Origin of the sequence: Mesorhizobium sp. M0208, from assembly GCF_040322015.1 — a bacterium.
Classification (GTDB): domain Bacteria; phylum Pseudomonadota; class Alphaproteobacteria; order Rhizobiales; family Rhizobiaceae; genus Mesorhizobium.
Map to the genome: position 1 here is coordinate 1 of NZ_JAMYSP010000004.1, position 111,150 is coordinate 111,150.

Here is a 111,150-nt window from a genome sequence, read left to right on the forward strand (position 1 = left end):
CACCAGCCGGCGCGATCAGGCCAGGCCGTTGATGCGCCTGTTCATGGCCTCCACGCTCATGTCGCCGCAGCGGGCGCTCGACCTCACTAGAGCTCATTGGCACATCGAGAACGGCCTGCATTGGATGCTTGATGTCCATTTCGATGAGGATCTCAGCCGTGCCCGCAAGGATAATGCTCCCGCCAACACAGCCCTTCTCAATCGCCTCGCCAGAAACATCCTTCAGACCGCCGATGCTGCCAAAGTCCCCATCAGCCATCGCATCAAGAAATGCGCCTGGAACGACGACTATCTCATCAATGCCATCACTCATATGCGATAGCCCTGCCCACAAGGGGGGAGATCGGCTGCCGCCGGCGCTTCGTTACGCTCAATAATTACCGTTATAATAACGGTCGTCGCAGGGCGCGGTGTAGATGCGGCCGTAGCGATCCTGATAGCGGCAGAGCTGTTCGCCGCGCGGTTGCGGGGTGGTGGCGTTGCCGACGACCGCACCGAGCAGGGCGCCGCTGGCTGCACCGATAACCGTGCTTTTGGTGTTGCCGCCTATGGCCTGGCCGGCGAGCGCACCGGCGCCGGCGCCGAGCAGCGCACCGGTGCTGGTTCTCTGCTGTGCTTCGGTCTGCGCGCAGCCTGCCAGCGCGGCGGTTACGAACATGGCGGCAATGGCTCTGGATACGGTCATCGTCTGATACTCCCTTGAAGTCTATGAACTAATACGCAGGCTGATTTTGCCAAGTAGGGTCGCATTTGCGGCGGAACATAGGCACCGTGCCTCACGAAATAAGACATGGTTGTTTTTGTCTGACGGCCGGAGACGACGGCTCGGCAAGACGATGCCCAAACGAGACTAATCTTTGACGGCCCATGTGCCCGGTCTGCTTTTTCTACGCAGCGGCTAACTCTTCCTCAAATCCCAAAAATGGAGAAACCAAATGACCCGAGGTCTTGCCCGGACGCTTTCGCGTGCCGCCGCCAGAGAAGCCGGCCTTGCCCCGCCCAGGGCCGGAATTTCCGCCAGGACGAGCGGACAGGGCGGCACCTACCGCACGGTCTTTTCATTCAATGCCATGCCGGTGCCGGTCACCGATGCGCAGGCCTTTGCCAGCCAGAAGCTGTTCGATTTCATCGATGGCAAGATCCGTATCAAGGGCGGTACGGCCCGGCTGCAGTTTGCGGTGCTGACTACCCGCGCGTCGACCATCAACGACAATGCCGCGCTGACCTGGTCGCTCGGCTCGGCGGCAGGGTCGAGCGCTGTGCTTGCCGGAACCACGGTCAATGTGCTGGGCGCGACCGGCCGCACGCTGGATGGCGCCGGTGCCGCGCCGTCGAGCGCGTCGATTGCCGATGTTGCCGCAGCCTTGACGCTCGACGGCACCGTGACGCCGGTCGACCTCTATCTCAATCTGGCGTTTGCCACGGGCACCGACATCGATGCCGACGGCACGATTGCCGTTACCGGCACGATCACGCTGCTCTGGGAGAACTGGGGCGACAATGCGTAGGCGCTAATCTCCCCCCTCGAGGGGGAGATGTCGCCGAAGGCGACAGAGGGGGTCGGTTCGACCGGGCGCGACCCCCGGCGACAGATGAGGTCGGCGCTCCACGCGCGGCTACCCCCTCTGGCCTGCCGGCCATCTCCCCCTCGAGGGGGGAGATACCAAGTTTCACCGCCAGTGCTCTCATCACCGGCCTTCAAACTCTCAGCAAAAGGAATCTTCTCATGACAGATCTGGCAGACGCCGGGTCCGTGGTGGCGGCGCCACCGGCGGGCAACCTTGCACGGCCACCGGCCAACGGGGACAACGGGTCCGCCCCGCCTAAGGCCGCAAGCTGGTTTGACGGTCTTTCCGAAGGCAACCGCAAGCTCGCTGAAACCAAGGGCTGGACCAAGCCTGAAAGCCTCGATCGGGTTTTCGCCTCCTATGCGGAGCTGGAGCGGCAGCAGGGTGAGAGCCTGCGCGTTCCGGCAGCCGATGCAGCCGCGGAAGACTGGAACAGGTTCCATGCCCGGCTGCCCGAGGCGATGCGTCCGCTGACCTCGCCCGACAAGGTCGAGTACCGGCGCCCCGACGGGCTCCCCGAAAACTTCGCCTATTCGGACGAGCTCGCCAATGCGTCCAAGGCCTGGGCGGTCGAGGCAGGTGCTACCCCGAAGGTTGCACAGGCCTATCACGACCGCTTCGTCGGCTACATGGCCGAGCAGGCCAAGGCACAGCAAATCGCCGTTGCCCGCTCGGTCGAGACTACGCACGACGACCTCGTGCGGGATTGGGGACCGACCGGGAGCGATGGCTTTCGCCAGAAGCTCGAGGTCGCCAACCGGGCGATGAAGAAGCTCGGCCTGGTCAATGCCTACAAGGCGAAGGGCATCCTTCTGCCGGACGGCGCCTTGACCGACCCGCAGATCGCCAAGGCGTTCCACGCTATCGGCGAGGCGATGTTCCGCGAAGACACGATCGACGGCAATGCTGCCTTGAGCGGAGGCAACCCCTTCAAGCGCAATGCCGCCGGCGAGCGCAACCTGACTGGCATCTCGGCCCTGGTCAAAAGCGACCCCGCCCGCGCCCGGCGGCTGGCACGCGAGGCCGGCGAAAACCCCGACCTGTGGATGCCCAACAACCCTCTTTGACCCCAAACCTGAAGGAAGACAAAAATGGCAGACGCCTACACCCGTATCGCGGACGCGATCGTTCCGTCCGTCTACGCGCAATACTCGTTCGAGGAGCACGTCCAGTCGCTGGAGATTTACCAGGCCGGGATCCTGTTTTCCGACCCGTCGATCGCCTCGAAGCTCAGCCTGGGCGGTCGTTCGGTCGACATGCCCGGCTGGAAGGACCTCGGCAACGATCCCTCCGAGCCGGTCAATGACGACCCGGCCGACTCGATCGAGATGAAGAAGATCGGCGCGCGCCGCGAAGTCGCGGCCCGCAATGTGCGTGCGCAGGCCTGGGGCATCCCGGACCTGACCTCGATCCTTGCCGGTGACGATCCGCAGAAGCTCATCGTGCGTCGCCAGACCGACTACTGGCAGCGCGCCAACAAGCTGACGCTGCTCGGCATCCTGAAAGGCGTGCTGGCCGACAACATCGCCAATGACGCCGGCGACCTGGTGCGCGTCACCGGCGCCTCCATCGTCGACACCGACATCATCGAGGCCGCCTATCTGATGGGCGACCGCGCCGACAAGTTCAAGACGATCTGGATGCATTCGAAACAGATGAAGGCGCTGAAACTCGCCGACCTCATCGACTATGTGCCGTCGTCCGAGCAGGGCGGGCCGCTGATCCCCTATTACATGGGGCTGAGGGCCGTCGTCGATGACGACATTCCGGTTGCCGGCGGCGTCTACACCGCGTTCATGTTCAAGGACAAGGCGATTCTGTGGAACGAGCTGCCGGTAAACACCGAAGGCGGGCCGCTCGAGTTCGACCGCAAGCCGCGGCAGGGCCATGGCGGCGGCGTCACTGAAATGGTCGGCCGCCGGCATTTCGTGCCGCATGTGCCGGGCACCCGCTTTCTCGACGCGTCCTCGGCCGGCGAATTCGCCACCGATGTCGAGTTGGCACTGGCGGCAAACTGGGACCGCACGGCCTCGAGCGTCAAGCACATGACGTTCATCGCGCTGAAGACGACCGAGTCCTGATCGGCGAAGGGGCGGGCGTCCGACGTCTCGCCCCTTCGGGACGCCAGGTCGGCCACTGTGGCGAATCCCAAGTTCACCCGCCGCGCTGCGTCAGAGTGATGTGAATTTGGGGTTCGCTACAACATTCATGTTGCCCTCTGGTCAATCGACGGCACCAAACAGTTACAAGAAAGGGCGATGCTGCCTGTCTCGGCAAGGGAGGTAACTATGAACATGAAGTACAAGACAGTTCAGGAAGTGCTCCGAAAAGCGGGCATTGTCATGAGCAAGAAGGGGAACGTTCATCGCATAAACTTCTTCAGCGGTCTGGAAAACACCGCCTACTACACACCAAGTCTTCAGAATGCCCTGGACAAGGGCTTGGCCATGGCAGGAGGTGCCGGAAGGGTGAAATCAGGCGCCTTTGTCAAGTCAGCCGAAACAGGGCAGTGGATCGCGACCAGCGCACGCGTCGGCTGACACAATCAAGGCAAGACATCGCCGCGTTGCGCGGCGGTGTCGTGAAACTGCAATAGCCCAAGCATTGCCGTCTTCCTTGCTCGATGGGAAAAGACGACTGACGAAGCGTCTGCCACGCCATTTCCTGATGGGCGGTTGGTGGCGTGACGGCCTCATGCACGAGACGTGCAACATCTGCCCAAGCCACAAATCACAAGAAATCCCCAGCCGCCTCGAAGCGGCCTTTTTGCCGTGGAGGCACCATGTCCCGTTTTCCCCGACCAATCACACAGCCGGAGGCCTGAGCCATGGCCATCACCCCGCTCGACATCGCCAACATGGCGCTCGCCGTGCTCGACGAGGCGCCGATCGACAGCCTCGACCAGGACGCCAAGGCGGCGCGCCTGCTCAATCTGCATTTCGACCTGACCCGCGAGGCCGAATTGACCAAACATGCCTTTGTCTTCGCCATCCTGGCAGCCTCGGTCGCCGGCTTCGACACCGGCAGCGGTGCTGGCACGCTGAACTTTGCCTATGAGCTTCCCGCCGATTGCCTGCGGCCCTTGCCGCTGACGGGGAATGGCGAGCCGGACGGCGTTCCGCTCTCATGGCGGCAGGAGGCCGGGCTGATCTATTCCGATCAGGCCGGCCCGCGCATCATCCGCTATGTCGCCAACCTGACCGACCCGAACGACTGGGATGCGCTGTTCAGCGAAGTGATGGTGGCGGCGCTCGCCGTCAAGATCGCGCATCCCTTGACCCACAAGGCCGGCATGATCGACGTCGCCCGCAGCGCCTATGAGAGGGCGCTGGATGCCGCCTACTCGGCCAATGCCATCCAGCGCGGGGGCAGATTTTGCAGATCCTCCTGGGCTCTCCAGCGCGGCGACAACAGGTTCGTCGGCCGATGACCACGCTCTATCCGGTCCAGGACGCTTTCATCCGCGGTGAGATTTCTCCCCGCTTGCATGCTCGCGCCTCGCTCGAGCTTTACCGGGCGGCGCTGTCGAAATGCACCAATTTCGTCACGCTGCCGCATGGCGGCATCAGGAAGCGCGGCGGCACGTATTTTTGCGCTGAGGTGAAGGCTCCGTCAAAGGCGACACGGCTGATCCCGTTCATCTTCTCGGCCGACCAGGCCTATGCGCTCGAATTCGGCGATCTCTACATCCGCGTCTATGCCTATGGTGCGCGTGTCGGCACGGTCGAAGTCGTTTCGCCTTATCTCGAGGCCGATCTGTTCGACCTGCAATTCGTCCAGTCGGCAGACCAGATGTGGATCACCCACAAGGATCATCCGGTCAAAGTGCTGACGCGCACCGCGCACACGACCTGGACGCTCGCCGATTTCGTCTTTCTCGACGGCCCATACGACAAGATCAACACCACCGCCACGACGTTGACACCGGCCGCAACCGGCAACGCCATGCCGGTCATGGCCTCGAATACGCTGCCAAGCGGCACGGTCAGCAACAGCAACGGCTCATCCGACGTGTGGCAGGTGTTCGATGGCGACAAGCAGAAGGGAGAGAATATAGCGGGCTTTCCGAGCGGGTATCTGCGCTACCAGTTCGGCGGCGGCGGGACCAAGACGGTCGACGCCTACTGGATTACCGCCACGAATGATCACTCAGACACTGCATCGCCGACCCAGTGGCAATTCCAGGCCTCGCACAACCGACTGGACGACGCTCGACAGCCGGGACGGAGAGACCGGCTGGTCCAAGTCGGAAACCCGCTTCTTCGACGGCTTCAACAACACGGTTGCCTACGAATATTATCAGCTGCTGTTTTCAGGTGGCGGCAGCGACGGAACCGCTATCGCCGAACTGGCCCTGCACGAATACGCGCCGTCGCAAACGCCGTTCGATCTTTCGGCATCCTCGATCGTCGGCATCAATGACGGCATCGGCTTCCAGACCAGCGATATCGGTCGCGCCATTCGTCTGCTTGGCGCGGATGGCTTCTGGCGCTGGGCCAAGGTCGTTGGCCGGCCCAGCACGACGGTAGTCACGGTCCAGTTATACGGGCACGCTCTGCCCGATCTCAGCCCGATCATCCGCTGGCGTCTCGGCACGTTCGTGCCCGGCAAGTACGTCCAGAGCGGTTCGCTTTACGAGGAGCGCCTGGCGTTCAGCCGAAAATTCTCGGTCTATGCCTCGCAAACCGGCGATTTCGATAACTTCGCCACCGGTGAGAAAGACACCGACGCGCTGGAATTCGTGCAGGCAGGTGGCGGCCAGGCCAATGACATTACGTGGGTGGCGGAATCGGACGGTGCGCTGATCATCGGAACGCTTGGCGGGGTGAGGGCGCTGTCGGGCTCCGGCATCGACGAGGCGCTGACGCCGTCCTCGTTCAAGAACCGCCGGTCCCGGACTTTCGGTTGTGCCCCGCTGCGTCCCGTCGATGCCGGGCAGTCGTTCCTCTATGTGACCCGCTCCCGCAAATCGATTGCCGAGCTGACGCAAAACGCCACCGGCCGCTTCACCTCGGATGATGTCGGGCAGATTTCCGAGCACATTCCGAAGAAAGGCGTCGTTGAACTCGCCTTCCAGACCGACCCCGACCCACTGCTGTGGTTCCCGCTCGGAAATGGCGAACTCGGCGGCTACACGCACCAGCCGTCGCAAGACGTTCGCGGCATGCATGTCCACAAGATCGCCGGAAGCTTCGCAGGATCGAACTGGGCCGTTGTCGAAAGCGCCGTGGTGACGCCCGGCCAGGACGGCAACGACGATCTCTGGCTGATCGTCAAGCGCACGATCGGCGGCGTGACCAGGCGCTATATCGAAATAAAGACCGCGCCGTTCGAGTATGGCAGGATCGGCGATGCATTCGAAGTCGACTGCGGCCTCACCTATGATGGCGTCGCTGTGGGCACGGTCTCAGGGCTTGATCATCTCAACGGCGAAACAGTCGACGTCCTGGCCGATGGCAAGGTCTACATGGGCCTTGCTGTGGCCGCTGGCGCGGTTTCGCTGCCCGGTGGAGCTACGGCAGCCAAATGGCAGGTCGGGCTCGGCTACCAGTCCGAAGCCAACACGCTGGAGCTCGATGTCGGCGGCCGCGACGGATCGATCGTCGGCCGGCGCAAGAAGGTGGCCAAGCTCATTCTTTCGCTGCTGGAAACCGACACAACCGGGCTTCAGGTCCAGTCGTTCATCCGGGGCCGCTGGGAGCAGGTTCGCATCCCCTCCGTGATTGCACCCGACGGCATGGCGAAATTGTTCACCGGCAATGTCGAGGTGCCGATCGACGATAGCTGGGAAGGGCAGGGGCGGGTGCGCATTCGCCATACCAGCCCGACGCCCTGCACGATCAGGGCGATGACGCCGGTGTTCGACGCCGAGCCTTAGGAACTGCTGATCTCTCCTCTCGAAGGGGAGATGTCGCCGAGGGCGACCGAACGGGGCGGTTCGTCCTGACGCGGCCTCCTATCGAATCCATTGCAGATAAAGACGCCGGCGCTCCACGCGAGACGACCCCCTCTGGCCTACCGGCCATCTCCCCCTCGAGGGGGGAGATCACCTCTCTGTCCTCCATCGCTTCCCCAACCAAGGAACCTACCGTGACTCAAATCCCCCATGCCGAGCAACTCGGCAAGGCGCGGACGGCTGCCGATTTCGCGGCCGTCATCGCCTTGCTCGATACCGACCTCAATGATGCGATCGCCCGCAAGCAGGAGCTGCAACAGGCCGAGGATCGCGCGATTTTCGGCGAGGGCGACTTGGCAGCAGCCCGTGCCGCCCCTGACGACTGCAACGATGCAATTGCGCTGATCGAGCAGACCATCGCGGCAGCAGACAAGCGCCGCATCGCCGCCGCCCGAAGCGAAGCCCGCGTCGACATTGAAGCGCTTGGCGCCGAGATCCGAACAAAGGCGGCTTCCCTCGGTGAGCGCTGGAAGAGCGTTCACGAGCTGATCGAGCAGCTGCGCCAGGAGCTGTTCGCGGCCGATGCCTTGAGCCGAGCCGTCACCGCCGCCAACGGCCTTTTCGATGCCGACGGCGCCGTCGACCTGAAGGTCAACCTGACCACCATCCGGCGCACCGCCATGGCCGGTCCTCGCGCCACCACACCATCGCGTCTCAGCCGTCCGGCGATCCAGGCGGACCGACTGCTTTTGTCCTTCCTCAGCCCCGGCGGCGTGCTCGACCGGCGCCCCGCGATCGGCGCACCGGTCGACGGCATCAACAGCAAATTCATTCCCGCCGGCGAACGAGGCTGACCATGTGCACACTAGCTCTTATCGGTACGGCGCTTTCCGTCGGCGGCGCGCTGGCGGAAGGCCAGCAGTCCAAGCAGATGGCCGACTACCAGGCCAAGGCCTATGAACAGCAGGCGCGGGCCGACGCCCAAAGCTCGGCCTTCGAGCAGGGCCAGGAGCGCCACAAACAGGATCTCCTCCAGGCTCAGGCGCGTGCCCAGGCCGGCACTTCGGGCGTCGCCATTTCTGGTTCCCCGACCGAGGTGCTGACGGCCAATGCCAGGCAGGGCCAGCTCGACCTCAAGGCGATCCAGTACGGCTCGCAGCTGCGCCAGAACGGTCTCGCCACGCAAGCGGCGATCGCGCGCTTTTCCGGCAAGCAGGCGGTGGGCGCCTCGATCTTCAAGGCCGGCGGCAGCCTCGTGTCGGGCATCTCCGGCCTCTACGACCCGGCCAAGACGGTGACGTTCGGCAGAAGCGCCTTCCCGCCGGCGCCGGGTGGAGGCCTCTACTGATGGCCACCATCCCGCTCCAGCTTGCCCAGCGCCGCCTCGACACCGGCACTGTGGCCTCCTATCCCAACGGCTCGCCGGTGGGCGCCGCCATGCAAGGCTTTGGCGACGAGTTGTCGGCGATTGCCGAACGCTTCCGGCAGCAGAAGCAGCAGCAGGATGCGTTCGACGCCGGCATTATCGGCCGCGAGCTGAACGCACGCATAGCGCACGCCGAGGCCGTGGCGGTGCAGACCGCGCCGGCCGACGGCGGCGGCCTGCACGACTTCATGTATGGCCAGCTCGATCCGCGCAGCGACGGCGTCGTCAAGCCCGGCCTGTTCGACCAGATCTTCGACGACACCGCGGCGAAAGTGCCGGAGGGCGAACGCGCCAACTTCCTCGCGCAAAAGCAGGCGTTGCGGCTGGCCGGCTCGGCGCGCATGGCCGCGCAGCAGCACGCGCGGCGCCAGAGCTATGAACAGACCGAGTGGAGCAAGGTCGAGCAAATCTATACCGGCTCGATCGCGCAAAGCGACCCGAACGACATAGAAACATTCGAGGCGATCAGGCAGAGCGGGCTCGACCTGATCGGCAAGATGGGCAACGCGGCGGCCCGGCAGGCGGCCGAGGCCGCCTGGCGCGCCAACACGGCAAAGGCGCTCGCCCAGGCGATGATCGCCCAAGACCCGAAGCGCGTTGCCGGGATGCTGGGGACTGGGCCGGTCTCAACGGACGGCAGGACCAAGGACGATACCATCGAGGCTGTGGGTGGGCCTCGGGCGAGTGGGTCTGCCACACCGGTTACGTCCCGTGACCGCGTAGGCAAGCTTACGCCGAACGAAAGAGTCGCGCAGGCTTTTCGGGACGACATTCCGTCCGAAGAGCGGCCAGCCTTGGTGCGGCGAGCCCACGCTGCCGATGCGACACGGCAAATCGGCACACGTATCAGCATTGGCCTAGCCGAGCAGAATGCGCCGGTCGCCATCAGGGACACCGGAACCTATTCCGGCCCGATCCCAACGTCGGAACAGTTCGTCGCTCTCTATGGCGCCACCGAGGGCGCCAGGCGCTTCGAGGCGTTCAACAGGACCATCGACGTCAGTCGTCATTTCCACGACATGCGCGACGTTGCGAACAACGCCGTGCGAGCCATGGTCAAGGACGCCGACCCCGCGGCAGACAGTGCAGCGCCGGAAGAGGACAAGGCGCGGCACGACGCTATCGCCACCGCCGCGGACCTGACGTTCAAGGCCAGGCGGGCCGACCCCGGCGGCTATGTCCGGGAGGCATTCGCGAACCTTGATGCGGCCTGGAGCAACCTGTCGACGCCGGGAGACTATCAGGCGGCGATCATTGGCTCCCTCGCCGCCCAGCAACAGTTGGGTTTTGAGACCGCCCAGCCGCTACCCAACTCCGTTGCTGAGGACATTGTCGGCAGACTCAAGGCCCAGCCGCAAGACCAGACCGCAGAGCTGCGCAATGTGTTCGCCGCACTACCGAATCAAGTCGCGCGCGAAGCGGTACTGAACCACCTGCTTCAGACCAGCGTATCCCAAACGGACAACAGCATCGCGGACAGGTCGTTCCGGGCAGCTGTAGTCGACCCGATGATGCTGCTCGATTTGGCCAACACTGTCGAGCCAGGACGATCGGGAGCAAACGCGGAACTCACCAACTACCTCCCGACGAATCAAGAGTGGCTCGGGAAATTGATAGCCGGCGACAGTGAGCGGGGGAGCCTAGGGCGTCTTCTCGCGCAAAAACTCGTGGGCTCCGATGGGCTTGGCGAAGACAGCATCTCGGTGGCCGACTTCACGCCGTTGGGGACGTCATTTGCACTGGAGAAGGCTGGAAATGCAGCGCTGGAGGGCAACTACGACGAAATACTGCTCAATGCCGCGGGCGCAATTCCTGGCAATAGGTTGGCGGCGGTGGCCCTGGAACGCGCTGCCGCGAAGATTGCCAAGCCATGGGTAGAGAAACTCCCAATATTTTCGAGGCTGCCAACTGGCCTAGCCGAAGGCGGCGAGGCGCTTGTTCATGGTGTAGATGCCGAAACCCTTAGACATCAGCAAGCGCTTGCGCGCTCGGTCTCGCCACCAAGCCCACGCCGGAAGGCGCGAGCCGGTGAAATGTCCGATAGTGCCTTTGATACCGCGTTACTAGGTGCGATGCTTGCTAGGGATACGTCCAAAGTTAAACATGCCGAGGCGAAGGTTGGGTGGTCTCCATTCAAGGACTATCGAAAAACCTTTTTCGACGCGAATCCTAGTCTCAACAAAAGCGACTACATAGTGCATCATGGCGTCGAGCAGGGAGTTTTTAAAAGGTATCCCGGGCTTTTTACAGAGCAAGAGCTGCATTCAATCGAGAATCTTCGCGGAATCCGGAAAGAGTTCGACATAAATTTGCACCAGAAGGTAATTCGGAACGAGTGGGAATATTTCTACAAGAACAACCCTCACGCTACCCGCCAGAAGGTCCTTGACTATGTTACTGAAATCGACAAGAAGTATGGACATTTGTTCGATCCACCAATAGGTGACTGATGAGATACTATGACATTCTGCCCGATGTGGCCGGTGGATTGGGTGACGGCACTATCATGGATACCAGTGTCCACCCTCCTATCGTGAGCAAGCTTGTGTACCAGATGGAGGGATGGATCGGTGATGTTCTTATAACAAGCTTTCCATGTTTTCTCGTGACGGAAGAGGCCGCGCACGCATTATCAAAAATCGGCTTCACCGGAGCGGCATTCGCCCCTGTTGAAGTCATAACGTCCGAAGATTTCCGCGAACAGCAGCCCGAGGTAGAGCTTCCATCTTTCGTGTGGCTGAAGGTGAGCGGGAAAGCGGGTCACGATGACTTCGGCATCGCCAAGAATTTTAACCTCGTCTTATCGGAGCGAGTCTTCGATGTGTTTGATGAACGAGGTCTCCCTTCCGCTACGATCAAACCGTTCCACGTTCCGCAAGAGTAGGTTAGGCACCGTCAGATTGATCGGGCTGGTAGATTGGAGATCGCAATGTTCGAGACATTTCGCCAAAACTTCCCGGTGGATAGCAGGGTGCCCGCGGACACCGGCAATTTCTCCCTGGATACGAAAGTGCCTGGGTTAGCCGAGTTGCTGACCAGCTTCGGCGGTGCTTCGTTCAAGCACGGTTTGTACAGGATAATCCGGGCGCAGGACGTGGCACGTTGGAACGCACGTGTCTGCCTGGGTTTTCCGGAATTCACCGGCCGGATCACCTGCTTTGGTTATGATTGGCTGGGGACGGCGCTTGCAGTCGATAGCCAAAGGCTGGAACAAGGGGAACCTGGTGTCGTGATGTTCGAGCCGGGCATGGGCGAGGCTCTTCAGGTGCCCGCCAACATCCGGACCTTCCACGAAGTCGATGTCATCGAGGACGAAGATGCAGCATTGGCCGCCAATCTCTACTCAGATTGGCGTGAGGCCGGCGGCGCCGAGCCAGCCTTTAACCAGTGCGTCGGCTATAAGATACCGCTGTTTCTCAACGGGAAGGACGAAATCAAAAACCAGGAGCTGTCGGACCTGGAAGTCTATTGGCACATAATGGGCCAACTTATTGCGAAGGTGAAAGACCTGCCACCGGGAACACCTGTCAATATCCGAGACCTTCTCTAAAACAGGGTTTCCGCTGATCTGCCACTGGGGAACTCCCGTTCGAAGCTTGGCTAGAGGCGGTATTTGCCTCTGGTCTGAAGGGGTGCAACCCCCCGCGGTCTGTGATGCGCGCTATCGGTTTTGTGGCCGGACGGCCCGAGTAGAGCGTGCCGCAACCGGGCCAGCGGTCTGATTGTGGTCACGATGCTGGCTTATGGCCTGATAACCGCAGAGCGATCCCAGTCGGTGGTGCCTTCTGGATCGCCTCCCATTTCAGACGAAGGATTGACCTGTTGCGCACTGACTCTTTTTCGACCATGGCAAGGATCGTTTTTCTGCTCACCTTGGCCGGCGTTCTCCTGCTCGCGCTTTCGCCGGTGCGCTTCCTGCAGGAGTTGGACCTGGGCTTCACCTTCCACCACGACAAGCTCAACCACGCCGCGGCATTCGCGGTGCTGGCGGCGCTTGGAAGCCCCGGCTGGCCGGAACACAAGACGAGACTGGTCCTGCTCCTCGCCATCACCGGCGCGGCGATCGAGCTTCTTCAGGGCGCCCAACTGATCGCGCGCGATATGGATATCCTCGACTGGGTCGCCGACTGCGCCGGCATGGCCTGCGGACTGGCGGCAATGGGCGGCACAAGAAGGCTCATTGGCGGATTGCTGTAGCCCGTTGCCGCTCTCTGTCCGGAAAATCGCCGGCTGCGCCGGATAGGGCGGTGTCCGGCCGCGTAGCCTAAGTTTCCCACCGACAGCACTGAACCCCTTCCAGCCTCGCTTGTGCGGGGCTTTTTTTATGGAGCAAGCCCTCATGTCCCGACCTGCAACTGCCGCCGTTCGTCTCCTGACCGGCGAACGCGAACCCGTGCGCCTCGCGACCACGGCCGACATCCTCCTGCATGGCCTGCAGGCGATCGACGGCGTGCCGGCCGAGGTCGGCGACCGCGTGCTGGTCAAGGACCAGGCCGACCCGACGCAAAACGGCATCTACACCGCGAGCGCAGGCGAATGGTTCCGCGCCGCCGATGCCCGCACTACGCGCACCCTGCAGAAGGGCACCACCGTCCATACCCAGATCGGATCGGTCAATGCCGGCCGCGTGTTCGAGTTCACGGCCGACGAGCCGGCCGTCGGCGCCGATGCCATCACCGTCGCCGCATCCGTTCCGCCCGACATCGCGGACATGGTCGATGAGGTCGAAGCGCTGCGCGATGAAACCCAGGCGCTGAAGGATGCTGCCGAAGCCAGCGCCGGCCAGGCATCCGCCAGCGCCGCCGCTTCAGCAGCGAATGCCGGGCAAACCACAGCCGACCGGGCTGCGACTAATTCCGATGCCGTCGCGGCCGCGGCGGCCGTCATCAGCGCTCAGGCTGCACGCGACGCTTCGCTCTACGGCAAGGGCATTTTCCCGACGACTGCCGCGGCAATCGGCTTCGGCGTCGCCGGCAACGGTGCGATCACGCCAGGCTCGGGCGGCGCCAACGGCATGTTCGACCTGGCGTTTACCGGCGGCACCGGGTCGGGCGCTGCCGGCCGCTTCGTGGTGGCGGGCGGGGTGCTGACGCAGATACTGATCACGGCGCCGGGCTCCTACACAGTGGCGCCGACGTTCAGCTTTGCGGCGTCGGCAGGACTGGCCGGCGCCGCCGCCGCGGCGGTGCTGGGCAGGAATGTCGATGTCGGTGAGTATTTCTGGACCGAAGTTTCGACAGGTTCTTTGGGGTTGTTCAATGTTGGGGCCGGACCGGTAGCAGCTGATACGGGTGTCCGGGCGGCAACGGCTGCTCTCCTTTCGAGCGTCGATAGCCTAGCAATGATCGAAGGCCTTAGCGTTCCGACCGCCAGGCTAACAGAGGCGGCCGGATCAGTCAGCCCATCTATATATCGATCCTACTCTTTTGTGTCGGGCGACACGATCGAGCACATTGCCATTGCCAAAGCTGGAGAGCGAAGCATTCTGCAGCTTATCCACGCGGGGCCTGGTGCGGCCTATACAGCCAACTTCAATCTTGAGGAGGGTATCGTCTCAAGCAGTTCAGGCGCGAACCTCGTCAGCGCTGCCATCACAGATATTGGCTCCGGCTGGTACGAGTGCAAGGCTGTCGTCCTGGTTGCGGCAAATATTACGAACAATGTGCAGGCACGTATGTCGGCTGCTAGCGTTTTTCCGTTCACCGGCGATGGAACCAGCGGTATGTACATTCGCAGTGTCGTGCTTCGCAAGCAGGGCCTGCCGGCTAACCTGTTCCCGAGCAGCGACCCCGCCAACGCAGCCTTCACGAAGCAGAACGTGACGGTTACCACCACGGTCAGCCCTTATGAACCGGTGCTGATCTCCCTGCCTCCGCTTGTCGATGGCCTCGACGTGACCGTCAGAGGCCGAATGACGGCATCGAAGCTTGTCGAAATGGTCGGCTCTGGCAATCCTTCCGTTTATCAGGGCAGGTCCGTGGTCAATGGCGACAATATCGTCTGGAAAGTCACCGCCAAAAAGGGCGAACGCAATCGTCTCAATCTCTACTCCAACAACGCCGTCATCTTCGACTGCACCTTCAATCTCGACACCGGGACCGCGACCGGCACAGGTGCGAGCATCGTCGCTCTTGGCAACGGCTGGTACGAATGCACGGTTACGAAGACGGCAACAGCCACGGCCGCGACGAACTGGCAACAGCGTATTTTCCCGTCTGCTGGCGGTCACCCGTATGTCGGCGATGGTGTGTCTGGATTCTATGTCCAAAGGTCGGCTCTAAGCATCAATGGTGGGCCGAATGTCTTCTCGTCTTCGGAAAACCTCTCCAACTCGGCCTGGACCAAAAGCGCCGGCGTGACGGCAGTCGCCAATGGCGCTCTGTATCTTGGCCTATTGTCGGATCCGGCCAACATCGGCGGCGACCCATATGACGACGGCTCGGCCGCCCTGGTTGGCAAAAAATTGACCCTGATCGGCTCTAGCATTTCGGCCGGAGCCTACTACGTTCCCGTCCTCGTCGGTCTGACCGGTATGGTTCCTACCAATCTAGCGGTCAGTGGCTCGGCCTTGGGGCTGAGCACCACCGCCTATCCGAGCTACGGAATGTCCAATGCGATCGCCAACATTCCAGTCGACGCGGAGTTGGTAATCTTGGAGCCGGGCCCGAACGCCTTTGGCGCGCAGGAGACGCCCCTAGGCGCTCTCGGCGACACGACCTACGCCACTCACTATGGTTCGCTGTGGGCGGCCTGCGCCGCCATCCGAGCGCGCGCGCCGAATGCCAAGATCGTCATGATTGGTACCTACAGCGGCGGCCCTGGACACGCGACGCACCGGATAGGAAGAATAAACGGTCAAGGCAACACGCTGGTCCAGTTCATGAAGGCGGAGCGGGAGGTAGCCGATATGCTGTCCATACCGTTAATTGATGTAGGAGGCGAGAGCGGTATCGGCTACCTGACCTCGTTGGCTTACATGAGCGATGAGCTTCATCCGACTGCTGCCGGCAGCCTGCGGCACGGAACTTTCGATGCAGAGGAACTTCGTCGTCTCTCGCGCCGGGGCTTCTTCGGAGCCTAGACTGGAGTGATCCTGTGTGGCAGATGTTCGCGAATGCGCGTCTTCTCCACCGTTCTAGCTCTTCGCCGCCGCTTTTGGTCATGGATCGCCACTGGCGCCGCTAGGGAAAATGCCGTCATCGGGCCGCGCACGAAGTTTGGCGCCGGGGCGGAAATTTTCAATATCCGCGGGGACCGGTCTCGCGTCTCGATCGGCGCGGACAGCCATTTGGATGGGCATTTGCAGGTCTTTGCCCACGAGGGTCGGATCAAAATCGATGATTGGTTTTATCTTGGCCCAGGCTCGACGATTTGGTCGTCAGACCCGGTGGGGATCAAGATCGGCAAGCGAGTGCACGTCTCATGGGGCGTGGCGATCCACGACACCAATTCGCATCCGATGGACCCGCAGAAGCGTTTTGCTCAGATGCAAGCCATCTTTCGTGAGGGCCATCCGCGTGTCGACCCGGGCATTCGTTCGGCGCCGATCACTATTGGAGATGACGTGTGGATCGGCAATAGCGCTATGGTCATGAAGGGTGTCACCATCGGCGATCGGGCGATTATCTCGGCCGGGTCGATTGTTCGACACGACGTCCCGGCCGATTCGTTGGTGCGGCCAGCAGACCTAGTGAAGTGATGCCTTTGGCCGCGCTCATCAATGAGCGTCGTGCCATCGTATATGGCTACATGTCGATGCGGTTATCCAGCGTACATTTCTCGTCTCCGTTTCAGGTCGCTTCGACAAAAGGCATATGCTTGATACGCTCCCATTGATCCTTAGCGGTAGTTCCAGACCAGCGGTTGCGCAGGGTGCTCTCTCGATAGGACTGAGCCGGCTCCAATCCCGGCATGTCCGAACCGTTAGGTAAGAAGAACGCGTTCCCGCCGGCGGACGAGACGGCAACGAGCTTGTAGCCGTACTTCTTGCAGAGATTGGCCAGGGCGGTGATCGATGCACCGTGATACCAGCCGCTGTCGTGCTTGGCGGTGCGATCGAAAGCGTGATCATACGGCACTGTGATAGGATTGAGACCAAAACTGGCGTTGTACTCCGCCACAATGACGGCCGGCCGCACTGGCAGCAAGGCTTGCAGAAACCAGTAGTCGTTTCCATCGACATCGACGGAAAGCACTCCAAGTTGCGGAAAATGCGTGGCGAGACTTTCGATGTTGTTGAGATCAATGAAGCTCTGGCGCACTTCAATCCGCTTTGGAAGCAGCGAGCGCGCTAACCGCACGGTCGTTGCGTCGCCGTCGACGAGCAGACCCCTGAATTCACTAAGCCCAATGCAGTTGTATTCCGTCGGATGGAAACCAAATTCCAAGAACGTTTTCGGGCTTTGGCCAACAATCTGCGACAGGATCACACTTTCGTCTGATTGCGGAGACCCGGCAAGGCGAGCCTTTGCGAGGTGAAAATAATATCGGAGCGGACTTGAGCGAAGGAAAGCATGCATGCGCGATTGGACATTCATCAATGGATGACTCCTGATCGCCCGCCCGCGGCCAATTATTTGCGACAAGCGGCGACGGTTTGCAAGTTGCAAACACCCGCGCCCGCCAGTCTGGACGCCGTTTGAAAATCGCCGAAAAGACGTCGGAAGAATTGCTCTGCGAGGGCCGCTCTGGATGCTGTCCGCACCAACAATGGCACACCCGGCCGACCAGAAATCCTATAGCTGGAGTTGTATTTCGGAATTGTCAGGGTTTATCGCTGACGCGGACCCGTCGCCGGCGGAGCCGCTACCGTCTGCTGTCCTGCGGCTTCTGGTGAGGTTCCTGGCTTTTCGACCACCAGACAAAATAAAGCGAACCCATCTTCATCACAGGCACGCGGCGGTCGCGTTCCCGGGCTCGCAACTCACGATAGGTCTTCATCTTCAGAGTGCCGCCAGGCAACCTGATACGCACCGCCATCGGTCCAACTCCCGTTGTGCAACGCAGCAATTTTCGTGCAATGCGGTAAGTAGAGACCTTCCGTCACGGAAGAGTCAACAGCAGCCTCATCAACTTATCTTGCGAGCTCGCCTGCGGCGGCTGAGCGGGCTTCCCAGGCGCATGCCAGGTCGGAAGAATTGGGACGTTCACCGTGGCGACTGGTCGTCAATGAGTCGCTGGCGGTTCGACCACCAGGTGAAATAAACCCGGCCGATCTTGACGACAGGTATGCGGCGGGCGCGTTCGCGATCGCGCAATTCGCGGTACACTTTCACCTTCAGCGTGCCGCCTAGCATTCTGATACGTACTGCCATCGGCCCCCGCCTGATTGTGCAATGCAGCATCAAAACCTTCCGTGGCGGAAGAGTCAACGCTGTCCGCTGACTTTTTCTGGGATTTGTCGAGCGGTCTCGGAAGTTTGGCGCGCACGGCGGTTCCTGATCCGGCACCGAGGCATCAGTGCCGGGTCGGGATCGTCGGGTGCCCGGGCTATTTCCTGGGCGAGGACTTGTTGGACGACGATGGGCGATCGAACATGCCGCTCGGCCACCAGATGACGAAATAATTGCCGACCTGCCAAACCGGCACCTCGCGCTTCTGCTCGCGCCGCCGCAGCTCGTCCCTTTTCTTGATCTTCAAAGTCCCGCCTGGAAGCCTGATTCTTATCGTCACGTGTCCTCCCGTACCCGCTACAGGTACGAACGATAGACGGGAACAGTTTCATCCCGGCTAAGCAATTTCATCAGGTCGAGCAATTTCGGGCGCGGTGGACGCAGGAACCGGGCCGGAGCGAGATCGCCGGAACCGGCTTCATTTGAAGAAATCCGCAATGCCGTTGATGGCCAGCACCGCGTAGACGATCGGTCCGGCGATAAACGCACAATAGAGGCAGAGGATCGCCGCCAGCACCAGCAGCAGCGGCTTGTCGCGACCGACGGCGCGGAGTTCGGACTTCACCGTCCAGCGCGCCGCAGCGGTTTGTTCATCATCAGACATGTGCACCATCCCGCGGCCATTTCACATGACGGGTCGAAAACATCAACCTTGCTTGCCACATCGGCGCGCGCTGCCGCCCAATTCTGCTCTGCCGCCACGCACTGCTGTTTAACCTCAAAACCCTGCCCGCAAGGGCGGAAAGGAAACCTATGGACCTTTTGTTCAAGGCCGCCGCCAGGCGCCTCGATGATACAGACTTGCCGAAACTCGGCGCCCGGATCGGCGTCGGCGAGGACGAGATGCACGCGTTCCTCGATGTTGAAACGAGCGGGCACGGCTTCGACGCCCTTGGCCGGCCGGTCATCCTGTTCGAGCCGCACGTCTTCTACCGCAACCTGTCGGGTGCCAAGCGTGCAAGAGCGGTAGCCGCTGGCCTCGCCTATCCGAAGTGGGGCGAGAAGCCCTATCCCAGGGATAGCTACCCGCGGCTCAAGGCAGCTTGTGCGATCGACGAAACCGCGGCGCTCAAATCCGCGTCATGGGGTCTTGGCCAGGTTCTCGGCGAAAACCACGCCGCCGCCGGGTTTGCGACAGTGCAGGCCATGGTGGAAGCCATGATGGCCGACGAGGAAGCCCAGCTTGAGGCCGCGATCAACTTCATCAAGACGAACAAGCTCGACGACAATCTGCGCAACCATGACTGGGCGGGATTCGCCAAGGGCTACAACGGCGCCGGCTATCGCAAGAACGCCTACGATACCAGGCTTGCCGAGGCTTATCGCAAATGGTCGCGCATCAAGGACGCGCCTTGCCCGTCTGCCGGCCCGGTGTCGTCGGCGGTCGTCCCTGCAGCTCCGCCAGAGCCAGCCAGCCCAATTCCCGTTCCACAAGCGGCCGCCACGCTCGCGCCTCCTGGGCCTCCTGTGCCTGCCGCCAAGCCCGGCTTCTGGGCAGCGCTGATCGCCACCATCCTCAAATCATCAGCAATCCTCAAACTATTCGGAAGGAAATGACATGTGGACCCGGATCAAGAGCTTCTTCCGCGACAGCGAAACAATATTCTGGGCGCGGCTTCAGGCGGCTATCGGCATCATCGCGAGCATCGTCACCTATGTCGACCCTCAGGTTCTTTCGCCGGTCATCCCAGGGGAATGGTTCCCCTGGTTTCTTGTGATCAACGGCGTCTTGACCGAGTTCCTGCGCCGCCGCCGCGCCGAGGATTTGTGATGGCCGCGCTCCTCGCCATTCTCAGCGCCATCATCGGCAACAAGGTCGTCATGACGGTATTCGCTGCTGTGGCCGGCGGCATAGGCCTTTACATTGCCGGCGGCATCAACCGGGCGAAGAAGGAGGCGGTCAAACAGGCCGAGGCAAAAATCGCGGCCGCCGAGGACCGCCTCGAAATGAACCGCGAGGCTTCCGCCGAAGGGCGGAAGGCCGCCGGCATGACCGATGCGGCAGCAAGAGCGGAGGCTGAGAAATGGGCAAGGCGCTGATCCTCTGCCTGGTGCTGGCCGGCTGCACGACAACCGCGCCGACCGGCAATCCGCGGCAAGTCTGGTGCGACCAAAGTCAGCCACGCCGGCCATCCGCCCCGGTCGTCGCCGCCATGACCCGGCCCGAGCTCGACGAGATGAACGCCTTCAACGGGCAGGGCGCCAGATGGTGCGGGTGGACGCCATGATGCATGAGCTGCTCGACGTTCTGGGCATCAAGGCGCCGGTATTGGTCGCCGGCCTGTCCGGCGGCATTTTGCGGGCCTTGTCACGTCACCGCTACAAGGTCCGCGAAATGGTGGCCTCGCCGATCTGCGGCGCGCTGGCGGCGGCCTATCTGACGCTGCCGGTCGTGCAGTATTTCCGCGCCGCCGGCCTGCCCTTTCCCTCGCCGGACGACGACACCACGACGCTGGCCGCGGCCTTTCTGATTGGCGTATCGGCGATGTGGATCTCGGATATCGTCTTCGAAATGATCGTGCGCCGGTTCGGGCCGGTGAAGGAGGAGTAAGCCGCCCAAGCCTGACTAAGAGTGACGTTCAGTTGAAGCCCGCCGCGCCGAAAGGTGCGGCGGGCTTTTGCATTTTTCCTGGCAATCTGTACGATCTTTTCTTTGCGAGGGTGGCTCGATCCGGCGCTTGCGAAACCAAGATGCGCGTTAGGCTTCACGGGAGATGGTCTCATGCTTGGCAGAGTCCTGACACAAGCGGCAGTCCTTACAGCCGGGGCGCTTCTGTTTGCCGCAACGGCCGACGCCCGGCCGGACAGCCGCGCGATGACATGCGAACAGACGCAGCTTCTGATCCAGAGGCATCGCTCGGTGGTGCTGACCACCGGCCAGAACACCTACGACCGTTACGTCCGCCAATTCGGCAATGAATGCGACTGGCCGCAAGTGCCGCGCGCCGCGTATATCAAGACGCGTGACGGTCAATGTCTGGTCTATCGCTGCCAGGAGCCGGTCTTCGACCTCCCGAATTGAAAGCAGGGGCTCATCCGATCGTCTACCCGGACAGCGAGCGCAGTGCGAAAGGCAATCACTCATTCCTCGTCGAAAGGACCACCTTCGCGTGCGAGATCGCGTGAAATAACGCGTTCCTCCGTATCGTCCGGCAAGGCCTCGTCGCTGTCCTGGTAGGCGTTGTCGTCGTCCTCCTCCGGCAGTTCGCCGTCTTTCTCGACGTCGTAACGGATGTCGCCGTTTTGCGGCACGCCGTCAGGGAGGATTCTCCCGCTCCGGATGGCATCCCAGTCCTGCTGCTGGATCGTCGGGCTCTCGGTCTCGTCGTCGGTTCGTTCTTTCCTGCGCGGTTCCATCGCTGGTTCTCCATAATGTCGGCGGCCCTGAACTGGCTCAGTGGTTGAACTCATAAGTCTGGCAGCCGGTTCCGGGCCGCTGCGGTCTGGGCGCATTGCCGCACGACGGAACCAATCGCGCCTGCCCGCCTTCACATTCAGAAGATACTGGCGCGAAAGGAGCTCGACATGAGACCGCTCATTTTCTTGCCATATATGCTAGGTGCGCTGCTGGCGGCGCCGGCGGCCGCGCAGCCGGGCGAACAGGCGCAATCCGACCGCTGCAAGGTCGAGCCGCAGGATCAGAAGAACCAGCAGCAGAAGCCGGCCGGCAACAATTTGTCCGACACGCTCGAGCCATGCGGTGGGGTCCTGAAGCCGCCGCCAACGGGCGATCAGGGCATGGCGGCGCCACCGCCGGACGAGGGCAAGACCCCGGTGCTCAAGCCCGGCGAGGTGCCGCCACAACCGCCAAAGCAGTAGCCGCTTCATTTGCGGCCACAGGGGCTTGCCCATGGGCGGTAACGTCGCGCTGTACCGGCAGGTTTGTTGCCCTCTCTCAGGAACATTAGCTTGTCCTAAACGTTGTTTCAGACGCAGCCGATATCATCCCCCTCCGGTGTCGCTGCTGATCGGGAAACCGATCGGCCCGTGTCTTGCGACGCGGGCCACCGTAGCTCATTTGCAGTTCATTCGCCGCACCGCGCGGGCACTTCACCGCCATTCGATTAGCCGCCACTTACGGAACAACAAGGTGGCGTGGGCGTTTGCCTAGAGGGTTCGCCGCTTCGACCGGAAAGCCGCGTCGCAACTGTAAGGGCGAGGCCCGTAACAACAGGAGTAGACGATGAAAATCCACCTTGTTCCTGCTGCGGCGGGATTGGTGTTGCTCGCCGGCGTCGGCGTGGCCACCGCGGACCAGGTGATTGTCACGCCCGAACAGCAGACGGTCATCCGCGAATACGTCCATAAGCACCCGTTGGCGTCGATCAATCTTCTGGGCGTGGAGCTCAATATCGGTTCCACGGTGCCAGATACGGTCGAGCTGCAACCGATCGATGTTCCCGACGTGAAGTACAGATACGTCGTCGTCGGCAATCGCACCGTGCTCGTCGACCCAGGCACCCGCAAGATCGTGCACGTCATCGAGTGATCGGCGTTCCAAACCGCGAACCGGATTTGGAAAGGTCACGGTCTAAATTATCGAATAAGAGCTCCATCCCGAGCGATCGGGATGGAGCCGCTGTCGTCGCGAAACAAGGAAAGGAGCCATTCCCATGCTGCCGCATGTCGAGCGGGCCAACGTGGCCGCCGCCGTCGACAAACTGCTTGCTGAACGAGGCGATGGGCTGCTGTCGATGAAGGCGGCGATTGCACTGTTGCGTGAACGCACCGGAACCGAGCGCTCGGACGCCGACCTTGAAGGGCTGATCATCAAGAAGGCGGCGCTCCTCGGCGTCGCCGTCCTGTGTGACAGAGAGGTTCAATGACGGTGTTGCCTGGGGCTCAAGACGCCGGTCGAAATTTCAGCTAGAACAAAGTTGCTTACGCATGAACCGACGGAGGCAACGGTGAGGGACAGACAGGAACGGATTCGCCAGCGGGCACACGCGATCTGGGAACAGGCAGGCAGGCCCGACGGGGCGCATCAGCAGCATTGGGATCAGGCTACCGCCGAAATCGACGCAGAAATTGCCACGAAAGAGACCGCCAGCCGGCCGAAGTCGAAAGCACGTCAGCCTAAGCCGGCGCCGGCCGCCAAGGACGGAACCAAACCCAAGGCGCGACCACGCAAAGCGTGAACTCGCGCGGATTTGATTCCAACGCTGGATCTCGCGATTCGGCGCTCTGTACTTTCGTCCGCGGTCGGCAGCAGAGACAGTCCAGACCGGTCAAAAATGACGCAGCACGGTGAAGCAAACCCGCGCAGCGCGGATCTTCTCGGCCCGTTGTTCCATTGCCGAGGGGTTCGGTTTGATGTTGTGGTTTGCAGATTAGGAATTCGCCTTTTCGGCCGCCGACCCGTTGCGACGTTCGTCTGTTGCGGCGCACACCAGCTGACTCTCGCATCGCTTCAAACTTTCGGAAAATTTCAATACAAATTTCACGCGGCTGTTTTTTGAAAATACACCATGGGACCAGCAAGTTGATCGGCAAAGAAACCGATCTTCTTCCTTGCACTTAGGGCGTAATGCAACCGGCGAGTTCGCGGGTTGCTCAGCGAAACTACAGCAGGGAGAAGGTTATGACCATCAACATCAAAACAATCACCGGTGCAGTAGCAGGCAGCGTAGCGCTTTTCATGCTCTCGATGCCCGTGAATGCCGCGAACGGAATTGCCGTTGGTGTTGGAACATCCATCGGCGGCAACGGCGGCATCAATGCCGGCCTCGGCGCGACGGTTGGCGGTCGCGGCGGCATCAACGCCGGTGCCGGCGCAACGGTTGGCGGCAGCGGCGGCATCAAGGCAGGCTTCGGTGCCTTGGTGGGCGGCAGCGGCATTAACACCGGTGCCGGTGCTACGGTTGGCGGTTCCAGGGACATCGCCGCAGGCGCCGGCGCGTCGGTTGGGGGCAGAAGCGGCATCAACGCCGGTGCCGGCGCAACGGTTGGCGGTTCGAGCGGCATTGCCGCCGGCGCGGGGGTAGGTATCGGCAGCGGCGTTGGGGCTGGCGCGGGGGTCAGGGTCGGCAGCGGCATCAATGCCGGCGCCGGTGTCGGGATCGGTGGTACCAATCCGAGCAATCCGTCCAACCCGGGCAGCCCGTCCAATCCCAGCAATCCCAGCTTACCCCAGGTCGTCGCCGACATGTCGAGCGACAAGTTGGTCAGGATGAAGAAGCGCTGCGTCGACGTGCTGAGTAGCGAAGGCACTTACGATAGCGATCTGCGCCAATTGTGCCTGCTTATCGCGCGCCGCTAAGGCGAATACATCGGAATGAAATGTCGGACCGGGCCGAGAGGCCTTCGTCCACCAGACCTCCAGCGGTCCAAAGCCCGCCATTGCGGCGGGCTTTTTTGCCGAGCACGTGGCGGCAGCATGGCTGGGCTCACAAGAGCACGCGCTTCAATGTGTTTGACGGCCAAGATCCGGCGAAACGGCCCCCCCGCCTTCCAGGGCGTCCCAGCCCAATGCGGGGCTGCTTTGCATCAGCTGAGTGCACGCAAACTCCGCCAGATCGGCTTCCGCGAAGCCGTCGAACTCGATAGCTGCGCCTTGGAGCTGGGCTGCCTGCATGACGAGCCATTCGATGTCTTCGCGCGCAATATTCTCGGCGAGGTTTTGCAGTCGCACGGCTTCGGCGACAGCAGTCAGATTGATGGCAATCCCGGACCGCAATGTAGCTCGAACTCGGGAACCGACGTCTTCGTGCAGGCGAACCGAAAATCCGTAGCGCATGGAAAACCTTCCTTTCAGGAGCGGTTTGTCCCTCGTGTTCTACCATGCGCCCAGGGCTCGTGATTGGCAAGCGAAGACCCTTGAAAAATCGCTTCGTGTCAAATAGTTAGCGTATTTTGTTGATTGCCCATTTGATGCTTGATCCGCTTCATCGGACTTCTGCATGAGTCACACATCTGAAGGTCTTGACGTACTCTGCTCACGTACCTAATTCTACACAAAATCAGGAACATACTAACTCAGCTGCGTTTAGGCTGGTATGACTGGAGGCCGAGATGTCCGAACTGGAACGCCCGGAACGACTGCAGATCATGCTGACTGTCGATGAACTGGCGGCGTTGGAGAACTGGCGCTTCGAAAAGCACATGCCGAGCCGGTCGGCCGCGGTACGTGAGCTTTTGAGGCGAGGTCTCACAGCCGATGGTTTCCTGACGGCGGCGCATGGGACCAAGTCGCGCGACTTCGGCATCCTGCCGCATTCTGCAGATGGCGACCGCAGCACGGCCGACCGACCGTCCCAGAAGGAATAGCGCCGTTTCCGCCGTGGATCGCCCGCTCTCCGACCGTGCTTCGCGTCTCTCTCGCTTTGCGATGAGCTGTGAACGTCTGGTCTGCTGATCGCCGCGAAGTAGAAGAGATCCGAAGCTCTGTCTTGCCAGATGCTCCGCAATCAGGGAGTGCTTGATCGGCATAGTGCGGGCTCGGGAATTTGCCGATGACGCTGGAATTGACGGCCGGCGACCAGTCGATGCTGCATGGCGAGCAAGGCTCGGCAGCGGCTGCCGCCATGAAGATCCTGGTCGCCTTCGCGAAGGCGGTCGGCGCGCGCAAGTTGTTGAATATTGCCGGTGCCCATATCGACGGCTGCCTCTATCACGGCCAGGCTAGCCTCGATTTCGTCGAAAGGCTGATCGAGGGCGGCGGCCGCGTTCGGGTGCCGACGACGCTGAATGTCGGTTCGTTCGACCTCATCCATCCCGGATTGGTGAAGATGCCGATGTCGCAAGAAGCGCCGGCGCGTCGCTTGATGATGGCGCATCTGGACCTCGGCTGCCAGGCGACCTTCACCTGCGCACCCTATCAGACTCGATTCCGGCCAAGGTTCGGCGAGCAGATCGCCTGGGGTGAGTCCAACGCCATCGTCTTTGCCAATTCGGTGATCGGGGCGCGAACCAACCGTTATGGCGATTTCATCGATTTATGCTGCGCAATGACCGGACGCGCGCCGGCCTGGGGGCTGCATCTGAGTGAAAATCGACGAGGCCGGATCCTGTTCGAGCTGACTGGCGGTCTCGAGCCCAGCGACGCCCTGTTCGTGGGTGTCGGACTACTTGTCGGGCAAAAGAGCGGCGACCGCATTCCTGTCATATCAGGCCTGCCGCAGCCGCGCGACGAGGACCAACTGAAGGCGCTGGGGGCGGCGGCGGCAACGACGGGCGCTGTGGCGCTGTTTCATGCGGTCGGCATTACGCCGGAGGCGACGACGCTGGATGAGGCGTTGCACGGCCTGGTGCCGGAGGAAAAAATCCGGATCTCTAGCGCTGATGTCCGCCATGCGCTGGCCAGGCTGTCGAGCGTCCCCGACGGCGTGCAGCTTGCAGCCGTGTCGTTAGGCACGCCGCATTTCTCCCATGAAGAGTGGATGCGCCTGTTGCCGCTGCTGCGCGAAGTTGCGCCGGGCAGGGGCGTCCCGATCTATGTCAACACAGGGCGTGCCACGCTGACGCGACTGCAGGACGAAGGCGCACTGGCCGGCATGGAAGCCTTCGGCCTTGTCCCGGTCACCGACACCTGCACCTATGTCACGTCGATCCTCGAGCGTCTCGACGGCGTGGTGATGACCAATTCCGGCAAATGGGCGCATTACGCACCTGGCAACATCGGTGTCTCGGTGGCCTTCGGTGACATGGAAGACTGCGTCCGCTCGGCCGCGGCCGGCCGCGTCGTGCGAGGCGCGCCATGAAGGCGCCGGCCAGAACCGGTACATTCCACCTTGCCGGCTCCGCACAGGGCCCGGCGCTGGTGCTTTCGCAGGCGCTCAGCTTCTGGGGCGGGATCGATGTCGAAACGGGCGACATCATCGACCATTCGCATCCGGACCTGGGCGGCAATATCGCCGGCAGGATCCTGGTGATGCCGAGCGGGCGGGGGTCGTCGTCCTCGTCTTCGGTTCTGGCCGAAGCGATTCGCAGAGGGACGGGGCCGGCCGGCATTATCCTGGAGCGGCCGGACCCGATCCTTGCCATCGGCGCCATCGTTGCCGAATTCCTCTACGAAATCAGCATGCCGCTGGTCGTCTGCGACATATCAGGCATTGCCTCCGGCGACCGGATCGCTATCGGTCTGGGCGAAGATGCGCAAGCGATGGTGAGCAAGCTCTAGCCGGCCATCGTCCCGCCGCGCCCCGCCGCCAGGTCGACGCTGAAATCGAGATTGGCGTGGCCGTTGATACGCCAGTTGGTAAAGACGTTGACCAGATCGAAGCCGTCATCGACGAGCGTCGGTTCGTCCGGTTTGCTGCGGTTGGTGCGCGTGATCTTGCCAACGCTGAGATATTGCGCGCCAACGGTAAGCTGGTCTTCCAGCATCCAGAAGCCGACGGTCGCCGCGAGCGGTCGAGCGGCGTGTTGTTCAGCGGCTGGCCGGAATAGAGCGCGCCCGCAAGATTCACGAAACCCCAGCCACTCACCTGTGTTCAGATCTCCGGGATGCTCTCCCTGAAGATCACTTGCAGCCTCGGCTGGTGCAGTTCGTAAGGCAATCCCCTGACCGCGTGGGTCAAGGTGTTGAGCGCCTCGCGGGCCTCGACGCGCGGGTTCTGGTCGATGACCGCGTCGAGCGTGCCGTCGAGCAAGAGCTCCTTGGTGCCTTCCGTCACCTCATGGCCGAGAAAGACCGTCGACAGCGCGCGCCCGCGTTCCTTCAGCGCGCGGGCGATGCCGGTGTTGCCAGCGCCGACATTGTAGACGGCGGCCAGGTCCGGGTGCCGGTCCAGCAGGGCGGAGGCCTCAGAGTAGGCTTTTTCCCGATCGTCGAGCATTTCGCGCATCTCGACGATCTGCAGATTGGGCGATTCTTCCGTCAGTATGTGGCGGAAGCCCATCTCGCGCTCTTCGTGGCCGCGGTAGGAGAGCGAACCGGCGAACAGCGCGACCTTGCCCGGACGCCCTGCGCCCATGAAGCGGTTGAGCAGGTAGCCGGCGAGCCGGCCGGCGGCGCGGTTGTCGATGCCGATATAGGCAACCCTCGGCACATGCAGGATGTCGGAAGCGAGGGTAACCACCTTGACGCCGCTGGCCGAAAGCGAACGGATCGCCTCGCGCACCGTCGGATGGTCGAGCGCGATCACACCAACGCCTTGCGTCTGCCCGTGCAGTTCCTGCAGCAGACGGGCGAGCCGATCCGGATTGAAGCCTTCGATAGTGGCGACGCGGACGTCGAGGTCAGGCCGCGACTGCGCCTGCGCCTCGATCTGGCGGTGCAGCATCTTGATGAAGGAATTGGTGCCGGCGGGCAGGGCGAAATCGAGCCGTATGATCTCACCGCGCAGCGCGTTGAGCGAGCTCGGATTATTTGAATTTTCAGCGATATAGCCAAGCCGCTGTGCCGTTTCGAGCACGACCTCGCGAGTGCGCGCCCTGACCCCGGCGCGGTTGTTGAGCACACGGTCGACCGTGGCGGCGGAAACGCCGGCTTCCCGGGCTATGTCTGTCAGGGTGGACCGCACCGTCGATCACCTCATTCCAAAATGTGCCAAAGACGCATCGAGATTATGCATTTTCATGGATCCGATGTCGGAGAGCGGCCTCATCGCCGCTCGCGATTCTGATGGGAAATGATGTAACCGGCCTTGGCCGATCCGCAAGTCGCTGCGCTAGACCAAATTCCGAAGCGGACCAAAGCGGCGAGGTGGGCAGGCCTGGTTCCCTCAAATTCAAGCACCGGCTTCGGTGTGAGAGCCTTGATAAACGCCATTTTCCCCTCCCTTGAGATATTATGATGTGTCTTGATTATTTATGATGTTGACAGCCTTGGTGCAGTGCCGTCAATATCCATCATAAGGGCCGTGGAGGAACAAGGCCCTGAGGGAGGATTTCCAATGTCGAATTTGATCCGCGTGTCGCGGCGCCGTTTGCTGGCGTCCGGTGGAAAGGCGGCAGTCCTTGTTACCGCCGCAGGTATCGCGCCGAAATTCATTCGCCCAAGCCGTGCCTATGCGGCCGATGCCCTGGCGCCCGGCATGATCGGTGGCCCGACCGGCTTCGACGGCTCGGAGCGCTATCAGTATGGCGCCGACACACCCGAGGGCCGCGCCATCGAGGCAGCCAAGGCGATGAAGGGCGCCGGCAAGGCGCCGACGAAGATCGTGCTCGGCCTGTCCGACGGTTCGATCGGCCAGCTGACGCAGCCGTTTCCGGCGGGCGCGCCGTCTATCAAGGATCTATGGGAGAAGGAAACCGGTATTCCGCTCGAGATCGTCGGTGTGCCCAACGGCCAGGAATTCACCAAGACGATGCAGGACATCTCCACCAAGGGTGGAGCCTACGACATCTACGCGGTCGAATGGAACCGTCTTGGCGACCTCGCCGAAACCGGCGGCATCCTCAAGCTCGACGACTTCGTTGCACAATATAAGCCGGAATGGGACGATCCCGAGCGTGGCTACGTCAACGGCGCCAAGGGCGTCTCGCTGCTCAACCAGTATCGCGGCTCGACCTACGGCGTGTCGCTGGATGGCGATTTCCAGACCTGGGTCTACCGCACTGATCTGTTCGGCGACGCAGCCGAGAAGAAGGCTTTCTCCGACAAATACGGGTATGAACTGGCGGCGCCGAAGACGTGGAAGCAGCATGACGAGATCGCAGCCTTCTTCCAGCGCCCGGACAAGGGCCTGTTCGGCTCGACCGATCTGCGCAACCAGGGCTGGGGCTACACCAATTGGTATCAGCGTTATGTCTCAATGGCTTCGCCCAATCAGTTCTTGTTCGACGATGCCGGCAAGCCGCTGATCAATTCGGAGCAAGGTATCGCGGCGACCAGCGAGTACATTGCGTCGCTCTCGCATCATTCGCCGGATGCGATCTCCTGGGGTTGGCCGGAGCAGTACGGCAATTTCGCCAAGGGCGGTGCGGCCATGACCTGTGCCTTCTCCAACCTGCCGAAATTTCTCGACAATGCCGGCAACAAGGATTCAGCTGTCACTGGAAAGATCGGCTCCATGCTGCCGCCCGGCCGCGAGATCGACGGAAAACTGGTCAGCCGTTCGGTGCTGTGGCTCAATCTGTCGGCGTCGGTGTCCTCGCAAGCCAAGAATCCGGAAGCCTGCTACCTGTTCCTGCAGTGGCTGGGTTCAAGTCGCATCTACGCCTGGATGACCGCTAATCCGGGCGGCTATTTCGATCCGTTCCGGCTGTCGGATTTCTCCGATCCGCTGGTTCGCCAGACCTATCACGCCTATCACATGGACGTGGTGCGCGAGACGGTCGCCCGCACCGTGCCCACCATCAACTATCCCGGCGCCACCGCCTTCCACAACGCGCTGGACGAGAACCTCGTCGCCGCGTTGACCAAGGCCAAGACAGCCGAGCAGGCGATGGCCGACACCGAGGCCGAGTGGAAGAAGATTGCCCGCCGGACCGGCGAGGAGAAGCTTCTCGAAGCCATCAAGACCAACAAGGAGGCCTGGCCGACCGTCCTCGATCCGATCGCCTGATCCTTCCAAGGATCCTACCAAGAAGGGGAGGAGCGGTCGCTCTTCCCCTCGGCAACGAAGGACCCAGCAAAGCCGCAAGATGAAGCGTTCAGTTCCTTTCGAGATATTCCGCTATGCCGCGATCCTTGCGGCGATGGCGGTGACGCTGGTGCCGATCCTGTGGATGGTGTCGATGGCGTTCAAGCCGATCGCCGAATGGTCGGCGACCGGCGCCGACCTGACATGGTGGCCGAAGAACCCGACACTCAGCAATTTCCGCTTCGTCTTCGGTGAGTCGACCAACAATCTGATCGTCGCCCTCGACCGCACAGCTTTGAAGCCGATCCTGTCGTCGCTGCTGTCGGCCACATTCGGTACGGCAATCGCCATGTCGGCGGGCACCGCGGCGGCCTACGGGCTGTCGCGCTTCGGCTCGGGCCAGAACCTGCCGCTGGCGCTGATCCAGCTTCGCCTGTTTCCGCCAATGGCGGTCATGACCCCGGTGATGATCATGTGGGCCTTCCTCAATTTCACCGACAGCTGGTGGGGGCTGTCGTTGATCTACGGCATCGTCACGCTGCCTTTCGCCTTCTGGCTGATGAAGACCTTCTTCGACGACATGCCGCGCGAGATCGAGGAGGCGGCACTGGTCGAGGGCTGTTCGCGGTGGCGCGTCTTCACGCGCATCACGCTGCCGATGATGCGCGCGCCGCTGGCCAGTGCCGCGCTGTTCGTCTTCATCCTCAACTGGTCGGACTATCTGATTGCGCTGCTTCTGACGACGCGCGAATGGGTGACGGTCCCCGTCTACATGGCCTCGCTGTCCTCCTCGATGACCGGCCAACTCTACGGCGCCAAGGCAGCGCTCGGCCTGATAGCCGCAGTGCCGCCTGTCATCATGGGCATCGCCATCCAGCGCCATCTGGTGCGCGGGCTGACCTTCGGGGCGCTCAAGCAATGAGCGCGGTGACTGCGACGATTTCGGAGGGCGACATGCAAGCCTCCAAAGCGGCGTCGGTGCTGCCGGACGAGGGCGCAAAGCTCGGCTTTCGGCTGACGCTGCCGGCGCAGATCCTGGTGCTGTTCATCGCCGTCTTTCCGCTCCTGATGCAGCTCTACATCAGCCTGACCGACTGGTCGCCGCTGTCGGGCACCGGCTGGTGGAACGCCTGGTCGATGTGGAACAGTTTCGCCAACTACACCGATCTTGCCGCCGATGCGCGCTTCTGGAGTGCGCTGAAGCGCACGGCCATCGTCATGATCGTCTGCGTGCCGGCGGAGTTCCTGCTCGGCTTGGCGCTCGCGACACTGTTTGCGGACGAGTTCCCCGGCAAGCGGATCTTCTACTCGATCCTCTTGATGCCGATGATGGTGGTGCCGGCGGTGGCCGGCTACATGTTCTTCATGCTGTTTCAGTCGGGCGGCCCGGTCAACGACATCCTGTCGGCGATCTCAGGCTTTCCCGTCACCATCGCCTGGCTGTCGGACCCGACGCTGGCGCTCATCGCCGTCATGGTCGCCGATATCTGGCAGTGGACGCCGCTGATGTTCCTGATCCTGCTTGCCGGCCTGGTCGGCGTGCCTGAGGACCAGATCAAGGCGGCGACGCTGCTCGGTGCCAACCCCTGGCAGCGATTCATCACCATCGTGCTGCCGAAGATGAAGACGATCATCATCATCGCGCTGGCGATCAGGGTGATCGAGAACTTCAAGATCTTCGACACGCTCTACATCATGACCGGCGGCGGTCCTGGCGTCGCTACCGAAACCATCTCCGTTTACATCTACAAGCTCACCACCCAGGACCTGATCTGGGGCTATGTGGCGGCAATCGCGCTGGCCATATTGATCGTGCTGTCCATCGCCGCGGTGTTTGCCATGAAACGCATGGCTCGGGTACGCGAGGTGGCGGCCTGATGAGCACCATCCATCTGCAGAACCTGGTCAAGAAATTTGGCGATTTCACCGCGCTGAAGACGATGGATCTGGCCATTGCCGATGGCGAGTTCATGGCGCTGCTGGGGCCGTCCGGCTGCGGCAAGTCGACGACGATGAACATGATCGCCGGCATGGAAGAGCCTACCAGCGGCAAGATCCTGTTCGGCGAGCGCGACATGGCCGGCGTGCCGATGGGGCGGCGCGGCGTCGGCTTCGTCTTCCAGAACTATGCGATCTTCACTCATATGAGCGTGCGGCAGAACCTCGCCTACGGGCCGAAAATGCGCGGCGCACCAAAGGCCGAGATCGGCCGCCGTGTCGGCGCCATTGCCGAGATGCTGCAACTGACGCCGCTGCTCGACCGCAAGGCGGACAGACTGTCGGTCAACATATTGCAGCGGGTGGCGATCGGCCGTTCGGCGATCATGGAGCCGGCGATCTTCCTGCTCGACGAGCCGCTGTCCAATGTCGATGCCGCCTTCCGGGCGGTGATGCGGACCGAACTGAAGCAGTTGCAGCGGCAGTTCCGGCAGACCATGGTCTACGTCACCCACGATCAGCTTGAAGCAATGACCATGGCCGACCGCATCGCGGTGATGGACCACGGCGTGCTGCAGCAGGTCGGCACGCCGCTCGAGGTCTATAACAATCCGGCCAATGTCTTCGTCGCCCGCTTTATCGGCGCGCCGGGCATGAACCTGCTCAAGGGCAGGCCGGCGGAAAGCGACCGTGGTCTGGTCATCGATCTCGGCCCGCTCGGCGTGACACCGCCGCTGCCGGTCGAGATCGCCGATGCCGTACGCAGGATGCGCGGCGAGGTGTTTTATGGCTTTCGACCGGAGCAGGTGACGCTGGCTGAAGGTGGCCGTGGCCTGTCCATGCCGGTGAGTTTCGTCGAGCGGATCGGCGCGCGCACCATCATCCACCTTGGCGACGGCGAGACTGCGGTGAAGGCGGTGTTCGACAATGATGTCGGGCTGGCGATCGGGCAGACAGCTGTCGTCGCGCCGGCGGCGGAGGCGGTGCGCGTCTTCGACGCCGCCACCGGTCTTGCATTGAGAGCAGGTTGAGATGGCCGATATCGTTTTCCATAATGTGACAAAACGCTACGGCAACACGCTCGCCGTCGACGACGCCTCGTTCACTGTCAACGACAATGAGTTCTTCTGCTTCTTCGGGCCGCCGCTGTCGGGCAAGTCGACGATACTGCGTCTGGTGCTCGGGCTGGAAACCCCGGACGCGGGCGAGATCCTGATCGGCGGAAAGCCGGTCAACACGGTGTCGCCGGCCGAGCGCAACGTCGCCATGGTGTTCCAGAATTTGGCGCTGTTTCCGCATATGAGCGCGCGCGCCAACATCCGCTTTCCGCTGGTCGAACGCCGGGTCGCCGAAGCCGAGATCGAAAAGCGCGTCGCCGACGTCGCGGCCAAGCTGCATATCGGCCATATCCTGCACAAGCCGCCGGCACAGCTTTCAGGCGGCGAGCGGCAGCGCGTGGCGATCGCCCGTGCGCTGGTGCGCGACCCGGCCGCCTATCTGATGGACGACCCGATTTCGGCGCTCGACGCCCGGCTGCGCGAGGAAACGCGGGTCGAGCTGAAGCGCATCCAGCGCGAGCTCGGCAAGACGCTGATCTATGTCACGCACGACCAGGAAGAAGCGATGTCGGTCGCCGACCGAATGGCCATTCTGGAGAACGGCAAGATCAGGCAGATCGGCGCGCCGGCCGAGATCTATGACCGGCCAGCCAGCACCTATGTGGCGCGGCTGCTCGGGTCGCCGATGATGAACATATTGAAGTCGGTGCACGGCGCCGAAGGCGTGGAGGCGGCGGAAGGCACGATCCGCATCGCGGATACCGGCGCCCCGGCCGATGCCGTGGAAATTGGACTCAGGCCGGAAGACATCAAGGTCAAGGCCTGGTCGGAGGGGGGCGCGGGCCGCCCGGCGCGAGTGTTCGAGGTCGAGCCGCTCGGCGGCTACACCGTTGTGACGCTCGCCGCCGGGCAGGCGCGTCTGCGGGCGCTGTTGCGCGGCCAGCCAGACATCAGGCCGGACGCGATGGTGGCGATATCCTGCGAGCCCGGCAGGGTGCATTATTTCGGACAGAGCGGGGGAGCGCTGGCAAGATGACGGCGGCGGCAAGGAACGAGCTTCGGGAGGAACATATGGCAAGCCAAGAAATGGCGGGCAACGGCTTCGAGCCGGACGTCGAAGTCCGTACCAGGGAATACAGGATCGGCTGCGTCGGCGCCGGCATGATCATGGCCGAATGTCACCTTGCCGCCTACAAGGAAGCCGGTTTCCCCGTGGTGGCGATTGCCTCGCGGACCAAGGCCAGCGCCGAGAAGGTCGCCAAACGCTGGGATATCCCAACCGTCCATGACACGCCGGAACAGCTCATCGAGGACAAGAACGTCGAGATCATCGACCTTGCCTTTCCGCCCGACCAGCAGCCGGCGCTGATCCGCCATGCTCTGAAGCAGGCACATATCAAGGCGATCCTGGCGCAGAAGCCATTGGCGCTGTCCCTTGAAGAGGCCGTCAAACTTCGCGACGAGGCGGCCAAGGCAGGCAAGATCCTCTCGGTCAACCAGAACATGCGTTACGACCAGTCGATGCGCGTCTTGAAGCAGGTCATCGATAGCGGCGCGCTCGGCGACATCGTTTTCGCCCAGATCGACATGCATGCGATCCCGCACTGGCAGAGCTTCCTCGAGGACTATGACCGGCTGACGCTCGCCAATATGAGCGTCCATCATCTCGACGTACTGCGCTTCCTGTTCGGCGATCCCCTGGAGATCACCACCCTGACCCGCAGGGACCCGCGCACCCGCTTCGACCATTCGGACGGCATCACCGTGTCGACGATCAAGTTCCCGTCCGGCGTGCTCGCCGTATCGCTGGAGGATGTCTGGTCCGGGCCGCGCCAGGAGGGCTACAAGGACGACCAGCACATCAATTGGCGCGTCGACGGCACCAAGGGCGTCGCCAAGGGTACCATCGGCTGGCCGACTGGCGCTGCCTCGACGCTGACCTACGCCTCGACCGAGACCACCGGTGGTGAATGGGTGACACCCAGCTGGGACACGATGTGGTTCCCGCATGCCTTCATCGGCGTCATGGAGCAGCTCCAGCACGCGGTCAAGACGGGCGAGCCGCCGGCGCTGTCGGTCGCCGACAACGTCAAGACTATGGCGCTGGTCGAAGCCGGCTATCGTTCGATCGACAAGGGCCGGACAGTCAAACTTTCCGAAATATCAACTGACTGAATTACTTACAGGGAGGACTTCACACCATGATGCAGGCAGGTATTTTCACGGGTTATTTCCCGTATAGCCTCAAGGAAACCGCGCAGAAGATCCGTGCGCTCGATTTCAACACCGTGCAGCTCGACCTGCATTTCAAGGACATAGATCTGTCGGCCGGGCAGATCACCAGGGACAAGGCCAAGACCGTCCGCGATACGTTTCGCGATCACAATCTGCCGATCTGCTGCGTATCGGGCTACACCAACATCATCCATCCGGATATGGGCGAGCGCGAGAGGCGCGTCGGCTATTTGAAGGAGATCATCCGCAACGCACGCCATTTCGGCACCCCTTACGTGATCTCGGAAACCGGTACCTACAACACCGAGTCCGACTGGGTGCATCACCCGAAGAACAAGACCGAGGAAGGTTTTGAGGAATGCCGCAAGGTCATCGCCGACCTTGCCCAGACCGCCTATGACCACGGCGCGGTCTTCCTGCTCGAAACCTATGTCAACAATGTCGTCGGCTCGGTCGAAGAGACGGTGAGGATGTTCGCGCAGGTCGACCACCCAGGCCTCGGCCTGCTGATGGACCCGACCAACTATTTCGAAACGCACAACATCGACAGGATGGACCAGATCCTGAACCAGGTGTTCGACACATTGGCCGACAAGATCAAGATTGCCCACGCCAAGGACGTCAAGCGTTCCGGCGGCGACAAGTCGGAAAAACACGCAGACATCGGCGACGAGGACGCGCTGGAGAGCCACACCTTCCGCGGCGTCGGCGAGATCGAGCTGCCGGCCCCCGGCCTCGGTTCGCTGAATTACGACCTCTATCTCAAGCGGCTGGCCGAAAAGCATCCAAACATCCCGGTCATCATCGAGCATCTTTCGGAAGACGACGTGCCCCGTGCCAAGAAATTCCTCGACGGAAAATTCCGCGCCAACGGACTGTGATGGCGCGGTTCGGCTACGAAACAAGGGAGGAAGAGAAATGTTGAAATTCGCGTTGAAAATCGCTGCCGCGGCGACGGTTCTCGCCGGTGTGGCGCTGGGTACACCGGCGCTGGCGCAGGACGCCCAGAAGACGTTCTACCTGCTGTCGCATGGCGGCCCGTCGGATGCCTTCTGGATCGACTGGAATGCCGGCGCGACCAAGGCCTGCGACCAGCTCAAGGTGACCTGCAAGATCTCGTTCAGCGGCGGCGACATGGCGGCGCAGAAGGAGGCCTTCAACTCGGCCCTTGCCGCCAAACCGGACGGCATCGCCACCACCTCGGCGCAGCCCGGCCTGTGGACCGAGGAGGTCAAGGCAGCCAAGGCGGCCGGCATCCCGATCGTGTTCTTCAATACCGACGATCCGGCAACCGGCCGGCAGGCCTATGTCGGCGCCGACCTTAAGGAAGCCGGTGTCATCTGGGCGAAATATCTGGTCGACCACAAGATGGTGAAGCAGGGCGACAAAGTGTTCCTGCCGGTCGAAGTGCCGGGCGCCAGCTACCAGCAGCTCGAGACCGAAGGCATCGCCAGCGTCTTCGATCCGCTCGGCATCAAATATGATGTGGTCGATTGCGGCACCGATCCGGCCGGCATCATCGCCAAGATGACCGACTACATGGTCGCCAACAACCCGCCGGCGATCATCGCGCTCGGCGATTCCGTCGCGGCCAGCGTCAAGCGGGTGTTCGACGGCGCCGGCGTGCCGGCCGGCAAGATTCCGGTCGTCGGCTGGGGCAATTCGAAGGAAACCGCCGAGTCAGTGAAGTCTGGGTTCATCAACGCGGCTGCCTGGCAGTTCCCGTCAGCGCAGGGCTTCATGCCGGTGGCGCTGCTCGGGTTGGCCGCCGCGGGCGAACCGATCGGCTACGACATTCACACGTTCAGCCTCTACGACGCCTCGAGCGTCGAACCGATCCTGAAACTCTACAACAAATGATTGAAACTGACGCTCGCCGCGCAGGCGGCGAGCGTCACCCTGGCGTATGGTTCGAACTGTCATGACAATTGCCGCAGAAGAGGAAATGCCGCGTGCCAAACGCAGGTCGAGCCTGATGCGCTCGCCGCAGTTCTCTTCGCTCGTCATCCTGATTGTCCTGCTGGCGGTGTTCGCGATCGCCGACGCGAATTTCCTGTCGCCGCTCAACATCTCCAACATGATGGCGTTCCTGCCCGAGCTCGGCATCATCGCACTCGGCATGACGCTGCTTCTGACGGCGGGCGAGTTCGACCTTTCGGTCGGTGCCGTGTTCGGGCTGGCGCCGGTCGTCGTCATGCTGCTGGTGCAGAACGGCGGGTTTGATATTGGCGTCGCGCTGTTGGCCGGCCTGCTGCTCTGCATAGCGATCGGTGCGATCAACGGCCTGATCGTCACCAAGATCGGGATCTCGTCCTTCCTGGTGACACTGTCGATGCTGCTCGTCGTGCGTGGGGCAGCGCTTTACATCACCCAAGGCTTTCCGCTGAAATCCTGGAACCAGCCAGGCTTCTTCGTGACGCTGCTGGCCGGCAGCTTCAATATCGGAACGTTCCGTTTCTATACCTCGCTGTGGTGGTTCATCGGCCTGTCGCTATTGGCGATCTATGTGCTGCACTACGCCAAGCTCGGCAACTGGATCAGCGCTATCGGCTCGAACCGTAACGCCGCCGTAGCGCGCGGTGTGCCGGCCGATGCGGTCAAGATCTGGCTGTTCATCCTGACCTCGGTGCTGGCCGGTCTCGCCGGCATGATCAGCGCCTTCCGCATCTCTGCCGCCTCGCCGGTGGCAGGCACCGGGTACGAGCTCGAAGTGATCGCCATGGTGGTGGTTGGCGGCACCGCGCTGACCGGTGGACGCGGCACCATTTTAGGCACCATCGTCGGCGCGCTGATGCTGCGCAGCATCCGCAACGGCATCGTGCTGATCGGCGTGCCCGGGCTCGCCTACAACATCTTCGTCGGCGTCATCATCCTTGCCATGCTCATCCTGCACGCTTTGCTGCAGAAGAACGCCGCCAGGAGCTGACCATGGAAGTGCTTCGGCTGCAGAATTTGCAAAAATCCTTCGGCAGCGTCCGCGCCCTGAAGAACGCGTCCTTCGCGCTCAACGAGGGCGAAGTGGTGGCCTTGCTCGGTGACAACGGCGCCGGCAAATCGACGCTGATCAAGGCGATCTCGGGCGTGTTTCCGGTCGATCGCGGCGAGATCTATGTGCGCGGCCAGAAGGTCTCCATCCGCTCGACGCGCGATGCGATGGATCTCGGCATCGAGACCATCCACCAGGACACCTCGCTGGCTCCCGATCTCAGCATTGCGCGCAATCTTTTCCTCGGCCGCGAGCCGGTCAATCTCAAATGGCTTGGCGTGTTCGCGCCGCTCGATCTCGCTCGATTGCGCGATGCTGCGTCGGCTCTATTGAAGCGCGTCGGCATCTCGAAGAAACTCGACGCCGATGCGCTGGTCAGCACGCTGTCAGGCGGCGAGCGTCAGTCGATCGCCATCTCGCGCGCCATGCAGTTCGCCGCCAAGGTCATCATCCTCGACGAGCCGACCAACAATCTCGGCGTCGAGGAAACGCACGGCGTGCTGCGCTTCGTCAAGGAAGTGCGCGACGCCGGTCACTCGGTGCTTTTGATCACCCACAACATCCATCACGTCTTCCAGGTCGCCGATCGCATCATCGTCATGCGCCGCGGCGAGATCGTCGCCGAGCAGACGGTCGCCGATACCGATCTGCTGACCGTGGAAAGCATCATCACCGGTGCCGACATATCGGCCCTGCTCAAGGAGACGAGAGCGAAGTGAAGGACCGGAGCAAAGTGAAAGAACTGGCCGTCACATGGTAGAGCTTTACGGCAAGACGCTGTCGCGCCGGCAGGTCTCGGAACGCTCGGGCATGCTGTCGCAGTTCGCCGGCGTGCGGCTGATGACGCTTGGCGACGGCGTCGAGCGCGGCATCCGCATGCTCGAATTCCGCACCGGCTCCGGCCTGCGCTTCACCGCGCTGGTCGACCGGGCGCTCGATATCGCCGATTGCGACTTCAGGGGCCAGGCGATCGGCTGGCACTCGCCGAGCGGTTTTCGCCATCCCGGCCTGCACGAATATGAAGGCGAGGAGGGATTGGCGTGGGCGCGGTCGTTTTCCGGCCTTCTGCTGACCTGCGGCCTCGACCATATATTGTTCATGAACGAGGTACCCGCCGACACCTACAACTACCCGCCGAAGAAGACGGTACGCCATTCGCTGCACGGCCGTGTCAGCACCATTCCAGCGCGGCTGACCGGCTATGGCGAGACCTGGGACGGCGACCGCTGCGTGTTGTGGGCCGAAGGCATCGTCCAGCAATCGACTGTATTCGGCGAGGATCTGCACCTGCTGCGGCGGATCGAGGCCGATGTCGGCGGCAACGAGATCCGGCTTTCGGACCGTGTCGTCAATCACGGTTTCAACCGTACGCCGCATATGTATTTCTACCACATCAATGTCAGTCATCCGGTGCTCGACGAGGGATCGCGCTACCTGGCGCCGATCCGCGACGTCGTCTGGGCCGGGCATGCCGGCGAGCGCTATGAAGCGCAGAAGGTCGGCTACCGCACGGTGCCGGCGCCGCAACCGGGATTCAAGGAACAGGTCTGGCAGCATGAACTCGGCGCCGACAGCACCGGCGAAGTCCCGGTGGCGGTGGTCAACGACAGGCTCGGCCTTGGCTTCGAGGTGGTCACGCGCAAGGACCAGTTGCCTTGCGCCTATGAATGGCAGAATTTCCAGGCCGGGCAGTACGCGCTGGGCATCGAGCCGTCGACGCATCATGTGCTGGGCAATCTGGCGGCGCGCGAACGCGGCGAGATGATCTGGCTGGAGCATGGCGAGAGCCGCTCCTACGATGCGGCGTTCCGGGTCCTCGACGGCGCCGGCGAGATCGCCGCCGCCGAAAGCCGGATCGCTGCAATCGCCAGGCAGCCGCAGCAGGATTATCCGCAGCCGTCGGGCCGTTTTCCTGTTCTTGGAGGCAGGTCGTGATAATGGCGAAGACGATACGGGACACCAGTTGGGAGGCTGGTTCCGGCCGGAGCGGGGAGGGTTGGCGGCCGATCGGGAATTGGAGGTCACAATGGCTGGCACGGTAAAGCGCGATTACAGCCTGGTCGGCGAAAGCACGCGCAGGGCGATCGAGACGGGACTGGCCTCGGCGGAGTGGTACCACACGGATGTCCCCCGCAAGGCGATCAAGGAGTTGATGCAGCGCTCGGACGGCCCGGCGATCCGCGACACGATCATCTGGATCGTCGCCATCCTCGGCTCCGCAGCTGGCGCCATCTTTTTCTGGGGTACCTGGTGGTGCGTGCCGTTCTTCTTCGTCTACGGCGTGCTCTACGGCTCGTCCAGCGACTCGCGCTGGCACGAATGCGGCCATGGCACTGCCTTCCGCACGCGCTGGATGAACGATGTCGTCTACCAGATCGCCAGCTTCATGCTGATGCGCAACCCGGTGACCTGGCGCTGGAGCCATGCCCGCCACCACACCGACACCATCATCGTCGGGCGCGACGCCGAGATCGCCGTGATGCGCCCGCCGGACCTTTTGCGTGCGGCGCTGGCTTTCACCGGCATCCTCGATTTTCGCTATTCGCTTCCGGCACTGGTACGCCAGGCGTTCGGCAAGCTGACGCCCGACGAGAAAAGCTACGTTCCCGAGATGGAACAGCACAAGGCCGTCATCGCGGCGCGCTGGCATATTGCCATCTACATCGCCACGATAGCACTCGCCCTTTTCATGCGGTCGTGGATACCGGTGGTGCTCATCGGCGTGCCGCGCCTCTACGGCACCTGGCACATGGTGATGACCGGCCTGCTGCAGCATATCGGTCTGGCCGACAACGTCGTCGATCACCGGCTCAACACCAGGACCGTATACATGAACCCGATCAGCCGGTTTATCTACTGGAACATGAATTATCACGTCGAGCATCACATGTTTCCGATGGTGCCTTACCACGCGCTGCCCAGGCTGCACGAACTGATCAAGCACGATCTGCCGGAGCCGAACCCGTCGATATGGCATGCCTATCGCGAGGTCTGGCCTGTCCTGCTCAGGCAGCTCAAGTACGAGGATTATTTCCTCAAGCGCGAACTGCCGCCAACGGCCAGGCCCTATCGTGGCGAGTTCCACGAAGTGAACATGTCGGCGGCGGCTGAATAGGCACCGCAGCAGCGCAACGCAGAAATTTCGGGAGAAGCAGAGATGGCCGATTGGGTCGAAGCGTGCGCCGTGGACGATGTCGACGAGGAAGACGTCATCCGCTTCGACCATGGCGGCCGCACCTTCGCGATCTACCGTTCGCCGGACGATCAATTCTTCGCCACCGACGGGTTTTGTACGCATGAGAAGGCGCATCTGGCCGACGGGCTTGTGATGGACGACATCATCGAATGCCCAAAGCACAATGGCCGCTTCAATTACAAAACCGGCCAGGCCAAAGGGGCTCCCGTCTGTGTCAATCTGCAGACCTATCCCGTCAAGGTGGAAGCTGGCAAGGTGATGATCCAGATCGCCTGACCGGCCTTCTGTCACGTAGCAAAGGGGACCAGAATCCATGAGCCGGAAAAGACCGACCGTCGCAGACCTGCGTGCCATGAAGGGCAAGCGGCAGCTGACGATGCTGCGCGTGCTGACGATGGACGAGGCCGAGGCCGCCGAACGCGCCGGCGTCGATATCGTCTCGGTGCCGCCGGAGCTCGTGCTCAATCCGCAATACCGCGATGCGGCACCCAGCCTGTTCACCATGCCGGGCGAGAATTTCTTCGAGATCGGCACAGCAGATGATTTCGTCCGCTGGGCGTTTCGGCTCTACAAGGCCAGCGCCGATGCGGTCTATTGCAGCGCCGGCTACGCCACCATCAAGCGGATGGCCGACGATGCCATTCCGGTAATCGGCCATGTCGGTCTCATCCCGTCACGCGCCACCTGGACTGGCGGCTTCAAGGCCGTCGGCAAGACCGCCGATACCGCCATGCAGGTGTTCGACGCGGTGAAGCAACTGGAGGCCGCCGGCGCGATCGGCGCCGAGATCGAGGTGGTGCCGGTCGAGGTGGCCAAGGCGATTTCGGAGCGGACGTCGCTGATCATGCTGTCGATGGGGGCGGGCACCGGCTGCGATGCGCAATACCTGTTCGCCGACGACATCCTCGGCCAGAACCGTGGCCACATGCCGCGCCATTCCAAGGTCTATCGCAATTTCGCCGCCGAATACGATCGCCTGCAGGCCGAACGCGTCGCTGCCTTCTCCGAATATGTCGCCGATGTGAACAGCCTGGCCTATCCCGAAGACAGGCACGTCGTGCACATGGACCCGGACCAGCTCAGCCTGTTTATGGAGAAGATCGAAGCCGCATGAGACACGCCGCCTGCGGCGCGAAGCGCCATCGCGGATCGTAAAAAGCCGGTTCGGCGCCAGGGCCAGGTCATCGCTTGGCCGGCTGCGATGCCACACGAAAGTTTGTTGGACCAGGTCTGGACGGCACCGGCCAGATGCTGTTGAAACCGGTGCGTCATCGGTTTGCCGGACAATTGCGCGGTTGCTGATGGAGCGGGTGAAAATTCCCCTTCGGACAGTTCTGCGCATGACCGCCATTCCCGAAAACAAAGCCTTGCCGGAAACCGCGACGGCGCGGCAAGCCCGGCGGGTGGCGCTGATCGTCGCCGTCGCCTTTTTCATGCAGCTTCTGGATTCGACCATCATCTCGACCTCGCTGCCGCAGATGGGAGAATCCTTCGGCGTGGCGGCGGTGGCGATGAGCATCGGCATCACCGTCTATATGCTGACCATGGCGGTGTTCGTGCCGCTGTCCGGCTGGCTCGCCGACCGTTTTGGCGCGCGCAACATCTTCCTCGTTGCGATCGCCCTGTTTACATTGGCCTCGCTCGTTTGCGGCATCTCGCAGAACCTGGCCGAGTTCGTTGCCGCCCGCGCGGTGCAGGGCCTGGGCAGCGCGCTGATGACGCCGGTCGGCCGCATCCTGGTGCTGCGCAATGCGCCGAAATCCGAGCTTCTCAACGCCACGGCGCTGATCACCTGGCCGGCGCTGTTTGCGCCGGTGGTCGGGCCGGTGCTTGGCGGCTTCATCACCACTTATTTCTCCTGGCACTGGAATTTCTTCATCAACATCCCGCTTGGGGTTGCCGGTTTGGCGCTGGTCGCCCGCTTTATTCCCGGCGACCGCGAAGCCGGAGCCAAGCCGCTCGACTGGCCGGGCTTCCTGCTGACCTCGGTGGGGCTCGCCTCGATGCTCTACGGCCTCGAGCGCATCGCGCATCCGCAAGACGGTGCCTTGCCAACCGTGGCACTGCTCGGCACGGGCATTTTGGTCGGCTGGCTGGCTGTGCGGCATCTGCGACGCGCCAACCATCCGCTGCTCGATCTCACAGCTTTCAAGGTGCAGACCTTCGCCATCTCGACGCTGTCGGCCGGCACGATTTTCCGGATCGCCATCAACGCCACGCCGTTCCTGCTGCCGCTTTTGTTCCAGGTCGGCTTCGGACTGAGCCCAATCGATGCGGGCGTGATGATCCTGGCCTATTTCTTCGGCAATCTCGGCATGAAAGCGGTGACGACGCCGACGCTGAGGCGCTTCGGCTTCCGTTCGGTGCTGATCGTCAACGGGGTGATCGCCTCCTTGTCGATCATGGCCTGCGCGGCGCTTTCGCCGCAGACGCCGCAAGCGTTGGTGGTGGTCCTGATGCTGATCGCCGGACTGTCGCGTTCGATGCAGTTTACCGCGCTCAACACACTGGCCTTCGCCGATGTGGCCTCACCGCAGCGCAGCTCGGCGGCGACATTGTCCAGCATGCTGCAACAGGTGGCGATGCTGTTCGGCGTGGCGGTGGCGGCGGCACTGCTCAACCTGTCGCAGATCGCCAGGGGCGCTGCGGCGCTCGATCTGATCGACTTCCGACTTGCCTTCCTGGCGATCGGCGCAATCGGGCTCGTCGCCTCGTGTCGCTTCCTGGCGTTGCCGAACGCTGCCGGCGCCGAGGTCTCGGGCCATGTTTTGCGGAGCTGAAATCGGCCGCAGTTGTCCGTCCTGTGTCGGCGGAGGCGGGGAGCTTTTCCTTCTCCCACAACAAGGGGAGAAGAAAAGGGCGGCGCTACACCGGCCGATATATCTTCTCCGCCGTGTTCCAAAAGACATCCGCCTCGGCGGTCGCGCCGTGTTTTGCCACGGCCTGCCGGTGCGCCCTGATCAGCTCGGCGTGGCTGGTCCACAGTTTCTCGATCGGGAAGTTCGAGCCGAACGTCAGATGATCGCTGCCGAGGATGTCGATGGCATTGTCGACGATATAGCCGATGAGCGCCGGATCGTTACGGTGGACGAAGGTGCCGAGGCCGGACAGCTTTGCATAGAGGTTGGGCGCCGCTGACAGCGTGCGCAGCCCTGCCTTCCAGGCCTCGGTGGTTTCGGGCTCCATGCCGGTCAGCATGCCGGCGTGGGTGAGAATGAAATTGGTCTCGGGGTTCTCGCCGACGAGCGTCAGCCCATCCTTCATCTGGGCGGGGAAAAGCTGCAGGTCGAAGGACAGGCCGTAATCCTTGAGCCGCGCGACATTAGCCCGCACCTTCGGGTCGATGACCTGATCGGCCGAGGCGGCGAAGCGGAAGGCCGGCGTTTCGTGCCAGTGCAGCTGCATGCGCACGCCGCGCAGCAGCGGGTATTTGATCAGCCGGTCGATCTGGGAACGCACGTCGTCCACGGTCATGTCGGCATAGCCGACGATGGCGTGCGGCCAGCCGGTTTCTTCCGCGGTCTTCTGCAGGAAGGCGACCTCGTTCTCGAAATCCTCCTTGGCCCAGTTGGTCTGGACATAGACCGCCTTCTCGACGCCCGAGCCTTTCTGGTCGGCAAGGAATTCCTCGATCGGATAGTCGCGGCGGATCGGCTCGTAGGGGCCAAAGATGCGCGGGACCATCGGCCCGACCAGCCACGGCTGGTCCTTTTGGCGCCAGATGTGGAAATGCGCGTCGATCGCCTTCTGCATCACGAAACCCTCTTCCAGATTGCCGCGGCCACGGGGGCGGGGCGGGCGAGCGACAGGATGAAATCGGTGAGGCCCGCGATGGACGAGCCGTCGACCAGGTCGTCGAGCATCGGCAGGATGGCGCGAAGTGCTGCCGTTGCCGGCTGGAAACGCGGATCGCCGGCCAACGGCGTCGCCAGGGAGAGTCGGAAGGCGCGGGCAAGCAGCCGGCGCATCGCCATTTCCAGCTCGGCATGATCGCCGCGCTCGAGCGCATCCGACAGGATGACGATTGCCGCTCCGCGTGCAAAGGCGGAGAAGCGCGGCACCGAGAGGAAGGCTAGCAGCGTTGGACCCATGCGGGTGCCGCCGTCCCAGTCGTCGACCTGGGCAGCGGCGCGGGCCAGCGCCTGGTCGCGGTCGCGAATACGCAGCGCCGAGGTGATGCGGGTCAGCCGTGTGCCGAAAGTGAAGACCTCCGCCCGGTCGGCGCCTTGCACCGCCGCGTGTGCCAGCTTGAGATAGTCCGATGTGTAGTGCTTCATCGAGCCCGACACGTCGATCAGGATGAGAAGCTTGCGCGGCACTGTCTGCCGCCGGCGCAGCAGCGGCGAGGGGATATCGCCGTCGGCACTGACGATTTCGCGCAGCGAGCGGCGCAGGTCGAGCTTGCCGCGCGCATGCGTGCGCACGGTGCGGAAGGACCGGCGGGCGGGCAAAGCGGTGGCGAGCTTGCGGCGGAAGGCGGCAAGCCCGTCGCGATCGCGCTGGAACTCGCGGACGCTCAACTGTTCGCTGGCCGAAGACAGTTCGCCGCCTTCCTCCTGGCGGACCACTTCGATTTCTTGTTTGCTGGTTTTGCCGTCGTCCTTGATGCGGGCTTCCTCGTCGGCGTCGCCTTCGACCAGCGCCGCGGCATCCCCGTAGAAATGGCTCCGGAAATGCGCCTCGAATTCGTCGCGGCGGTCGGGCGGCGGCGCCAGCGTGGCGAGGGCCGCTTCGCGGACGTCGGCCATCGAGCGTGGGCCGAGCAGCGTAACCGCCTGCATGAAACCGGAGACCTGCTCGGGCGCCACCGGGAAGCCGTAGCGGCGCAGCAGCCGGCCGAAGCCGAGGAAGGGTGCTGCCCCTTGAGGCAGGCCCGCCGCGCTCACGCTAGCGCCTCCTCGACAATCTTGCCGAGCTCGGGCGCGATGCAGGAAAGGTCCTCCTCATCCTTGATCAGCACGCCGATGGCGCGGCGGAAGGCTTCCGGCCAGGGGCTGCCGCCCTTTTCGAGGATGGTGGCGGCATTGGCCCATTCGACCGCCTCGGCGATGCCTGGCGGCTTGGCCAGCGGACGCGCGCGGATGTCGCGCACGGCGGAAGCCACGGCGCGCGCCGTGGCCTCGGCGACGTCGCCGGCGCGCAGCATGATGATCTCGGCCTCGCGAATGGCGTCGGGATAGGTGATCCAGTGATAGACACAGCGCCGCCGCAGCGCTTCGGCAAGCTCACGGGTGCGGTTCGAGGTCAGGATGACGATCGGCTGCGCCGTCGTGCGAATGGTGCCGCGCTCGGGAATGCTGATCTGGAAATCGGACAGGAACTCCAGCAGCAGCGCTTCGAATTCATGGTCGGAACGGTCGATTTCGTCGACCAGCAGCACGCGCTTTTCCGGCGCCTTCAGCACCTGCAGCAGCGGCCGCGCGATCAGGAAACGGTCGTCGTAGATGTCGACCTCGTGCTCGCCGGCATGGCGGATGGCGAGCAGCTGGCGCTGGTAGTTCCACTCGTATAGCGCATGTGCGGCGTCGATGCCTTCATAGCATTGCAGCCGCACCAGATCGCGCCCGAGCAGTTCGGCTATCGCCTTCGCCGCTTCGGTCTTGCCGACGCCGGGCGCGCCTTCGAGCAGCAGCGGCTTACCCAGCCTGATCGCCAGGAAGATTGCGGTGGCCAGGCTTTCATCGGCGAGATAGCGCGAGGCGGCGAGGCGGGACGCCATCGCCTCCGGCGAGGTCGCGACTGTCTCTGCGCTTGAAGTCCGGGCGCTTCTCTTGGGCATTTCCAGCACTCAGTTTGATGCTTGCGCCTTCAGCGCCCGCAGGATGCGCTCCGGCGTGATCGGCAGCGTGTCGATGCGCACACCGACGGCGGCGAAGACGGCGTTGGCCACCGCCGGGATTTGCGGGTTGGCGCACATTTCGCCCGGCCCCTTGGCGCCGTACGGCCCGTCGGCCGAGGGCCTCTCCAGCACGATGATCTCGGTTTGCGCGAGATCGCCAGGACCCGGCATCAGATATTGGTTGAAGTCGGTGCCGCCATGGTCGCGGTTGGGATAATAGGGCTCGGTCGTTTCGTAGAGAGCATGGCTGATGCCCATCCACGAACCGCCGACGAGCTGCTGCTCGACCATTTTCGGGTTCAGCGCGCGGCCGATCTCAAAGACGTTCTTCACCGTCAGCACGGTGACTTCGCCGGTCTCGTCATCGACCTCGACCTCGGCAACCGTGCAGGCGTGGGCGTAGCAGGTCGACGGCTTCATCGCGCCGGTTTCCTTTTCGGGATAGGAGCGGGGGATCAAAAACATGCCGCGGCCGGAAATCGAGCGTCCGCGCTTGAAATGCGCCGACAGCGCGACATCGAAGATCGAGATCGATTTTTGTGGCGCGCCCTTGACCAGGATGTTGCCCTGGCCATCAGTCTCGAGGTCCGACGCATTCACCTCCAGCTCCTCGGCCGCTACTTCCAACATCACCTGGCGGGCTTCCCTGGCCGCCTGGATAACCGCATTGCCGGCGCGGTGCGTGCCACGCGAGGCGAAGGTGCCCATGCAGTGCGGACCGGTGTCGGTGTCGGCGGTGTCTACGACGACACGGTCGGTCGGCACGCCGATCGTCTCGGCGCAGATCTGCGCCATGATCTGCTTCATGCCCTGGCCAAGGTCGACACTCGACAGCGTCACCATGAAATTGCCGGTCGGCGTCGAATGCACCAGCGCCTGGGTCGGGTCGCCGCCGAGATTCATGCCGGTCGGATAGTTGATCGCGGCAACGCCGCGTCCGCGCCTGATCGCCATCTCAAGCTCCCTTCGCGTAAGACGACATCGCCATGAACTTCTCCGCCACCGGCCAGTTGGCGGCGCGTGAGGCTTCCTGCATGCATTCGATCAGCGCCGCTCCCTCGGTCGGCTGGCGATGCGCCTTCATGTCGCCGTCGCGGTAGGCGTTGATGAAGCGGAATTCGAGCGGGTCCATGCCGATCAGCCGTGCGAGCTTGTCCATCTGCACCTCCAGCGCAAAATCGCCGATGGTGACGCCGAAACCGCGCATCGCCGAGGACGGGGTGCGGTTGGTGTAGACGCAATAAGTGTCGATCCAGACGTTCGGGATCGTATACGGGCCGGGATAATGCCCGGCGCCCTTCTGCGCGCCGTAGGGCGAATGGCGCGAATAGGCGCCGGCGTCGGTGTAGCCGGTCACTTTGCGCGCGACGATGCGGCCGTCGTTCATGACGCCGTCCTTGATGACGACTTTCTCGGCGGCGCGCGGCGAGGAAATCTGCATCTCTTCCTCGCGGCTGTAGATAAAACAGACCGGTCGTCCTGTTATTTTGGCGCCAAGGATGGCGATCGGCTCGACGATGACGTCGACCTTGCCGCCAAAGCCGCCGCCGACAGTGCCGCCGACGAAATGCAGCTTGTTGCCGGGCATCTGCAGGATGATCGAGGCGTTATCGAGGGTGAAGAACATCGCCTGCGTGTTGGTGTAGCAGGTGAAGCGGTCGTTACCCTCGGGTGCGACGATGCAGCCAGTCGTCTCGGTCGGCGCATGCTCGATCGGTGAAGACTGGTAGGTCTGTTCGAGCACGTGGTCGGCTCCGGCAAAGCCTGCCTCGACATCGCCGAAGCGCACCTTGCGGCATTCGCCGCTGTCGTAGAGGTAATAATTGCGGCCGTGATATTCGTTGACGATCGGCGCGCCGGGCTTCAGCGCTTCGTCCATGTCGAAGACGGCCGGCAGCACCTCGTAATCAACCTTGACCTTGGCGGCGGCTTCCTGGGCGGCACGCTCGGTATCGGCCAGCACCGCCACCACCGCCTCGCCCTTCCAGCGCACCTTGCCGTCGGCCAGCACCGTCTCGTCCTCCGGCCCGATCTGGATCAGGATCAGGATGGTGTAGACATTGTGTGGCACATCCTTGGCGGTCAGCACCTTGACGACGCCTGGGTGCTTTTCCGCTTCGGATATGTCGATGCTGCGGATGCGGGCGTGGTGGTGCGGGCTGCGCACCATCTTCAAATGCAGCATGCCGGGAAAATTGCGGTCGGCGAAATAGGTGGTCTTGCCGGTGACATGGCCGGGTGAATCCGAACGCGGCCGCGGCTGGCCGATCTCGTGCAGATCGTCCTTGCGCTGCTCGGCGAAATAGCTCTTGCGGAGTTCCATTTTCTTAACCCCCTCAAGCCGCGTTCTGCGAATTGGACCGCGCGGCGGTCAGCACCGCCTGGATGATCGGCTCGTAGCCGGTACAGCGGCAGATATTGCCCGACAGCGCCTCGACCACGTCCTCGCGGCTGGGGTTCGGTATGTGATCGAGCAGCACCTTGGCTGCCATGATCATGCCCGGTGTGCAGAAACCGCATTGCGTGGCGAAAGCGTCGAGGAAAGCGCGTTGCAGCGGATGCAGCACGCCGCCTTCCGAAAGCCCTGATGTTGTGGTGATAGTCGCACCATTGCAGGCCTCTGCCAGCGTCAGGCAGGAGAGCCGGAGTTCGCCATCAATGATGACCGAGCACGCACCGCAGGTGCCCTGATGGCAGCCGCCCTTCGGCGAGGTGTCACCGATCTTGTCGCGCAGCGCATGAAGCAGCGTCGTGCCGCTGTCGATGAATTCGGCCTTTTCGGCACCATTGAGCGTGAACTGAACCGGGACCTTTGCCATCTTTTTTACTCCTTGCGCCGCAGCCAGGCGGACATACGCGCCACGGCCTCTCAGGCGAGCAGCAGCCGGGCGAGATGGACCGGCAGGACTTCGTTGCGATACCAGGCACTGGCGATTGGATCGGTTGGGGGCGAAGTGCCGTCGCGGGCGACAGCCAGCGCCGGCGCGATGCCTTCGGCGGTAAGATTCCGGCCAATCAGGGCTTTCTCCGCCGCCCTGGCACGGATCGGCCGATCGGCCATGCAGCCGAACGCGATCCGCGCTGACGACACGGTTCCGTCCGGCGCCTGTTCCAGCACGGTGGCGATGCTCAGCACCGAGACGCCCTTTGGCTTGACCCTCGACACTTTCAGGAAGCGAAAGCCGCCTTCCTTCGGAAGCTTGAAGCCGACCGCGGTGACGATGGCGTCATTGCTCTCGCGCCTTGCGAGGAATGTCTCAATCGGCAGCTCGCTGTCACCGGTGCTGACGGTTGCGTCCAGAGCCAGCAGCGCAACGGTGAAATCACCGTAAGGTGTCGGCGCGAAGAGATTGCCGCCGACGCTCGCCATGTTGCGGATCGCCGGTCCGCCGACACCGCGCGCGGCGTGGGCCAGGGGGGCGAGATCCGGATGGCGGGCGATCGCCGCCATGGTCACCGAAGCGCCAATGCGGACCTCGTTGTCGGAAACGGCGACGGCCGACAGCACCGGCTCGATCGACTTGACGAAACCGGAGATCGACACATCGCCTTCATTGGCGGCGCGAACGACCAGCGTGCCGCCGCCGAGATAGCGGGCGCCGGCGGCTTTCAGCGCCGCGCCGGCGTCCTTCACCGTCGGGAAAGTCTGCAGTGCAAGCGTCATGGAACGCTCCTGTTTGTCAGCTCAGTGCAGTTCAACCTTGGCCGGCAAAATGGGCCTTCAGAGCGTTGAAGCCGCCCTGGAAGACGTTTGCGCCCATGCCTTCGGCCAGCTTGTCGGCTTCTGCCGGGGGCGCGTCGAAGCTGGCGGTCCATTCGGCGTAGGTGCGGTCGCCGTCGGTCACCCGTCGCAACTGCAGCGTCGCCTTGTGGTTGGTGAGCGGCTGCGGCGTCTCGAGGATGGAGTAGCTGATGAGGAAATTCTCGTCGGAGAAATCGAGCAGCTTTTCGCGGAGGCGGGCGCCGCTGGCGAGCTGGAAATTGCGTATGCAGCCGATCGTGCCGGCATCCTTGCCGTCCTCGATATGACTTTCGACCATGCGCGGGTGCCAGGTCGGCAGGCCGTTGAAGTCGCGTATGCGCGCCCAGACCTTTTCGACCGGCGCGTCGATGACGCTGGAGATAGTGACTTTCGCCATTTGATCGTTCCCTCGCAAATCAGCTGCCTGGGAGGGTAGGGCGGCGGACTTGGCGGCGCTTATCAATGCGTCTTGAACGCCTATCAAATAGTCTGAAAAACGGGCGCTCAGCTGATCGCCCGTGCCGCCTCGCGGTAAAGCGTCGGCGGGACGCCGACATGGTCGCGGAAGAAGCGCGAGAAATTGCCTTGGGTAGTGAAGCCGAGATTGCAGGCGACCGAGATCAGCGGCTCCTGCGACCATTGCAATTGCCGCACCGCTTCCTCCATGCGCAGCGTATTCCAATAGACGTTGGGCGTCAGATTGGTCTGTTCCTTGAACAGCGCGAAGAAATGCGGCCGCGACAGGCCGACGCTGCGCGCCACGTCGTCGAAGCAGATGCGCTCGCAGACATTGGCTTTCATCAGCTGGATCGCCTTGCGGACGCGGAAGTCCTGCATGGTGTTGACGCGGGCACGCACGGTCTGCGGTGCGGACGCGTCGGCGGCATCGAGCACGCTGTCGATGAAGCGCTCGATCTCGTAACTGGCGATGTCGTCGATGCTCTCATTGTCGCTGAGATGGTCGAGGAGGTTAGCCGCTGCCTTGTGCAGCCAAGGCTCGAGCGTGATTGCCGGGGCGGAGAACAGCGGCGCGGCGGAAGGCAGCTCGCGGCGTTTCCGTGCCCAGTCCGGATCGATGTAAAAGGCGAGGAACAGGCCGGGCGTGCCGTCGCGGGACAGAGCGTGGCTGTGCGGCTGGAAGGAATTGATGCCGGCGGCGGTGCCCGGTCCAAGCCGCACCGTCTCGCGGCCGATGGTCATCTCGCCGGCGGTGCCTTCCAGCCAGATGATGATATGCGCCTCGACATGGGCATGGGTGACGAAGTCGCTGGCGACGTTCAGGACAGAAACATGTCCGAACCGGCCCCAGTAGAGCCTGATCGCTTCCGTCATGGGTATATCCTCCCGCAGGCGACTGGCCTCCCTTCGCCTGCTGCGGGCGATTGTGCGGCTCAGTTTGGGCTTGCGTCAAGACGCATGTGCACGTCCGGGCGCCGGCCATGCGCCGCTCCGGCGGATTTTCAGACTCGGCGATAGGAGAAAGGCGAGCGTTTCCAGGCCGCTATGGCAAGACCGATGCGGTCGGCCGGCGACCAGCGCCAGCGAGGCCTCGGGGCCGGCAATTCGACTAGCGAACGATCTGCTTCAGCGTCGAGATCCGGCCGAATATTCAGTCGTTGCGCCTGAAATTGCGGATGCGGTCGAACAGCACCGCGAGCAGGATGGCGCCGCCGATGAACACGCCTTGCCAGAAGGCATTGATGCCGAGCAGGCCGAGGCTGTTGCGGATGACCTCGATGAGCGCCGCGCCGACGACCGCGCCGAAAGCGGTGCCCATGCCGCCGGCCAGGTTGGCGCCGCCGATGACGGTGGCGGCGATCACCTGAAGCTCCATGCCGTTGCCGAGATTGGTTGTGACCGCGCCCAGCCAGCCGGTCTGGATGATGCCGGCAAGGCCAGCCGCCAATGCCGAGATCATGTAGACGACAACCTTGATCTGGCGCACCGGAACGCCGGTCAGCGTCGCCGCATGCTCGTTGCCGCCGATGGCGAAGATGTGCCGGCCGAATTTCGTCCAGCGCAGCACAAAGCCGGTGATCAACGCCAGCACGATCATGTAGAGCACCGGATTGGCGATGCCGAACACCCATGCGCCGCCGCCCAGCGCCAGCAGCTTGTCGTGGTCCGGCCCGAACTGGAAGACGACGGTGTTGTTGGAGGCGACCATGGCAAGGCTGCGCGCAATCGACAGCATGCCGAGCGTCACCACGAAGGGCGGAAAGCCGAGATAGGCGATCAGAACCCCGTTGAAGGCGCCGATGATCAGCGCTGTCGCGATCGCAGCGCCAATGCCGATCTCGATGCCGTAGCCGGCATGCATGGTCACGGCCAGCACCATCGAGCAAAGGCAAAGCACGGAGCCGACCGACAGGTCGATACCGCCCGTGATGATGACGAAGGTCATGCCGAGCGCGACGATGGCGACGAAGGTGACGTTGCGGGTGATGTTGTAGAGGTTCTTGGTTGTGGCGAAGGAATCCGTGGCCACCGACAAGAACAGGCAGGCGAGGATGACCGCGATCACCACCCAGAAGGTCTGGCTGGCAAACACCTTGCTCAGCAAGGTGTGCTGCTTGTGCGCGATCGTCTGATCAAGGGTGACAGCCATTATCGACCTTTTTTACTCATGGTTGAGGCGTCAATCATACCTGTTCGATGGCGCCGGTGATGAGTCCGGTGACTTCTTCCGGCGAACTCGATGCGATCGTCTTGTCGGCGACCTTGCGGCCGCGCCGCATGACGATAACGCGGTCGGCAACGTCAAAGACGTCGGGCATGCGGTGGCTGATCAGCACGACGGCGATGCCCTGGTCGCGCAAATGGCGGATTAGGTTCAATACCTCGGCGACCTGGCGCACCGAGATCGCCGCCGTCGGCTCGTCCATCAGCACGATCTTGGCCTGCGAAAGCATGGTACGGGCGATCGCCACCGCTTGCCGCTGGCCGCCCGACATTTGTTTGACCAGGTCGCGCGGGCGCGTTTCGGATTTCAGCTCGGCGAAGATCTGGCCGGCACGCTTGTACATCGCGGCATAGTCGAGGATGCGGAACGGCCCGACGCCGCGGCGCAATTCGCGGCCGAGATAGACGTTGGCGGCGGCTGTCAGATTGTTGCACAGTGCCAGGTCCTGATGGACGATCTCGATGCCGTGCTGGCGCGCCTCGACCGGCTTGTGGAGGATCAGCTCCTTGCCGTCCATCTGCATCGTGCCATGGCTCGGCGGGAAATTGCCGGCGATCATCTTGACCAGCGTCGACTTGCCGGCGCCGTTGTCGCCCATCAGGCCGACAACCTGTCCGGCCTCGATCGACAACGAAACGTCGTTGACCGCCTGGATGGCGCCAAAATGCTTCGAGATGTTGGTGAGTTCGAGAACCGCCACCAGCCTTCTTGCCTCCCCGTGCTTTTGGGCCAGCGGTTCTGCCGCGGCCTTTCGCTCTCCCCAGTTCCTCCCGGAAGCAGCGATTTCGCCCATTTACGCATAAGCCTTCTTGGCGTCAACCACGGCTTCTTTCGAAAAATCAGTTTTGTAGGACAAATAGCATTGACGTCGGTGACAAGGCGATATTAGCTAAGTGTCGGAGGAGCTTGCGCCGATCCCCCGGGTTGCCGGAAGGAATCGGTGAGGGTTTGTCGGTCAGGGATTTGGTAACCGGCGATATCTGTCGGTGCCGGTCTGAGACTGAATATGAAAATGCTTATCGACCTGGCTTGGCGACACGAGTGCGACGTCCTCTGTCATCTTGCTCCGGGTCGGTCTGTGTGTGGCGGGCACGCCGTGTCCGTTTGTTTCAAAGGGAGGACTGACATGAGGAAATCACTATTGCTCGCTGCCGCCGCCGTCATGGCGCTGGGTGCCGGGCCGGCTATGGCCAAGAAACAGCTCGTCATCGTGGTGAAGGGTCTGGACAATCCATTCTTCGAGGCCATCCACCAGGGTTGCGAGAAGTGGAACAAGGAAAACGCCAGCTCGGAATATGAGTGCTTCTACACCGGACCGGCATCGACCTCGGATGAGGCCGGTGAAGCCCAGATCGTCCAGGACATGCTGAGCAAGCCCGATACGGTGGCAATGGCGATTTCGCCATCGAACGCGCCGCTGATCGCGCAGACGATCAAAAGCGCCAATCCGTCGATCCCGATCATGACCCTCGACGCCGACCTCAGCAAGGAAGATGCGGCGCTGCGCAAGACCTATCTCGGCACCGACAATTACCTGATGGGTCACAAGATCGGCGAATACATCAAGAAGGCCAAGCCGAATGGCGGCAAGATCTGCACCATCGAAGGCAATCCGGCCGCCGACAACATCCTGCGCCGCGCGCAGGGCATGCGTGACGCGCTGTCGGGCAAGGACGGCCTCGCGGCGCTGGCGGGCGAAGGCGGCTGGACGGAAGTTGCCGGCTGCCCGGTGTTCACCAATGACGACGGCGCCAAGGGCGTGCAGGCGATGACCGACATCCTCGCCGCCAATCCCGATCTCGACGCCTTCGGCATCATGGGCGGCTGGCCGCTGTTCGGCGCTCCACAGCCCTACCGCGACCTGTTCAAGCCGATGGCCGACAAGATCGCCAGCAACGCCTTCGTCATCGGCGCCGCCGACACGATCGGCGACGAGGTGGCGATTGCCCGTGACGGGCTGGTGACTGCGCTGGTTGGCCAGCGGCCGTTCGAGATGGGCTACAAGGCACCCTCGGTGATGATCGACCTGGTCGACGGCAAGCCGGTCGCCGATCCGGTGTTCACCGGCCTCGACGAATGCACCAAGGACACCGTCGACACCTGCATCCAGAAGTAGGTTCGCAGTTTCGGGGCGCCCGTCGGGCGCCCCGTTACGCATCGTCCATACAAACGCACGAGGCGACGCTGCTTTGGAGCGTAGGCCGCTGCTTTGCCGTGCCCTGAGTTCAGGCTTTCGACAAGCAGTTGCCGGGGAATACCAATGCCGGACGCGACATCAAAAAAGCGACCCGCCAAATTCAAGGCAGAGCCTGGGCGGCCGGCCGTCGTTCGGCGTGCCGATGCCGCACACTTTCCCGGCTCGAGTGTGCACGCCTCGCTCGCCAACGAAATCGGGCTGAGGATCGTGCGCGGCGACTATCCGCCGGGAACCATCCTGCCCAACGAAGCCAAATGGTCCGAGACCTTCGACGTCAGCCGCTCGGCGGTGCGCGAAGCCATAAAAATGCTGATGGCGAAGAGCCTATTGGCGTCACGCCCGAAGATCGGCAGCTGGGTCGAGCCGAAGGAGCGCTGGAACCTGCTCGATCGCGACGTGCTGGCCTGGTATGCGACCTCGCCGGACCGCGAGGTGTTCCTCAGGACCGTGCAGGAATTCCGCCACATCATCGAGCCGGAGGCCAGCGCCTTTGCCGCGATGCGACGCACCGACGAGCAGATGGCCGAGATCAGCCAGGCCTGCCGCGAGATGGGCGAGGCGACCAACCTGCAGGAGCGAACGCGCGCCGACACGCGGTTTCACCTCGCCATCCTGCGCGCCTCGGGCAACGATCTGCTGGTGCCGCTCGGCGTGCTGATCGAATCGGCCCTCGACCATTTGTTCCAGTTCGTCACCCGCGAGACCAGCGATCAGCGGCGGGCGCAGGCACTGCACGAGGCGATCGAGAAGAACATCCGCCTGCAGCGACCGGCTGCAGCCCGTGCCGCGGTGCACAGGCTTCTCGCCAACACCGACGACGTTATCGGCCGGTCGCGGCGGTGATGGTTGCACAGGGCGGCGTTGCTCAGAACGATTGCAAAACTCGCATTCCTTCGCACCCCTCTCTGTCCTGCCGGACATCTCCCCCACTTGGGGGGAGATTGGATGCCATTTCGGCTTTCGCTGATCATCAACGCTAGGCAATGGGGGGCGGCGACCTCGGGTGAGGCAGGAATTCGGACTTTTTTGCCGTCGCAGCTATTTTGTTCTTGCTTTGTGCCGGCAGCTATGCTACTAATTTCGGTATGGTGCTAATTGGCTCCAACGACCCGCCCACCGAGGCGGTTTTTTTGTTTTTGGCTTCTTCCGATCGGAAGTGCGCGTGCTTTGGTGCACAGACTTCTCGCCAATACCGACGTTATCGGCCGGTTTCGGCGCTGATTCGATCGTTTCTCGGCCAACTGCGTGTAAGTCGGGTCAACCAGCAACGAAGGTCGATCATTCCCGTTAGTCGCAAATCGCAAATTTAGGAGATTAGCCGAAACCCTCCCTTCGTCATCCCTGGGCGGAGCAAGGAGCGAAGCGACGCGGCGCAGACCCTGGGATCCATGCCGTTACCTTGCGGCAGTGCTCCAGCAGACCAGAACCAAACGCTGCCACCCGGTCCTGCGAAAAAGCTCGAAGCACTCTGGGACTGGTCGTCTCGATCAATTCGGTCTTCCATTGGCGGAGCCAGCGCTTCCGCAGCTTCTGGCTCGCGGTCATGGTGGAAGGGCGACGAGCGCAATGGCGGATACAAGCGCCGTTCTGAGCCGCTGCATTCTTCGGCTGATGTCACGGCATGGATCCCAGAGTCTGCGCGACGTCGCTTCGCTCCTGCTCCGCCCTGGGATGACGAAGGTGTGGTGTCATATGCTAATCGCCAGCGTTGGAGATTGGCGGATGTAGCTGGTCGGCAGCGAACGTTTGCAGTTGCGATACTCCCAGGCGTTAATCCCAACGTTCTCAGATCGTCTGCTTCTTGCCATCCCTCGTCGGCATGAGGTCGACGCCGTTGACCTTGCCGATATGCGTGGCCAACATCGGCACATACTGATCGGCGGGGCCGGCCGCGAAGGCGCCGGCGAAGGCGTTCTTGGTGGCGTTGCCGAGCGGGTTGGCGATGCCGGCAGCACCCGCCATGGACTCGAGATAGGTGAGATCCTTGAAGGCGTTGGCGATGGTGAATTTGTGCGCGTCGCGGTCGCCTTCCAGCGTCCAGCGCATGAAGGTCTGGTAGAAGCCGCAATCCATGCGGCCGTTGCGGATGACGCTGTCGAAGCGCGGCGGCGAGATGCCGACCTTCTGCGCCAGCGCCAGCGCCTCGGAATAGATCGCGGCGTAGCCGAGCGAGATGAAATTGTTGAGCAGCTTCATGCGATGGCCGTCACCGGTGTCGCCGATATGGACGATACGCCCGGCCCAGGTTTCGAGCACCGGCTTCAGCCGGGCAAAGACCGCATCGGGCGCGCCGACCATGGCGTCGAGCGTGCCTTCCCAGGCCTCCTTCGGCGTGCGGCTGAGCGGGGCATCGACATAGTCGACGCCGAGCGTCTTGAGTTCGGCGGCCAGCGCCACCGTCGAAACGGGATCAGAGGTCGAGCAATCGACGACAACCGATCGCGGCTTCAGGCCTTCCCTGAGACCGCCTGGGCCGCGAATGATGGCTTCGACCTCGCGCGAGCCGGTGACGCAGATGAAGACAACCGTCGATGCCGCCGCGACATCGCGCGAGGTTGCCGCTTCCTTGGCGCCGCGGCCGAGCAGGTCTTCCGCCGGCTTGCGGTTCTTGCGGCCGAGAAACGTCAGCGGATAACCCTTGTCGACGATGTTCTTCGCGATCCCGTGCCCCATCAGCCCAAGCCCGATGAAGCCGATCTTTTCGCTCGCGGCAGTCGTGTTCATGTCGTTTCGTCCTATTTGCAGTGATGGATGACGGCGCTGCACATTGCCGGCGAATTGTTGAAGCGGGTTTTTGCCGCATGCCATGGCAGGCGATTGCAGAGTTCGATATTGTCTGACAATACACATGAATCTTAGGGAGAGCAAAATGACGAAGCGGATCATGTTCACCGGCGGCAGCGGCAAGGCCGGGCGCCACGTCGTGCAGTATCTGGTCGAGCAGGGCTGCCAGGTGCTCAACATCGACACCAAGCCGCTCGACAATCCCAAGGTGCGCACGCTGATCACCGACATCACCGACAGCGGGCAGGTGTTCAATGCGCTGTCGAGCTATATCGGCCTGCATGAATTCGACCCATCGCTGCGCTCGCAGCCGGTCGATGCGGTCGTGCATTTCGCGGCGATCCCGCGCATCATGATCACGCCCGACAATGAGGTGTTCCGCATCAACGCGCTCGGCACCTACAACGTCATCGAGGCCGCAGTGAAGCTCGGCATCCGCAAGGTGGTGATCGCCTCCAGCGAGACGACCTACGGCCTGGTCTTCGCCAACGAACCGCGCGATCCGACGTATTTCCCGCTCGACGAGGAGTACGACGTCGATCCGATGGACAGCTATGCGCTGTCCAAGGTCGTCAACGAGAAGACCGCGCGGGCGTTTGCGCTGCGCAGCGGCTTCGACATCTACGCCTTGCGCATCGGCAACGTCATCGAGCCGCATGAATATTCGCTGTTTCCGAAATGGTTCGCCGATCCGGGTTTCCGCAAGCGCATCGCCTGGAGCTATATCGACGCGCGCGACCTCGGCCAGATCACGCTGCGCGCCATCGAGAAGGACGGACTCGGCTACCAAGTGTTCAACGCCGCCAACGATGACACCTCGTCCGACCTGCCGACAGCCGAACTGCTGAAGCGGTTTTATCCCGATGTGCCGGTCAAGGGTGAACTTGGCGAATACGAGACGCTGCTCTCCAACCGCAAGGCGCGGGACATGCTCGGCTTCCGGCCGGAGCACAGCTGGCGGAAATACGTCAAGACGGCCTGACCGGGGGTAGTGTCTCAGTTTGAAGTCTGACGGAATGCAATATGCATTTCCCATATCGGGCCGACCCTCTATATGCTTAGCGGAAAGCATGAGGTGGTGGCGATGGAAAACGCACAGGAATTGAGCCCGCATTTGAAGTGCGATGTAGAGTTGGAACTGACCGGCCCTAACGTAGGCACGTTAAACAAATGGGCAGCAGATGCCTTGCGCGCGTTGGCCGACCGCTTAGAGCGCGGAGAGTTCGAAGACGGGTTCAGCGACGCGAAAGATAACGATGGGAAGAAAATCGGGTCGATCTACGTAGATTACTCTGAGACGAATTTCTGATGCCCACCGGACCTAGTCAATGGACGACCTTTGCGAGAAGATGGACGCCGTAGCGCCTAAGCCGGGCAAGCGCGGACCATACAAAAAGCACATTGGGTAACCATTGCTGCCATCTTGCGGTTCCACATGAGAACCAAATCAGGTAGAATCCTATGTCTCTGGGGGAACGGGCGATGCCATCGGCTATCGACGTAGCGCAATATATTTTGGAACATCGTGGCCCGATGACGGTCATGAAAATGCAAAAGCTGGTATACTACAGCCAAGCTTGGTCCATCGTTTGGGATGATGCCCAGATGTTCCCCGAGCCAATCGAAGCATGGGATAATGGTCCGGTAGTCAGAGCGCTGTGGGAAGCGACGCGAGGCCATTTCAGAGTGGACAGCGTACCCGGCGGGAATAGCGATAATGTCCGAGGTGTTCAGCAAGACACCATTGCTCTTGTGCTGGACTTTTATGGCGACAAAGACGCTCAATGGCTTAGCGATCTGACGCACATGGAAGCACCATGGGCCGAAGCTTACGCGAGGGGTCGCAACACCGAAATTACTCTCGACCGCATTTCGGAGTACTATTCTACGCTTTCCAAAAATGTCGAAGCGTGAAGCTCGCATTGCTCGGGATGTAGAGGCAAAACTCAAAGAGCAGGAAAAATCTGTGCGCCTCCGGGAGAGAATCCCGGTTGGTGGCGTTCGTCTAGGCGTCGGCATCTCCGACGCGAAGCAGGTTCGCACAGGTGCCGATCCTGGGTCCGTGTTCTCTATGCAAATGACTTGGACATGCGAGAAGCCTGACCGCGAACATTCTTGGTCATGGGGCGTCCCTCGGGCTTGGTCAGATGCCGATTGGGATGGCCTTATCCTTCCAAAGCTCGCGGAATGGGCGAAACTGACTTGGGGAGAAATTGATCGACCATCTTCCGATTCCGGCCACAAGATGCATCACAACATGGACACGGCCGAAATTTGCGATGAAGCCCAATGCCGAATGATTGAAATCGAGCGGTATGCTGACGTGGTTTTCCGCTTCCGCCTTGGGAATAAGCGTCGGCTGTGGGGCCATCGTATAGTCAACAAATTTGAAATTCTCTGGTTCGACCCGACCCATCAGATTTATCCGACCGATCCAGACTGAATTTCAAACTGAGACACTACCTGACCGGGGCACCTGACGCGGAACCGGCACTGGGCCAGCCCCGAATTGCTCGTCATGACTCCAGGCTTACACCGGCTACGACCGATGCGCCCACACCCTACGTTCAGGCGTTCGCCGTCGGGTTCATCCATACGATTTCCCAGACGTAGCCATCCGGGTCTTCGATGTGGCGGTTGTACATGAAGCCAAGATCCTGTGCCGGGTTGGGATCGGCGCGACCGCCCGCCGCGACCGCGCTGGTCAGTGTTGCATCGACGGCATCGCGGTTATCGACAGTGAGGACGATCATTGCCTGGCTGTCGCGCCGTGCGTCGCCGATTGGGCGCGTGGTGAATTCGCGATAGTGGTCATGGGTCAGCAGCATCACCCCGATCGTGTCCGAGAACATGAGCGAGGTGGATTTCTCGCCCGAAAACTGCGGGTTCACGGTGCCGCCTAGCGCCACGTAGAACGCCGTCGAGGCCGACAGGTCACGGACAGGCAGGTTCACGAAAATCATTTTGGGCATCGATTTCGCTTTCTCCAGGGCTGCGCGCTGCGCTATTGTCTTGCTGCAATGTAAGTAGATGCAATGTATCTTGATTGCAAGATACATTTTGCCGAGGGAATATTTGCCATGGATCGCGCCGAGGCCGCAGCTAAGCAATGGGCCCGCGAGCGCCCCGATCTTCCGTCGTTACCTGTTGAAACGGTAGGTCGTCTGCTTGATGCCGCCGCGCGGGTTATCCGCGATCACATGAACCCGTTGCTCCAAGAAGCAGGCCTGAATGTGGGTGAGTTTGATGTGCTCACGCCGCTCAGGCGCGCCGGTGAACCCTATATGCTTTCACCTACTCAGCTCTACGAATCGGCAATGATCTCCTCGGGCGGCATGACCAGCCGCCTGGACCGGCTGGAGCGCGCTGGGCTGGTTGAACGACGCCCCGATCCCAACGACCGGCGCGGCAAGCAAATTGCGCTGACGACCGGCGGCAAGCGCGCGATAGACGATTTGATCGGTCCAATGGTTGCGCTCGAAGAGCAATTAATCTCCGTGCTGACGCCGGCGGAGCAGGAAACTCTTAATGCTCTACTTAAGAAATTGCTCACCGGCCTTTGAATTAGAACTGTTTTGTCGTTCACGGAAACGCCGAACCGATCTATATTTTTTGTTTTGAGGCAATTCCGGGCGGAAAATCGTTTCACACTTTTCCTGGAATTGCTTCAAGTCGTGGTCCAGTCAGCAGTCACCCCTGTCTCTGAATCAACGAGTCCTGACCCTACTTGTCGTTCCAGAATTCGGCCTGGAGTTGCGCCGCTTCATCGGCAAGCAGCGGGCCGACGACTTCGGTCGGACGCTGCCCGGCTTCGAAGACGATCCTGCAGGGCAAGTCGAGTGTGGGGTTCTCGACATGTGCACCCGTCACCCGCTTGAGGTCGTGTTCGCTCTGCCCAAAGACGACCCGTCCGATGCCCGCCCAATAGATTGTCCCGGAGCACATCGCGCAAGGTTCGGCCGACGTGTAGAGTGTGCAGGAGGCCAGCTTTTCGAGACTGACATTCATCCCCGCCCACGAGGCCAGCAGCCTTTCGGCATGAGCCGTGCGGTCGCCGCCGCCGGCTTTGTAAGCGTTGGGCTGCTCGCGCAGCACATTGCCGTCTTTGTCGGCGAGGAGCGAACCAAAGGGATGTTCGCCAGCATCGCGGGCCTTGCGCGCAACTTCGAACGCCTGACGGAGCAGGCGCTCATCATAAGGGCGTTGTGGCATCGGCAGACCCTCCGCCGCTTGACCATAGTGCCGAACGATCCGCCGACACAAGTCGGCGGCCTAAAACGCGCGCGTTCGACCGGCCTCATGCGACGCGCTTTCGGTTCTTGTTTTGATGCATGTCGCTATCGCAAAACCGCTGCACACTTGTGCGCGACATGCATCAGGACTCCTTGCCATTGGGCCGTTGAGCCAGCCAGATACTGCCGATGACGAAAACGACGCCGGCGATCTGAGGCAAGGTCAGCGTCTGATCCAGGAATACCCATCCAAGCAGCACGGCGGTCACCGGGCTGAGGAAAAGCAGCGATGACACCACCGAAGATTCGAGTCGCGCAATGCCCCGGAACCAGAGGACATAAGTCAGCGCCGCACCGATCAGGCCGAGCCACACCAGTCCAAGCAGGTTGGCCGCGGTCGGGAACGGGATGGGTGGTTCGAAAAGCAGGACCACCGGAACGAGAAGGAGACCACCGGCAGTCAGTTGCCATGCCGTAAAGGCGAGCAGCGATGCTGGCGGCTGCCACTTGCGGCTCAACACGCTTCCGAAGGCCATTGAGACCGCCCCGGCGAGGCCGGCGGCAACGCCGACCGCATCGAGCGTCGCGTTCGGGGTCAGCACCAGCGATGCAACACCGGCGATTCCGACAAGGGCGGCGACAATCGCCAACCGGCGGACAGGGCTGGCAAGCAGGGCAGCAGCGAGGAAAATCACAATCAATGGCTGGACCGACAGCACGGTCGCCGCGACCCCGCCCGGAAGCCGGTAGGCGGCGACAAACAACATGCTCAGGAAGATCGAGATGTTGAGGGCTCCGAGGACGAAACTGCGCAGCCACCAGATGCCGGTTGGCAGTTGCCGAACGATCGCCAGCAGCAGCAATCCGGCGGGCAAGGCACGCAGCATTGCGACCGTCATCGGCGAAAAGTTGGGCAGGAACTCGGTGGTGACGATGTAGGTGCTGCCCCATATCGCCGGCGCAATGGCTGTAAGCAACAGATCGAAACGGCGCGTTTTCATAAGATTTCCAGCACTTCGGCAAGAGGGCGGCGGGGCTTTTGCGGCCAGTTTCCGGGCGCGGCGCGGCCGACTGCGATGAGCATCACCGGCACTTCATTGCGCCCAAGGCCAAACTCGCGCGCCACGCCTTCGGCATCGAAGCCGGCCATCGGACCGGAGACGAGCCCCAGCGCTTCGGCCGCGAAAATCAGCGTTGCAGCGCAGAGCGTTGCCGAGCGCACCGCCTCGTCGCGGGCCGCTAGAGGATCGGCATATTGGGCGCGGGCGCCCTCCCGCCAGCCCGAAGCCATATCCGCCGGCATGAAGCCGGCTTCCACGAAAGGACGGAGCCTGGCATTGAGGGCAGCGTGGTCGGGCAGTACGCCGCAGATGACGAAGGTGACCGCTGCTTCCTGCACCTTGGCCTGGCCATGGGCCACGCTGCGCAACCGCGCCTTTGCTTCCGGCGTCCGCACGGCGATGAACCGCCAATTCTGAAGGTTGTAGGCGCTTGGCGCGCGCGTTGCGAGGCGTGCCAGTTCCTCGACCTCGGCATCCGTCAATGCGTGCGAGGCATCGAACCGATTGGCCGACATGCGCCGCTCGATCAGGGAGATTGTGGGGTTGGTCATCATGTCATTCCGAAATTGAGCAAGCCGTTCGGATAGCAGATAGAGAATTTACCAACGAGCGATAATGCGCGATAATTGAAAGACATTGTTTACTAGAAGAGAATTATGACATGGATCGCCTGACTGCGTTGCAGGTTTTCCGCCATGTGGCGGAACTGAACAGCTTTGCCGAAGCCGGACGGCGGCTCGGTCTCTCTCCTCCCGCGGTCAGCAAGAACATCGCCGAATTGGAGGCGCATCTGGGGGTGCGGCTCATCAACCGGACAACGCGGCGCATGGCCCTGACCGAAGAAGGCAGAATCTATCTGGAGCATGTCACGCAGGGGCTCGATGCGCTTGCCAGGGCCGACCAGGTCCTCGGCCCGATCAAGACGGCGCCGAGCGGCACGTTGCGGGTCAGCGCGCCGATGACTGTCACGTTGACGCGGCTTTCGGCTGCCATCCCCGCGTTTCTATCGCGCTATCCCGATTTGAAACTCGATCTGCATCTTGACGACAGGCGCGTCGATATCGTGCGGGAGGGATTTGACCTGGCCATTCGCGGCAGCGACAATCTCGAGGATTCCAGCCTGGTCGCGAGAAAGCTTGCGGTCATGCCGCACGTGCTTTGCGCAGCTCCGTCTTATTTCGAGGAGCATGGCCGGCCCAAGACGCCTGCCGATTTGAAGGCGGCCAATTGCATCCGGTTCAGCCTCTCGGGACACGCGGACATATGGGAATTCCGCAAGGACGGCCGCGTCGAGCGGATCGCCATCGACGGACGATACACGGTCTCGTCAAGCCTTGCCGTGCGCGATGCGCTGCGCGCCGGCTTCGGCGTCAGCCTGATCCCTTATCCCTATGTCGAGAGCGACCTGAAAGCAGGCCGGCTGAAATCGGCTCTGGATGACTGGGAAAAGGTCGAAACCACGCTCTACGCGGTCTATCCGGCACGGCAGCATCTTGCCCCGAAAATCCGCGTCTTCCTTGATTTCCTAATCGAGGAATTCAATCGGAACAAAGAGAAGCTGTTTGTGCCGCTCCGGCGGGAGCGCTCGGCAAAGCGCGGTGTCGGGGAGGGGACTGAGGCGGAAAACCAAACTGAGATATTGCAGTCGATTTCATCTCCTTGACACGCCTCCAAATCCGGACTTTGTGGAGCTATGCAGGACGCGAAGCCGAACAAGGGAAAGACAGCGGCCGAGGCGTTCGCCGAACGCACGAGCGGTATTCGCCGGGCCGATGCGGCGCGCATACCCGGGTCGAGCGTTCACGCGTCGCTGGCCAACGAAATCGGGCTGAGGATCGTGCGCGGCGATTATCCGCCGGGAACCATCCTGCCCAACGAAGCCAAATGGTCCGAGACCTTCGACGTCAGCCGCTCGGCGGTGCGCGAAGCCATCAAAATGCTGATGGCCAAGAGCCTGCTGTCGTCACGTCCCAAAATCGGCAGCTGGGTCGAGCCGAAGGAGCGCTGGAACCTGCTCGATCGCGATGTGCTAGCCTGGTACGCGACCTCGCCGGATCGTGAGGTGTTCCTCAGGACCGTGCAGGAATTCCGCCACATCATCGAGCCGGAGGCCAGCGCCTTTGCCGCCATGCGGCGCACCGACGAGCAGATGGCCGAGATCAGCCAGGCCTGCCGCGAGATGGGCGAGGCGACCAATCTGCAGGAGCGCACGCGCGCCGACACGCGGTTCCACCTCGCCATCCTGCGCGCCTCGGGCAACGATCTGCTGGTGCCGCTCGGCGTGCTGATCGAATCGGCCTTCGATCATCTGTTCGCTTTTACGACGCGGGAACTCGACGATTTGCAGCATGCGCAGAGGCTGCACGAGGCAATCGAGAAGAGCATCCGCCTGCAGCGGCCGGACGCGGCGCGCAATGCGGTGCGCAAGCTGCTTGCCAATACCGACAGCGTCATCAAGTCCAGGTAGCGGCCGTTCGGCTACAGGTTGAGCGCTCAGTCGAAGGGTGCGGTCGCCAGATGCTGCCATGTCAGGCCGAGGAGCAGCTCCTGGTCGCGGGCGGCGTGTTCGGGCGGGTTGACGACGGGGTCGCCATTGACGATGGCCGCCCAGAAGCCACGCATCTCCTCGACGAAGGCTTCTGCGTAGCCGGCCCGCAAATCACGCTTCGACAGTATGTGACCGCCCGAGGTCGTCACCGTCAGCCGGGTCGGATGATGGTTGAGCCAGGGCGAGGGGAATTCGAGCTCGAGGCTGGCATCGTCGAAGAACAGCGTGATCCGTTCCTTGTAGTCGGCAAGCTTGGGCACGGTGAGATGGGTCATGGTCCACAGCGCCTGCCCGTCCAGCAACTTGACGGCGCCCTGGCCGCCGTCGCCATTGGCAAAGATCTGCGCGCCGACGACCTCGCCGTCCGGCACGCCGAGCGCGTCGAGCAGGCCGTGGACGGCGTTGACGTCGTGAATCAAGGCCGAGCTGTAAGCGCCGATAAATCCACGGAAAGCGAGCTTCGTCACGGGGACACCGATGGCGTATTCGACCTGGCGCTTCTGCTTGGCGGCAACAGCGGCGATCAAGTCGTTGGGGATATCGGTGCCGCGCCTGTAGGGCTGGTGGGTGATGAACGGCCAGGCGTCGGGATCGTTCACTTCCACCGAGACCGCGCGCAGCGTGCTTGATGTTCCAGGCAGCGAAGCGAGCGCCAGCCGGTAGCTCGGATCGAAGCGCTTCATATAGCCGACCTGAACGATTTTCCTGGCGGCGTCGCGCGCGGCGATGATCTCGGCGATTTCCGCCAGCGAATAGCAGAGCGGCTTTTCGCAAAAGACATGCAGGCCAACCGCCAGCGCCGCCAGCACCTGTTCGTGATGTAGCGGGTCCGGCGAGCCGATCACCACCGCGTCGAGGCTTTGGTCGAAGAGCTGGTCGATCGTTTCGAAATTGGCAATGCCATGCGTGTCGGTGACGAACTGCCGCGAGATCCTGGAGGGATCGGCGACCCCGACCAGCTCGAACAATTCACTGAGGCGCAGCAGATTGGGAATATGCTCGAGCTGCGAGATCATGCCGGCGCCGACGACCCCGACGCGTATCCTGCTCATTGGATCATTCCCCGCAATGTCCGATTGTCAGCTCAAGGCGCCGCAGGCGGCCGGTTGCCGATCTGGGCGAGCAGGCCGGCAATCTCCGCCTCGACCGCCTTCAGATCCTCGCCGCCCGACATGATCGAGATGACCTCGTCGCGCGAGATCTCCGACTTGGCGTAGGTACCGCGATTGCGGCCGCGGTTGAGCAGGGTGAAGGTGTCGCCGACCGGATAGGCATGGTGGATGTTGTGGCTGATGAAAATGACGGCCAGGCCCCGCATGCGCGCTTCGATGATGAATTTCAGCACCATCGCCGCCTGGTGGACGCCGAGTGCGGAGGTCGGCTCGTCGAGGATCAGCACGCGCGCACCAAAATGCACGGCGCGGGCGATCGCCACTGACTGGCGCTCGCCGCCCGACAGCGTGCCGACGGCTTGCGTCGGATCGCGCACGTCGATGCCGATATCGGCCATCGCCTGCCTGGCGATGGTGTTGGCGCGCTCCTTGTCGATGCGCGAGAAGGGCAGGCTGCTTTTGGTCGGCTCGCGGCCGAGGAAGAAGTTACGGGTGATCGACATCAGCGAGATCATGCCGAGGTCCTGGAACACCGTTGCCACGCCGAGCTCCTGCGCGTCGCGCGGGCTGCGGAAAGTGACCGGCTTGCCGTCGACCAGGATTTCGCCCTTGCTCGGCCGATAGACGCCGGACAGAACCTTGATCAGCGTCGACTTGCCGGCGCCGTTATCGCCGAGCAAGCAGTGGACCTCGCCCGGATAGACCTTGATGTCGATGTTCTGGAGGGCGCGCACCGAGCCGAAATTGACGCTGACGCCGCGCAGTTCCATTGCCGGTTCGGTCATTTGGGCCGGTTCGGTCATTTGGGCCGGTTCGGTCATTTGCCACCTCCGCGGCCGAGCGCCTTCAGCCTGATGTAGTTGTTGACCAGCACGGCCATCAGGATGACGATGCCGAGGAAGACCTTGAACCAGTCGGTGTCGATGCCGGTGTAGAAGATGCCCATCTGCACCAGCCCGAAGATCAGCGCGCCGAACAGCACGCCATAGACGGTGCCGTAGCCGCCGGTGAGCAGCACGCCGCCGATGACGGCGGCGATGATCGCCTCGAATTCCTTGAGCAGGCCGCGCGTGGTGTCGGCGGAGCCCGCCTCCATCACCTGGATGGTGGCAAGCAGCGTCGCCGCGCAGGCGGTGTAGATGAACAGGCTGATCTTGACGCGATCGACCGGCACGCCAACGTTGCGGGCTGCGATCAGGTCGCCGCCAGTGGCGAAGATCCAGTTGCCGTATTTCGTCTGGGTCAGCACGTAGCCGGCCAGCGCCGTCAGGCTGAGCCACCAGACGATCGACATCGGAATGCCGGCGACGAACGGGATGCCGTCGCTGCGGGTGGCGATCCAGCCTTGCGCGCCCATCCAGTGGAACAGGCCGGTGAGCAGATGGCCGTTGAAAATGCCGGCCGTCGCCGGATCCGGTGCGCCCTCGAGTATGTAGGGGATCTGGGTGCGGCCGGTGACGGCGCGGGTGATGCCGATCGACAGTCCGCGCAGGATATAGAGCGTGGCGAGCGTGACGATGAAGGAGGGCAGGCGCGTCTTCACCACGATCAGGCCATTGAGATAGCCGGTGAGGATGGCAACGGCGAAGGCGCAGGCGATGCCGCCCCATAGCGGCAGTCCCCAGTACTTCACCGTCAGCCCGATGACGACACCGGCGAAGCCGACCATGGAGCCGACCGAAAGATCGAACTCGCCGGCGATGATGAGGAGTGCTGCCGCGGTGGCGACGATGCCGAGCTCCGCCGACAGCGTCAGGAAGGTCATTGACCCCTGCAGCGAATAGAGGTTCGCTGCGCCCGGCAGCAGCGCAAAGATGATGATCGTCGCAAGCAGCCCACCGGCGGCACCGGCTTCCGGCCGGCGCAGCCACTGGGTCAGCTTGCCGGTGCTGGCCAACCGTTCGTCGGCGCCGGCGGCGCGCTTCGACGTCATGCCGAAGCGGTCGGTCGCCTTCAGTTCACCCGGAGATATCGCCTTGTCTTCCACGACTGCCACTAGGCTCTCCAATCGCTCAAATCGCAATCTTCGAACGAACGGGAGAGCGCTTGGCGCATTCTCCCGTTCCGTCGGAGCGCTGGTTTAAATTTTGATGCATGTCGTTACCGCAAAACCCCTGCACACTTTTGCGCGACATGCATTAGCGGATGCCCTCTTTGGCGAGCGCCAGGATCGCCTTGGCTTTTTCCGGCGTATCGATGAACAACGGTCCGGTATAGGCGTTGTTCTGCGGCCAGAAGCCGTGCGTCGCCTGCTCGACCAGATAGATCACCGGCAGATAGCCCATCAGATATTGCTGGGCGTCCATGCCGAAGCCCATTTCGCCGGCGACGACAGAGTCGAGAACCTCCGGGCTGATGTCGAAGGTATAGAGCTTGAGCTTGCCGAACAGTTCCTTGTCGCGGAACATCGGGATCAGCGGGTTGGCGGCAGTGGCGCCAAGCGCGAAGACGGCCTGCGTGTCGGGATGTGCCGACAGATAGGCTTCCGTGCGGCGCTGGATGTCCGCGGGATCGGGCGCTACGGCCAGAACCTCGGTGCCGCCGCCGGATGGCTTCAGCCCGTCATTGAGGCCCTGGCAGCGCTGGTCGAGGCTGACATTGCCGACCTCGTGATTGATGCAAACGACCTTCAGCGTGCCTTCCTTGGCCAGCCGCTCGCCGGCCTTCTTGCCGGAATCATATTCGGAAACGGTGCCGACATAGAGCGTCGTGCCGAGCTCGGCGCCTTCCTTTTCGCCGGAATCCAGAACCACCATGGGAATATTGGCGGCAAGCCCGGATTTGACCGATTTGCCGAGTGCATTGGCGTCGGCGATGGAGACGGCGATGCCGTCCGGCTTGGTGGCGATGGCGGCGTCGAGAAGCCGGGCCTGCTCGACCACGTCGAAGATCTGCGGCGCGTAATATTCGACCTTGGCGCCGGTGAGGGCGGCCGCGTCATCGACGCCGCGCTTGACCACCGACCAATAGGGATCGGATGCCGACCCGTGCACCACGAAGGTGATGCGGACGTCCTTCGGATCCTTGAGGCCCGCGGCATACACAATGCCTGTCATCAGGCCCGCCGAGAGGAAGGCGCCCAATGCCGCTTTCAGAAGAGTTTTCATCTTATTCTCCCATTTGTCGTTGCAGTTCCAATCTCTCTTCCAATCCCTCTGGCGCCGTTTTCCGGCCGCGACGATCGGCTCACGTCGCGGATCGGGTGGCCGCTTTGCGGGCCTTTGCCGACGCCAGTCGCTGTTCGCCCGCGTTGCTGCCGCGGGCCGTTGTCGATGATCGCCCGGCCGAGAGCGTGGCGCGAAGCTCCTCGCGCAGGGCCTTCATGCCGATGATGTCGATCGGCTGTGCGGCGAGCCAGTCGCGAAAGCCCTGGTCGCGGAACAGCTCGTACTCTTCGGTGCGGATATAGGCTGAGCGCGGCTCGATCAGCTCGAGTTCACCGGGCGCGTTGCAATGCAGGCAAAAGAAGGTCAGGCTCTCGCGCACACCCTCGATGAGCGCTTTGTAAGCGGGCTCGATCGACCTGGAACGCGGCCGGCCCCAGGTTGTCTGGATCGCGGCGTCGAAAATGGCAAAGCCGCCGGCGCGGGCCAGCGCCACGCCGCGCTGGAACGCCTCCTCGGTAACGCCGACCAGATTGTCGTTGGGGGAATAGGCGGACAGCGTCTTGGTCAGCAGCACGGGCAGTTGATATTCCAGCCCGAGCTTGATGTAGATGTCGCAAAATTCCGGCGACAATGCCGCGCCCATATGCGCGTCGAGATGGGTAACGTCGATGCCGGCGCGATAGGCGGTGTCGATCTGGGCGCGAAGCTCGGCCTCGACCGCCTGCGGCACCGCCTTGCGGCGCGTGGTCGCCACATCGGGCCAGAAGAAGCCGAACTCGTCGGTCAGGCCGGCCGCCCGCGACGGCGCGGTCAAGGGCCGCCATTTGTAATGCTGCTTCTCGCTGTTCAGCGTCAGGTGGACGCCAAGGTCAAGGCTGGGGTTGGCGGCGGCGCCTTCGGCCATTTCGAGGAACCAGGGGCACGGCACCATCACCGCGCCGGAACTGCAGACACCCAGCCCGCTCAATTCGAGGAAGGCGCTGTTGGCGCCGTGGCACATGCCGACATCGTCCTCGTGGAGCACGATCCGTTTGCTGGAGCCGGCGGCGTTCACGAATGGCCGCCTTCCCGCCGGCATACCGGTTTCGAGGGTCTTCCAAAGTGTGTCCCGTATTTCATGGAACCAACCGTTTGCCCAACTGGCCGGAATGGAACGCCGAAACCCGGCTTTCCGACAGGGCCACTTTGGCGAATTCGGATGGATACGATTTGCCTGCCGGCTGAGACACTTAGCTACCGATTTCCCCAATCACGGTTCAAAACCACTCATAGGAACCGTCTTTCCGGGCGCAGATGGCTTGGTCGAATAGCGGCGGAGTGGTTCTTTCAAACTGTGCCGACAAGCCTACAGCTGTCCACACCATCAAGTGACCCAAACTACCAAGTAACTTGGAGGCCTGTCATGTACACCGCCGGCGAAGAGGAAATCGAAGCCATTGCCAGGGTGATCCGCTCTGGCGCGCTGTTTCGTTACGGCAAGGACAGCGAATGCGACCGCTTCGAGGCCCGCTATGCGCAGCATCTTGGCGTCGAGCATTTCGCGCTGGCCGCCAGCGGCACCTATGGGCTCGCCGCCGGCCTGATCGGCCTCGGCATCGGCCCGGGGGACGAAGTGCTGGTGCCGGCGCACACCTATATGGCGACCGCGACCGCGGTGCTTTCGGTCGGGGCCATTCCCGTCATCGTCGACATCGACGAGAGCCTGACCATCGATCCCATCGCCTTGCGGGACGCCATCGGGCCGCGCACCAGGGCGGTCATCCCGGTGCATATGTGGGGCGCGGCCTGCAACATGAATGCGATCATGGACATTGCTGCCAAGCGCGGTCTGCTGGTGCTGGAGGATGTCTGCCAAGGCATCGGCGGCGGCTATGACGGCCGCAAGCTCGGCTCGATCGGCCATGCCGGCGCCTATTCCTTCAACTACTTCAAGAACATGACCTCGGGTGAGGGCGGCGGTATCGCCACCCGCGACCCGAAAGTGGCGGAGCGGGCGCGCTGCGCCATCGACCCTTGCCATTTCTACTGGCAGGGCAGAAGCGACAGCATCAAACCCTTCGCCGGCATCGGCGCGCGTGCTTCCGAACTGATGGGGGCGATGCTCAACGTCCAACTCGACCGGCTGGACGGCATCATCGAGGCGATGCGGGCCGAGAAGAAGACGGTGCTGGCCGGTACCCGCCATCTCGGAAATCTTGGGCTGACGCCGTCGCCGATGAACAGCGCGGACGACGATTGCGCCGCACAGGTGATGTACCTGCTGCCGAGCGAGCAGGCGGCGCAGACTTTTTCAAAGACCATTCCGAGCGTCGTTGCCGGCAAGACCGGCCGTCACAATTTCACCCAGTGGGACCAGGTGCTGATGCATGAAGGCGCGCATCATCCGGCGCTCAATCCTTACGCACTGCCCGAGAACCAGGGCCTGCGGCTGGATTATTCCGACGACCTCGGCAAGCGCTCGCTCGACATCCTCAACCGCACCGTGATGGTCGCCATGAACCCGGCGCACAGCGATACCGACATTCAGGACATGATCCACAACATCGACGCGGCGGCGCGGGTGGCGCTGGAGAATGCTTCGCTCGATGATATCGAATTGCGCAAGGCGGCACCGGTTGATCTGCAGAAGTTCGACAGTGTGAACTAGACCAGTTCCGGCGCGGTTTGCTACCCTGCGGTCGAGTTCCTTGTCCGGTGGCCGGCCGAGGATTCCGGCCGGCATAACCGGCCGCCAAAAAATCCGCAGGCCCGTGTCGGATAGGCCGGGCTCCGCTCGTCCTAGGGGGCATCGATCACCAACACGGAGGATTAACGATATGCCCGGCACCGTACGGCTGCACCGCGTTCTGACAACCAGCCCGGAGAAAGTCTACCGCGCGTTCCTCGAAGCGGATGCACTTGCGAAATGGCTTCCGCCGAACGGCTTCACCTGCACGGTTCATCACTTCGAGGCGAAAGTCGGCGGTACGTTCAAAATGTCCTTCCGCAACTTCACCACCGGCGACAGCCACTCGTTCGGCGGCGAATATGTCGAGCTCGTGCCCAATGAGCAACTGCGCTACACCGACCGGTTCGACGACCCCAACCTGGCCGGCGAGATCGAGGTGACCGTGACATTGAAGAAAGTGTCGGTCGGCACCGAAGTGAATATCACGCAGGCAGGTATTCCAGACGCCATCCCGGTTGAGGCCTGCTATCTCGGCTGGCAGGAGTCGCTGCGAAATCTGGCGAAGCTCGTTGAACCCGAGATCAACCAGTAAGATAAAGCGCTGCCCTGGCGGGTCGGCGTCGCTAACCGGAAACCCAGGGATGACGCCGTTCTTCCCACCCAACATGTGCCGGGGCCGGAAAGGCGGGATCGGCGAAGCAGCCGACCGCGACGGCGATCCATTCAGGCTTTCGCTCGGGCTCCCAGAAGACGCTCGAGCCGCAGCCCGGGCAGAAATGGAAAGTGACGTGGTGGCCGCTCCCAGCTGACCGCCTGTAGGTCCTGGCGTCGCCTCCGGCTTCTACCTTGTCGCGCGCAAAGAAGGCGGCGACGCCGTATGTGCTGCCGGTCCGTTTCTGGCAGTCGAGGCAGTGGCACTGTGCGACCAGCTGTGGCTCTCCGTTACAGGAGATCCTCAGTTGCCCGCAGGCACAGGATGCGGTTCTCATGGCAATCCTCATGGTTCAGATGAATGCGTTGCCCGCCTATACCGGCGGTGGGCATGCTTCTGGTTTTCGGGGAGGTTCGGCCTTGGGAAGCGCGCTTTGCGCGGACGCCGAAAAACAAGGACCGGCGTCCCATATTCCTAATCACTGCGGACGACCGATTCAACCCCGCGGTGAACGAGATGGAGAGCCGGCTCTAGCTTCTATCCAATCTTAGGAACGCGGCGCGCAGCGCCAGCACGGCGCGCAGGATCTGGCGTTCGTCCATCGCCGCATAGCCGAGCAGCAGCCCGTGCTCGGGTTCAGTGGAATGATAGTTGATCGAGATGCCCTGGACATCGAGCCCCTCCTTGACGGCGGCGGCGACCACGTCGCTGTCCTTATAGGGCTTGACGAAGCTCGCCAGCAGCTGCATGCCGGAATCGTTTTCCGTGACGGTCAGCCATTCGGCCAGATGCTCCTGGCACAGCTTGACGAAGTTCACCTGCCGGCGCGCATAGAGCCGGCGCATGCGCTTGAGGTGCGTGGCGAAATAGCCCTGCCTGATGAAGTCGTTGACCGTTGCCTGCAGGATCAGCGGCGCGAACTGGCCGGTGATGCTCACCGCCCGGTCGAACGGAACCGACAATTCGCGCGGCACGATCAGATAGCCGATGCGCAGCGCCGGAATCAGCGTCTTGCCGAAGCTGCCGATATAGACGACGCGGTCGGCATGGTCGAGCCCGCGCAGCGCCGGCACCGGCCGGCCGCGGAACCGGTATTCGCCGTCATAGTCATCCTCGACGATCCAGGCGCCGTTGCGTTCGGCGATGTCGAGCAGTTGCAGCCGCTCCTCGATGCGCATGATGGTGCCGAACGGCCATTGGCAGGATGGCGTCACATAGATTAGCCGCGGCGGCGGCAGCTCCGGATCAGCAAGATGCCAGCCGCGCCGGTCGACCTTCAACGGTGCCAGCTTGGCGCCGCTGGCGAGAAAGGCGCTTTTGGCGCCGAGATAGCCGGGCTCTTCCATCCAGACATGGTCGCCTTCGTCCATCAGCACGCGCGAGACCAGATCGAGCGCTGCCTGCGCACCGGTGACGATGATCACCTGGTCGGCGGTGCAACTGATGCCGCGCGACAGGCCGATGGTCGAGGCAATGGCCTGGCGCAGGCCGGGGTGACCGGCAAAGGAGAGATAACCAAGCAGACTATCGTCGCGGCTGCGTGCATTGCGCACCAGAAGGCTTGACCAGATGGTGAACGGAAACGATGCCGTTTCAGGCACGCCGGGATGGAAATTGATGACACCGGCATTGCGTGGCGGTTGCGGGCCGTTGACGATGGTCTGGCCACGCCGCGACAGCTTTTGCGGCACCGCCAGTCCGGCGCGCAGGGAAGCCATTGGGCGGTTCTGCTGGATCGGCGCCACCCAGGTGCCCGATCCGGCACGCGCCTCGATAAAACCTTCGGCAAGGAGCTGGTCATAGGCGGCGATGACGGTGTTGCGCCCGACCTTCAGATCTTCGGCCAGCGAGCGCGTCGACGGCAGCAGAGTGTTCTGCGGGATCTGGCCGTCAAGGATGAAGCGTCGCAAGGCGCCGTAGATCTGCCGATGCATCGGTTCTTCCGAGGCGCGGTCGACCGACATGATGTCGAGGGAGAGGCGCATGTGGTCGGGCAAGGCACTATCCCCCGACGAACCGGGCGGCGCGGGCGATCTTTTCCTCGTTGAGCCGGCAGACGGTGTCGAGCACCAGCCGCCTGGTTTCGGGACGGATCTCGCGGCTGTTCTTCAGCGCGCGATGCACGGTGGCGGCGCCAAGTTCCGCCTTCTCGGCAATCTCGCGGATGGTGCAAAGCCGTTCTATGCCAAGCGCAGCTTCGAAAGCCATGTCGCTCCTCCTCGGTTGCATCAAGGCACGGCTTCCGGCCGGCCTCAAGCTTGAAAGTCGTGGCTTGAAATCCAGAGCCGGGTTTCTGCGATCCGCACCGCGTAGGGAGCAAGGCGGCGCGGATCGCCGGGCGCTTTCGCGTCGCTAACCCCATCGAGGCGCGCGCCCATTATGTTCCTCCGGCTCGCAATGCGGGCCGGTCAGTTTACCTGCCGCGTCGCCACTTCGAAGCCGGCCTCGCGGGCGGTGGCGAGCAGCGAGAAATGGCCTTTGCTGGCATAGGTCAGCGGATGCGCCTTGGCCGGATCCTGCTCGGCTTCGACAACGAGCCAGCCTTCATAGCCGCGCGCGGCGAGGGGTTTCAGCAATGACAGGAAATCGACCGAGCCGTCGCCGGGCACGGTAAAAATGCCGTCCATTACCGCCGCCATGAAGCTCATGTCCTCGCGGCGTGCCCGTTCCAGCACCGCCCTGCGAACGTCCTTGCAATGGAAATGCACGATACGGTCGAGATGCCGTTGCAGCAGCGATTGCGGGTCGCCGCCCGAAAACAGGCAGTGGCCGGTATCGAACAACAGGCCGACGCTTCGGCCCGTCGCCGCCATCAGCCTGTCGACTTCATCGTCCGTCTCGACGATGGTGCCCATGTGGTGGTGGAAGGCCATGCCGACCCCGAATGCGGCCATGCGGTCGCCGAGGGCGGTCAGTTTCTCGCCATAGGACGGCCAGTCGCCGTCGGCGAGGCGCGGACGCTCGGAGATCGGTGCGAAAATGCCGTCATGGCGACCGCGCGAGGTGTCGGCGTAGACGACGATCCTGGCGCCAAGGTCGCGCAACAGCTGAAGATGTGGGGTGATCGCCGCGAATTCCTCGTCGACCGTGCGGTCGAGAATGCGGCCATCATACCAGCCGGAGACGAGTTCCAGGCCATAGGAAGACAGGAGCGGCCCAAGCACTTCGGCCTGGCGCGGAAATTTGCCGCCGAGTTCGGTGCCGCGGTAGCCGGCCAGCGCGGTTTCCGACAGGCAGGTGTCCAAGGACGTATCCCCGCCAAGCGCCGGAACGTCGTCATTGCTCCAGGTGATGGGATTGATGCCGATCTTGACCGTCATGACGCCAGGCTTTTGCGGGCTTGGGAATACAAGCCGAGCCTGCAAACTGGCGACAAAGAGGCCCTGTCACTAGGTCCAGTTCAGCCGAATCTGGCAGAACCAATTAATGGTGACCGATTCTAGTCTTCCTTTGGGCGGCCAAAAAGGGCGCGCAGTTCGTCCTTTGCGTCCTCCAGCACTTTCTTCTGCGCCGCCGGCAGGTTCTTGCCGGCGCGGTTGATGTAGAAATTCAGCATCGACATGGCGGATTGAAACGGCCCTGCCTTGCGCCGGTCGCTGTGCTCGGCCGAGCGCTTCAACGAGGCGGCGATCTTCTTGGGATCGTGGGATTCGAAGATGTGTTCCTCGAGGTCCAGCGCGTCGCTATGCCCGGTGACGTCGGCGGACCATTTCCGTTGCGCGGTCATGGCAAACTCCTTCACTAGGTCGTTGCCGGGAAAACGCCTTATGGCGCACCCCTGTTCCACTTCGGCCCGAATCCCTGGAGCCACGGATTTGCCTGTCGTGGCGCTGCTCGGCGATGCGAATGCGCCGATAGTGGTCAGAACCGCCGATTCAAGAACTGCGGACAGGAAACGCTCTTGACCCCAATCGTCTCAAGCCAGGCAGGAAGTTCAGGCATCGACAGTGCCTATGCCTGGATACGGCTGGGCATCTCGATGCTGCTGGCAAGGATCGGCGGGGTCGGCATGTGGGCGGTGGTCGTGGTGCTGCCTGCCGTGCAGGCAGAATTCGGCGTCGATCGCGCCGCTGCCTCGATGCCCTACACCGCGACCATGGTCGGCTTTGCCGCCGGTAATGTGCTGTTCGGCCGCGCCATCGACCGCATGGGGTATTGGATCCCGGCGCTGATTGCTGCGATTACACTTGGCGCCGGCTTCCTGCTGGCGTCGCTGACCAGTTCGATCCTGCAGTTCACCCTCGTCCAGGGCCTGTTGATCGGCGTTGGCTCGTCGGCGATCTTCGGGCCGTTGATCGCCGACATCTCGCACTGGTTCAACCGGCGCCGCGGCGTCGCGGTGACGGCTGCGGCATCCGGCAACTATCTCGCCGGAGCGATCTGGCCGACGGCGATGCCCTATGTCATGCAGGCGCAAGGCTGGCGCTTCACCTATGCCGCGATCGGCGTCGTCTGCCTGGTCACCATGGTGCCCTTGATCCTGCTGCTCCGGCGCGGCGCACCGCCCCAGGCGGCTCCGGGATCGCCGGGCAGCCGCGTGGTTCAGCCGATCTCCCTGTCGCCGGCGGCCTTGCAGGCGCTGCTCATCGTGGCCGGGCTCGGCTGCTGCGTGGCGATGTCGATGCCGCAAGTCCATATCGTCGCCTATTGCATTGATCTCGGCTACGGCGTGGCGCATGGCGCCGATATGCTGTCGATCATGCTGGCGGCGGGCGTCGTCAGCCGGCTTGGCTCGGGTTTCCTTGCCGATCGCATCGGCGGTGTGAAAACCCTGCTGATCGGCTCGGTGCTGCAATGCCTGTCGCTGTTGTTCTATATCCCGTTCGACGGGCTTGCCTCGCTTTATGTCGTCTCGCTGGTTTTCGGCCTGTCGCAAGGCGGCATCGTGCCCTGTTATGCGATCATCGTGCGCGAATATATGCCAGCCAAGGAAGCTGGCCAGCGCGTCGGCATCGTCATGATGGCGACCATCTTCGGCATGGCGATCGGCGGCTGGATGTCGGGCTGGATCTACGATCTGACCGGCTCCTATGCCGCCGCGTTCCTCAACGGCATTGCCTGGAACCTGCTGAATATTTTTGCCATGGTGCTGCTGCTGTGGAAGGCCCGGCGCAGCGCTGCTGTGGCGGCCTGAAGCACAGCGGTACGGATACAGTCTCTCCGGCCGTCGCTTGACAACAGCCGAAGGCTGCGCGACGCCAGACAAGGTGTGGCAACGGGCCAGTTTGGCATGGCAGCAGTTTCAAAAACGCTGAACATCGTTTCACGGTCGCGTGTGGGCGGTTGCCCGGCGTCCGGACGAGTACGGTGATCAAGCCGCGCTCACGCCGCGGCGGCGGCCGCCCGACCATCGCCGACGTCGCCCGCAAGGCCGGCGTCGGCGCCATTACCGTATCGCGCGCCCTGCGTGAGCCGGGGCGTGTCTCGGAAGATCTGCGCCGCCAGATCGAGTCGGCCGTGAACGAGCTCGGCTATGTGCCCGACCCGAATGCGCGGGCGCTGGCTTCGGCGCGCGCCGAGGTCTTTGGCGTTCTGGTGCCGTCGCTTACCAACAACGTCTTTGCCGAAGTGGTGCGCGGCATCTACGACAGCCTGTCGGACGGCCCTTTCCGGATTCAGCTCGGCAACACCCACTATTCCGGCCTTGAGGAAGAGCGGCTGCTGCAGGTGTTTGGCCCGCAACGCCCGGCGGCGCTGATCGTGGCCGGCATCGACCAGACGCCGGCCTCGCGAAAACTGCTGGAAACGGCGGGCTGTCCGGTGGTGCAGGTGATGGAGACCGGGCCCGATCCGGTCGACATGATGGTTGGTTTCTCACATTTCGAGGGCGGCAGGGCGGCTGCGGAACATCTGATCGAGGCAGGCTATCGCCGGATAGGCTTCATCGGCGCGCGCATGGATCCGCGCTCGCAGCGGCGCTTGGCCGGCTATCGCGCGGCGATGGAGGCGGCCGGCCTGTTCGATGCGCGGCTTACCACCACCACGCCGGTGCCCTCCAGCGTCACCCTCGGCCGCGAATTGTTCCGCGACGCGCTGGCCAAGGTGCCGAGCCTCGACGGCGTGTTCTGCAACAATGACGATATAGCACTCGGGGTGCTGTTCGAATGCCACCGCGCTTCGATCGCCGTACCGAAGACGATCGGCATCGTCGGCTTCAACGATCTCGACATGATGGAGGTGGCTTTTCCGTCGGTCACCAGCGTTCGGACGTATCGCTACGAGATCGGCCGGCGGGCGGTCGCCATGGCGCTTGCGGCGATCGAAGGCAACAGGCCGGAACAGCGGGTCGTCGACCTCGGCTTCGAACTCAAGCGGCGTGAAAGCACGGCGCGCTGAAGCGCGCTTCAACGCAATGGCGCTTTACACTACGTCATGGTAGCGCTACCAATTATCGCCGGGCGGTACTTCGCTCAGAAGATGGGGGGCTGTTTATTATACATAAGCGACAGCTCATGCTTGTTTATTATGTATAATATGATAGTTTTTGCGGGACTAGCCGGGCAACAAAGGAGGGGATCGGGTCGGCATTCGGCCACCTGAACGCGCGACGGGTACGGCGGGAGGTGCCGGGCCGGAAAAGCGCAAATTCATCGGCGTAACAACAAACAAAACTGCAACTGGGAGGAATATCGATGATCAAGTCACTCGTTGGCGGTATCGTTGCCGCCACTGCTTTCGTCATGCTGAGCTCGTCGGCGATCGCCGATCCTGAAATCGTCAAGGGGCCATCGGCCGAGCCTGACTGCTTCGCGCCCTGGTCGGCCGATACGCAGTTCTTCAAGTTCCCCAAGAAAGACGGCCCGTACCGCATCGCTCTGGCCAACGGCTATATCGCCAACACATGGCGCATCCAGATGGTGCAGACGGCAAAGGCCTATGCAGCGCAGCCGGAGGTCGCGGCCAAGCTCAAGGAATTCAAGGTGGTCTCGACCGGCGAAGACGTGCCGGCCCAGATTTCGGCAATCAACAATTTCATCGATTCCGGCTATGACGCGATTGTCGTCAACGCCCAGAACCCGACCGCATTCGGTCCTGTCATCAAGCGGGCCAAGGAAGCCGGCGTGGTGCTGGTCGCCTTCGACAACATCCTCGACACCAAGGATGCCATCAACGTCAATGTCGACCAGAAAGGCCTTGGCGAATTGTGGGGCAACTGGCTGGTCAAGCACGTGCCGAACGGCGGCAAGGTGCTGGAAGTGCGTGGCGTAGCCGGCACATCCGTCGATACCGACCGTCATAACGGCATCCACGAGGTTCTCGACGCCTCCGGCAAGAAATGGGATGTCACCGAGGTCGTCGGCAAGTGGGATGACGGCGTTGCGCAAAAGGCTACGGCCGATGCTATTGCCACCAACGGCCCCTTCGACGGCATTACCGGACAGGGCGGCGATACCGGCATCGTGCAGGCGATGATCGATGCCAAGCATCCGTTCGTGCCGTTCGGCGGCGAGACGGAGAACGGCTTCCGCAAATTCTGCGCCAAGTTCGCCGCTGATGGCCTGAAATGCTCGTCGGCCGGCACCGGCCCGGCTCAGGTGGCGGTTGCCATCAAGACGGCGATTGCAGCACTTGAAGGGCAGGTCGTGCCGCAATCGATCAAGCTGCCGCTGGCGATCGTCGAGGATCCGAACTTCAAGGAAGGCCAGGACTACTTCCCCGACCAGTCCGACAATTTCTTCGTCGGCAATTCCTTCCCGACCTGCGGCATCAATTTCACGGCGCAGGAAATCATGGGCCAGAGCAAGGAAAACCAGTAAACTCCGACAGCCCGACGCCGCGGGCGATCCCGCGGCGCCGGCGCTCGACATCCTGATTGCCAAGCGCCTGGGGAGGGCCGATGGACGGTGCGGTTCCGCTCTTCCGCATGGAAGGCATATCCAAGCGCTATGGCGGCGTGCGCGCGCTGGAGAAGGCCGAACTGTCGGTCACTCCAGGCAGCATCCACGCCATCCTCGGCGAGAACGGCGCCGGCAAATCGACGCTGATCAAGGTCATGGCGGGGGTCGTCGCGCCCGACGAGGGCCGCATGATGCTGGACGGGAACGAAGTGAGCTTCGCTTCGCCGGCCGCTGCCAACCAGGCCGGCATCGTCTGCATCTTCCAGGAACTGTCGCTCGTCCCCGAACTCAGCGTTGCCGACAACATCGTCATTTCCGATCCGCCGAAGCGTTTCGGCATGATCGACCGCAAGGCGCAGCGCCGCATCGCCGAAGAAGCCCTGGCTCGCGCCGGCGCTTCCGATATCCATCCGCTGGCGCTGGTCAAGGATCTTCCTCTTTCACGAAGGCAGATGGTCGAGATCGCCAAGGCACTGGCGCGCAAGCCACGCATCCTGATCCTCGACGAGGCGACCTCGGCGCTGACCGCGGCCGACGTCGCCAGGGTTTTCGCCGTGTTGAAGCGGCTGCGTTCGGAAGGGCTGGCGCTGCTCTACATCTCGCACCGCATGAACGAGATCGCCGAGCTGGCCGACCAGTGCACGGTGTTCCGCAATGGCCGCAATGTCGCCAGCTACGCGGCCGGCACCAAGAGCGACAACGAGGTCGTCGAACTGATGATCGGGCGCGAATACAGCCACATCTTTCCGCCCAAACCCGCGCGGGCGGCTGCCGCAGCCACGCCGGTTCTAGAGGCGCGCAACCTGTCCTGGACGGATCGGCTGCACGATGTCTCGCTATCGGTCGGGGCGGGCGAGGTGGTCGGGCTCGGCGGCCTCGACGGCCAGGGCCAGCGCGAATTGCTGCTCGCCTTCTTCGGTGTGCTGCGTGGCCTGTCGGGCCAGATCCTGATCGACTGCACGCCGGTGGCGATCGCCAGTCCGGCCGCGGCGCGTGACGACCGGATCGGCATGGCGCTGATCCCGGAGGATCGCAAGACGGAAGGGTTGATGCTGCCGATGACGGTGCGCGAAAATCTCTCCTTCGCCGCCCTCGACCGGTTGTCCAGGGCCGGCATCATCGATCGCGCCGCCGAGCAGCGGCTGATCGACGACATGGTCGGTCTTCTGGCGATCAAGACGGCCGGCCTCGATATTCCGGTCGGCGCGCTATCCGGCGGCAACCAGCAGAAGGTCGTCATCGCCAAATGGCTGATGCGGCAGCCGCGCATCATCCTGCTCAACGACCCGACGCGCGGCATCGATGTCGGCACCAAGCAGGAGCTGTACCAGTTGTTGCGCAAGCTTGCCGACCAGGGTGCGGCGATCCTGTTCTATTCGACCGACTATGACGAGCTGATCGGCTGCTGCGACCGAGTGCTGGTGCTCTATGACGGCGCGGTCAAGCGCGAACTGGTCGGCGCCGAAATCACCGAGAGGGCGCTGATTGCCAGCGCGCTCAACATTCACGAAGAGATGCCAAGGCAAGGAGCGGACGCGTGAAGGATTGGCGCTATTGGCTCGCCGAACAGCGCGGAACGCTGCTGGCGTTCGGCATCTTCGTTGTCATGTTCATCATTTACACCTCGAACCATCCGGCGGGCTTCACCGCCAATGTCGTGCAGACGGCGTCGAACAAGGGCGTGCTGCTCGCCTTCGTTGCGATGGCGCAGACGCTGGTGGTGATCACCGCCGGCATCGACCTCTCCGTCGGCATGATCTTCACCCTGACCAATTGCCTGGCCTCGTGGCTGGTCGTCGGCACCGGCCTCGAGACCGCCTTCGGCGTCATCGCCGTGCTCGGCACCGGGCTGCTGTGCGGGGCAATCAACGGCGCCATCGTCATCTATGGACGCCTGCAGCCGATCGTCGCCACCATTGCCACCGGTGCGGTCTATTTCGGCATCGCCCTGCTGCTTCGGCCGTTTCCGGGCGGCTCGGTCAATGAAGGGCTCGCCGATGCGCTGACCGGGCGCCTGTTTGGTATTGTGCCGGCGAGCCTAGTGACGCTGCTGGCGGTCGTGCTCGTTGTCTGGGTGCCGTTCAGCCGGTCGGTGCTCGGCCGCGCCGCTTATGCAGCCGGCTCCTCGGAGATGGCGGCCTACATGTCCGGCGTGCCGATCCGGCGTGGAAAGTTCGCCGCCTATACGCTTGCCGGGCTGCTTGCCGCGATCGGCGGGCTGTTCCTGACGTTCTTCACCTATACCGGCGATGCGGCCTACGCCAGCGGCAACGCCTATACGCTGTTTTCGATCGCTGCGGTCGTGCTTGGCGGCGTGTCGCTGTTCGGCGGCAAGGGCAGCGCCATCGGCGCGATCTTCGGCGCTCTTGCCTTCCGCACCATCGGCGACCTGCTGTTCGTCTTCGATTTCGATCCGCTCTGGCAGCCTCTATTCCAGGGCGTCATCCTGCTGATCGCGGTCAGCCTCGGCGCCTTCGCCCTGTTTCGGGTCCGCAACCGGCTGGAGTGGTTCCTGTGAGCGAAACGACTGTGAGCGGTCTCGCCGGCCGCATGCCGAAATTCCTCCGCCGCGCCGACCCTGCGGTACTGACGGCGTTCGCCTGTATCGTGCTGCTGCTGTTCCTCGGCAGCCTCTATTCGCGCAGCTTCCTGTCGCCTGAATACCTTTTGCAGCAGCTCAAGGTGGCGTCGTTTCTCGGCGTCATCGCCACCGGCATGATGCTGGTCATCCTGCTCGGCCAGATCGACCTGTCGGTACCCTGGTCGGTGGCGGCCGGCGCGATGATGGCCTGCGCCGCGGCCGCTTATGGGCCGGTCGGTGTGGCGCTTGCCATTCCGTTCGGCATCTTCTGCGGTGTTCTGATCGGCGTCGTCAACGGCATCGGCGTCGCCTATTTGCGCATTCCCTCGATGATCATCACGCTTGCCACCAACGCCGTCGCGCAGGGGCTGATGGTGGTCTACACGGGCGGTTTCTCGCCGCAGGATTCGGCGACCGGTGCGATGCGCTATCTGGCGACCGGCTTTGCTGTTCCTGGCGTGCCTAACGCCGTTCTCATCTGGGCACTGATCGGCGCCGCAATGGTGTTCGTGCTGACCCGCACCGGCTTCGGCCGCACCGTCTATGGCATCGGCAACCGCGAGCGTGCCGCCTATCTTTCCGGCATCGACACAAGGCGCGTGGTGATGATCGCCTTTGCGGTTTCGGGCGGGCTCTCCGCCTTCGGCGGCGTGCTTTTGGCCGGCTATGCCTCCAAGGCGGCACAGTCGATGGGCGACGCCTATCTTCTGCCGTCGATAGCAGCGGTGGTGCTCGGCGGCACCTCGATCCTCGGTGGGCGCGGTTCCTATCTCGGCACCGTCGCTGGCGTGATCCTGATCACGCTTTTGCAATCCATTCTTTCCGTCATGCAGATGCCGGAGGCGGGACGGCAGATCATCTATGGCGTCGTCATCGTCGCCATGCTGCTGCTCTATGGCCGCGCGCCGGCAAGCCGCTGACCTGCATGACCGGGAAGGATGTGGCATATAAGCCGGCGAGCACTGGACGAGCGACACCCGCCATCGTGGTGATGGGCGTTGCCGGCTGCGGCAAGTCGGTCGTCGGTGAAGCGCTTGCAGCGGCATTGGGCGCCCTCTTTATCGAGGGCGACAGGCTGCATCCGCCCGAAAACGTCGCGCGCATGGCGAGCGGGCAGCCGCTTACCGACGTGCTGCGCGAGGGCTGGCTCGACGCGATCGGCCAGCGCATGGCAGCATCGGTCGCAAGCGGGCGAGGTGTCGTCGCCGCCTGCTCGGCGCTGAAGCGCAGTTATCGTGATCGCCTGCGCGGCTTTTGCGCGGATATCGTTTTCGTTTACCTGGAGATCGACCCGGCAACGGCCAAACAGCGCGTAGGCAGTCGCAAGGGTCATTTCATGCCGGCAAGCCTGGTTGACAGCCAGTTCGCCACGCTTGAGGCGCCAGCGGCGGACGAGGCGGCAATGACCTTGGATGGCACGCGTCCGGTCGCCGATACCGTGGCGACCGCCTTGAGCCTGCTCGCGCGCTAGATCTGCGACGTCAGTTCGACCGGGAAATCGTCATTGTCGGCATCGCGCATGGCGGCGAGGCTACGGTTGTCGAGCACCTCGGCGATCGCCTGACGCACCTCCAGCATCATGTGCCGGACCTGGCAGGTCGCCTCGTCGCAATCCTCGCAACGCTGGTATTGCGTGCGGCTGGCGCAGGGGATCGGCGCCAGCGGCCCGTCGAGGACGCGCACGACATGGCCGATCTTGATCTCGGAAGCCGGCCGGGCGAGGCGATAGCCGCCTTCCTTGCCCTTGCGGCTCTGGACGAAGCCGGCGTTGCGCAACTCGCCCAGGATGGCATCGAGGAATTTCTTCGGGATGTTGTTGGCGACCGCGATGTCATTGACGAATGCGAGCTGGCCGACCGGCAGGCCCGACAGATGCACGAGGGCCTTGAGGCCATATTTGCCTTTTTTGGTAAGCATGCCCGAACCAACCCATAAAGCCCCAACCACCCGCATCTGGCGGCTGTTTGTGTGCAAATAATGACGGTTTGGCCGTGCGATGCAGTTCGCTCAGACAGGCCGCCCGACGACATATTGCGCGCAAACGCGTTGATTCTTCGTAACGCTTTGGCGGGCGGGCGGTCCGGAACGTGCGGAAGCTGCAATTTCGGTGGGCAAAATGAAGGAAAGGCCGGCAAGCGCCGGCTTTCAATCGTTGGCGACGTCAGCGGCTGCCGTAAGTCTGGTCGAGCAGGCCGCCCGCTGCAAAATGCTCGGCCTGGACCTTGGCCCAGCCGCCGAAGACCTCCTCCACCGTCAGCAGCCGGACGTCGGGAAACTCAGCCTTGTATTTGGCGGCGACCGCCGGGTCGCGGGCCCGCAAGCCGTTGCGGGCGGCGATGTCCTGGCCCTCCGGCGTATAGAGGAAGTCGAGATAAGTCTTGGCAAGATCGCGCGTGCCATGCTCGTCGGCGACCGTGTCGACGATCGCCACCGGAAATTCCGCCAACAGGCTGACCGAAGGCGTCACCTGCTCGAACTTGTCCTCGCCGTACTCCTTGCGGACGCCGCGCGTTTCCGACTCGAAGGTGATCAGCACGTCGCCGATTTCGCGCTGCACGAAGGTGGTGGTCGCGGCGCGTCCGCCGGTGTCGAAGATCGGCACGTTGTTGAACAGCTTTGTCACAAACTCCTTCACCTTGGCATCGTCGCCCTTGAAGGCTTCCTTGGCGTAGGCGGTGGCCGCGAGATAGGTATAGCGCGCATTGCCGGAGGTTTTCGGATTGGGGAAGATCACCTGGACGTCGTCGCGGACGAGATCGTTCCAATCCTTGATGTGCTTCGGATTGCCGGCGCGCACCAGGAAGGAGGGCAGCGAATAGAAGGGCGAGGCGTTATCCGGAAAGTCCTTCTGCCAGTCGGCGGAGATGAGGCCCTTCTTGACCAGGAAGTCGATGTCGATGACCTGGTTGAACGTGACCACGTCGGCGCCGAGGCCTTCGGCGATGGCGCGCGCCTGCGCCGAGGTTCCGGCATGCGACTGATCGATGGTGACGCCGGGGTGGCCGGCAACGAACGCCTTGTTGACCTGCGCAAACAGTTCGCGACCGACATCGTAAGAGGCGTTCAGCAATCTGTCGGCCGACCAGGCTTGGGAGGATGCGAGGACCAGGCCGGCCAATGTGGCGACGCCAAGCAAAAATCGCTTCATGAAAACAGGGCTCCAATGCGGTACGCTTATTGCCGGACCATAGCGGCAAGGCCTCGTGCGCGACGAGGCACGCAGAGCGGCCCCTCGACGTTATCGCGAGAAAAAGTAGTCCCGCTGTGGGCGATTTCTAGTTTTTTCTTTCAAGCAGAGTCTCAGGACAGCTTGGCAGGGTGCCGATGCCGTCGGCGTGTACGATGGTTCCCGGCCGGCCAACGCGGCGCAATGCGATTGCATCGCCCCGCTGTCTGGCATATACAAATAGTATATACAAGGAGCTGTTGTCATGCCTCAACACCGCCATTCAACAACCCCGCCGAAAGAGGCAAAGCTGTTTCGTAACAATCGCAGCCAGGCGGTGCGCATTCCTGTCGAGTTCGAACTTCCCGGCGAAAAGGTCTTGATCAGCCGTGAAGGCGACCGCCTGATCATCGAGCCGGTCCGCAAGCCTGGCCTCACCGCACTGCTCGCGCAATGGGCGAAAGAGCCACCGCCCGGTGTCGAGGAAGACTTTCCCGATGTCGAGGATATGCCTGTCAAATCCGAGGAATTTTTTTGATGCGGTTCATGCTGGACACGAACATTGTCAGCGACATGATCCGAAATCCGGCCGGGAAAGCCGCAAGCGCTGTCCTGCGCGTGGGAGATGCCGCCGTGTGTACCAGCGTCGTGGTCGCGTCGGAACTGCGATATGGCTGCGTCAAGAACAGATCGGCCAAGTTGCACAAGAAGGTCGAGGAATTGCTGGCTGAGATTCCCGTCTTGCCGCTCGATGTGCCGGTGGATGCCGAGTACGGCGCGATTCGCGCAGAACTGGAAGGCAGGGGCCAGACCATCGGCCAAAACGACCTTTTTATTGCTGCTCACGCCCGTGCGCTGGGAACTACCCTGGTGACGGCCAACACCGGGGAGTTCAACCGGATCAAAGGCCTGAAGGTCGAGAACTGGCTGGTGTAACGCCTGATAGAAGATCAAGCAGCCGGAAAAAGCTTCCAGCGCCGCGGCCGAAAAGCCACGCGACTTTTCTGCGCCGCAGGATGGTCGACGGGCAATTCGATCTCGACCCGCTGGCGCTCGCCGCCGATTTCGAGTTCTACCCTTCGGGTGCCGGCGACGCGGCGGCTGGCGGCGACCGTGCCGGCGATGCATCCGTTGCATTCTTCCACCAGATCGACGTCGTGCGGGCGGAAGAACAGCGTCGCTTCGCCTTGCGGTGCGTGCGGCGCGGAAAGCCCGATCGGCCGGTCGGCGATCCAGACCTGGCCGTCCTCGACCTTGACCGGAATCGAGCTCGATTCGCCGATGAAGCCGTAGACGAAGGGCGAGTTCGGCGTGTCGTAGATCTCGTCGGCGGTGCCGACCTGCTCGATGCGGCCCTGGCTCATCACCACGACGCGGTCGGCAAGCTCCAGCGCCTCTTCCTGGTCATGGGTGACGAAGACCGTGGTGTGGCCGGTGGCGTCGTGGATGTCGCGCAGCCAGCGGCGCAGTTCGCGGCGCACCTGGGCATCGAGCGCGCCGAACGGCTCGTCGAGCAAAAGCACGGCCGGTTCGATCGCCATGGCGCGGGCCAGCGCCACGCGCTGGCGCTGGCCGCCCGAAAGCTGTGCCGGATAGCGTTTTTCCAGACCGGAGAGCTGAACGAGGTTGAGGAGTTCCGAGGCGCGGCGGCGGATTTCCTTTGCCGACGGGCGCGACGGCCCGTGCCGGACCTTGAGTCCGAAGCCGATATTGTCGGCGACCGTCATATGGCGAAACAGCGCATAGTGCTGGAAGACGAAGCCGACATTGCGCTCCTGGATCGACTTTTGCGAGGCATCCTCTTCGCCGAAGAAGATCTTTCCGCGGGTCGGCCGCTCCAATCCGGCAATCAGCCTGAGCAGCGTCGTCTTGCCGGAACCGGACGGTCCCAGCAGAGCGATCAGTTCTCCCGACTTGATGTCGAGCGAAACGTCGCGGAGGGCCGGAAACCGCTCAAACTCCTTGCGCACGTTGGCAACGCGAACTTCCATGCAAATCCCTTTTGTAGTTGATGCATGTCGTTATCCCAAAACCGGTTCCCACTTTTGGGCGACATGCATTTTGTCAGTGTCCGCGCGTCGCGGCGATCTCGGCGCCGTAGCGCATCTCGAGAAGTGTTTTCAAGACCAGCGTGACGAGCGCCAGGCCGGCAAGCAGCGAAGCGACGGCAAAGGCGGCGGCGGCATTGTACTCGTTATAAAGGATTTCGACATGCAGCGGCATGGTGTTGGTCAATCCGCGTATGTGGCCGGACACCACCGAGACCGCGCCGAACTCGCCCATGGCGCGGGCATTGCACAGCAGCACGCCGTAGAGCAATCCCCATTTGACGTTGGGCAACGTCACGTACCAGAACGCCTGCCAGCCATTGGCCCCGAGCGACAGGGCCGCCTCCTCATCGCCATTGCCCTGTTCCTGCATCAGCGGGATCAATTCTCGGGCGACGAAGGGGAAGGTGACGAAGATCGTGGCCAGCACGATGCCTGGCACCGCAAACAGGATGACGATGCCATGCGCCCTGAGCCAGGCGCCGAGCAGGCCTTGCGCGCCGAACAAGAGCACGTAGACAAGCCCCGAAATGACCGGCGAGACGGAAAAGGGCAGGTCGATCAGCGTGGTCAGGAACGCCTTGCCCTTGAATTCGAACTTGGCGATGGCCCAGGCGGCGGAAATGCCGAAGACGATGTTGAGCGGCACCGAGATCGCCGCGACCAGAAGCGTCAGGCGGATCGCCGAGCGCGTATCCGGTTCGCCTAGCGCCTGTGTGTAGGCCTCGATGCCCTTGGCGAAAGCTTCCTTGAAGACGATGATCAGCGGCAAGAGCAGGAAGATGGCAAGGAACGCAAACGTTAGGGCCATCAGCACGGTTCTCGCCGTGCGGCTTTCCGTCACCGCCGGCGACTGGCTTTCATGGTGCGGCGCGTAGGATTTGATCTCCGGGTCAGCCATAGCGCTTGCGGCTCCAGGTCTGCACCAGGTTGATGACCAGCAGCATCACGAAGGACAGCGCCAGCATGATCGCCGCGATCGCGGTCGCCGCCGCATAATTATATTCCTCCAGCCGGATGACGATCAGAAGCGGTGCGATTTCGGATTTATAGGGCAGATTGCCGGCGATGAAGATGACGGAACCGTACTCGCCGACGCCGCGCGCGAAGGCCAGCGCGAAACCGGTGACGATGGCCGGCGCCAGTCCGGGAAGCAGAACGCGGCTGATGATCTGGAAGCGATTGGCGCCGAGCGTGGCGGCCACTTCCTCTACCTCCTTGTCGATCTCCTCCATGATCGGCTGGACGGTGCGTACGACGAAGGGCAGGCCGATGAAGATCAGCGCAATTACGATGCCAAGCGGCGTGTAGGCGACCTTAATGCCGAGCGGCGTCAGAAGGCTTCCGATCCAGCCGTTCGGTGCGTAGAGCGTGGTCAGCGCAATGCCGGCGACCGCTGTCGGCAGCGCGAAGGGCAGGTCGACCATGGCATCGACGATGCGGCGGCCGGGAAAGCTGTAGCGCACCAGTACCCACGCGACGATCGTGCCGAAGACGACGTTGACAGCGGCGGCAATGAAGGCGGTGCCGAAGCTGATCTCAAGCGCGTTGATGGTGCGGCGGTCGGTGACGATCGCCCAAAAGTCGGTCCAGCCGAGCGCCGCCGAGCGCCAGATCAGCCCGGACAGGGGAATGAGGATGATGAGGGTGAGGTAGGCAAGCGAGAAGCCGAGCGTCAATCCGAAACCCGGAATGACGCTCGGCTGTCTGAACCGCCACCCCGCCTTGGCGGGTGCTGTGGTCATGTCGTCCTGATCTAAATGCTACTGGGCCGGCTTGTAGATCTGGTCGAATATACCACCATCGCCGAAATGATAAGGCTGTGCCTTCTTCCAGCCGCCAAAAAGCGGGTCGTCGATGGTGATCAGCTTGATCTCAGGCAGCTTGGCAAGGTCCTCCGCCGGCACCAGGTCGGGTTTCGAAGGGCGATAATGGTTCTTGGCGATGATCGTCTGGCCCTCCTTGGAATAGAGATAGCTCAGATAGGCTTCGGCAACTTTGCGTGTACCTTTGGCGTCGACATTGGCGTCGACCACGGCGACCGGCGGCTCGGCCAGGATCGAGGTCGGCGGGTAGACGATATCGAAATTGTCGGCGCCGAACTCATCGAGCGCCAGATAAGCCTCGTTTTCCCAGGCGAGCAGCACGTCGCCCAGCCCTTTTTGCGCGAAGGTCACGGTGGCGCCGCGCGCACCGGTGTCGAGAACCGGGACATGCGCATAGAGATTGCCGACGAATTCCTTGGTCTTGGCCTCGTCGCCGCCATCCTTGGAGCTGGCATAGGCCCAGGCGGCGAGATAGTTCCAGCGCGCGCCACCGGAGGTCTTGGGATTCGGCGTGATCACCTGGACGTCCTCCTTGACCAGATCGCCCCAGTCATGGATGCCCTTGGGGTTTCCCTTGCGGACGAGAAAGATGATGGTCGAGGTGTAGGGCGCCGAATTGTTTTCGAATTTCGTCCGCCAGTCTGGATTGATCTTCTTCGCTTTCGAAACGATGGCGTTGATATCGCCTTCGAGCGCCAGCGTCACCACGTCGGCGTCGAGGCCGTCGATCACGGCGCGAGCCTGCGCGCCGGATCCGCCATGTGACTGCTGGACGGTGACCGTCTCGCCTGTCTCTGCCTTCCAGTGGGCAATGAAGGCCTCATCGAATTGCTTATAGAGCTCACGCGTCGGATCATAGGACACGTTGAGAATGGTGGTGTCGGCAAACGCGAAACCGAGCGTGCCGAACTGGACGGATGTGGCGACCAGTGCGCCGAGCAGTTTCCTGAAATGAGGTTTGGTCATTTCCGCCTCCGTTGAACTCGCGCCAAATCTACCGAATTGATAGAATTTAGATGCAATCAATGTTGCCTTTTTTGGCTCATTGAAGCAATTTTTCGCCTGGTTTGGGCGATGCGAGGAACTATTTTCCCGCATGGACCATGATCGCGCTCCCGACGCGATTAACTAGAGACGGCCAGCTCTTCGGCAATGGCTGCGTGTCGTCTGAACGAGGTTTCGGCAGCTTATTCGCCGGTAACGGGAAAGTTGAAGCGCTCTCTTGGAAACGGCTCGTTTTCCAGCGTGAAGTGCCACCATTCGCGTGGGTAATTCTTGAAGCCGCCGGCGCGCATCGCCTCGACAAGTCTTTTGCGGTTAGCCGCGGCTTCATCGTCTATCGCTCGGTGAGCCGTTTCGCTCGCCGGATCGAAACAGTCGAAACCGGTGCCGAAATCGAGCGTGTCGGCATCGGTCGCGCCGCAGGCCGGTTTCGGAGCGCTCGTGCGGCCGGCCTGTTTTTTATGGTTGACCCCGGCGATCGCGACATCGACCGTCGATCCGCGCGAATGGGTGGACAGTTCGCCGATATAACCCTTGGCGATGAGATCCTTGCGCTTGACCTTTGGATACCATTGCGGGTCCGGTGGCCCGCCCGTTTTTGTCCATTCACTCATGTCGGAGACAGCCCGCGCAGGGCGGTAGCAGTCGAACACGACCAGCGTCAGCCCTTCGGCAGCAATCGCTTTCTGCACTGCCGAAAGCGCTTGCGCCGCTTGCCTGGTGAGGACGCATACCGGCGCATCGTAGCCGCTTACCTTGCGATGCAGGAAATTTTCGAGGCCGGCATAGCGGATATCCTGCCGGATACTGGGATCGATGTCGGCCAGCCGAACAAAGCCGGCGGGGAGGGTGTCAGCAAAGGCCGAGGAAATACCGGCGGCCGAAAGCAAGGCGTAAAACCCAATCTCCTGAATCACCTGCCGAAATCTATTCAAGGGAAATTTTCACTCGACAAAAACCTTTACGCTAGCCGCGCGTCCCGCCGCGTCGATCACGGTCAGGGTCGAATAGCCGGCGCCGTCCGGCTGCCAGGTTGCGGTGCGCCGCCGGTCGATGCCGACCAGCGGCTTGCCGTTGGCCAGCCAGCGGAATGGTGCGCGGCCGCCCTGCAGCTTGAGGACCAGCGGCGAGGCGTCGGCCGAGGAAGTGCCGAGATCGACGCGGGCGCCGTCGGGCGGAAAGATGATGGTTGGCGCAGGTTCGGTCGGCGTCGCCTGCACCAGCCCATCGGTGCCGGCGCCGAAGCGCGTCAGCGTCACCGGCAGCTCCTCGCGTTTGGGACGCCGGACGCCGGACGGCTGGCTTGGCAGTGGTACGGCGGCCAGGCCGGAACGGACAAAGCCTTCGAACAAGATGGGCGCCGCCGAGATGTAGCCGGACAGGCCGGGCACCGCGCCGGCGTCGGGGCGGCCGACCCATACGCCGAGCACATAGCGGCCGTCAAAGCCGACCGACCAGGCGTCGCGATAGCCGTAGGAGGTGCCGGTCTTGTAAGCGATGCCGCGTTGGGCGGCACCCGGAGGCGGCTTGACGCCTGACAGGATGTCGGTGATCTGCCAGGTCGCCTGTCCGTCGAGGATGGTGGTGGTCGAGCGTTCGGCATTCTCCGGCTCGGTGCCGTCACGCAGCGTGTGTGCCTTGCCGCCATTGGCAAGGCCTGCATAGAGCTGAACCAGGTCGCGCAGTGTCATCCCGACGCCACCGAGGCCGATTGCCAGGCCAGGCGCCTCGTTGACGGGCAGTACAGGGGTCACATCGGCCTGGCGAAAGCGCGCCATCAGCCGGGCCGGGCCGACCGCGTCGAGCACGCGGATCGCCGGAACGTTGAGCGACAATTGCAGCGCCTGCCTGATGCTGACATCGCCCTGATAGCCCATGTCGAAGTTCTTCGGCCGGTAGCCGGAGAAATCGGCTGGGCTGTCCTCGATCAGCATCTCCTGCGCCACCAGGCCTTGTTCGAAGGCGAGACCATAGATGAACGGCTTCAGCGTCGAGCCAGGCGAGCGAACGACTTTGGTCATGTCGATCCAGCCCGAACGAGTGGCATCGAAGAAATCGGCAGAGCCGACCTCGCCAAGGATATCGCCGGTGCGGGCATCGGCCAGCACCATGGCCACCGAGAGGCGAGGGCCGAGCCTGGCGGCTGCATCTTTCGCCACCTCCTCCAGCCCTTCCTGGACACTCTTGCGGATCGTCAGTTGCAGCTTCTGGCCGGGGATGGCCTTGGGCAGCATTGCATAGGCCGCATGGGCAGCGAGCGCCGGCAAAGTGCGCCGCAGCCCCGACACATCGTCGAGCGCGGCACGCGCGGCCTCACGTTCGCCGAGCAGGCCTGCCGAGACCATGCGGGTCAGCACCCTGTCGCGGGCAGCGTGGGCAATCTCGAGATTGCGATCAGGGCGTCGCTTTTCCGGCAATTGCGGCAAGGCGACGAGCAGGGCGGCCTCCGAGACCGTCAGCCGTTTCGGCTCCTTGCCGAAATAGGCGAGCGAAGCGGCGCGCACACTTTCGAGATTGCCGCCATAGGGCGCCAGCGTCAGATAGCGTTCGAGGATCTCGCGCTTGGAAAGCCGCCGTTCGATTTGCAGGGCGCGCAGCATCTGCTTGATCTTCGAGCCGAGGCTGCGGCTGTCGCGTGGCTCGATCAGGCGGGCGAGCTGCATCGAGAGCGTCGAACCGCCGGAGACGATATGGCCGCTGGTCGCGAACTGGCCGGCGGCACGCGCCAGTGCCAGCACGTCGATGCCTTGATGACCCCAGAAACGCTTGTCCTCATAGGTGACCAGCATGTCGACGAACTGCTTGTCGACCTGGTCCAGGCTGGTAGCGAGCCGCCAGTAGCCGTCCGGCGTAGCGAAGGCGCGCAGCAGTTGGCCGTCTCGGTCCTGCACCTCGGTCGAGACCGTCAAAGCAGCCGGCAGCGGCGGCGGAAATGCGCGGTCGAGCTGCCAGAGGGCGATGGCGGTGATTGCAGCGAGACCGGCCAAGGAAATGCCCGTGATGGCCGCTCGGCGCAGGAACTTTCTGGAGAGCATGGCGCCGCCTCTCATCCGCCTGCTGGCACCTTCTCCCCGTTTAGTGATGGGGAGAAGGGGGCTGTCGCGACCCTTGGCGCCTTTTCTGCGGCGTCAAAGTTCGGCGAAAACTTCGGCGCATGGCTCTTCCTCCCCGTCTCTATATGGGAAGAAATGCCCGGCAGGGCAATGAGGGGCAGCGCCATCGCCATATTCCTATCCGCCTTTTTTGCCTTACGGCGCCTTGACCTCCATCATGCCGGTGGCGGTGCGGGCCGAATATTGCGGCCGGTACATGTCCTCGATCGTTGCCGCCGGGTGGGCATAGGTGCCCGGCGTCACCGCGCGCACGACGTAGGCGAGCGTGATGTTGCGGTCGCCGTCGCCGTCGTTGGGATTGAACGCCGCGACGAAACGGTCGTCGCGGAATTCGAGATGGGCGGCATCGGTCTGAGCCAGCCAGGAGAAGTTCGTCAACTGAGCGCTGGAGACCAGGCCCGGATTGTCGATCTCGAAGCCGGCCGGCAGCAGGTCGGTGATCAGCAGCCGCGAAGGCCAGGTGTTCTGCTCGTAAACCTTGAGCACGACGACATAGCGTTCGTTCTGCTTGACCTCCGTCACGTTGGCCTCTGTGCCGTCGAGCTTGTAGTAGGTACGGCTGATGGTAAAGCCCTTGCCGCCGGCCGGCAGAGGCTGGATCGGCGAGGCCACAGTGGTGACGACCGCCTGCAGCGGATTTCTGCCGGTATTAACGATGGTCAGCGGACTGTCGGCCAGGTCGCCACCGGCGATCTGGTCCGAATAGCCGCCGGCATGCGGTGCGCCGTTGACGGTCAGCGCGATCGAATCATTGCCGGCCTTCAGCGCCCGGGCCGCCAGCAGCATCCAGGACTCGTCCTGCGTGCTGGTCCACCTAGCGTCGGCGCGTTCCCTGGTCACCAACTGGATCAGCGCCGGCACGATGGTCGGCACCGGCTTGCTTTCCGCGGCAAGCGCCAGGATCGCCGCGCCGTCACGCAGCGGCGAGCCATAGTCGGATCGGTAATAGTCATATTCGGGTGTCGACTTGGCCAGTTGCAGCGCGGCCTGGAAGGTTGCCTCCGAGCGCTGCGTGTCACCGTAGAGCGCGAGAGACGCCGCCAGCTGGGCGACGGCCATCGGGCTGGTAAAGGCCTCGAGCTGGGTGTCGGCATAATAACGCAGATCGCCGGCCGAGGCCTTCTTGTTGCGGGCAAGCACATAGAGCGCGTAGGCGATCTCGCTGCCACGATCCTGGACGTCCTGATCGTAGCCGATCGCGTTCTGCAGATTGCTCAGCGCCTGGTTCATCGCCAAGGCCGGCACGTCGTACTTCTGCTCGCGCGCCCGGGTCAGGAAATCGGTGACATAGGCGTCGAGCCACAGATCGCCGGAACCCGGACCCCACAGGCCGAAGCTGCCGGCCGATGCCTGGTAGCTCAGCACCTTGTAGATGGCGTCCTGGACGCGGCCATGCAGATCGGGGTCGCTGGCCATGCCGATGCCGGAAGCCATGTCGTTGACGTAGAGAAGCGGCATGGCGCGGCTGGTGGTCTGTTCAGCGCAACCATAGGGATAGCGGTCGAGCGTCATCAGCAGCGACGGCACGTCGAAGGCAGCCGCCTGCGAAACGCCGACGCTGACCGAAGCGCCATCGAGCAGGCTTGCCGCCAGCAGTTCCTTGTCGACGCGCAGCGCGCCGCCATTGCCCTTGAGGTCAACGACCATGCGGGTGGTCACCGGCAGTTGCGCCGGGCGCACCGGCACATAGAGCGTCTGCTCGACGGCGGTGCCGTCGGCATGCGCAAGCCTGATGGTGATCGAGGCGTTGCCTGCGGTCTGCGCAATCAACGGCACGGTCAGTGTCTGCCGCTTGCCTTTGGCGAGCGTCAGCTTTTCAGGCAAGGCGGCATTGCCGGTTGACAGGTCGCCTGTCGTGTTGACGGTCAGCTTGTAGTCCCCTGCGGGGCCGTCGGTGTCGGCGACGTCGAGCCGCATGACGGCGGAATCGCCGGGCGCCAGAAAGCGCGGCAGGCCTGCGGTGATTACCACCGGATCACGCACGATGACGTCGGACTGGGCATGGCCAACCGCTTCCTTGGTCCAGGCGACGGCCATGACGCGCACGGTGCCGTTGAACTGCGGAATGTCGAAGTCGATCTGCGCCTTGCCGTCGGCGTCAAGCTGGACCGGGCCGGAGAAGAAGGCGACCAGCTTTTCGGTCGGCGGACTGCCTTGCGATTGCATGTTGGCGCCGTCGCCGCCGGTGCGCAGCTTACCGGTTGTGCCCAGCGAGCCGTCGATCAGCCGGCCATAGATGTCGCGAACCTCGAGACCGAGCATGCGCTGCCCGAAGAACCAGTTCTCCGGATCCGGTACCTTGTAGTTGGTCAGGTTGAGGATGCCGACGTCGACGGCCGCGACCATGACATAGGCGTTGGTGCCGGGCTGCACGCCGGCAACGGCGACCGGGATCGACAGCTGCTGGCGCGGCATGGTCTTGCCCGGCGTCGCCAAGCTGACCGCAAGCTTCCGCGAGCCGGGATCGAGCTTCAGCCATTTGACGCCGATGGCGCGCGCCGGCATGCGTGTCTCTTGCGCATCGCCCGGCCTGAATAGCGTTGCCGTGACGTAGGCGCCGGCGCCCCAGTCGTCGCCGACCGGGATGTCGACAGTGCTGCCGCCGGCCGGCACGCTGGCGGTGACGGTCTTCAGGAGCTTGTCGGCGCCGATGGTGACGAGCAACTCGCCGGCAAAGTGCGGCGACACTTTGAGCTTGGCCACTTCACCCGCCGCATAGGTATCCTTGTCGAGGGCGATCTCGAGGCCGTCGGGCGTTTCGGTGGTGGTGGAACTGACATACCAGCCGGCGTCGAACTCATAGCTGGTGGCCGGGCCTTCCGGATCCGCTGTCTCGATCTCGAGCCGGTAGCGGCCCCAGTCGACCGGCAGCGACACCGTAGCCTCGCCATCGGCGCTCAGGTCGACCTGGCCGTTGGCCACCGCCTTGGTGAAGGTGACCGGCTCATAGTTCCAGGAGTTGCTCGAGCGATACCACTGGTAGCTGCGCTCGACCTTGACCAACGACCACTGTGCGCCCTTCAGCGCCTCACGCTTGCCGTCTGGGTCGACGGCGACCAGGCTGAACTTGGCCGTGCCGCCTTGCGGCACCTCGTCTCCGTCGAAATCCGGGCGGATGCCGATCATGTGGCCCTGCGGGCGGATGCCGATATTCAGCGAGCGCTCGACGGCACGGCCGCCGGTTTCACGCATCCTGACCGTGATCTTGGCATCGACCAGCTTGGTGGTGGATGGCAATTGATCGACGGAGACCGGGAAGGTCGCCTTGCCGTCCTCGCCGACCACCGGCAGGCCAGTGAAGGGCGTCACTGTCGGTTCAGCCGACTGTTCGTCGGCGAGACCGAAGGAATAGCCTTTGAAGCGGTCCCAATCGCGGGCGGTCGACAGCGTCAATTCGCCTTCGAGCGCGAGGCCCGCGGCCGGCGCGCCGTAGAGAAAGCGGCCGTCGACGGTAATGTTGGCGGTCTCGCCCTGGGCGATCTCCTGCTTGTCGGAGGACAGGTCGAACTCGATGCGGTCCGGTACGAAGTCCTCGACCAGGAACATCTGGCTGGCAACCGCCGCCTGCTTGGGATCGGTATGGATCGCCACCGTCCAGGTGCCGCGCATGGCGTTGGGTTCCAGCGGCAGATCGACCGCGTGACCACCGGCCGACGCGCCGTCGCTGACGATGCGGCGGTCCTCGACGCCGTCGGGCCGCGAGAAGATGAAGGTCAGCGGCAGGTTCTCGACCGCCTTGGCGGCACTGTCGCGGGCAAGAGCCGCGACATGGACATCTTCGCCGGCGCGGTAGATGCCGCGCTCGGTCCAGGCATAGACGTCGAGCGCGCCAGGTGCCGGCCGTCCGGCGACGCCACGGTCGGACAGGTCGAAGCCGGCGCGGCCCATATCGAGGAAGACGAAATCGTCGTCGCCCTGTTTGGCCATCAGCACGGCCGGCGCCATGCCGCTGTCGCCGCGCGTCAGGCCGGGATTGAACACCGCCCGCCCTTCCGCGTCGGTGGTCGCGGTGCCGAGGATTTCATTGTTCCTGGCCAGCAGCGTCAGCTCGGCGCCGGCAATCGGCTTGGCGGTTGCGAGCGAACGCGCAAAGACGTTCAGTCCATCCTGTCCGGTATAGGTCGACAGGCCGATATCGGAGACGACGAACCATTGCGTGGCGTGCGAATCATAGTCGTCGCTGCGATCGTCGACGGCTTGTGCGGTCAGCACATAGACGCCGGGCTTGCGCTTCGGCAACGCCTCATCGATTGGGAAGGAGGTGGTGACTTCCTTGTTGAGGTCGTTGGCGATGTCGAGCTGGCCCTGCCAGACCGGCTCGCCCATCTGTTCGGAGATGTTCGAAATGTCGTAGCCGTCAAGCTGGCGCAGGAACTGATATCCCGACAGAAGTTGGGCCAGCGAGCGGTCGCCGATGCGGAAGAGCTTCATTTCGGCGGCATTTATGTTGACGGTGACGACCGGTATGCCGCGGCGTGCGCCGGCGGGCAGCACGAAGCTGTCGCCGGTGAAGCGGGCCGAAGGCGCGCGGTCCTGCACATATATCGATAGAACCACCGGTGCCGCGGTGACCTCGCCAATGGCGGCCGGCAGGCCGGCGCGGAAGGTCACGTCATAATGTTGGCCGTGCTCGAGCCCTTCGACGCAGATCTGCTTGTCCTTGGCTTCGACGCCCTTGGGAGCGGCGTTGTCGACAGTAACGAACTGCGAGTAGTCGACGCCGGTCTTGACCAGCTCCTCGGAGAACTGCGCGCAGATGCGTGGCGCGCTGGTGTCGGCATCGACGGTATGATCGATGACGCGGAAGCCCTTGCGGGCCTTGAGATCCTGGTAGGCGGCCCTGACTGCCGGCGAATTGACGAGAGCGAGGCTCGCCTCGTAGGCCTGCAGGGCCGGCCTGTAGAGATCGCGGCGATCAAGGCCGTCCCCGAGCAGCGCCAGCACGTCGGCGCGCGTCCTGGTGGTGCGCAGCAATTTGTAGGCATTGAAGGCGGCGGAAGTGGCGTTCGCCGGCAGCGTCGACGGCTCCGAACTGTTGGCGGTCGGATGGACGGCAAGCGTTTCGCGCGCCAGCTCGAGCCAGAGCTGGCCGTCATCAGGCAACGCCGAAACCGCCGCCTCGTATTTGTGCATGGCCGCGCGATGATCGCCCGTCAGCGCCGACTGTTCGGCGGCGGCCCTCAGCGCCGTCAGCCCCTCGGTCGGCTTGGTGTAGGTCGGGCCAGTGAGCTTGTTGCGGTATTGCTGGGCCTGGTCTGCCATCCAGTTCGGGAAGAAGGCGAGTTCGGGTGGCGCGCCGATGTCGGGATCGCCATCGATGTTGACGACCTTGCCGGCGACGGCGCCGCTGAAGGGTTTCAACGAGTTGTAATCGGATTTAAGAAAGCACCATTTGGCCTTGAGGTTGTAGGTGAAGGCGCGGCAGGCCGGGTCGCCGAGGCAGGTGGTCTTGCACTGGTCGAGGCTGACATTCTGGTCGGATCTGAGATCGAAACCGAAATAGTCGGAATTGTCCGATGTCACCACCCGCCGGGCTTCGGCCGCTTGCGCGACACCGCTCCAGGCAAAAAAGAGAAGGAAAAGAATCGATAGACCACGAGCCGCGCGCATTGCCATAAACCCCTCCAGACAAGTGCTGACGTCCAGAAATCTTCAAGCTTCAGTGGCGCTTGTCAACATCAGGACGCGGCAGGATCCGCCTGCCAACGGTTTGCTTTCCGGCCGATGACCGGTAGTAGCTCCATAGGACAGGGGATCACGCTTTCTTGCGGCGACGCAGAAGGTGTGAGTTCCAAGCCCTGTCTATTTCAGCAATTGGATTGTGGCCCCTTTACGAGTGCTTCAGAACTTCATTCCAATTTTAGGTTTGCGAGCTAGGCTAGGAGCGTAATGCCGGCGTATGAAAGGCAGATGTCGGGAGGAACCGCGCAACGGCGCGCGCTTTCGCGCGCCCTGCTTTTCGCCTTGCTGTGCTCGGCGGTACTTATTGTCGAGACCGGAAATGCGGCAGCCTTCGAGATTTTCGGCATCAAGCTATGGGGATCGTCGAAGGACGAAGATGCCGACATCGTTGACCCGCTGCGTTATGCCGTGACGATCGAGACGCCCGACGCCGACAAGGATCTCGCCGAGAAGCTCGAAAACGCCTCGGCGCTGAAAGCCGACGAGGAACACCCGGTATCAGGTTCGCTGGGTCTTTTGGCCAAGGCGCGCAGCGACCGTGAGCAACTTGTCGCCGCGCTCTACGCGGACGCCCGCTACGAGGGGGTCGTCACCATCACTATTCAGGGCAAGCCGCTCGACGATCTGCCGCCCGATGCCGAGTTTTCCGGCCCGCAGCCGATTCCGGTGGTGATAAGCATAGCGGCCGGGCCGAAATTCACGCTTGGCAACATCAGACTGAAAGGCGATGCAGCGGGGCTGGCAAGTGCCGATTTCGGTCTGATCGCCGGCGGTGACGCCAGTTCGGGCGCCGTGCTCAAGGCCGAGGCGGCGATCGTGCGGGCACTCAAGCAAGAAGGCAGGCCGCTGGCCAAGGTGACGGGCCGCGAGATCGTCGCCGAGCACACCGGTTCGACGCTCGACGTGACGCTCACCGTCGCGGCCGGCCCGGTCGCCGGCTATGGCGACACCACTGTCGAGGGTACCGAAAAGGTCGACCGCGACTTCACCGAATATATGACCGGTCTGAAGCGTGGCCGCCAGTATTCGCCCGATGAGATCGACGATGCACGCGACCGGCTGCTCGGCCTCGAGGTCTTCAACAGCGTGACGGTGAAGGAAGCCGACGCCCTCGACGCCGAGGGCAATGTCCCGATCGGTGTCCAGGTCAGCGAACGCAAGCCGCGCTATTTCGGCATTGGCGGCAGCTTCTCAAACACCGAAGGGCTGGGCCTCGAAGGCTATTGGGGGCATCGCAATCTGTTTGGCCGCGCCGAAAAGCTGCGCATCGACGGCAAGATCAGCGGCATCGGCAGCAACGACTTGACCCAGCTCAATTACAATGCCGGCGTCATGTTCGAAAAGCCGGGCGTGGTCGGGCCGGCGTCGAAATTCATTGCCAGCGTCAATGCTGTGCTGGAGCACCCCGACGCCTATGACCATTTCTCGGTCAAGGGCAGTACCGGCCTATCCTACGAACTCGACAAGAAGCAGACGGTTTCCGCGCAAGTCGCGCTGGATTATTCGAGGATCCACGACGCTTTCGGCAAGCACACCTATCTGATCGCCAGCATTCCACTGCAATATGTCTACGACAATCGCGACAGCAAGCTCAATCCGACCCGGGGCTTCAGGGTGCTGGCCTATGCCGAGCCGAGCTACGACATTTTGAGCGGGGCTGCCTTCGTCAAGCTGAAGGGCGAGGGGTCGGCCTACCAGTCGCTCGATTCGGCCTCGAAATTCGTTTTCGCCGAACGTGTCGCCATCGGCTCTATCATCGGCGCCAGTCTTCAAGATGTTCCGGCAGATCGCCGCTTCTACTCAGGCGGCGGCGGTTCGGTGCGCGGCTATGCTTATCAAGGCATCGGCCCGAAGGACAGCAATGGAGAGCCGATCGGAGGGCTTTCCTTCTTCGAGACCTCGGTCGAGATGCGCATCGCCGTCACCGACAAGATCGGCGTTGTGCCGTTCGTCGATGCCGGCACGGTGTCGACGAGGCAGGTTCCCGATTTTTCGGACATGAAGGTCGGCGCGGGTGTAGGCTTGCGCTATCTGACGGCGTTCGGGCCGCTCCGCATCGACGCGGCAGTGCCGCTCAACCGCGGCCCCGACGATCCTCATTTCGGCATTTATGCCGGCATCGGCCAGGCATTCTGATGGCAATATTCAGGCGCATCCTTCGTATCCTTTTCTACACGCTGCTCATCGTCGTGGCAGCGGCGGTGGGGGCGCTCGTCGTGCTGACCAAGACCGAGCGCGGCCGCGAAAACCTTGCCGGCATCATCTCGACCATGGCCTCGACCAGTGATCGCAAGGTCACTGTCGTCGGCATCGACGGTATCTGGTCGGGCGCGCTGAGGGTCGATCATGTCGTTCTGGAGGATCGCGAAGGCGCCTGGATGGTGGCGCGCAAGGTGGCCGTCGACTGGTCGCCGCTGGCACTCCTGTCGAAGAGCTTCAGCGCCGATCGCATTGGGGCCGAGCGTATCGAGTTGGCAAGGCTGCCGATGGCCAATACACAGCCGCGCCAAAGCGGGGCGACCACGCTGCCGGTTTCCATCGATGTCAAGCAGCTCGACCTTCCCGAAATCGCACTCGGGCAGGCTCTGGCCGGCAGCGGTGTTGCCGAGCTCGCAGCCAAGGGAGCGCTCAAGGCGGATGCCTCGCCGTTGGCTATCGAGACCAATCTCAACATCGTTCGCCATGACGGCAAGCAAGGCACGGTCGACGCCAAAGCCCAATTCGCGCCGGCCGACAACAAGCTCGACCTCGACTTGAGGGCATCCGAGCCGGCCGGCGGCATCATCGCCAACCTGCTCAAGCTGCCGGGCGCGCCGCCGGTCGAGATTGTCGTTTCCGGCACCGGACCGCTCGCCAACTGGAATGGCATCGGGACCTTTGTCGTCGATCGCCGGATCGTCACCCAGCTTACCGGTCGTCATCAGCTCACGAACAAGGGTCATTATGTCGAGGCCAAGGGTGACGGCGAGTTCGAGCGCTTCCTGCCCGAAAATCTGAAGCCGCTGTTTGCCGGCAAGACCAGCTTCGACCTCGCCGGCACAGCGACCGCGGCCGGCGGCGTCGACGTGGAGCGCGCCAATATCGACAGCGATGCCGTGCACGCGACGGCCGCCGGCACTGTCGATCCGAACGGTGCCAGCGATCTTTCCGTTAAGCTCGCCGCAAAGGGGCCGCCGATCGTGCTTAGTCTCGGCAGCGAGGCGCAGCCGATAACCGTGGCGATCAAGGACGCCACGGCCCGCGCTTTCGGCGATGGCAAGGCGCCGATGGTCGATATCGGCGCGTCGCTGGTCTCGGTGGTGGCGGGCGGCACGCGGGTGGACGACCTGATCGGGCAAGTGCATTCGGATGGTTTCGACATCCAGAACCGTAGCGGGCCTGTCACCATCAAGCTGACGGCGGCCGGCCTGAACACCGACGTTGCGACGTTGGCGCCGCTGATAACGGGCAGGGTCAGCGCCGGTCTCGCCGGCTCCGTCAGCAAGGACCAGGTCGTCGTCGACCAAGGCACGCTGCGCAGCGACGCGCTCAATGCGTCCGTAACGGCCACCGTGGTGCTGGCCGATCTGTCGATGACGCTCAAGATGAATGCCGACGCGGCTTCGACGGCGCTGCCGCCGCAGATCAGTTCGGTTCTCGGCCAGCGCGTGCAGTTTTCCGCAACCGCGACCCGCGACCCGGACGGTGCGTTTGCCGCCAATGCACTGCAGCTCACCTCCGGCACGCTCAACGCCAGCGGCACCGCCAGCGCGCAGGGCACCGATATCCGAGCCGATATCAAAGGAACGCTCGGCGACGTGTCGGTGCTGTCGCCGCTGGTTGGCGCGAAGGTCGGCGGCGCAGTCGATTTCGCGCTGACCGCAAGCGGTGCGCGCACCGCGCCGGACTTCTCGGTTTCGGCCAGCAGCGACAGCCTGACGGCGTCCGGCCATGCGGTGAAGCAGATCAAGCTGAGCGCGCGCGGCAAGGCCGATATCGCCAGTCCCGCCGCCGATGTCTCGCTGACCGGCTCGGTCGACGACCAGCCGCTCGACCTCAAGGCATCGCTGGTCACGACCGACGGAAAGCGCTCCATCAATGGACTTGCCGTCTCGCTGGCCGACAACAAGGTCTCCGGCGACCTCGGGCTCGACGACAACCTGCTGCCGCTCGGCACGTTGGCCCTCGATGCCGCCGATATTGCCCCGCTGGCCAGACTTGCCGGCCAAACGCTAGCCGGCGACGTGCGTGGCACGATCCGCTTCGCCAACGACAATGGAGCACCGACGGTCGCGATCGATGCGACGAGCACCGCGATTTCGCGCGGCGAACTGGCGGCCAAGACAATCGCCGTCAACGCGCTGGTCGCCAATTATCTCAAAGCCCCGGCGATCGCCGGCAAAGTCAAGGCCGACATGATCACTTCCGGAACCACGGTGATCAGCGGCATCGATGTCGACCTGAAGCGCAACGGCGACTGGACCGGCTTTAGCGGCGGCGCCACGGTCGCCGGCATTCCGGCCAGCGCGGCCGGGCGGGTCAGGATCGCGAACGGCATCACCAGCATCGAGCTTGCCTCGGGCGAGGCAATCATCCGCGGCATCAAGGCAGCGATCGCACAGCCGTCGGCGCTGACAATCGCCAATGGCATGGTGAGCATTGAGAACCTGGCGCTCGGTGTCGGCGGCGGTTCGGTTGCCGTGTCGGGTACGGCTGGCCAGACGCTCGATCTCGCTGCCACCTTGTCGGCGGTGCCGGCAGCGCTTGCCAATGATTTTTCACCGGGTCTCGATGCCGTGGGCGCGCTCAGCGGCACCGCGCAGGTCACGGGATCGTCGGCTGCCCCCGACGTCCGTTTCAACGCCCGGCTCAGCGGCGCCGAAACCAACCAGACCCGGCGGGCCGGGCTCGGGCCGCTCGATCTCGATGCGGCAGGCCGCTTCTCCTCGGTCAGCGGCCTGGCCATCGAGCAGGCGACGCTTGCCGGCGAGAAAATCTCCGGCAAGGCAGCCGGCACCATCAATCCGAACGGCGCCAGCGATTTCTCGCTCGACCTCGCCTCGACCGGTCCGAGCCTGCCGCTGTCGTTCGGCAGCAAGGCAAGTCCGATCAAGCTCGAGCTGCAGGCGATATCGCTAAAGGCGGCCGGGCAGGGCACGCAGCCGAAGCTCGACATCTCCGCGACGCTGCCATCGGCCGCCACCAATCTGGCTAAGGTCGAGGGCATCACGCTGGCGCTGCACTCCGATCGCTTCGACGTGAAAGCCCGGAGCGGGCCGATCTCCGGCACCGTGACCGCTGAAAAAATCGGCATCGACAATCCGACAGTCGCACCGCTGATCGCCGGCAAGGTCACTGCCAAACTCGCCGGCAGCCTTGCCGCCGACGCTGTCATCATCGATAGCGGCACAGTGACCAGCGACGCGTTGAACAGCGGCTTCAACGGGCGGGTCTCGCTGGCCGACGGCGCCATCGATCTAAATCTCAAGGCGGATGCCGCGTCGGCGGCGCTGCCGGCGGCGGTACGTGGCGTGCTCGCCGCGCGAACACAACTCAGTGCCGCGCTGAAGCGAGACGCCAACGGCAATGTCACCGCCAACGCCGTCAGGCTGTCGTCCGGTTCGCTAACGGCAGACGGGCAGGCGAGCCTTGCCGCCAACAAGCTCAGCGCCGACGTCAAAGGCGCGCTGGGCGACGTCTCGCTGGTATCCAAGGACGCCAAAGGCGCCATCTCTTTCGCGCTGAATGCGCAAGGCGCCAGCACTGCGCCGGATCTGTCCCTGACTGTCAACAGCGACAGGCTTTCGGTCGCGGCGCGCGAGATCACTGGCCTGAAGCTCACTGCCACCGGCAAGGCTGATGCCGCCAACCCGGCTGCGAATGTGCAACTCACCGGAAACGTCGCGGGTCAACCGCTGCAGGGCAGCGCCGTGCTGGCGACATCGGACGGCAAACGCGCCATCAATGGGCTTTTGCTGTCGCTGGGCAAGAACCGTATTTCCGGCGACCTGGCGCTCGACGATGCCTTCGTCCCGGTCGGCACGGTAGCGCTCGACCTGCCCGATATCGGTCCGCTTGCTGCCCTGGCACTGGAAAAGGCCGACGGCGATGTGCGCGGCACGATCGCCTTCTCCAAGGCGGGCGCCGTGCCGCAGGTCGCCGTCAAGGCGATGACGGGCTCGATCTCGCGCGGCGATGTCTCGGCCAAGGCCGTGAGCATCGATGCGCTGATCGCCAACTATCTGGCGGCACCGGTGATCTCGGGCAAAATCCGTGCCGACAGCGTGACCTCCGGCGGCACGGTTATCCGTGGCGTCGACGTCGATCTCAAGCGCGACGGCGAATGGACCGGTTTTTCCGGTGGCGCCACCGTCAAGGATATTCCGCTGAAAGCCGGTGGGCGGGTCAAGGCGGTCAACGGCACGACGACGGTCGAACTTGCCTCCGGCGAGGCGACCATCCGCGGCATCAAGGCGGCTATCGCCCAGGCCTCGACCATCAACATCGCCAATGGAGTGCCCAGCCTCGACAGGCTGGTGCTCAACCTCGGCGGCGGCACGGCGACGGTCACGGGCAAAGCTGGGCAGGCGCTCGACCTCAACGCGACGCTGGCCCGCGTCCCGATCTCGATAGCCAACAGTTTTTCGCCGGGCCTCGATGCCGCCGGTTCCATCTCGGGCACGGTGAAGGTGACGGGTGCGCCGGCCAATCCGGCCGTTGCTTTCAAGATCGATGCAGCAGGCGTTCAGACGTCGCAGACCCGTGGTGCAGGCTTCGGCGCCATGGGCGTTTTATCCTCAGGTACGTATTCGGGCAACAGACTGACCTTCGACGCCAACATGAGCGATGCCGCCGGCCTCGGTCTCAAGGGCGGCGGCACGATGACGACATCAGGCGCGCCCACCCTTGATCTCAACTTTTCCGGCAAGGTGCCGTTCGCATTCCTCACCAGGACACTCGCCGCGCAAGGCTTGTCCCTGAGCGGCACGGCCGACGTCGATATACAGGTACGCGGCCCGGCGACGTCGCCGGTGATCTCAGGCACGGTCCGCACGTCAGGCGCCCGCCTGCTCGACGCGCGTTCGGGGCTTGCGATCAACGACATCACTGCCGATGTCGCCGTCGGTGGCGGCGTGGCAAGGATCAATCGACTGACCGGCACGCTGTCGACGCGCGGCAGCCTTTCGGCCAGCGGCACCGTCGGCATCGATCCGGCTAAGGGTTTTCCGGCCGATCTGTCGATCAAGCTTGTCGACGGCCGCTATACCGACGGCAAGGTAGTCACCGCCAATCTTGGCGGCGACCTGACCGTTAAGGGGCCGCTCACCTCCGCGCCGATGATTTCCGGTACCGTCAACCTGGCCAAGACCGTCATCACCGTACCCGAAAAACTGCCCGGCTCGCTGGCCGAGCTCAACGTCAAGCACAAGAATGCGCCGGCCGCCGTGCGTGCGCAGGACAAGGCGTTGCGCCCGGCCGCTGCAAGCAGCGGTGGCGGCGGCAGCGGCCTCATTCTCGACGTCACGGTCAATGCGCCGAGCCAGATCTTCATCCAGGGCAGGGGCGTCGACGCCGAACTCGGCGGGTCGTTGCGGCTGACCGGCCCGGCATCGTCACCCCAGGCGGTCGGCACCTTCACCTTGCGGCGCGGTCGGCTGACGATCCTTGCCAAGCGGCTGACCTTCACCGAAGGCACGGTCGGCTTTTCCGGCTCTCTGGTGCCCTACCTCAATCTCACGGCGCAATCGAAGACGACCAGCGCCACCGTGACCATCGTGGTGTCGGGCGAGGCGACCAACCCGAAATTCACCTTCTCCTCGGTACCGGCGCTGCCGGAGGACGAGGTGCTGGCGCAGCTGATCTTCGGCCGTTCGATGTCGAACCTGTCGCCGCTGCAGATCGCTCAGCTTGCCGAGGCTGCCGGACAACTGGCCGGCATCGGCGGCTCGACCTCCCTGCTGCAGAACCTGCGCAGCGCGATCGGCGTCGACGACCTCGACGTGATCACCGACGAAGAGGGCGGCACCGCCGTCTCGGCGGGCAAGTATCTCAACGACCGCACCTACGTGACGATCCAGAAGGGCGACAGGCCGGGCTCGGGCAAGGCAACCGTCGATCTCGACGTTGGGCGCGGCGTCAAGCTGCGTGGTGAGGCAACCGACGCCGGCGAAGCCAAAGGCGGTGTTTTCTACGAACGGGAATATTGAAACCGGCCGTTCGCGCAGAACAGCTGGTTGCCCGATGAACGAGCGGCGCAGCAGCAAATGTCCCGGTTTAATTGCCCGTGGAGATTTCGGGCGAAATCCCTGGCGCACTAGCAAATTTGCGCCAAGACTGTCGTTAACGCGCGAACCGGCCTGCTTCCAAAGTTGCACATTCCTTGGCATGTTCCCAATCCGTGCCGTCTTTGACATCATGGCGCGGATGCGGAATGTTAAAAGGCAGAAAGCCAACAATGGGAGTTAGTCATGACGATCTACAAGAGTAACGGCGACCGCGTTCCCGATCACATCCTGGCCATGGCCGAAGACGCCAAGGCAGGCAAGATGGATCGTCGCGAATTTCTGGCTCTCGCCAGCGTCTTCGGAGCCTCGACGGCGATGGCCTATGGCATGCTTGGCCTTGCAGACCCGACGCCGGCCAAAGCGGAAGAGGTCCAGGGCAAGAAAGGCGGCGTGTTGAAGGTCGCGCAATGGATCAAGGATCCGAAGGATCCGCGCAAGGCCGACTGGTCGGAAATCGCCAATGCCGAGCGCCAGGCGCTCGAGCCGCTGGTCAAATATACCACCGAATACACATTCCGCCCCTATCTGCTGGAGAGCTGGGACGTGAATGACGACGCTACCGAATACACGCTGCATGTGCGCAAAGGCGTCACCTGGAACAACGGCGATCCGTTCACCGCAGACGACGTCATCTTCAACCTCAAGCGTTGGGCCGACAAGAAGGCCGAAGGCAATTCCATGCCGGGTCGCCTCGGTTCGCTGGTCAAGGACGACAAACTGGATGAGAGCGCGGTGACCAAGGTCGACGACCACACGATCAAGCTGACGCTCAGCAAGCCGGATATCGCCCTCATTCCCAACGTGTGCGACTATCCCGGCCTCATCGTCCACAAGACGTTCGAT

The 111,150-nt window shown here is 62.9% G+C and carries 113 protein-coding genes (1 of these 113 only partly in view); 66 read left to right on the plus strand and 47 right to left on the minus strand.

Translation table 11 applies throughout. The features are described 5' to 3' along the window. Positions 1 to 58 precede the first annotated feature (58 nt). A complete protein-coding gene (locus NKJ17_RS05615; RefSeq protein ID WP_502906527.1) occupies positions 59 to 322 on the plus strand; it encodes a hypothetical protein in 264 nt (87 codons plus the stop codon). A gap of 48 nt (positions 323 to 370) precedes the next feature. Here NKJ17_RS05615 and NKJ17_RS05620 read toward each other — a convergent pair whose 3' ends face one another. Continuing rightward, positions 371 to 685: a YMGG-like glycine zipper-containing protein gene (locus NKJ17_RS05620; protein ID WP_352687421.1), complete on the minus strand. Its 315-nt coding sequence runs from the start codon at positions 683 to 685 to the stop codon at positions 371 to 373. Between the two features lie 250 nt (positions 686 to 935). Here NKJ17_RS05620 and NKJ17_RS05625 point away from each other — a divergent pair, with 250 nt between their 5' ends. From NKJ17_RS05625 to NKJ17_RS05690, 14 genes are all read left to right on the plus strand, one after another. After that, a complete protein-coding gene (locus NKJ17_RS05625) occupies positions 936 to 1,508 on the plus strand; it encodes a hypothetical protein (RefSeq protein ID WP_352687423.1) in 573 nt (190 codons plus the stop codon). 218 nt (positions 1,509 to 1,726) lie between these two features. Beyond that, the gene (locus tag NKJ17_RS05630; protein ID WP_352687425.1) at positions 1,727 to 2,635 is read left to right on the plus strand and encodes a hypothetical protein; all 909 of its coding nucleotides are present in this window, start codon (positions 1,727 to 1,729) and stop codon (positions 2,633 to 2,635) included. 24 nt (positions 2,636 to 2,659) lie between these two features. Next, complete coding sequence (locus NKJ17_RS05635; RefSeq protein WP_352687427.1) at positions 2,660 to 3,649, plus strand: Coat protein; 990 nt, start codon at positions 2,660 to 2,662, stop codon at positions 3,647 to 3,649. A 207-nt stretch (positions 3,650 to 3,856) separates the two neighbouring features. Further along, positions 3,857 to 4,108, plus strand: a complete 252-nt coding sequence (locus NKJ17_RS05640) for a hypothetical protein (RefSeq protein ID WP_352687429.1) — start codon at positions 3,857 to 3,859, stop codon at positions 4,106 to 4,108. Between the two features lie 287 nt (positions 4,109 to 4,395). Further along, a complete protein-coding gene (locus NKJ17_RS05645) occupies positions 4,396 to 4,998 on the plus strand; it encodes a phage connector family protein (RefSeq protein WP_352687431.1) in 603 nt (200 codons plus the stop codon). A 711-nt stretch (positions 4,999 to 5,709) separates the two neighbouring features. Further along, positions 5,710 to 7,446, plus strand: a complete 1,737-nt coding sequence (locus NKJ17_RS05650; protein WP_352687432.1) for a phage tail protein — start codon at positions 5,710 to 5,712, stop codon at positions 7,444 to 7,446. A gap of 212 nt (positions 7,447 to 7,658) precedes the next feature. Continuing rightward, positions 7,659 to 8,318 carry a hypothetical protein gene (locus tag NKJ17_RS05655; protein ID WP_352687434.1) on the plus strand — a complete coding sequence of 220 codons (660 nt, stop codon included), beginning with the start codon at positions 7,659 to 7,661 and terminating at the stop codon, positions 8,316 to 8,318. A gap of 2 nt (positions 8,319 to 8,320) precedes the next feature. Continuing rightward, positions 8,321 to 8,812 (plus strand): hypothetical protein, encoded by a 492-nt coding sequence (locus NKJ17_RS05660; RefSeq protein ID WP_352644935.1) that lies wholly within the window; start codon positions 8,321 to 8,323, stop codon positions 8,810 to 8,812. Continuing rightward, a complete protein-coding gene (locus NKJ17_RS05665) occupies positions 8,812 to 11,340 on the plus strand; it encodes a hypothetical protein (protein ID WP_352687436.1) in 2,529 nt (842 codons plus the stop codon). The genes NKJ17_RS05660 and NKJ17_RS05665 overlap by 1 nt, the downstream gene beginning before the upstream one ends. Then, positions 11,340 to 11,774: a hypothetical protein gene (locus tag NKJ17_RS05670; protein WP_352475500.1), complete on the plus strand. Its 435-nt coding sequence runs from the start codon at positions 11,340 to 11,342 to the stop codon at positions 11,772 to 11,774. The genes NKJ17_RS05665 and NKJ17_RS05670 overlap by 1 nt, the downstream gene beginning before the upstream one ends. A gap of 45 nt (positions 11,775 to 11,819) precedes the next feature. After that, positions 11,820 to 12,440 (plus strand): DUF1851 domain-containing protein, encoded by a 621-nt coding sequence (locus NKJ17_RS05675; RefSeq protein ID WP_352687438.1) that lies wholly within the window; start codon positions 11,820 to 11,822, stop codon positions 12,438 to 12,440. Positions 12,441 to 12,712: 272 nt separating this feature from the next. After that, positions 12,713 to 13,087 (plus strand): hypothetical protein, encoded by a 375-nt coding sequence (locus NKJ17_RS05680; protein ID WP_352687440.1) that lies wholly within the window; start codon positions 12,713 to 12,715, stop codon positions 13,085 to 13,087. Between the two features lie 142 nt (positions 13,088 to 13,229). Next, positions 13,230 to 15,971 (plus strand): SGNH/GDSL hydrolase family protein, encoded by a 2,742-nt coding sequence (locus tag NKJ17_RS05685; RefSeq protein ID WP_352687442.1) that lies wholly within the window; start codon positions 13,230 to 13,232, stop codon positions 15,969 to 15,971. 33 nt (positions 15,972 to 16,004) lie between these two features. Then, positions 16,005 to 16,589 (plus strand): acyltransferase, encoded by a 585-nt coding sequence (locus tag NKJ17_RS05690; RefSeq protein ID WP_352505485.1) that lies wholly within the window; start codon positions 16,005 to 16,007, stop codon positions 16,587 to 16,589. A 91-nt stretch (positions 16,590 to 16,680) separates the two neighbouring features. Here the strand turns inward: NKJ17_RS05690 and NKJ17_RS05695 are convergent, their stop codons facing one another. The 5 genes from NKJ17_RS05695 to NKJ17_RS05715 form a co-directional block, all read right to left on the minus strand. After that, on the minus strand, positions 16,681 to 17,427 hold the full coding sequence (locus tag NKJ17_RS05695; RefSeq protein ID WP_352475728.1) for a hypothetical protein: 747 nt from the start codon (positions 17,425 to 17,427) through the stop codon (positions 16,681 to 16,683). A gap of 268 nt (positions 17,428 to 17,695) precedes the next feature. After that, positions 17,696 to 17,869, minus strand: a complete 174-nt coding sequence (locus NKJ17_RS05700) for a hypothetical protein (protein ID WP_023675754.1) — start codon at positions 17,867 to 17,869, stop codon at positions 17,696 to 17,698. 167 nt (positions 17,870 to 18,036) lie between these two features. Further along, positions 18,037 to 18,204, minus strand: coding sequence for a hypothetical protein (locus tag NKJ17_RS05705; protein WP_352505487.1), 168 nt, complete (start codon positions 18,202 to 18,204; stop codon positions 18,037 to 18,039). Positions 18,205 to 18,379: 175 nt separating this feature from the next. Further along, the gene (locus tag NKJ17_RS05710) at positions 18,380 to 18,529 is read right to left on the minus strand and encodes a hypothetical protein (RefSeq protein WP_352687443.1); all 150 of its coding nucleotides are present in this window, start codon (positions 18,527 to 18,529) and stop codon (positions 18,380 to 18,382) included. A 171-nt stretch (positions 18,530 to 18,700) separates the two neighbouring features. Beyond that, complete coding sequence (locus NKJ17_RS05715; RefSeq protein WP_254820493.1) at positions 18,701 to 18,886, minus strand: hypothetical protein; 186 nt, start codon at positions 18,884 to 18,886, stop codon at positions 18,701 to 18,703. A gap of 149 nt (positions 18,887 to 19,035) precedes the next feature. Here NKJ17_RS05715 and NKJ17_RS05720 point away from each other — a divergent pair, with 149 nt between their 5' ends. From NKJ17_RS05720 to NKJ17_RS05745, 6 genes are all read left to right on the plus strand, one after another. After that, a complete protein-coding gene (locus NKJ17_RS05720) occupies positions 19,036 to 19,839 on the plus strand; it encodes an N-acetylmuramidase family protein (protein WP_352687444.1) in 804 nt (267 codons plus the stop codon). A gap of 1 nt (position 19,840) precedes the next feature. Then, on the plus strand, positions 19,841 to 20,053 hold the full coding sequence (locus tag NKJ17_RS05725) for a hypothetical protein (RefSeq protein ID WP_352475492.1): 213 nt from the start codon (positions 19,841 to 19,843) through the stop codon (positions 20,051 to 20,053). Next, entirely contained in the window at positions 20,053 to 20,322 is a 270-nt protein-coding gene (locus NKJ17_RS05730; RefSeq protein ID WP_352687445.1) for a hypothetical protein, read from the plus strand. Before NKJ17_RS05725 ends, NKJ17_RS05730 begins: the two co-directional genes overlap by 1 nt. After that, positions 20,307 to 20,510, plus strand: a complete 204-nt coding sequence (locus NKJ17_RS05735) for a hypothetical protein (protein ID WP_352687447.1) — start codon at positions 20,307 to 20,309, stop codon at positions 20,508 to 20,510. The genes NKJ17_RS05730 and NKJ17_RS05735 overlap by 16 nt, the downstream gene beginning before the upstream one ends. Beyond that, on the plus strand, positions 20,510 to 20,833 hold the full coding sequence (locus NKJ17_RS05740; RefSeq protein ID WP_352687648.1) for a hypothetical protein: 324 nt from the start codon (positions 20,510 to 20,512) through the stop codon (positions 20,831 to 20,833). Before NKJ17_RS05735 ends, NKJ17_RS05740 begins: the two co-directional genes overlap by 1 nt. Before the next feature lie 171 nt (positions 20,834 to 21,004). Next, positions 21,005 to 21,304, plus strand: a complete 300-nt coding sequence (locus tag NKJ17_RS05745) for a hypothetical protein (RefSeq protein WP_352475489.1) — start codon at positions 21,005 to 21,007, stop codon at positions 21,302 to 21,304. Positions 21,305 to 21,363: 59 nt separating this feature from the next. Here NKJ17_RS05745 and NKJ17_RS05750 read toward each other — a convergent pair whose 3' ends face one another. Further along, positions 21,364 to 21,639, minus strand: a complete 276-nt coding sequence (locus tag NKJ17_RS05750; protein ID WP_254820499.1) for a hypothetical protein — start codon at positions 21,637 to 21,639, stop codon at positions 21,364 to 21,366. Positions 21,640 to 21,807: 168 nt separating this feature from the next. Here NKJ17_RS05750 and NKJ17_RS05755 point away from each other — a divergent pair, with 168 nt between their 5' ends. From NKJ17_RS05755 to NKJ17_RS05775, 5 genes are all read left to right on the plus strand, one after another. Continuing rightward, positions 21,808 to 22,101: a hypothetical protein gene (locus NKJ17_RS05755; RefSeq protein ID WP_352644917.1), complete on the plus strand. Its 294-nt coding sequence runs from the start codon at positions 21,808 to 21,810 to the stop codon at positions 22,099 to 22,101. 364 nt (positions 22,102 to 22,465) lie between these two features. Beyond that, entirely contained in the window at positions 22,466 to 22,771 is a 306-nt protein-coding gene (locus NKJ17_RS05760; RefSeq protein ID WP_352475486.1) for a DUF1236 domain-containing protein, read from the plus strand. A gap of 124 nt (positions 22,772 to 22,895) precedes the next feature. Continuing rightward, positions 22,896 to 23,108: a hypothetical protein gene (locus tag NKJ17_RS05765; protein WP_254820502.1), complete on the plus strand. Its 213-nt coding sequence runs from the start codon at positions 22,896 to 22,898 to the stop codon at positions 23,106 to 23,108. 81 nt (positions 23,109 to 23,189) lie between these two features. Continuing rightward, positions 23,190 to 23,420 (plus strand): DUF2934 domain-containing protein, encoded by a 231-nt coding sequence (locus NKJ17_RS05770; RefSeq protein ID WP_352475485.1) that lies wholly within the window; start codon positions 23,190 to 23,192, stop codon positions 23,418 to 23,420. A 443-nt stretch (positions 23,421 to 23,863) separates the two neighbouring features. Continuing rightward, the gene (locus NKJ17_RS05775) at positions 23,864 to 24,541 is read left to right on the plus strand and encodes a hypothetical protein (RefSeq protein ID WP_352687449.1); all 678 of its coding nucleotides are present in this window, start codon (positions 23,864 to 23,866) and stop codon (positions 24,539 to 24,541) included. Positions 24,542 to 24,685: 144 nt separating this feature from the next. On the opposite strand, the gene NKJ17_RS05780 is transcribed toward NKJ17_RS05775, so the two are convergent. Then, positions 24,686 to 25,018, minus strand: a complete 333-nt coding sequence (locus NKJ17_RS05780) for a hypothetical protein (RefSeq protein WP_352687451.1) — start codon at positions 25,016 to 25,018, stop codon at positions 24,686 to 24,688. Positions 25,019 to 25,293: 275 nt separating this feature from the next. Between NKJ17_RS05780 and NKJ17_RS05785 the strand changes: the two genes are divergently transcribed. The 3 genes from NKJ17_RS05785 to NKJ17_RS05795 all read left to right on the plus strand — a co-directional run bounded on the left by NKJ17_RS05785 (position 25,294) and on the right by NKJ17_RS05795 (position 27,400). Further along, positions 25,294 to 25,548, plus strand: a complete 255-nt coding sequence (locus NKJ17_RS05785; protein ID WP_352505497.1) for a hypothetical protein — start codon at positions 25,294 to 25,296, stop codon at positions 25,546 to 25,548. A 185-nt stretch (positions 25,549 to 25,733) separates the two neighbouring features. After that, positions 25,734 to 26,981 (plus strand): aconitase X, encoded by a 1,248-nt coding sequence (locus tag NKJ17_RS05790; protein WP_352687453.1) that lies wholly within the window; start codon positions 25,734 to 25,736, stop codon positions 26,979 to 26,981. After that, the gene (locus NKJ17_RS05795; protein WP_352505499.1) at positions 26,978 to 27,400 is read left to right on the plus strand and encodes an aconitase X swivel domain-containing protein; all 423 of its coding nucleotides are present in this window, start codon (positions 26,978 to 26,980) and stop codon (positions 27,398 to 27,400) included. Before NKJ17_RS05790 ends, NKJ17_RS05795 begins: the two co-directional genes overlap by 4 nt. Here the strand turns inward: NKJ17_RS05795 and NKJ17_RS05800 are convergent. Both NKJ17_RS05800 and NKJ17_RS05805 read right to left on the minus strand, forming a co-directional pair. Then, positions 27,397 to 27,606, minus strand: a complete 210-nt coding sequence (locus NKJ17_RS05800) for a hypothetical protein (protein ID WP_352687455.1) — start codon at positions 27,604 to 27,606, stop codon at positions 27,397 to 27,399. The two genes, NKJ17_RS05795 and NKJ17_RS05800, sit on opposite strands and share 4 nt — an antisense overlap. Positions 27,607 to 27,713: 107 nt before the next feature. Further along, a complete protein-coding gene (locus NKJ17_RS05805; RefSeq protein ID WP_352687457.1) occupies positions 27,714 to 28,745 on the minus strand; it encodes a LacI family DNA-binding transcriptional regulator in 1,032 nt (343 codons plus the stop codon). Between the two features lie 372 nt (positions 28,746 to 29,117). Here NKJ17_RS05805 and NKJ17_RS05810 point away from each other — a divergent pair, with 372 nt between their 5' ends. From NKJ17_RS05810 to NKJ17_RS05880, 15 genes are all read left to right on the plus strand, one after another. Beyond that, complete coding sequence (locus NKJ17_RS05810) at positions 29,118 to 30,731, plus strand: extracellular solute-binding protein (RefSeq protein ID WP_352687459.1); 1,614 nt, start codon at positions 29,118 to 29,120, stop codon at positions 30,729 to 30,731. Positions 30,732 to 30,810: 79 nt separating this feature from the next. Continuing rightward, on the plus strand, positions 30,811 to 31,671 hold the full coding sequence (locus tag NKJ17_RS05815; protein ID WP_254820511.1) for a carbohydrate ABC transporter permease: 861 nt from the start codon (positions 30,811 to 30,813) through the stop codon (positions 31,669 to 31,671). Continuing rightward, complete coding sequence (locus tag NKJ17_RS05820) at positions 31,668 to 32,627, plus strand: carbohydrate ABC transporter permease (RefSeq protein WP_352505504.1); 960 nt, start codon at positions 31,668 to 31,670, stop codon at positions 32,625 to 32,627. Before NKJ17_RS05815 ends, NKJ17_RS05820 begins: the two co-directional genes overlap by 4 nt. Beyond that, a complete protein-coding gene (locus tag NKJ17_RS05825) occupies positions 32,627 to 33,718 on the plus strand; it encodes an ABC transporter ATP-binding protein (protein ID WP_352505506.1) in 1,092 nt (363 codons plus the stop codon). The genes NKJ17_RS05820 and NKJ17_RS05825 overlap by 1 nt, the downstream gene beginning before the upstream one ends. 1 nt (position 33,719) lies before the next feature. Further along, positions 33,720 to 34,781 (plus strand): ABC transporter ATP-binding protein, encoded by a 1,062-nt coding sequence (locus NKJ17_RS05830; RefSeq protein WP_352505507.1) that lies wholly within the window; start codon positions 33,720 to 33,722, stop codon positions 34,779 to 34,781. A gap of 50 nt (positions 34,782 to 34,831) precedes the next feature. Next, positions 34,832 to 35,920 (plus strand): Gfo/Idh/MocA family protein, encoded by a 1,089-nt coding sequence (locus tag NKJ17_RS05835; protein WP_352687650.1) that lies wholly within the window; start codon positions 34,832 to 34,834, stop codon positions 35,918 to 35,920. A 26-nt stretch (positions 35,921 to 35,946) separates the two neighbouring features. Next, a complete protein-coding gene (locus NKJ17_RS05840; protein ID WP_352505508.1) occupies positions 35,947 to 36,861 on the plus strand; it encodes a sugar phosphate isomerase/epimerase family protein in 915 nt (304 codons plus the stop codon). A 37-nt stretch (positions 36,862 to 36,898) separates the two neighbouring features. Beyond that, entirely contained in the window at positions 36,899 to 37,840 is a 942-nt protein-coding gene (locus tag NKJ17_RS05845) for a sugar ABC transporter substrate-binding protein (protein ID WP_023675781.1), read from the plus strand. A gap of 61 nt (positions 37,841 to 37,901) precedes the next feature. Then, on the plus strand, positions 37,902 to 38,906 hold the full coding sequence (locus NKJ17_RS05850; RefSeq protein WP_245274659.1) for an ABC transporter permease: 1,005 nt from the start codon (positions 37,902 to 37,904) through the stop codon (positions 38,904 to 38,906). Further along, complete coding sequence (locus NKJ17_RS05855) at positions 38,903 to 39,685, plus strand: ATP-binding cassette domain-containing protein (RefSeq protein WP_352505663.1); 783 nt, start codon at positions 38,903 to 38,905, stop codon at positions 39,683 to 39,685. The genes NKJ17_RS05850 and NKJ17_RS05855 overlap by 4 nt, the downstream gene beginning before the upstream one ends. Before the next feature lie 34 nt (positions 39,686 to 39,719). Further along, on the plus strand, positions 39,720 to 40,901 hold the full coding sequence (locus NKJ17_RS05860; RefSeq protein ID WP_352686245.1) for an aldose 1-epimerase family protein: 1,182 nt from the start codon (positions 39,720 to 39,722) through the stop codon (positions 40,899 to 40,901). Positions 40,902 to 40,992: 91 nt separating this feature from the next. Next, positions 40,993 to 42,081 carry a fatty acid desaturase family protein gene (locus NKJ17_RS05865; RefSeq protein WP_352505511.1) on the plus strand — a complete coding sequence of 363 codons (1,089 nt, stop codon included), beginning with the start codon at positions 40,993 to 40,995 and terminating at the stop codon, positions 42,079 to 42,081. 42 nt (positions 42,082 to 42,123) lie between these two features. After that, the gene (locus NKJ17_RS05870) at positions 42,124 to 42,438 is read left to right on the plus strand and encodes a MocE family 2Fe-2S type ferredoxin (protein WP_352505512.1); all 315 of its coding nucleotides are present in this window, start codon (positions 42,124 to 42,126) and stop codon (positions 42,436 to 42,438) included. Between the two features lie 37 nt (positions 42,439 to 42,475). Further along, entirely contained in the window at positions 42,476 to 43,276 is an 801-nt protein-coding gene (locus NKJ17_RS05875) for a 3-methyl-2-oxobutanoate hydroxymethyltransferase (RefSeq protein WP_352687462.1), read from the plus strand. Positions 43,277 to 43,502: 226 nt separating this feature from the next. Continuing rightward, entirely contained in the window at positions 43,503 to 44,942 is a 1,440-nt protein-coding gene (locus NKJ17_RS05880; RefSeq protein WP_352505664.1) for a DHA2 family efflux MFS transporter permease subunit, read from the plus strand. Between the two features lie 85 nt (positions 44,943 to 45,027). Here NKJ17_RS05880 and NKJ17_RS05885 read toward each other — a convergent pair whose 3' ends face one another. The 11 genes from NKJ17_RS05885 to NKJ17_RS05935 all read right to left on the minus strand — a co-directional run bounded on the left by NKJ17_RS05885 (position 45,028) and on the right by NKJ17_RS05935 (position 55,126). Beyond that, a complete protein-coding gene (locus NKJ17_RS05885; RefSeq protein WP_352505513.1) occupies positions 45,028 to 45,915 on the minus strand; it encodes an amidohydrolase family protein in 888 nt (295 codons plus the stop codon). Continuing rightward, the gene (locus NKJ17_RS05890; RefSeq protein WP_352505514.1) at positions 45,915 to 47,048 is read right to left on the minus strand and encodes a vWA domain-containing protein; all 1,134 of its coding nucleotides are present in this window, start codon (positions 47,046 to 47,048) and stop codon (positions 45,915 to 45,917) included. The genes NKJ17_RS05885 and NKJ17_RS05890 overlap by 1 nt, the downstream gene beginning before the upstream one ends. After that, on the minus strand, positions 47,045 to 47,881 hold the full coding sequence (locus tag NKJ17_RS05895; RefSeq protein ID WP_352505515.1) for an AAA family ATPase: 837 nt from the start codon (positions 47,879 to 47,881) through the stop codon (positions 47,045 to 47,047). The genes NKJ17_RS05890 and NKJ17_RS05895 overlap by 4 nt, the downstream gene beginning before the upstream one ends. Positions 47,882 to 47,950: 69 nt before the next feature. Next, a complete protein-coding gene (locus NKJ17_RS05900) occupies positions 47,951 to 48,955 on the minus strand; it encodes a xanthine dehydrogenase family protein molybdopterin-binding subunit (protein WP_352687465.1) in 1,005 nt (334 codons plus the stop codon). Position 48,956: 1 nt separating this feature from the next. Beyond that, a complete protein-coding gene (locus NKJ17_RS05905) occupies positions 48,957 to 50,324 on the minus strand; it encodes a xanthine dehydrogenase family protein molybdopterin-binding subunit (RefSeq protein WP_352687467.1) in 1,368 nt (455 codons plus the stop codon). A gap of 13 nt (positions 50,325 to 50,337) precedes the next feature. Continuing rightward, positions 50,338 to 50,820 carry a (2Fe-2S)-binding protein gene (locus tag NKJ17_RS05910; protein WP_352687469.1) on the minus strand — a complete coding sequence of 161 codons (483 nt, stop codon included), beginning with the start codon at positions 50,818 to 50,820 and terminating at the stop codon, positions 50,338 to 50,340. Positions 50,821 to 50,870: 50 nt separating this feature from the next. Then, on the minus strand, positions 50,871 to 51,665 hold the full coding sequence (locus NKJ17_RS05915) for an FAD binding domain-containing protein (protein ID WP_352687471.1): 795 nt from the start codon (positions 51,663 to 51,665) through the stop codon (positions 50,871 to 50,873). Between the two features lie 31 nt (positions 51,666 to 51,696). After that, positions 51,697 to 52,140 (minus strand): SRPBCC family protein, encoded by a 444-nt coding sequence (locus NKJ17_RS05920; protein ID WP_352687472.1) that lies wholly within the window; start codon positions 52,138 to 52,140, stop codon positions 51,697 to 51,699. A 107-nt stretch (positions 52,141 to 52,247) separates the two neighbouring features. Further along, positions 52,248 to 53,075 carry an AraC family transcriptional regulator gene (locus NKJ17_RS05925; RefSeq protein ID WP_352475460.1) on the minus strand — a complete coding sequence of 276 codons (828 nt, stop codon included), beginning with the start codon at positions 53,073 to 53,075 and terminating at the stop codon, positions 52,248 to 52,250. Positions 53,076 to 53,352: 277 nt separating this feature from the next. Continuing rightward, a complete protein-coding gene (locus NKJ17_RS05930; protein ID WP_254820532.1) occupies positions 53,353 to 54,351 on the minus strand; it encodes an ABC transporter permease in 999 nt (332 codons plus the stop codon). A 34-nt stretch (positions 54,352 to 54,385) separates the two neighbouring features. Continuing rightward, the gene (locus NKJ17_RS05935) at positions 54,386 to 55,126 is read right to left on the minus strand and encodes an ATP-binding cassette domain-containing protein (protein WP_352687474.1); all 741 of its coding nucleotides are present in this window, start codon (positions 55,124 to 55,126) and stop codon (positions 54,386 to 54,388) included. 426 nt (positions 55,127 to 55,552) lie between these two features. Between NKJ17_RS05935 and NKJ17_RS05940 the strand changes: the two genes are divergently transcribed. Together NKJ17_RS05940 and NKJ17_RS05945 are read left to right on the plus strand one after the other, a co-directional pair. Further along, positions 55,553 to 56,542: a sugar-binding protein gene (locus tag NKJ17_RS05940; RefSeq protein WP_023675805.1), complete on the plus strand. Its 990-nt coding sequence runs from the start codon at positions 55,553 to 55,555 to the stop codon at positions 56,540 to 56,542. A gap of 144 nt (positions 56,543 to 56,686) precedes the next feature. Next, positions 56,687 to 57,466: a FadR/GntR family transcriptional regulator gene (locus NKJ17_RS05945; protein WP_023675806.1), complete on the plus strand. Its 780-nt coding sequence runs from the start codon at positions 56,687 to 56,689 to the stop codon at positions 57,464 to 57,466. Positions 57,467 to 58,408: 942 nt separating this feature from the next. Here NKJ17_RS05945 and NKJ17_RS05950 read toward each other — a convergent pair. Next, positions 58,409 to 59,347: an NAD(P)-dependent oxidoreductase gene (locus NKJ17_RS05950; RefSeq protein WP_352687476.1), complete on the minus strand. Its 939-nt coding sequence runs from the start codon at positions 59,345 to 59,347 to the stop codon at positions 58,409 to 58,411. A 145-nt stretch (positions 59,348 to 59,492) separates the two neighbouring features. Between NKJ17_RS05950 and NKJ17_RS05955 the strand changes: the two genes are divergently transcribed. The 3 genes from NKJ17_RS05955 to NKJ17_RS05965 all read left to right on the plus strand — a co-directional run bounded on the left by NKJ17_RS05955 (position 59,493) and on the right by NKJ17_RS05965 (position 61,321). Continuing rightward, complete coding sequence (locus NKJ17_RS05955; RefSeq protein ID WP_352687478.1) at positions 59,493 to 60,389, plus strand: NAD-dependent epimerase/dehydratase family protein; 897 nt, start codon at positions 59,493 to 59,495, stop codon at positions 60,387 to 60,389. 102 nt (positions 60,390 to 60,491) lie between these two features. Then, entirely contained in the window at positions 60,492 to 60,716 is a 225-nt protein-coding gene (locus NKJ17_RS05960; RefSeq protein WP_352687480.1) for a hypothetical protein, read from the plus strand. 173 nt (positions 60,717 to 60,889) lie between these two features. Then, complete coding sequence (locus NKJ17_RS05965) at positions 60,890 to 61,321, plus strand: Panacea domain-containing protein (RefSeq protein ID WP_352687482.1); 432 nt, start codon at positions 60,890 to 60,892, stop codon at positions 61,319 to 61,321. 229 nt (positions 61,322 to 61,550) lie between these two features. On the opposite strand, the gene NKJ17_RS05970 is transcribed toward NKJ17_RS05965, so the two are convergent. Both NKJ17_RS05970 and NKJ17_RS05975 read right to left on the minus strand, forming a co-directional pair. Beyond that, complete coding sequence (locus tag NKJ17_RS05970; protein WP_352687484.1) at positions 61,551 to 61,823, minus strand: hypothetical protein; 273 nt, start codon at positions 61,821 to 61,823, stop codon at positions 61,551 to 61,553. A gap of 151 nt (positions 61,824 to 61,974) precedes the next feature. Next, a complete protein-coding gene (locus NKJ17_RS05975; protein WP_352687485.1) occupies positions 61,975 to 62,379 on the minus strand; it encodes a VOC family protein in 405 nt (134 codons plus the stop codon). Between the two features lie 108 nt (positions 62,380 to 62,487). Here NKJ17_RS05975 and NKJ17_RS05980 point away from each other — a divergent pair, with 108 nt between their 5' ends. After that, positions 62,488 to 62,970: a MarR family winged helix-turn-helix transcriptional regulator gene (locus tag NKJ17_RS05980; RefSeq protein ID WP_352687487.1), complete on the plus strand. Its 483-nt coding sequence runs from the start codon at positions 62,488 to 62,490 to the stop codon at positions 62,968 to 62,970. Between the two features lie 160 nt (positions 62,971 to 63,130). Here the strand turns inward: NKJ17_RS05980 and NKJ17_RS05985 are convergent, their stop codons facing one another. The 3 genes from NKJ17_RS05985 to NKJ17_RS05995 form a co-directional block, all read right to left on the minus strand. Beyond that, complete coding sequence (locus NKJ17_RS05985) at positions 63,131 to 63,619, minus strand: nucleoside deaminase (RefSeq protein WP_352687489.1); 489 nt, start codon at positions 63,617 to 63,619, stop codon at positions 63,131 to 63,133. Positions 63,620 to 63,782: 163 nt separating this feature from the next. Continuing rightward, complete coding sequence (locus NKJ17_RS05990; RefSeq protein ID WP_352687491.1) at positions 63,783 to 64,640, minus strand: EamA family transporter; 858 nt, start codon at positions 64,638 to 64,640, stop codon at positions 63,783 to 63,785. Continuing rightward, entirely contained in the window at positions 64,637 to 65,251 is a 615-nt protein-coding gene (locus tag NKJ17_RS05995) for a nitroreductase family protein (RefSeq protein WP_352687493.1), read from the minus strand. The genes NKJ17_RS05990 and NKJ17_RS05995 overlap by 4 nt, the downstream gene beginning before the upstream one ends. 110 nt (positions 65,252 to 65,361) lie before the next feature. Between NKJ17_RS05995 and NKJ17_RS06000 the strand changes: the two genes are divergently transcribed. Together NKJ17_RS06000 and NKJ17_RS06005 are read left to right on the plus strand one after the other, a co-directional pair. Next, positions 65,362 to 66,363, plus strand: coding sequence for a LysR family transcriptional regulator (locus tag NKJ17_RS06000; protein ID WP_352687495.1), 1,002 nt, complete (start codon positions 65,362 to 65,364; stop codon positions 66,361 to 66,363). Positions 66,364 to 66,393: 30 nt separating this feature from the next. After that, a complete protein-coding gene (locus tag NKJ17_RS06005; RefSeq protein ID WP_254819087.1) occupies positions 66,394 to 67,167 on the plus strand; it encodes a FadR/GntR family transcriptional regulator in 774 nt (257 codons plus the stop codon). Positions 67,168 to 67,193: 26 nt separating this feature from the next. Here NKJ17_RS06005 and NKJ17_RS06010 read toward each other — a convergent pair whose 3' ends face one another. The 5 genes from NKJ17_RS06010 to NKJ17_RS06030 form a co-directional block, all read right to left on the minus strand. Continuing rightward, positions 67,194 to 68,300: a Gfo/Idh/MocA family protein gene (locus NKJ17_RS06010; RefSeq protein WP_352687497.1), complete on the minus strand. Its 1,107-nt coding sequence runs from the start codon at positions 68,298 to 68,300 to the stop codon at positions 67,194 to 67,196. 32 nt (positions 68,301 to 68,332) lie between these two features. Beyond that, the gene (locus tag NKJ17_RS06015) at positions 68,333 to 69,145 is read right to left on the minus strand and encodes an ATP-binding cassette domain-containing protein (protein WP_352647081.1); all 813 of its coding nucleotides are present in this window, start codon (positions 69,143 to 69,145) and stop codon (positions 68,333 to 68,335) included. Between the two features lie 32 nt (positions 69,146 to 69,177). Next, positions 69,178 to 70,293 carry an ABC transporter permease gene (locus NKJ17_RS06020; RefSeq protein WP_352687652.1) on the minus strand — a complete coding sequence of 372 codons (1,116 nt, stop codon included), beginning with the start codon at positions 70,291 to 70,293 and terminating at the stop codon, positions 69,178 to 69,180. 205 nt (positions 70,294 to 70,498) lie between these two features. Then, the gene (locus tag NKJ17_RS06025; protein ID WP_352687498.1) at positions 70,499 to 71,467 is read right to left on the minus strand and encodes a rhizopine catabolism ABC transporter substrate-binding protein; all 969 of its coding nucleotides are present in this window, start codon (positions 71,465 to 71,467) and stop codon (positions 70,499 to 70,501) included. Positions 71,468 to 71,546: 79 nt separating this feature from the next. After that, complete coding sequence (locus NKJ17_RS06030; RefSeq protein ID WP_352687500.1) at positions 71,547 to 72,521, minus strand: polysaccharide deacetylase family protein; 975 nt, start codon at positions 72,519 to 72,521, stop codon at positions 71,547 to 71,549. A 348-nt stretch (positions 72,522 to 72,869) separates the two neighbouring features. Between NKJ17_RS06030 and NKJ17_RS06035 the strand changes: the two genes are divergently transcribed. Both NKJ17_RS06035 and NKJ17_RS06040 read left to right on the plus strand, forming a co-directional pair. Then, positions 72,870 to 74,114, plus strand: a complete 1,245-nt coding sequence (locus NKJ17_RS06035) for a DegT/DnrJ/EryC1/StrS family aminotransferase (protein WP_352687502.1) — start codon at positions 72,870 to 72,872, stop codon at positions 74,112 to 74,114. A gap of 169 nt (positions 74,115 to 74,283) precedes the next feature. Further along, positions 74,284 to 74,727, plus strand: a complete 444-nt coding sequence (locus tag NKJ17_RS06040) for an SRPBCC family protein (protein ID WP_023675820.1) — start codon at positions 74,284 to 74,286, stop codon at positions 74,725 to 74,727. Positions 74,728 to 74,758: 31 nt separating this feature from the next. Here NKJ17_RS06040 and NKJ17_RS06045 read toward each other — a convergent pair whose 3' ends face one another. The 6 genes from NKJ17_RS06045 to NKJ17_RS06070 all read right to left on the minus strand — a co-directional run bounded on the left by NKJ17_RS06045 (position 74,759) and on the right by NKJ17_RS06070 (position 78,514). Beyond that, positions 74,759 to 75,136, minus strand: a complete 378-nt coding sequence (locus tag NKJ17_RS06045) for a GFA family protein (protein WP_352687504.1) — start codon at positions 75,134 to 75,136, stop codon at positions 74,759 to 74,761. Positions 75,137 to 75,317: 181 nt separating this feature from the next. After that, complete coding sequence (mocR, locus tag NKJ17_RS06050; protein ID WP_352687506.1) at positions 75,318 to 76,784, minus strand: rhizopine catabolism transcriptional regulator MocR; 1,467 nt, start codon at positions 76,782 to 76,784, stop codon at positions 75,318 to 75,320. A 4-nt stretch (positions 76,785 to 76,788) separates the two neighbouring features. Next, positions 76,789 to 76,995 (minus strand): LacI family DNA-binding transcriptional regulator, encoded by a 207-nt coding sequence (locus tag NKJ17_RS06055; RefSeq protein WP_352687507.1) that lies wholly within the window; start codon positions 76,993 to 76,995, stop codon positions 76,789 to 76,791. 44 nt (positions 76,996 to 77,039) lie between these two features. Then, a complete protein-coding gene (locus NKJ17_RS06060) occupies positions 77,040 to 77,165 on the minus strand; it encodes a hypothetical protein (protein ID WP_352687509.1) in 126 nt (41 codons plus the stop codon). A gap of 30 nt (positions 77,166 to 77,195) precedes the next feature. Then, on the minus strand, positions 77,196 to 78,107 hold the full coding sequence (gene iolE, locus NKJ17_RS06065) for a myo-inosose-2 dehydratase (RefSeq protein ID WP_352687511.1): 912 nt from the start codon (positions 78,105 to 78,107) through the stop codon (positions 77,196 to 77,198). Positions 78,108 to 78,226: 119 nt separating this feature from the next. Next, on the minus strand, positions 78,227 to 78,514 hold the full coding sequence (locus tag NKJ17_RS06070; protein ID WP_352473504.1) for a DUF3175 domain-containing protein: 288 nt from the start codon (positions 78,512 to 78,514) through the stop codon (positions 78,227 to 78,229). Positions 78,515 to 78,688: 174 nt separating this feature from the next. Between NKJ17_RS06070 and NKJ17_RS06075 the strand changes: the two genes are divergently transcribed. From NKJ17_RS06075 to NKJ17_RS06105, 7 genes are all read left to right on the plus strand, one after another. Next, a complete protein-coding gene (locus tag NKJ17_RS06075) occupies positions 78,689 to 79,921 on the plus strand; it encodes an MFS transporter (RefSeq protein ID WP_352687513.1) in 1,233 nt (410 codons plus the stop codon). 173 nt (positions 79,922 to 80,094) lie between these two features. Further along, positions 80,095 to 81,123 carry an HTH-type transcriptional regulator GntR gene (gene gntR, locus NKJ17_RS06080; protein ID WP_352687515.1) on the plus strand — a complete coding sequence of 343 codons (1,029 nt, stop codon included), beginning with the start codon at positions 80,095 to 80,097 and terminating at the stop codon, positions 81,121 to 81,123. Between the two features lie 296 nt (positions 81,124 to 81,419). After that, a complete protein-coding gene (locus NKJ17_RS06085) occupies positions 81,420 to 82,544 on the plus strand; it encodes a sugar ABC transporter substrate-binding protein (RefSeq protein WP_352687517.1) in 1,125 nt (374 codons plus the stop codon). 80 nt (positions 82,545 to 82,624) lie between these two features. Continuing rightward, positions 82,625 to 84,166 (plus strand): sugar ABC transporter ATP-binding protein, encoded by a 1,542-nt coding sequence (locus tag NKJ17_RS06090; protein ID WP_352687519.1) that lies wholly within the window; start codon positions 82,625 to 82,627, stop codon positions 84,164 to 84,166. Next, positions 84,163 to 85,143, plus strand: coding sequence for an ABC transporter permease (locus tag NKJ17_RS06095; RefSeq protein WP_352475436.1), 981 nt, complete (start codon positions 84,163 to 84,165; stop codon positions 85,141 to 85,143). The genes NKJ17_RS06090 and NKJ17_RS06095 overlap by 4 nt, the downstream gene beginning before the upstream one ends. Beyond that, entirely contained in the window at positions 85,140 to 86,126 is a 987-nt protein-coding gene (locus NKJ17_RS06100) for an ABC transporter permease (protein WP_254819072.1), read from the plus strand. The genes NKJ17_RS06095 and NKJ17_RS06100 overlap by 4 nt, the downstream gene beginning before the upstream one ends. Positions 86,127 to 86,131: 5 nt before the next feature. Next, entirely contained in the window at positions 86,132 to 86,677 is a 546-nt protein-coding gene (locus NKJ17_RS06105) for a gluconokinase (RefSeq protein WP_352687521.1), read from the plus strand. On the opposite strand, the gene NKJ17_RS06110 is transcribed toward NKJ17_RS06105, so the two are convergent. Together NKJ17_RS06110 and NKJ17_RS06115 are read right to left on the minus strand one after the other, a co-directional pair. Then, positions 86,674 to 87,123: an RrF2 family transcriptional regulator gene (locus NKJ17_RS06110; RefSeq protein ID WP_006202816.1), complete on the minus strand. Its 450-nt coding sequence runs from the start codon at positions 87,121 to 87,123 to the stop codon at positions 86,674 to 86,676. The genes NKJ17_RS06105 and NKJ17_RS06110 overlap by 4 nt on opposite strands. Positions 87,124 to 87,367: 244 nt before the next feature. Continuing rightward, positions 87,368 to 88,354: a sulfate ABC transporter substrate-binding protein gene (locus NKJ17_RS06115; RefSeq protein WP_352687523.1), complete on the minus strand. Its 987-nt coding sequence runs from the start codon at positions 88,352 to 88,354 to the stop codon at positions 87,368 to 87,370. Positions 88,355 to 88,637: 283 nt separating this feature from the next. Between NKJ17_RS06115 and NKJ17_RS06120 the strand changes: the two genes are divergently transcribed. Next, positions 88,638 to 88,910, plus strand: a complete 273-nt coding sequence (locus NKJ17_RS06120; RefSeq protein ID WP_254819069.1) for an antitoxin — start codon at positions 88,638 to 88,640, stop codon at positions 88,908 to 88,910. Then, positions 88,910 to 89,308, plus strand: a complete 399-nt coding sequence (locus NKJ17_RS06125) for a type II toxin-antitoxin system VapC family toxin (protein ID WP_502896130.1) — start codon at positions 88,910 to 88,912, stop codon at positions 89,306 to 89,308. The genes NKJ17_RS06120 and NKJ17_RS06125 overlap by 1 nt, the downstream gene beginning before the upstream one ends. A 14-nt stretch (positions 89,309 to 89,322) precedes the next feature. Here NKJ17_RS06125 and NKJ17_RS06130 read toward each other — a convergent pair whose 3' ends face one another. From NKJ17_RS06130 to NKJ17_RS06160, 7 genes are all read right to left on the minus strand, one after another. Then, entirely contained in the window at positions 89,323 to 90,363 is a 1,041-nt protein-coding gene (locus NKJ17_RS06130; RefSeq protein WP_254819067.1) for a sulfate/molybdate ABC transporter ATP-binding protein, read from the minus strand. A gap of 73 nt (positions 90,364 to 90,436) precedes the next feature. After that, positions 90,437 to 91,321: a sulfate ABC transporter permease subunit CysW gene (gene cysW / locus NKJ17_RS06135; protein ID WP_352687527.1), complete on the minus strand. Its 885-nt coding sequence runs from the start codon at positions 91,319 to 91,321 to the stop codon at positions 90,437 to 90,439. After that, the gene (gene cysT / locus NKJ17_RS06140) at positions 91,314 to 92,165 is read right to left on the minus strand and encodes a sulfate ABC transporter permease subunit CysT (RefSeq protein WP_023720880.1); all 852 of its coding nucleotides are present in this window, start codon (positions 92,163 to 92,165) and stop codon (positions 91,314 to 91,316) included. The genes cysW and cysT overlap by 8 nt, the downstream gene beginning before the upstream one ends. A gap of 18 nt (positions 92,166 to 92,183) precedes the next feature. Beyond that, positions 92,184 to 93,212 (minus strand): sulfate ABC transporter substrate-binding protein, encoded by a 1,029-nt coding sequence (locus tag NKJ17_RS06145; RefSeq protein WP_254819065.1) that lies wholly within the window; start codon positions 93,210 to 93,212, stop codon positions 92,184 to 92,186. 221 nt (positions 93,213 to 93,433) lie between these two features. Further along, positions 93,434 to 94,165 carry a M15 family metallopeptidase gene (locus NKJ17_RS06150; RefSeq protein ID WP_352687529.1) on the minus strand — a complete coding sequence of 244 codons (732 nt, stop codon included), beginning with the start codon at positions 94,163 to 94,165 and terminating at the stop codon, positions 93,434 to 93,436. 27 nt (positions 94,166 to 94,192) lie between these two features. After that, positions 94,193 to 96,283, minus strand: coding sequence for a penicillin-binding protein 1C (pbpC, locus tag NKJ17_RS06155; protein WP_352687530.1), 2,091 nt, complete (start codon positions 96,281 to 96,283; stop codon positions 94,193 to 94,195). 213 nt (positions 96,284 to 96,496) lie between these two features. Then, on the minus strand, positions 96,497 to 101,977 hold the full coding sequence (locus NKJ17_RS06160) for an alpha-2-macroglobulin family protein (protein ID WP_352687531.1): 5,481 nt from the start codon (positions 101,975 to 101,977) through the stop codon (positions 96,497 to 96,499). A 273-nt stretch (positions 101,978 to 102,250) separates the two neighbouring features. On the opposite strand from NKJ17_RS06160, the gene NKJ17_RS06165 reads away from it, so the two are divergent. The 3 genes from NKJ17_RS06165 to NKJ17_RS06175 all read left to right on the plus strand — a co-directional run. Further along, the gene (locus NKJ17_RS06165; protein ID WP_352505542.1) at positions 102,251 to 104,179 is read left to right on the plus strand and encodes an autotransporter assembly complex protein TamA; all 1,929 of its coding nucleotides are present in this window, start codon (positions 102,251 to 102,253) and stop codon (positions 104,177 to 104,179) included. Beyond that, a complete protein-coding gene (locus tag NKJ17_RS06170) occupies positions 104,179 to 110,229 on the plus strand; it encodes a translocation/assembly module TamB domain-containing protein (protein WP_352505543.1) in 6,051 nt (2,016 codons plus the stop codon). The genes NKJ17_RS06165 and NKJ17_RS06170 overlap by 1 nt, the downstream gene beginning before the upstream one ends. 261 nt (positions 110,230 to 110,490) lie before the next feature. Then, a protein-coding gene (locus tag NKJ17_RS06175; protein ID WP_352505544.1) for an ABC transporter substrate-binding protein crosses the window boundary here: on the plus strand, positions 110,491 to 111,150 show its start. Its footprint extends 993 nt past the window's final position; 660 of the gene's 1,653 nt are visible here — the first part of the coding sequence; it begins with the start codon at positions 110,491 to 110,493; its stop codon lies beyond the right edge, outside the window.

What these genes read in the sequence shown, in the direction of transcription:
- NKJ17_RS05910 (WP_352687469.1), bottom strand. Translation starts at nt 50,820, where the DNA reads ATGGCAAAGGTCCCGGTTCAGTTCACGCTCAATGGTGCCGAAAAGGCC.
- NKJ17_RS06145 (WP_254819065.1), bottom strand. Translation starts at nt 93,212, where the DNA reads ATGACCAAACCTCATTTCAGGAAACTGCTCGGCGCACTGGTCGCCACA.
- NKJ17_RS06130 (WP_254819067.1), bottom strand. Translation starts at nt 90,363, where the DNA reads ATGGAAGTTCGCGTTGCCAACGTGCGCAAGGAGTTTGAGCGGTTTCCG.
- NKJ17_RS05920 (WP_352687472.1), bottom strand. Translation starts at nt 52,140, where the DNA reads ATGGCGAAAGTCACTATCTCCAGCGTCATCGACGCGCCGGTCGAAAAG.
- NKJ17_RS05760 (WP_352475486.1), top strand. Translation starts at nt 22,466, where the DNA reads ATGAAAATCCACCTTGTTCCTGCTGCGGCGGGATTGGTGTTGCTCGCC.
- NKJ17_RS05755 (WP_352644917.1), top strand. Translation starts at nt 21,808, where the DNA reads ATGAGACCGCTCATTTTCTTGCCATATATGCTAGGTGCGCTGCTGGCG.
- NKJ17_RS05645 (WP_352687431.1), top strand. Translation starts at nt 4,396, where the DNA reads ATGGCCATCACCCCGCTCGACATCGCCAACATGGCGCTCGCCGTGCTC.
- NKJ17_RS05965 (WP_352687482.1), top strand. Translation starts at nt 60,890, where the DNA reads ATGCCATCGGCTATCGACGTAGCGCAATATATTTTGGAACATCGTGGC.
- NKJ17_RS05635 (WP_352687427.1), top strand. Translation starts at nt 2,660, where the DNA reads ATGGCAGACGCCTACACCCGTATCGCGGACGCGATCGTTCCGTCCGTC.
- NKJ17_RS06085 (WP_352687517.1), top strand. Translation starts at nt 81,420, where the DNA reads ATGATCAAGTCACTCGTTGGCGGTATCGTTGCCGCCACTGCTTTCGTC.
- NKJ17_RS06015 (WP_352647081.1), bottom strand. Translation starts at nt 69,145, where the DNA reads ATGACCGAACCGGCAATGGAACTGCGCGGCGTCAGCGTCAATTTCGGC.
- NKJ17_RS05630 (WP_352687425.1), top strand. Translation starts at nt 1,727, where the DNA reads ATGACAGATCTGGCAGACGCCGGGTCCGTGGTGGCGGCGCCACCGGCG.
- NKJ17_RS05955 (WP_352687478.1), top strand. Translation starts at nt 59,493, where the DNA reads ATGACGAAGCGGATCATGTTCACCGGCGGCAGCGGCAAGGCCGGGCGC.
- NKJ17_RS06025 (WP_352687498.1), bottom strand. Translation starts at nt 71,467, where the DNA reads ATGAAAACTCTTCTGAAAGCGGCATTGGGCGCCTTCCTCTCGGCGGGC.
- NKJ17_RS05640 (WP_352687429.1), top strand. Translation starts at nt 3,857, where the DNA reads ATGAACATGAAGTACAAGACAGTTCAGGAAGTGCTCCGAAAAGCGGGC.
- NKJ17_RS06090 (WP_352687519.1), top strand. Translation starts at nt 82,625, where the DNA reads ATGGACGGTGCGGTTCCGCTCTTCCGCATGGAAGGCATATCCAAGCGC.
- NKJ17_RS05740 (WP_352687648.1), top strand. Translation starts at nt 20,510, where the DNA reads ATGCATGAGCTGCTCGACGTTCTGGGCATCAAGGCGCCGGTATTGGTC.
- NKJ17_RS06005 (WP_254819087.1), top strand. Translation starts at nt 66,394, where the DNA reads ATGCAGGACGCGAAGCCGAACAAGGGAAAGACAGCGGCCGAGGCGTTC.
- NKJ17_RS06060 (WP_352687509.1), bottom strand. Translation starts at nt 77,165, where the DNA reads ATGGGCGCGCGCCTCGATGGGGTTAGCGACGCGAAAGCGCCCGGCGAT.
- NKJ17_RS06040 (WP_023675820.1), top strand. Translation starts at nt 74,284, where the DNA reads ATGCCCGGCACCGTACGGCTGCACCGCGTTCTGACAACCAGCCCGGAG.
- NKJ17_RS05775 (WP_352687449.1), top strand. Translation starts at nt 23,864, where the DNA reads ATGACCATCAACATCAAAACAATCACCGGTGCAGTAGCAGGCAGCGTA.
- NKJ17_RS06045 (WP_352687504.1), bottom strand. Translation starts at nt 75,136, where the DNA reads ATGAGGATTGCCATGAGAACCGCATCCTGTGCCTGCGGGCAACTGAGG.
- NKJ17_RS05780 (WP_352687451.1), bottom strand. Translation starts at nt 25,018, where the DNA reads ATGCGCTACGGATTTTCGGTTCGCCTGCACGAAGACGTCGGTTCCCGA.
- NKJ17_RS05720 (WP_352687444.1), top strand. Translation starts at nt 19,036, where the DNA reads ATGGACCTTTTGTTCAAGGCCGCCGCCAGGCGCCTCGATGATACAGAC.
- NKJ17_RS05860 (WP_352686245.1), top strand. Translation starts at nt 39,720, where the DNA reads ATGGTAGAGCTTTACGGCAAGACGCTGTCGCGCCGGCAGGTCTCGGAA.
- NKJ17_RS06055 (WP_352687507.1), bottom strand. Translation starts at nt 76,995, where the DNA reads ATGGCTTTCGAAGCTGCGCTTGGCATAGAACGGCTTTGCACCATCCGC.
- NKJ17_RS05615 (WP_502906527.1), top strand. Translation starts at nt 59, where the DNA reads ATGTCGCCGCAGCGGGCGCTCGACCTCACTAGAGCTCATTGGCACATC.
- NKJ17_RS05800 (WP_352687455.1), bottom strand. Translation starts at nt 27,606, where the DNA reads ATGCTGGAAGACCAGCTTACCGTTGGCGCGCAATATCTCAGCGTTGGC.
- NKJ17_RS05625 (WP_352687423.1), top strand. Translation starts at nt 936, where the DNA reads ATGACCCGAGGTCTTGCCCGGACGCTTTCGCGTGCCGCCGCCAGAGAA.
- NKJ17_RS05925 (WP_352475460.1), bottom strand. Translation starts at nt 53,075, where the DNA reads ATGACGGAAGCGATCAGGCTCTACTGGGGCCGGTTCGGACATGTTTCT.
- iolE (WP_352687511.1), bottom strand. Translation starts at nt 78,107, where the DNA reads ATGACGGTCAAGATCGGCATCAATCCCATCACCTGGAGCAATGACGAC.
- NKJ17_RS05725 (WP_352475492.1), top strand. Translation starts at nt 19,841, where the DNA reads ATGTGGACCCGGATCAAGAGCTTCTTCCGCGACAGCGAAACAATATTC.
- cysT (WP_023720880.1), bottom strand. Translation starts at nt 92,165, where the DNA reads ATGACCACAGCACCCGCCAAGGCGGGGTGGCGGTTCAGACAGCCGAGC.
- NKJ17_RS06120 (WP_254819069.1), top strand. Translation starts at nt 88,638, where the DNA reads ATGCCTCAACACCGCCATTCAACAACCCCGCCGAAAGAGGCAAAGCTG.
- NKJ17_RS06115 (WP_352687523.1), bottom strand. Translation starts at nt 88,354, where the DNA reads ATGAAGCGATTTTTGCTTGGCGTCGCCACATTGGCCGGCCTGGTCCTC.
- NKJ17_RS05795 (WP_352505499.1), top strand. Translation starts at nt 26,978, where the DNA reads ATGAAGGCGCCGGCCAGAACCGGTACATTCCACCTTGCCGGCTCCGCA.
- NKJ17_RS05940 (WP_023675805.1), top strand. Translation starts at nt 55,553, where the DNA reads ATGAGGAAATCACTATTGCTCGCTGCCGCCGCCGTCATGGCGCTGGGT.
- NKJ17_RS05660 (WP_352644935.1), top strand. Translation starts at nt 8,321, where the DNA reads ATGTGCACACTAGCTCTTATCGGTACGGCGCTTTCCGTCGGCGGCGCG.
- NKJ17_RS05905 (WP_352687467.1), bottom strand. Translation starts at nt 50,324, where the DNA reads ATGGAACTCCGCAAGAGCTATTTCGCCGAGCAGCGCAAGGACGATCTG.
- NKJ17_RS05790 (WP_352687453.1), top strand. Translation starts at nt 25,734, where the DNA reads ATGACGCTGGAATTGACGGCCGGCGACCAGTCGATGCTGCATGGCGAG.
- NKJ17_RS05825 (WP_352505506.1), top strand. Translation starts at nt 32,627, where the DNA reads ATGAGCACCATCCATCTGCAGAACCTGGTCAAGAAATTTGGCGATTTC.
- NKJ17_RS05895 (WP_352505515.1), bottom strand. Translation starts at nt 47,881, where the DNA reads ATGGCGTCCCGCCTCGCCGCCTCGCGCTATCTCGCCGATGAAAGCCTG.
- NKJ17_RS05840 (WP_352505508.1), top strand. Translation starts at nt 35,947, where the DNA reads ATGATGCAGGCAGGTATTTTCACGGGTTATTTCCCGTATAGCCTCAAG.
- NKJ17_RS06125 (WP_502896130.1), top strand. Translation starts at nt 88,910, where the DNA reads ATGCGGTTCATGCTGGACACGAACATTGTCAGCGACATGATCCGAAAT.
- NKJ17_RS05950 (WP_352687476.1), bottom strand. Translation starts at nt 59,347, where the DNA reads ATGAACACGACTGCCGCGAGCGAAAAGATCGGCTTCATCGGGCTTGGG.
- NKJ17_RS05990 (WP_352687491.1), bottom strand. Translation starts at nt 64,640, where the DNA reads ATGAAAACGCGCCGTTTCGATCTGTTGCTTACAGCCATTGCGCCGGCG.
- NKJ17_RS05875 (WP_352687462.1), top strand. Translation starts at nt 42,476, where the DNA reads ATGAGCCGGAAAAGACCGACCGTCGCAGACCTGCGTGCCATGAAGGGC.
- NKJ17_RS05880 (WP_352505664.1), top strand. Translation starts at nt 43,503, where the DNA reads ATGACCGCCATTCCCGAAAACAAAGCCTTGCCGGAAACCGCGACGGCG.
- NKJ17_RS05930 (WP_254820532.1), bottom strand. Translation starts at nt 54,351, where the DNA reads ATGGCTGTCACCCTTGATCAGACGATCGCGCACAAGCAGCACACCTTG.
- NKJ17_RS05670 (WP_352475500.1), top strand. Translation starts at nt 11,340, where the DNA reads ATGAGATACTATGACATTCTGCCCGATGTGGCCGGTGGATTGGGTGAC.
- NKJ17_RS05685 (WP_352687442.1), top strand. Translation starts at nt 13,230, where the DNA reads ATGTCCCGACCTGCAACTGCCGCCGTTCGTCTCCTGACCGGCGAACGC.
- NKJ17_RS06165 (WP_352505542.1), top strand. Translation starts at nt 102,251, where the DNA reads ATGCCGGCGTATGAAAGGCAGATGTCGGGAGGAACCGCGCAACGGCGC.
- NKJ17_RS05675 (WP_352687438.1), top strand. Translation starts at nt 11,820, where the DNA reads ATGTTCGAGACATTTCGCCAAAACTTCCCGGTGGATAGCAGGGTGCCC.
- NKJ17_RS06070 (WP_352473504.1), bottom strand. Translation starts at nt 78,514, where the DNA reads ATGACCGCGCAACGGAAATGGTCCGCCGACGTCACCGGGCATAGCGAC.
- NKJ17_RS05705 (WP_352505487.1), bottom strand. Translation starts at nt 18,204, where the DNA reads ATGGCAGTACGTATCAGAATGCTAGGCGGCACGCTGAAGGTGAAAGTG.
- NKJ17_RS05820 (WP_352505504.1), top strand. Translation starts at nt 31,668, where the DNA reads ATGAGCGCGGTGACTGCGACGATTTCGGAGGGCGACATGCAAGCCTCC.
- NKJ17_RS05650 (WP_352687432.1), top strand. Translation starts at nt 5,710, where the DNA reads ATGATCACTCAGACACTGCATCGCCGACCCAGTGGCAATTCCAGGCCT.
- NKJ17_RS05700 (WP_023675754.1), bottom strand. Translation starts at nt 17,869, where the DNA reads ATGGCGGTGCGTATCAGGTTGCCTGGCGGCACTCTGAAGATGAAGACC.
- NKJ17_RS05900 (WP_352687465.1), bottom strand. Translation starts at nt 48,955, where the DNA reads ATGGCGATCAGGCGCGGACGCGGCGTTGCCGCGATCAACTATCCGACC.
- NKJ17_RS05765 (WP_254820502.1), top strand. Translation starts at nt 22,896, where the DNA reads ATGCTGCCGCATGTCGAGCGGGCCAACGTGGCCGCCGCCGTCGACAAA.
- NKJ17_RS06020 (WP_352687652.1), bottom strand. Translation starts at nt 70,293, where the DNA reads ATGACGTCGAAGCGCGCCGCCGGCGCCGACGAACGGTTGGCCAGCACC.
- NKJ17_RS06160 (WP_352687531.1), bottom strand. Translation starts at nt 101,977, where the DNA reads ATGGCAATGCGCGCGGCTCGTGGTCTATCGATTCTTTTCCTTCTCTTT.
- NKJ17_RS05970 (WP_352687484.1), bottom strand. Translation starts at nt 61,823, where the DNA reads ATGGGTCGGGTCGAACCAGAGAATTTCAAATTTGTTGACTATACGATG.
- NKJ17_RS06010 (WP_352687497.1), bottom strand. Translation starts at nt 68,300, where the DNA reads ATGAGCAGGATACGCGTCGGGGTCGTCGGCGCCGGCATGATCTCGCAG.
- NKJ17_RS05980 (WP_352687487.1), top strand. Translation starts at nt 62,488, where the DNA reads ATGGATCGCGCCGAGGCCGCAGCTAAGCAATGGGCCCGCGAGCGCCCC.
- NKJ17_RS05975 (WP_352687485.1), bottom strand. Translation starts at nt 62,379, where the DNA reads ATGCCCAAAATGATTTTCGTGAACCTGCCTGTCCGTGACCTGTCGGCC.
- NKJ17_RS06000 (WP_352687495.1), top strand. Translation starts at nt 65,362, where the DNA reads ATGGATCGCCTGACTGCGTTGCAGGTTTTCCGCCATGTGGCGGAACTG.
- NKJ17_RS05715 (WP_254820493.1), bottom strand. Translation starts at nt 18,886, where the DNA reads ATGTCTGATGATGAACAAACCGCTGCGGCGCGCTGGACGGTGAAGTCC.
- NKJ17_RS05750 (WP_254820499.1), bottom strand. Translation starts at nt 21,639, where the DNA reads ATGGAACCGCGCAGGAAAGAACGAACCGACGACGAGACCGAGAGCCCG.
- NKJ17_RS05960 (WP_352687480.1), top strand. Translation starts at nt 60,492, where the DNA reads ATGGAAAACGCACAGGAATTGAGCCCGCATTTGAAGTGCGATGTAGAG.
- NKJ17_RS05830 (WP_352505507.1), top strand. Translation starts at nt 33,720, where the DNA reads ATGGCCGATATCGTTTTCCATAATGTGACAAAACGCTACGGCAACACG.
- NKJ17_RS05870 (WP_352505512.1), top strand. Translation starts at nt 42,124, where the DNA reads ATGGCCGATTGGGTCGAAGCGTGCGCCGTGGACGATGTCGACGAGGAA.
- NKJ17_RS05810 (WP_352687459.1), top strand. Translation starts at nt 29,118, where the DNA reads ATGTCGAATTTGATCCGCGTGTCGCGGCGCCGTTTGCTGGCGTCCGGT.
- NKJ17_RS05945 (WP_023675806.1), top strand. Translation starts at nt 56,687, where the DNA reads ATGCCGGACGCGACATCAAAAAAGCGACCCGCCAAATTCAAGGCAGAG.
- cysW (WP_352687527.1), bottom strand. Translation starts at nt 91,321, where the DNA reads ATGGCTGACCCGGAGATCAAATCCTACGCGCCGCACCATGAAAGCCAG.
- NKJ17_RS05745 (WP_352475489.1), top strand. Translation starts at nt 21,005, where the DNA reads ATGCTTGGCAGAGTCCTGACACAAGCGGCAGTCCTTACAGCCGGGGCG.
- NKJ17_RS06105 (WP_352687521.1), top strand. Translation starts at nt 86,132, where the DNA reads ATGACCGGGAAGGATGTGGCATATAAGCCGGCGAGCACTGGACGAGCG.
- NKJ17_RS05620 (WP_352687421.1), bottom strand. Translation starts at nt 685, where the DNA reads ATGACCGTATCCAGAGCCATTGCCGCCATGTTCGTAACCGCCGCGCTG.
- NKJ17_RS05865 (WP_352505511.1), top strand. Translation starts at nt 40,993, where the DNA reads ATGGCTGGCACGGTAAAGCGCGATTACAGCCTGGTCGGCGAAAGCACG.
- NKJ17_RS05735 (WP_352687447.1), top strand. Translation starts at nt 20,307, where the DNA reads ATGGGCAAGGCGCTGATCCTCTGCCTGGTGCTGGCCGGCTGCACGACA.
- NKJ17_RS05845 (WP_023675781.1), top strand. Translation starts at nt 36,899, where the DNA reads ATGTTGAAATTCGCGTTGAAAATCGCTGCCGCGGCGACGGTTCTCGCC.
- pbpC (WP_352687530.1), bottom strand. Translation starts at nt 96,283, where the DNA reads ATGCTCTCCAGAAAGTTCCTGCGCCGAGCGGCCATCACGGGCATTTCC.
- NKJ17_RS06170 (WP_352505543.1), top strand. Translation starts at nt 104,179, where the DNA reads ATGGCAATATTCAGGCGCATCCTTCGTATCCTTTTCTACACGCTGCTC.
- NKJ17_RS05885 (WP_352505513.1), bottom strand. Translation starts at nt 45,915, where the DNA reads ATGCAGAAGGCGATCGACGCGCATTTCCACATCTGGCGCCAAAAGGAC.
- NKJ17_RS05995 (WP_352687493.1), bottom strand. Translation starts at nt 65,251, where the DNA reads ATGACCAACCCCACAATCTCCCTGATCGAGCGGCGCATGTCGGCCAAT.
- NKJ17_RS05690 (WP_352505485.1), top strand. Translation starts at nt 16,005, where the DNA reads ATGCGCGTCTTCTCCACCGTTCTAGCTCTTCGCCGCCGCTTTTGGTCA.
- NKJ17_RS05835 (WP_352687650.1), top strand. Translation starts at nt 34,832, where the DNA reads ATGGCGGGCAACGGCTTCGAGCCGGACGTCGAAGTCCGTACCAGGGAA.
- NKJ17_RS05815 (WP_254820511.1), top strand. Translation starts at nt 30,811, where the DNA reads ATGAAGCGTTCAGTTCCTTTCGAGATATTCCGCTATGCCGCGATCCTT.
- NKJ17_RS05730 (WP_352687445.1), top strand. Translation starts at nt 20,053, where the DNA reads ATGGCCGCGCTCCTCGCCATTCTCAGCGCCATCATCGGCAACAAGGTC.
- NKJ17_RS05850 (WP_245274659.1), top strand. Translation starts at nt 37,902, where the DNA reads ATGACAATTGCCGCAGAAGAGGAAATGCCGCGTGCCAAACGCAGGTCG.
- NKJ17_RS05665 (WP_352687436.1), top strand. Translation starts at nt 8,812, where the DNA reads ATGGCCACCATCCCGCTCCAGCTTGCCCAGCGCCGCCTCGACACCGGC.
- NKJ17_RS05785 (WP_352505497.1), top strand. Translation starts at nt 25,294, where the DNA reads ATGTCCGAACTGGAACGCCCGGAACGACTGCAGATCATGCTGACTGTC.
- NKJ17_RS05985 (WP_352687489.1), bottom strand. Translation starts at nt 63,619, where the DNA reads ATGCCACAACGCCCTTATGATGAGCGCCTGCTCCGTCAGGCGTTCGAA.
- NKJ17_RS06110 (WP_006202816.1), bottom strand. Translation starts at nt 87,123, where the DNA reads ATGCTTACCAAAAAAGGCAAATATGGCCTCAAGGCCCTCGTGCATCTG.
- NKJ17_RS06035 (WP_352687502.1), top strand. Translation starts at nt 72,870, where the DNA reads ATGTACACCGCCGGCGAAGAGGAAATCGAAGCCATTGCCAGGGTGATC.
- NKJ17_RS05915 (WP_352687471.1), bottom strand. Translation starts at nt 51,665, where the DNA reads ATGACGCTTGCACTGCAGACTTTCCCGACGGTGAAGGACGCCGGCGCG.
- NKJ17_RS05695 (WP_352475728.1), bottom strand. Translation starts at nt 17,427, where the DNA reads ATGAATGTCCAATCGCGCATGCATGCTTTCCTTCGCTCAAGTCCGCTC.